The sequence below is a fragment of the Streptomyces sp. CA-249302 genome, assembly GCF_050936785.1.
Classification (GTDB): domain Bacteria; phylum Actinomycetota; class Actinomycetes; order Streptomycetales; family Streptomycetaceae; genus Streptomyces.
In genome coordinates this window covers 55,871-170,683 of record NZ_JBNJMG010000001.1, presented here as the reverse complement: position 1 = coordinate 170,683, position 114,813 = coordinate 55,871, and the positions used below count along the sequence as shown (strand labels likewise).

95 protein-coding genes and 8 pseudogenes (2 of these 103 only partly in view) are annotated in these 114,813 nt (G+C 70.6%); 47 read left to right on the top strand and 56 right to left on the bottom strand.

The genetic code is table 11. From position 1 onward, the window contains the following. Positions 1-593 carry the 3' end of a M4 family metallopeptidase gene (locus ACQEWB_RS00790; RefSeq protein WP_432825895.1) on the top strand. 1,804 nt of this gene lie to the left of the window's left edge, so only the last 593 of its 2,397 coding nucleotides appear in the window; its start codon lies beyond the left edge, outside the window; it ends in the stop codon at positions 591-593. A 50-nt stretch (positions 594-643) separates the two neighbouring features. Here the strand turns inward: ACQEWB_RS00790 and ACQEWB_RS00785 are convergent, their stop codons facing one another. From ACQEWB_RS00785 to ACQEWB_RS00770, 4 genes are all read right to left on the bottom strand, one after another. Continuing rightward, positions 644-1,819 (bottom strand): glycoside hydrolase family 64 protein, encoded by a 1,176-nt coding sequence (locus tag ACQEWB_RS00785; protein ID WP_432843591.1) that lies wholly within the window; start codon positions 1,817-1,819, stop codon positions 644-646. Between the two features lie 188 nt (positions 1,820-2,007). Then, on the bottom strand, positions 2,008-2,763 hold the full coding sequence (locus tag ACQEWB_RS00780) for a dienelactone hydrolase family protein (protein ID WP_432825893.1): 756 nt from the start codon (positions 2,761-2,763) through the stop codon (positions 2,008-2,010). A 126-nt stretch (positions 2,764-2,889) separates the two neighbouring features. Beyond that, positions 2,890-3,510 (bottom strand): L-threonylcarbamoyladenylate synthase, encoded by a 621-nt coding sequence (locus tag ACQEWB_RS00775; RefSeq protein WP_432825891.1) that lies wholly within the window; start codon positions 3,508-3,510, stop codon positions 2,890-2,892. Between the two features lie 9 nt (positions 3,511-3,519). Next, positions 3,520-4,014: an FBP domain-containing protein gene (locus ACQEWB_RS00770; protein WP_432825889.1), complete on the bottom strand. Its 495-nt coding sequence runs from the start codon at positions 4,012-4,014 to the stop codon at positions 3,520-3,522. 70 nt (positions 4,015-4,084) lie between these two features. Between ACQEWB_RS00770 and ACQEWB_RS00765 the strand changes: the two genes are divergently transcribed. The 3 genes from ACQEWB_RS00765 (at position 4,085) to ACQEWB_RS00755 (ending at position 7,507) form a co-directional block, all read left to right on the top strand. After that, entirely contained in the window at positions 4,085-4,663 is a 579-nt protein-coding gene (locus ACQEWB_RS00765; protein WP_432825887.1) for a TetR/AcrR family transcriptional regulator, read from the top strand. Between the two features lie 16 nt (positions 4,664-4,679). Next, entirely contained in the window at positions 4,680-5,882 is a 1,203-nt protein-coding gene (locus ACQEWB_RS00760; protein ID WP_432825885.1) for a GDSL-type esterase/lipase family protein, read from the top strand. A gap of 101 nt (positions 5,883-5,983) precedes the next feature. Continuing rightward, positions 5,984-7,507, top strand: a complete 1,524-nt coding sequence (locus ACQEWB_RS00755; RefSeq protein ID WP_432825883.1) for a helix-turn-helix domain-containing protein — start codon at positions 5,984-5,986, stop codon at positions 7,505-7,507. A gap of 120 nt (positions 7,508-7,627) precedes the next feature. Here ACQEWB_RS00755 and ACQEWB_RS00750 read toward each other — a convergent pair. Continuing rightward, a pseudogene (locus ACQEWB_RS00750) lies at positions 7,628-8,184 on the bottom strand (cytochrome P450); the annotation flags it as partial. Positions 8,185-8,480: 296 nt separating this feature from the next. Between ACQEWB_RS00750 and ACQEWB_RS00745 the strand changes: the two are divergent. Then, positions 8,481-9,260, top strand: coding sequence for an alpha/beta fold hydrolase (locus tag ACQEWB_RS00745; protein ID WP_432825881.1), 780 nt, complete (start codon positions 8,481-8,483; stop codon positions 9,258-9,260). Positions 9,261-9,515: 255 nt separating this feature from the next. Here the strand turns inward: ACQEWB_RS00745 and ACQEWB_RS00740 are convergent, their stop codons facing one another. Together ACQEWB_RS00740 and ACQEWB_RS00735 are read right to left on the bottom strand one after the other, a co-directional pair. Then, positions 9,516-10,103, bottom strand: a complete 588-nt coding sequence (locus tag ACQEWB_RS00740; protein WP_432825879.1) for a hypothetical protein — start codon at positions 10,101-10,103, stop codon at positions 9,516-9,518. A gap of 232 nt (positions 10,104-10,335) precedes the next feature. After that, entirely contained in the window at positions 10,336-11,544 is a 1,209-nt protein-coding gene (locus ACQEWB_RS00735) for a chitinase (protein ID WP_432825877.1), read from the bottom strand. A gap of 203 nt (positions 11,545-11,747) precedes the next feature. Here ACQEWB_RS00735 and ACQEWB_RS00730 point away from each other — a divergent pair. After that, positions 11,748-13,222 (top strand): annotated as a pseudogene (locus ACQEWB_RS00730) (MFS transporter). 16 nt (positions 13,223-13,238) lie between these two features. Here ACQEWB_RS00730 and ACQEWB_RS00725 read toward each other — a convergent pair. Next, a complete protein-coding gene (locus tag ACQEWB_RS00725; protein WP_432825875.1) occupies positions 13,239-13,592 on the bottom strand; it encodes a VOC family protein in 354 nt (117 codons plus the stop codon). A gap of 168 nt (positions 13,593-13,760) precedes the next feature. On the opposite strand from ACQEWB_RS00725, the gene ACQEWB_RS00720 reads away from it, so the two are divergent. Together ACQEWB_RS00720 and ACQEWB_RS00715 are read left to right on the top strand one after the other, a co-directional pair. Beyond that, positions 13,761-14,174 carry a hypothetical protein gene (locus ACQEWB_RS00720; protein WP_432825874.1) on the top strand — a complete coding sequence of 138 codons (414 nt, stop codon included), beginning with the start codon at positions 13,761-13,763 and terminating at the stop codon, positions 14,172-14,174. 72 nt (positions 14,175-14,246) lie between these two features. Then, complete coding sequence (locus ACQEWB_RS00715; protein ID WP_432825872.1) at positions 14,247-14,696, top strand: peptidoglycan-binding domain-containing protein; 450 nt, start codon at positions 14,247-14,249, stop codon at positions 14,694-14,696. Positions 14,697-14,839: 143 nt separating this feature from the next. On the opposite strand, the gene ACQEWB_RS00710 is transcribed toward ACQEWB_RS00715, so the two are convergent. From ACQEWB_RS00710 to ACQEWB_RS00700, 3 genes are all read right to left on the bottom strand, one after another. Next, a complete protein-coding gene (locus ACQEWB_RS00710) occupies positions 14,840-15,199 on the bottom strand; it encodes a hypothetical protein (RefSeq protein ID WP_432825870.1) in 360 nt (119 codons plus the stop codon). 622 nt (positions 15,200-15,821) lie between these two features. After that, positions 15,822-17,351, bottom strand: a complete 1,530-nt coding sequence (locus ACQEWB_RS00705) for an APC family permease (RefSeq protein WP_432825868.1) — start codon at positions 17,349-17,351, stop codon at positions 15,822-15,824. A gap of 152 nt (positions 17,352-17,503) precedes the next feature. Then, a complete protein-coding gene (locus tag ACQEWB_RS00700) occupies positions 17,504-18,940 on the bottom strand; it encodes an amidase (protein WP_432825866.1) in 1,437 nt (478 codons plus the stop codon). Between the two features lie 99 nt (positions 18,941-19,039). Here ACQEWB_RS00700 and ACQEWB_RS00695 point away from each other — a divergent pair, with 99 nt between their 5' ends. After that, positions 19,040-19,888, top strand: coding sequence for a helix-turn-helix domain-containing protein (locus tag ACQEWB_RS00695; RefSeq protein ID WP_432825864.1), 849 nt, complete (start codon positions 19,040-19,042; stop codon positions 19,886-19,888). Between the two features lie 117 nt (positions 19,889-20,005). Here the strand turns inward: ACQEWB_RS00695 and ACQEWB_RS00690 are convergent, their stop codons facing one another. Then, the gene (locus tag ACQEWB_RS00690; protein ID WP_432825862.1) at positions 20,006-20,746 is read right to left on the bottom strand and encodes a hypothetical protein; all 741 of its coding nucleotides are present in this window, start codon (positions 20,744-20,746) and stop codon (positions 20,006-20,008) included. A gap of 110 nt (positions 20,747-20,856) precedes the next feature. Continuing rightward, positions 20,857-21,315, bottom strand: a complete 459-nt coding sequence (locus ACQEWB_RS00685) for an SRPBCC family protein (RefSeq protein WP_432825860.1) — start codon at positions 21,313-21,315, stop codon at positions 20,857-20,859. A gap of 347 nt (positions 21,316-21,662) precedes the next feature. Here ACQEWB_RS00685 and ACQEWB_RS00680 point away from each other — a divergent pair. The 4 genes and pseudogenes from ACQEWB_RS00680 to ACQEWB_RS00665 form a co-directional block, all read left to right on the top strand. After that, a pseudogene (locus ACQEWB_RS00680) lies at positions 21,663-25,858 on the top strand (beta-ketoacyl synthase N-terminal-like domain-containing protein); the annotation flags it as partial. Between the two features lie 51 nt (positions 25,859-25,909). Then, positions 25,910-26,500 carry a hypothetical protein gene (locus tag ACQEWB_RS00675; RefSeq protein WP_432843589.1) on the top strand — a complete coding sequence of 197 codons (591 nt, stop codon included), beginning with the start codon at positions 25,910-25,912 and terminating at the stop codon, positions 26,498-26,500. Positions 26,501-26,526: 26 nt separating this feature from the next. Then, a complete protein-coding gene (locus ACQEWB_RS00670; protein WP_432825858.1) occupies positions 26,527-29,370 on the top strand; it encodes a type I polyketide synthase in 2,844 nt (947 codons plus the stop codon). Between the two features lie 67 nt (positions 29,371-29,437). Next, on the top strand, positions 29,438-30,892 hold the full coding sequence (locus tag ACQEWB_RS00665) for an FAD-dependent oxidoreductase (RefSeq protein ID WP_432825856.1): 1,455 nt from the start codon (positions 29,438-29,440) through the stop codon (positions 30,890-30,892). A gap of 100 nt (positions 30,893-30,992) precedes the next feature. Here ACQEWB_RS00665 and ACQEWB_RS00660 read toward each other — a convergent pair whose 3' ends face one another. Next, entirely contained in the window at positions 30,993-31,847 is an 855-nt protein-coding gene (locus tag ACQEWB_RS00660; protein ID WP_432825854.1) for an alpha/beta fold hydrolase, read from the bottom strand. Between the two features lie 131 nt (positions 31,848-31,978). On the opposite strand from ACQEWB_RS00660, the gene ACQEWB_RS00655 reads away from it, so the two are divergent. Beyond that, positions 31,979-32,878 carry a hypothetical protein gene (locus ACQEWB_RS00655; protein WP_432825852.1) on the top strand — a complete coding sequence of 300 codons (900 nt, stop codon included), beginning with the start codon at positions 31,979-31,981 and terminating at the stop codon, positions 32,876-32,878. 27 nt (positions 32,879-32,905) lie between these two features. Here ACQEWB_RS00655 and ACQEWB_RS00650 read toward each other — a convergent pair whose 3' ends face one another. Further along, positions 32,906-33,895 carry a zinc-binding dehydrogenase gene (locus ACQEWB_RS00650; protein ID WP_432825850.1) on the bottom strand — a complete coding sequence of 330 codons (990 nt, stop codon included), beginning with the start codon at positions 33,893-33,895 and terminating at the stop codon, positions 32,906-32,908. A gap of 90 nt (positions 33,896-33,985) precedes the next feature. On the opposite strand from ACQEWB_RS00650, the gene ACQEWB_RS00645 reads away from it, so the two are divergent. Further along, positions 33,986-34,777, top strand: coding sequence for an AraC family transcriptional regulator (locus tag ACQEWB_RS00645; RefSeq protein ID WP_432825848.1), 792 nt, complete (start codon positions 33,986-33,988; stop codon positions 34,775-34,777). Positions 34,778-35,046: 269 nt separating this feature from the next. Beyond that, a complete protein-coding gene (locus ACQEWB_RS00640; RefSeq protein ID WP_432825846.1) occupies positions 35,047-36,441 on the top strand; it encodes an MFS transporter in 1,395 nt (464 codons plus the stop codon). Positions 36,442-36,496: 55 nt separating this feature from the next. On the opposite strand, the gene ACQEWB_RS00635 is transcribed toward ACQEWB_RS00640, so the two are convergent. From ACQEWB_RS00635 to ACQEWB_RS00585, 11 genes are all read right to left on the bottom strand, one after another. After that, the gene (locus ACQEWB_RS00635) at positions 36,497-36,808 is read right to left on the bottom strand and encodes a hypothetical protein (protein ID WP_432825844.1); all 312 of its coding nucleotides are present in this window, start codon (positions 36,806-36,808) and stop codon (positions 36,497-36,499) included. A gap of 29 nt (positions 36,809-36,837) precedes the next feature. Then, complete coding sequence (locus ACQEWB_RS00630; protein ID WP_432825842.1) at positions 36,838-39,180, bottom strand: CoA transferase; 2,343 nt, start codon at positions 39,178-39,180, stop codon at positions 36,838-36,840. After that, positions 39,177-39,725 carry an enoyl-CoA hydratase/isomerase family protein gene (locus tag ACQEWB_RS00625; protein WP_432843587.1) on the bottom strand — a complete coding sequence of 183 codons (549 nt, stop codon included), beginning with the start codon at positions 39,723-39,725 and terminating at the stop codon, positions 39,177-39,179. Before ACQEWB_RS00625 ends, ACQEWB_RS00630 begins: the two co-directional genes overlap by 4 nt. Further along, positions 39,662-40,141, bottom strand: a complete 480-nt coding sequence (locus tag ACQEWB_RS00620; protein WP_432825840.1) for a hypothetical protein — start codon at positions 40,139-40,141, stop codon at positions 39,662-39,664. The genes ACQEWB_RS00625 and ACQEWB_RS00620 overlap by 64 nt, the downstream gene beginning before the upstream one ends. An 81-nt stretch (positions 40,142-40,222) precedes the next feature. After that, positions 40,223-41,125: a M24 family metallopeptidase gene (locus ACQEWB_RS00615; protein ID WP_432825838.1), complete on the bottom strand. Its 903-nt coding sequence runs from the start codon at positions 41,123-41,125 to the stop codon at positions 40,223-40,225. Beyond that, positions 41,122-42,543, bottom strand: a complete 1,422-nt coding sequence (locus ACQEWB_RS00610; protein ID WP_432825836.1) for a M24 family metallopeptidase — start codon at positions 42,541-42,543, stop codon at positions 41,122-41,124. The genes ACQEWB_RS00615 and ACQEWB_RS00610 overlap by 4 nt, the downstream gene beginning before the upstream one ends. Positions 42,544-42,580: 37 nt before the next feature. After that, positions 42,581-43,744 (bottom strand): amidohydrolase family protein, encoded by a 1,164-nt coding sequence (locus tag ACQEWB_RS00605; protein WP_432825834.1) that lies wholly within the window; start codon positions 43,742-43,744, stop codon positions 42,581-42,583. Positions 43,745-43,765: 21 nt separating this feature from the next. Beyond that, complete coding sequence (locus ACQEWB_RS00600; RefSeq protein ID WP_432825832.1) at positions 43,766-44,551, bottom strand: SDR family NAD(P)-dependent oxidoreductase; 786 nt, start codon at positions 44,549-44,551, stop codon at positions 43,766-43,768. Between the two features lie 10 nt (positions 44,552-44,561). Next, on the bottom strand, positions 44,562-45,788 hold the full coding sequence (locus ACQEWB_RS00595) for a cytochrome P450 (protein WP_432825830.1): 1,227 nt from the start codon (positions 45,786-45,788) through the stop codon (positions 44,562-44,564). A 19-nt stretch (positions 45,789-45,807) separates the two neighbouring features. Then, complete coding sequence (locus tag ACQEWB_RS00590) at positions 45,808-46,002, bottom strand: ferredoxin (protein WP_432825828.1); 195 nt, start codon at positions 46,000-46,002, stop codon at positions 45,808-45,810. A 199-nt stretch (positions 46,003-46,201) separates the two neighbouring features. Further along, complete coding sequence (locus ACQEWB_RS00585; RefSeq protein ID WP_432825826.1) at positions 46,202-46,852, bottom strand: TetR/AcrR family transcriptional regulator; 651 nt, start codon at positions 46,850-46,852, stop codon at positions 46,202-46,204. A gap of 95 nt (positions 46,853-46,947) precedes the next feature. On the opposite strand from ACQEWB_RS00585, the gene ACQEWB_RS00580 reads away from it, so the two are divergent. Together ACQEWB_RS00580 and ACQEWB_RS00575 are read left to right on the top strand one after the other, a co-directional pair. Beyond that, the gene (locus ACQEWB_RS00580) at positions 46,948-47,601 is read left to right on the top strand and encodes a TetR family transcriptional regulator (protein ID WP_432825824.1); all 654 of its coding nucleotides are present in this window, start codon (positions 46,948-46,950) and stop codon (positions 47,599-47,601) included. Between the two features lie 359 nt (positions 47,602-47,960). Beyond that, on the top strand, positions 47,961-49,619 hold the full coding sequence (locus ACQEWB_RS00575; RefSeq protein ID WP_432825822.1) for an FAD-binding protein: 1,659 nt from the start codon (positions 47,961-47,963) through the stop codon (positions 49,617-49,619). 68 nt (positions 49,620-49,687) lie between these two features. Here ACQEWB_RS00575 and ACQEWB_RS00570 read toward each other — a convergent pair whose 3' ends face one another. Then, on the bottom strand, positions 49,688-51,181 hold the full coding sequence (locus tag ACQEWB_RS00570) for a GMC oxidoreductase (protein ID WP_432825820.1): 1,494 nt from the start codon (positions 51,179-51,181) through the stop codon (positions 49,688-49,690). Positions 51,182-51,622: 441 nt separating this feature from the next. Between ACQEWB_RS00570 and ACQEWB_RS00565 the strand changes: the two genes are divergently transcribed. Together ACQEWB_RS00565 and ACQEWB_RS00560 are read left to right on the top strand one after the other, a co-directional pair. After that, positions 51,623-52,240, top strand: coding sequence for a TetR/AcrR family transcriptional regulator (locus tag ACQEWB_RS00565; protein ID WP_432825818.1), 618 nt, complete (start codon positions 51,623-51,625; stop codon positions 52,238-52,240). Positions 52,241-52,368: 128 nt separating this feature from the next. Further along, positions 52,369-53,262, top strand: coding sequence for an IclR family transcriptional regulator (locus ACQEWB_RS00560; protein WP_432825816.1), 894 nt, complete (start codon positions 52,369-52,371; stop codon positions 53,260-53,262). On the opposite strand, the gene ACQEWB_RS00555 is transcribed toward ACQEWB_RS00560, so the two are convergent. After that, complete coding sequence (locus ACQEWB_RS00555) at positions 53,213-53,365, bottom strand: SDR family oxidoreductase (protein ID WP_432825814.1); 153 nt, start codon at positions 53,363-53,365, stop codon at positions 53,213-53,215. The two genes, ACQEWB_RS00560 and ACQEWB_RS00555, sit on opposite strands and share 50 nt — an antisense overlap. Before the next feature lie 279 nt (positions 53,366-53,644). Next, positions 53,645-53,806, bottom strand: coding sequence for a hypothetical protein (locus ACQEWB_RS00550; protein ID WP_432825812.1), 162 nt, complete (start codon positions 53,804-53,806; stop codon positions 53,645-53,647). 171 nt (positions 53,807-53,977) lie between these two features. On the opposite strand from ACQEWB_RS00550, the gene ACQEWB_RS00545 reads away from it, so the two are divergent. From ACQEWB_RS00545 to ACQEWB_RS00520, 6 genes are all read left to right on the top strand, one after another. Further along, the gene (locus ACQEWB_RS00545; protein ID WP_432825810.1) at positions 53,978-54,385 is read left to right on the top strand and encodes a TetR/AcrR family transcriptional regulator; all 408 of its coding nucleotides are present in this window, start codon (positions 53,978-53,980) and stop codon (positions 54,383-54,385) included. A gap of 135 nt (positions 54,386-54,520) precedes the next feature. Continuing rightward, positions 54,521-54,913: a carboxymuconolactone decarboxylase family protein gene (locus ACQEWB_RS00540; RefSeq protein ID WP_432825808.1), complete on the top strand. Its 393-nt coding sequence runs from the start codon at positions 54,521-54,523 to the stop codon at positions 54,911-54,913. Between the two features lie 56 nt (positions 54,914-54,969). After that, positions 54,970-56,208, top strand: a complete 1,239-nt coding sequence (locus tag ACQEWB_RS00535; protein WP_432825806.1) for a cytochrome P450 — start codon at positions 54,970-54,972, stop codon at positions 56,206-56,208. Between the two features lie 147 nt (positions 56,209-56,355). Beyond that, positions 56,356-57,333 (top strand): LLM class flavin-dependent oxidoreductase, encoded by a 978-nt coding sequence (locus ACQEWB_RS00530; protein ID WP_432825804.1) that lies wholly within the window; start codon positions 56,356-56,358, stop codon positions 57,331-57,333. Positions 57,334-57,527: 194 nt separating this feature from the next. After that, positions 57,528-58,292 carry a hypothetical protein gene (locus ACQEWB_RS00525; protein ID WP_432825802.1) on the top strand — a complete coding sequence of 255 codons (765 nt, stop codon included), beginning with the start codon at positions 57,528-57,530 and terminating at the stop codon, positions 58,290-58,292. 204 nt (positions 58,293-58,496) lie between these two features. Continuing rightward, positions 58,497-59,483 carry a L,D-transpeptidase gene (locus tag ACQEWB_RS00520; protein ID WP_432825800.1) on the top strand — a complete coding sequence of 329 codons (987 nt, stop codon included), beginning with the start codon at positions 58,497-58,499 and terminating at the stop codon, positions 59,481-59,483. A gap of 67 nt (positions 59,484-59,550) precedes the next feature. Here the strand turns inward: ACQEWB_RS00520 and ACQEWB_RS00515 are convergent, their stop codons facing one another. Both ACQEWB_RS00515 and ACQEWB_RS00510 read right to left on the bottom strand, forming a co-directional pair. After that, positions 59,551-60,339 (bottom strand): SAM-dependent methyltransferase, encoded by a 789-nt coding sequence (locus tag ACQEWB_RS00515; protein WP_432825798.1) that lies wholly within the window; start codon positions 60,337-60,339, stop codon positions 59,551-59,553. Positions 60,340-60,490: 151 nt separating this feature from the next. Then, a complete protein-coding gene (locus ACQEWB_RS00510) occupies positions 60,491-61,738 on the bottom strand; it encodes an MFS transporter (RefSeq protein ID WP_432825796.1) in 1,248 nt (415 codons plus the stop codon). Positions 61,739-62,197: 459 nt separating this feature from the next. On the opposite strand from ACQEWB_RS00510, the gene ACQEWB_RS00505 reads away from it, so the two are divergent. Both ACQEWB_RS00505 and ACQEWB_RS00500 read left to right on the top strand, forming a co-directional pair. Next, a complete protein-coding gene (locus tag ACQEWB_RS00505; protein ID WP_432825794.1) occupies positions 62,198-63,223 on the top strand; it encodes a class I SAM-dependent methyltransferase in 1,026 nt (341 codons plus the stop codon). Between the two features lie 107 nt (positions 63,224-63,330). Then, positions 63,331-63,852 (top strand): NUDIX hydrolase, encoded by a 522-nt coding sequence (locus ACQEWB_RS00500; RefSeq protein ID WP_432825792.1) that lies wholly within the window; start codon positions 63,331-63,333, stop codon positions 63,850-63,852. Positions 63,853-63,883: 31 nt separating this feature from the next. Here the strand turns inward: ACQEWB_RS00500 and ACQEWB_RS00495 are convergent, their stop codons facing one another. The 3 genes from ACQEWB_RS00495 to ACQEWB_RS00485 form a co-directional block, all read right to left on the bottom strand. After that, a complete protein-coding gene (locus ACQEWB_RS00495; RefSeq protein ID WP_432825790.1) occupies positions 63,884-68,059 on the bottom strand; it encodes a beta-galactosidase in 4,176 nt (1,391 codons plus the stop codon). 310 nt (positions 68,060-68,369) lie between these two features. Then, positions 68,370-70,589 (bottom strand): NACHT domain-containing protein, encoded by a 2,220-nt coding sequence (locus tag ACQEWB_RS00490; protein WP_432825788.1) that lies wholly within the window; start codon positions 70,587-70,589, stop codon positions 68,370-68,372. 542 nt (positions 70,590-71,131) lie between these two features. Continuing rightward, the gene (locus ACQEWB_RS00485; protein ID WP_432825786.1) at positions 71,132-72,031 is read right to left on the bottom strand and encodes an NADP-dependent oxidoreductase; all 900 of its coding nucleotides are present in this window, start codon (positions 72,029-72,031) and stop codon (positions 71,132-71,134) included. 208 nt (positions 72,032-72,239) lie between these two features. On the opposite strand from ACQEWB_RS00485, the gene ACQEWB_RS00480 reads away from it, so the two are divergent. Continuing rightward, positions 72,240-73,007, top strand: coding sequence for a Stf0 family sulfotransferase (locus ACQEWB_RS00480; protein ID WP_432825784.1), 768 nt, complete (start codon positions 72,240-72,242; stop codon positions 73,005-73,007). On the opposite strand, the gene ACQEWB_RS00475 is transcribed toward ACQEWB_RS00480, so the two are convergent. The 7 genes from ACQEWB_RS00475 to ACQEWB_RS00445 are packed head-to-tail and all read right to left on the bottom strand — an operon-like array spanning position 72,972 to position 79,584. Further along, the gene (locus ACQEWB_RS00475; RefSeq protein WP_432825782.1) at positions 72,972-73,619 is read right to left on the bottom strand and encodes a DUF5825 family protein; all 648 of its coding nucleotides are present in this window, start codon (positions 73,617-73,619) and stop codon (positions 72,972-72,974) included. The two genes, ACQEWB_RS00480 and ACQEWB_RS00475, sit on opposite strands and share 36 nt — an antisense overlap. Next, positions 73,616-75,568, bottom strand: coding sequence for a RiPP maturation radical SAM C-methyltransferase (locus ACQEWB_RS00470; protein WP_432825780.1), 1,953 nt, complete (start codon positions 75,566-75,568; stop codon positions 73,616-73,618). The genes ACQEWB_RS00475 and ACQEWB_RS00470 overlap by 4 nt, the downstream gene beginning before the upstream one ends. A gap of 17 nt (positions 75,569-75,585) precedes the next feature. Beyond that, positions 75,586-75,927, bottom strand: coding sequence for a hypothetical protein (locus ACQEWB_RS00465; RefSeq protein ID WP_432825778.1), 342 nt, complete (start codon positions 75,925-75,927; stop codon positions 75,586-75,588). Next, the gene (locus ACQEWB_RS00460) at positions 75,924-76,358 is read right to left on the bottom strand and encodes a hypothetical protein (protein WP_432825776.1); all 435 of its coding nucleotides are present in this window, start codon (positions 76,356-76,358) and stop codon (positions 75,924-75,926) included. The genes ACQEWB_RS00465 and ACQEWB_RS00460 overlap by 4 nt, the downstream gene beginning before the upstream one ends. Then, positions 76,355-77,371 carry a multinuclear nonheme iron-dependent oxidase gene (locus ACQEWB_RS00455; RefSeq protein WP_432825774.1) on the bottom strand — a complete coding sequence of 339 codons (1,017 nt, stop codon included), beginning with the start codon at positions 77,369-77,371 and terminating at the stop codon, positions 76,355-76,357. The genes ACQEWB_RS00460 and ACQEWB_RS00455 overlap by 4 nt, the downstream gene beginning before the upstream one ends. After that, entirely contained in the window at positions 77,368-79,371 is a 2,004-nt protein-coding gene (locus ACQEWB_RS00450) for a B12-binding domain-containing radical SAM protein (protein ID WP_432825772.1), read from the bottom strand. The genes ACQEWB_RS00455 and ACQEWB_RS00450 overlap by 4 nt, the downstream gene beginning before the upstream one ends. A gap of 60 nt (positions 79,372-79,431) precedes the next feature. Beyond that, positions 79,432-79,584, bottom strand: a complete 153-nt coding sequence (locus tag ACQEWB_RS00445) for a hypothetical protein (protein ID WP_280882897.1) — start codon at positions 79,582-79,584, stop codon at positions 79,432-79,434. Between the two features lie 226 nt (positions 79,585-79,810). Here ACQEWB_RS00445 and ACQEWB_RS00440 point away from each other — a divergent pair, with 226 nt between their 5' ends. Together ACQEWB_RS00440 and ACQEWB_RS00435 are read left to right on the top strand one after the other, a co-directional pair. Then, on the top strand, positions 79,811-82,897 hold the full coding sequence (locus ACQEWB_RS00440) for a lantibiotic dehydratase (protein ID WP_432825770.1): 3,087 nt from the start codon (positions 79,811-79,813) through the stop codon (positions 82,895-82,897). A gap of 49 nt (positions 82,898-82,946) precedes the next feature. After that, the gene (locus ACQEWB_RS00435; protein WP_432825768.1) at positions 82,947-83,087 is read left to right on the top strand and encodes a hypothetical protein; all 141 of its coding nucleotides are present in this window, start codon (positions 82,947-82,949) and stop codon (positions 83,085-83,087) included. A gap of 52 nt (positions 83,088-83,139) precedes the next feature. Here ACQEWB_RS00435 and ACQEWB_RS00430 read toward each other — a convergent pair whose 3' ends face one another. From ACQEWB_RS00430 to ACQEWB_RS00420, 3 genes are all read right to left on the bottom strand, one after another. Beyond that, positions 83,140-83,682: a peptidoglycan-binding domain-containing protein gene (locus ACQEWB_RS00430; RefSeq protein ID WP_432825766.1), complete on the bottom strand. Its 543-nt coding sequence runs from the start codon at positions 83,680-83,682 to the stop codon at positions 83,140-83,142. A gap of 204 nt (positions 83,683-83,886) precedes the next feature. Next, positions 83,887-84,273, bottom strand: a complete 387-nt coding sequence (locus tag ACQEWB_RS00425; protein WP_432825764.1) for a hypothetical protein — start codon at positions 84,271-84,273, stop codon at positions 83,887-83,889. Positions 84,274-84,466: 193 nt separating this feature from the next. Continuing rightward, positions 84,467-84,751, bottom strand: a complete 285-nt coding sequence (locus ACQEWB_RS00420; RefSeq protein ID WP_432825762.1) for a hypothetical protein — start codon at positions 84,749-84,751, stop codon at positions 84,467-84,469. Positions 84,752-84,778: 27 nt separating this feature from the next. Here ACQEWB_RS00420 and ACQEWB_RS00415 point away from each other — a divergent pair, with 27 nt between their 5' ends. Beyond that, a complete protein-coding gene (locus tag ACQEWB_RS00415) occupies positions 84,779-85,540 on the top strand; it encodes a WD40 repeat domain-containing protein (RefSeq protein WP_432825760.1) in 762 nt (253 codons plus the stop codon). Between the two features lie 60 nt (positions 85,541-85,600). Here the strand turns inward: ACQEWB_RS00415 and ACQEWB_RS00410 are convergent, their stop codons facing one another. Then, entirely contained in the window at positions 85,601-86,455 is an 855-nt protein-coding gene (locus tag ACQEWB_RS00410; protein WP_432825758.1) for a hypothetical protein, read from the bottom strand. A gap of 158 nt (positions 86,456-86,613) precedes the next feature. On the opposite strand from ACQEWB_RS00410, the gene ACQEWB_RS00405 reads away from it, so the two are divergent. Then, positions 86,614-89,310, top strand: a complete 2,697-nt coding sequence (locus tag ACQEWB_RS00405; protein WP_432825756.1) for a LuxR C-terminal-related transcriptional regulator — start codon at positions 86,614-86,616, stop codon at positions 89,308-89,310. 176 nt (positions 89,311-89,486) lie between these two features. Here ACQEWB_RS00405 and ACQEWB_RS00400 read toward each other — a convergent pair. Further along, positions 89,487-90,278 (bottom strand): annotated as a pseudogene (locus ACQEWB_RS00400) (class I SAM-dependent methyltransferase). A gap of 119 nt (positions 90,279-90,397) precedes the next feature. Here ACQEWB_RS00400 and ACQEWB_RS00395 point away from each other — a divergent pair. Continuing rightward, positions 90,398-90,694, top strand: coding sequence for a hypothetical protein (locus ACQEWB_RS00395; RefSeq protein WP_432825754.1), 297 nt, complete (start codon positions 90,398-90,400; stop codon positions 90,692-90,694). 87 nt (positions 90,695-90,781) lie between these two features. On the opposite strand, the gene ACQEWB_RS00390 is transcribed toward ACQEWB_RS00395, so the two are convergent. From ACQEWB_RS00390 to ACQEWB_RS00375, 4 genes are all read right to left on the bottom strand, one after another. After that, a complete protein-coding gene (locus ACQEWB_RS00390; protein ID WP_432825752.1) occupies positions 90,782-91,558 on the bottom strand; it encodes an ATP-binding cassette domain-containing protein in 777 nt (258 codons plus the stop codon). Positions 91,559-91,572: 14 nt separating this feature from the next. Then, positions 91,573-92,625: an ABC transporter permease gene (locus tag ACQEWB_RS00385; RefSeq protein WP_432825750.1), complete on the bottom strand. Its 1,053-nt coding sequence runs from the start codon at positions 92,623-92,625 to the stop codon at positions 91,573-91,575. Further along, positions 92,622-93,761: a sugar ABC transporter substrate-binding protein gene (locus tag ACQEWB_RS00380; RefSeq protein WP_432825748.1), complete on the bottom strand. Its 1,140-nt coding sequence runs from the start codon at positions 93,759-93,761 to the stop codon at positions 92,622-92,624. Before ACQEWB_RS00380 ends, ACQEWB_RS00385 begins: the two co-directional genes overlap by 4 nt. Before the next feature lie 186 nt (positions 93,762-93,947). Next, positions 93,948-94,853: a U32 family peptidase gene (locus tag ACQEWB_RS00375; RefSeq protein WP_432825746.1), complete on the bottom strand. Its 906-nt coding sequence runs from the start codon at positions 94,851-94,853 to the stop codon at positions 93,948-93,950. A gap of 967 nt (positions 94,854-95,820) precedes the next feature. On the opposite strand from ACQEWB_RS00375, the gene ACQEWB_RS00370 reads away from it, so the two are divergent. Genes ACQEWB_RS00370 through ACQEWB_RS00360 form a run of 3 tightly spaced genes read left to right on the top strand, consistent with a single transcriptional unit; the run spans position 95,821 to position 97,839 of the window. Further along, positions 95,821-96,594: an SDR family oxidoreductase gene (locus tag ACQEWB_RS00370; protein WP_432825744.1), complete on the top strand. Its 774-nt coding sequence runs from the start codon at positions 95,821-95,823 to the stop codon at positions 96,592-96,594. A 42-nt stretch (positions 96,595-96,636) separates the two neighbouring features. Continuing rightward, the gene (locus ACQEWB_RS00365; protein ID WP_432825742.1) at positions 96,637-96,957 is read left to right on the top strand and encodes a nuclear transport factor 2 family protein; all 321 of its coding nucleotides are present in this window, start codon (positions 96,637-96,639) and stop codon (positions 96,955-96,957) included. A 45-nt stretch (positions 96,958-97,002) separates the two neighbouring features. Next, a complete protein-coding gene (locus ACQEWB_RS00360; protein WP_432825740.1) occupies positions 97,003-97,839 on the top strand; it encodes a MerR family transcriptional regulator in 837 nt (278 codons plus the stop codon). Positions 97,840-98,276: 437 nt separating this feature from the next. On the opposite strand, the gene ACQEWB_RS00355 is transcribed toward ACQEWB_RS00360, so the two are convergent. Together ACQEWB_RS00355 and ACQEWB_RS00350 are read right to left on the bottom strand one after the other, a co-directional pair. After that, positions 98,277-98,888, bottom strand: a complete 612-nt coding sequence (locus ACQEWB_RS00355; RefSeq protein ID WP_432843585.1) for a CHAT domain-containing protein — start codon at positions 98,886-98,888, stop codon at positions 98,277-98,279. 439 nt (positions 98,889-99,327) lie between these two features. Further along, the gene (locus ACQEWB_RS00350) at positions 99,328-99,984 is read right to left on the bottom strand and encodes a GAP family protein (RefSeq protein ID WP_432825738.1); all 657 of its coding nucleotides are present in this window, start codon (positions 99,982-99,984) and stop codon (positions 99,328-99,330) included. 243 nt (positions 99,985-100,227) lie between these two features. Between ACQEWB_RS00350 and ACQEWB_RS00345 the strand changes: the two genes are divergently transcribed. Beyond that, positions 100,228-101,205: a YhjD/YihY/BrkB family envelope integrity protein gene (locus ACQEWB_RS00345; RefSeq protein WP_432825736.1), complete on the top strand. Its 978-nt coding sequence runs from the start codon at positions 100,228-100,230 to the stop codon at positions 101,203-101,205. A gap of 116 nt (positions 101,206-101,321) precedes the next feature. On the opposite strand, the gene ACQEWB_RS00340 is transcribed toward ACQEWB_RS00345, so the two are convergent. From ACQEWB_RS00340 to ACQEWB_RS00330, 3 genes and pseudogenes are all read right to left on the bottom strand, one after another. Further along, a complete protein-coding gene (locus tag ACQEWB_RS00340) occupies positions 101,322-102,629 on the bottom strand; it encodes a chloride channel protein (protein ID WP_432825734.1) in 1,308 nt (435 codons plus the stop codon). 198 nt (positions 102,630-102,827) lie between these two features. Further along, positions 102,828-104,245 (bottom strand): annotated as a pseudogene (locus tag ACQEWB_RS00335) (DUF2252 domain-containing protein). 237 nt (positions 104,246-104,482) lie between these two features. Continuing rightward, a complete protein-coding gene (locus tag ACQEWB_RS00330) occupies positions 104,483-105,832 on the bottom strand; it encodes a hypothetical protein (protein ID WP_432825732.1) in 1,350 nt (449 codons plus the stop codon). 149 nt (positions 105,833-105,981) lie between these two features. Between ACQEWB_RS00330 and ACQEWB_RS00325 the strand changes: the two genes are divergently transcribed. From ACQEWB_RS00325 to ACQEWB_RS00285, 9 genes and pseudogenes are all read left to right on the top strand, one after another. After that, positions 105,982-106,425: a DUF6325 family protein gene (locus ACQEWB_RS00325; RefSeq protein WP_432825730.1), complete on the top strand. Its 444-nt coding sequence runs from the start codon at positions 105,982-105,984 to the stop codon at positions 106,423-106,425. Between the two features lie 62 nt (positions 106,426-106,487). Continuing rightward, the gene (locus ACQEWB_RS00320) at positions 106,488-106,775 is read left to right on the top strand and encodes an SHOCT domain-containing protein (RefSeq protein ID WP_432825728.1); all 288 of its coding nucleotides are present in this window, start codon (positions 106,488-106,490) and stop codon (positions 106,773-106,775) included. 321 nt (positions 106,776-107,096) lie between these two features. Beyond that, positions 107,097-107,425 (top strand): annotated as a pseudogene (locus ACQEWB_RS00315) (transposase family protein); the annotation flags it as partial. A gap of 446 nt (positions 107,426-107,871) precedes the next feature. Beyond that, entirely contained in the window at positions 107,872-109,176 is a 1,305-nt protein-coding gene (locus ACQEWB_RS00310; protein ID WP_432825727.1) for an NAD(P)/FAD-dependent oxidoreductase, read from the top strand. After that, positions 109,173-109,907, top strand: coding sequence for a DUF1365 domain-containing protein (locus ACQEWB_RS00305; RefSeq protein WP_432825725.1), 735 nt, complete (start codon positions 109,173-109,175; stop codon positions 109,905-109,907). The genes ACQEWB_RS00310 and ACQEWB_RS00305 overlap by 4 nt, the downstream gene beginning before the upstream one ends. Beyond that, positions 109,904-111,174, top strand: a pseudogene (locus tag ACQEWB_RS00300) (class I SAM-dependent methyltransferase). The gene ACQEWB_RS00305 and the pseudogene ACQEWB_RS00300 overlap by 4 nt, the downstream one beginning before the upstream one ends. Next, positions 111,171-112,468 (top strand): annotated as a pseudogene (locus tag ACQEWB_RS00295) (class I SAM-dependent methyltransferase). The pseudogenes ACQEWB_RS00300 and ACQEWB_RS00295 overlap by 4 nt, the downstream one beginning before the upstream one ends. After that, entirely contained in the window at positions 112,465-113,283 is an 819-nt protein-coding gene (locus tag ACQEWB_RS00290; RefSeq protein ID WP_432825723.1) for a DUF1295 domain-containing protein, read from the top strand. Before ACQEWB_RS00295 ends, ACQEWB_RS00290 begins: the two are co-directional and overlap by 4 nt. 1 nt (position 113,284) lies before the next feature. Then, on the top strand, positions 113,285-113,989 hold the full coding sequence (locus ACQEWB_RS00285; protein WP_432825721.1) for an alpha/beta hydrolase: 705 nt from the start codon (positions 113,285-113,287) through the stop codon (positions 113,987-113,989). Here the strand turns inward: ACQEWB_RS00285 and ACQEWB_RS00280 are convergent. Then, a protein-coding gene (locus tag ACQEWB_RS00280) for a YihY/virulence factor BrkB family protein (RefSeq protein WP_432825719.1) crosses the window boundary here: on the bottom strand, positions 113,959-114,813 show its 3' portion. 63 nt of this gene lie beyond the right edge of the window; only the last 855 of its 918 coding nucleotides appear in the window; its start codon lies off the right edge, out of view; it ends in the stop codon at positions 113,959-113,961. The two genes, ACQEWB_RS00285 and ACQEWB_RS00280, sit on opposite strands and share 31 nt — an antisense overlap.

Below are 114,813 nucleotides of genomic sequence, written 5' to 3'. Positions count from 1 at the left end.
GCAGCTCGACCGGCGTGATCTCCGGTACGCCGACCACAGCGGGCACCTACAGCTCCACCGTCACGGTGACCGACAGCACCGGAGCCACCGGCACCGCATCCTTCACCTGGACCGTCAGTTCCAGCGGTGGTGGCAGCTGCACCTCCACGCAGCTGCTGGGCAACGCGGGCTTCGAGTCCGGGAACACGACCTGGACCGCGACCAGCGGGGTCATCACCAGCTCCAGCAGTGAGGCCGCCCGCACCGGCTCGTACAAGGCGTGGCTGGACGGCTACGGCTCCACCCACACCGACACGCTGTCCCAGTCGGTGACGATCCCGAGCGGCTGCACGGGAACGACGTTCACCTTCTACATCCACATCGACACGGCGGAGACCACCACCAGCACCCAGTACGACAAGCTGACGGTCACCGCCGGTTCGACGACCCTGGCCACGTATTCGAACCTCAACGCGGCCTCCGGCTACGTCGCGAAGTCCTTCAGCCTCTCGGCCTTCGCGGGGACCACGGTCGCCCTGAAGTTCACCGGCGTCGAGGACTCCTCGCTCCAGACCAGCTTCGTGATCGACGACACCGCGGTGACGACCAGCTGACCACCCGCACGACATGGGCCTCACCCCTGCCGGGGTGAGGCCCTTCGGCGTCAGTTGAACGGGTCGAGGGTCAGATACGCCTGCTGCGGGCTGCCGTCCTGGACGAGCGACTCGTGGTTGCCGACGTCGTCGAAGGCGAACGCGTAGGCCTTGCCGTCGGCCATCTGCGCATGGATCGCGCGGGCGTACTGGTTGGTCACCGCGTCCTGGTAGAAGTTCGCCGAGGACGTGTCCGGCTGGTTCGCGTTGACCAGCAGTGTGCTGCGGTTGAAGCCCGCGCACAGGGTTCGCGAAATGGGGCCGCGCACCTGGTCGTTGGGCACGTCGAGCAGCTTGTGGCAGCCGAAGACGCTGTCCGCGTCCGGCTTCTGGAAGCTGGTGACGACGGCGCCCGAACCGTTGGTGAAGTTCATGACGTTGCCCGCGACCTTGCCGAAGTACTTGGTGTTCGGCTGGTCGGCGAACGGCGTCACGGTCAGGGTCGACGACGCGTACTTCTGCCAGACACGGTTGATGTAGTCGTCCATCACGGACGCCGGCAGCGCGCCGGACTCCAGCCCGTGCCCCGGCGCCAGCGCCCGCAGCACCGTCCCGTCGGACCGGGTCTGGATCAGCCCCGCCCAGCCGCCGGACCGGCCGCGCAGGTCGTTGAGGACCCCGTTGTAGCCGCCGGACTTGAGGTGCCCGGTGTTCACCGTGCTTCCGTCGGAGCGCTGCACGCCGACCGCGTAGGGCGCGGAGAACATGTCCACCTGCGTGCTGTTGAGCCACAGCCCCGAGTCGTTGAGCGTGTACTCGGACCAGTTGAAGAGGATGTCGTGGTTGGGGTCGGTCGGGTTCTGCACGGCGGGCTGTACCAGTCCGCCGGTGGTCAGCTTGAACACGAGCTTCTGCCCGTACGAGAAGTAGATCCGCCCGGAGAACTTGGGGATCTGGATCGTCTTCGACTGACCCGCGGCCGGTCCCGCGATCGACGCGTCCGGCGCGGGCGTCGGCGGATTGCCGCCGGCCGGCCAGGCGTGGAACGTACCGTTCGCGTCCGCCCAGCCCTGCTGGCCCGTCGAGAGCAGGGTTCCGATCGTGTAGACGTAAACCGCGTCTCCACGACCGGAGTTGTTGGTCACCTTCAGGGGAATCGTCGCCGGCACCGCCGCCTTGGCGGACGAGGGCGACTGGATCGCGATCACCGCGGCGATCAGGGCGGCCGCGGCCGTGGGGGCCGTCATGCGGCGCGTGAGCTTGTGGTGCACGCTCCACCTCCGTGTGTGGGGTCACTCGAGGGGATTGGTCCGTACCTGTTTTTGAGAGCGCTCTCAAACTGGCATCAGGGTGCGTGCATGTCAATGAGTTGAACACAGGGCGACGCCCACGGAGTTGGAACCGCGGGCGTCGCTGTGAGTTCTGAAGCCGAGCGTCAGAAAGTGCGGCCGAGCAGATCGAGCAGCGCCGCCCAGTGCCGCTCGTCGGCCTCCTTGTCGTACGCGTCCGTGTCCGCCTGCGTGTACCCGTGCTGCGCACCCGGGTAGACCTCGCAGCGGTGCCGTACGCCCGCCGCCGTCAGGGTCTCCTCGAGCAGCAGTTGCTGCTCGGGAGGCATGGAGGCGTCCTCGTCCGCGTGGCCGAAGTACAGCTCGGCGGTGACCTTCTCCGCCACCAGGTGGGGGCTGTCCGGAGCTTCCGTCGCCAGCCGCCCGCCGTGGAAGCCGGCCGCCGCCGCGACCCGGTCCGGGTAGGTGCCGGCGGTGAGCAGGGCGAGCCGGGCGCCCATGCAGTAGCCGGTCAGGGCGACCGGGCCGTCGGCGACCAGCGGGGAGTCGGCCAGCCACTGCAGATACGCGCCTGCGTCCCGCATGGCGAGCTCGGGCGTGAGGGACTGCATCACCGGGGGGATCTGCTCCCAGAGAGCGCCCAGGGCCTCCGGGCCGAGGAAGTCGGGGAGGTCGAAGACCGGCGCACGCCCGTGCCGGTAGAACACGTGCGGGAGCAGCACCGTGTAGCCGGCGGCCGCCAGCCGGTCGGCCATGGCGTTGAGGTGCGGGCGCGGTCCGTAGGCGTCCTGGTAGAGCAGTACGCCGGGGTGGGGGAGGCCGTCACCGGGGTGTGCCAGGTAGGCGTCCGAGACGCCGTCCTCGGTGGTGATGTCAACGGCCGTTCCCTGTACGGAATTCATGGGGAGGCTGCCTCTCTGCGTGCTCGGCGCCGACCGGCTCTGCTGCCCGACGGGCCGGATGCGGCCATCGTTGCACGTGCCACCCACCGTGCCGGAAGGGGCCCCGGCCTGGTGGAACACTGGAGTTCACTCGAACCGGGAGGTGTCCCCGGCTCCGTGCCGTACGATCTCCGCCTCGCCGTCCGAGAAGTCGATGACGGTCGTCGGCTCGGTGCCGCACTCGCCGGAGTCGACCACAGCGTCGAGCACGTGGTCGAGCCGGTCCTTGATCTCCCAGCCCTGTGTCATCGGCTCCTCCTCGTCGGGCAGGAGCAGCGTGCTGGACAGCAGCGGCTCACCCAGCTCGGAGAGCAGTGCCTGGGTGACGACGTGGTCGGGGATGCGCACGCCGACCGTCTTCTTCTTCGGGTGCTGGAGCATGCGCGGCACCTCCTTCGTCGCCGGCAGGATGAAGGTGTAACTGCCGGGCGTGGACGCCTTGATGGCCCGGAACACGTCCTTGTCGACCCGCACGAACTGGCCGAGCTGCGCGAAGTCCTGGCATACGAGGGTGAAGTGGTGCCGGTCGTCCAGGTGCCGGATGCTGCGGATCCGGTCGATGCCGTCCCGGCTGCCCAGCCGGCAGCCGAGCGCGTAGCAGGAGTCGGTGGGGTACGCGATCAGGGCATCCTGGCGGATGCTGTCGGCAACCTGGGAGATGATGCGCGGCTGGGGGTTGTCGGGGTGCACGTCGAAGTACTTCGCCATCCGCCGAGCTTATGCCGTGGTCACCCTGGCGACGAACGCGGCGAGGTTCGCCACGGTGCGCCGGACCTTCTCCTCCAGGGTGATCGTCTCGTGCAGCCGGGCGCCGATCCCCGCGTCCTTCTTGCCGCGCACGTACAGCGAGCAGGCGAGGTCGCTGCATATGTAGGCGCCCACCGAGTTGCCCTGCTGCCCGGACCTGCCCGCCCTGGGTGCCACCATCAGTGAGACGCCACCGGAGTGCGTGGTCAGGCACATCGAGCACATGCTGCGCCTGGTCTGCCAGGACCCGGCGTTCGACGTGCGCAGTGAGAGGGCCTTGAGGCCGCCGTCCAACTCGACCACGAGGTAGGCCCGGTCGGGTGCCTGCGGATCGCGCCAGCCGAGATAGTCCAGGTCCTCCCAGGGCAGGTCGGCCAGGTCGCGCGGGACGTTCAGCCGCTTCGCCTCGCCCTTGGAGCAGTTCACGAAGGCGGCGCGGATCTCTTGCTCGGTCAGCGGTTCCATAGGCCCAAGCTAATTTGCCTAAAAGCTTTAGGCAAATGCATAATCGGTTCAGGCGATCGGAAGGGTGCTCATGGCACGGGTAGGGCTGACCACGGACCGCGTGGTCCGGGCGGGAGCGGAGCTGGCCGACGAGGTCGGCTTCGACCAGGTGACGGCCTCGGAGCTGGCACGGCGCTTCGAAGTCAAGGTCGCGAGCCTGTACGCGCACGTGAAGAACTCCCACGACCTGAGGACCCGGATCGCGCTCCTCGCCCTGGAGGAACTCGCCGACCTGGCCGCCGACGCCGTGGCGGGCCGGGCCGGCAAGGACGCCCTGGTCGCCTTCGCCGACGTCTACCGCGACTACGGCCGTCAGCACCCCGGACGCGCCACCGCGGCCCGGATGCGGCTCGACCCCGAGACCGCGGCCGCCAGTGCGGGCGTACGGCACGCCCAGATGACCCGCGCCATCCTGCGCGGCTACGACCTGAGCGAGCCGGACCAGACCCATGCCGTACGCCTCCTGGGCAGCGTCTTCCACGGGTACAGCAGCCTGGAGCTGGCCGGCGGCTTCAGCCACAGCGCCCCCGACTCGCAGGAGACCTGGACCCGGATCCTGGACGCCCTCGACGCGCTGCTGCGCAACTGGCCCGCCACCCCCACCCCTTGATCGACAGGCCGAGGACATGCACACCGAGCACGACTGGATCACCACGCCCGTCACCGCCGACCTCCTGCGCGGCGCCCTCGACACGGAACCCACCGAACACGGCCTGCTGCCGCACCGGTTGCCCGCCTGGGCCCGCGCCCAGAACACCGACCCGCAGCTGGCCATGGCCGAGTCCCAACCCTCGGGCATACGGCTCGCCTTCCGCACCCGCGCGACCGTGATCGAACTCGACGCACTGCGCACCAAGCGCGACTACGTCGGCGCTCCGCCCCGCCCCGACGGCCTCTACGACCTCCTCGTCGACGGCCGCCCGACCGGCCAGGCCAGTGTCACGGGCGGCAACACCATCACCGTCGACATGACGGCCGGCACCGCCGAACTCCGGTCCGGCCCCATCGGCACCGTCCGCTTCGCCGACCTGCCCGACGGACTCAAGGACATCGAGATCTGGCTCCCGCACAACGAGACCACCGAGCTCGTCGCCCTGCGCACCGACGCCCCGGTCGAGCCCGCACCGGTCACCGGCCGCAAAGTGTGGCTGCACCACGGCAGTTCGATCAGCCACGGCTCCGACGCCGCGAGCCCGACGGCCACCTGGCCGGCCCTCGCCGCCTCCCTCGCCGGCGTGGAACTGATCAACCTCGGCCTGGCCGGGAGCGCGCTGCTCGACCCGTTCACCGCCCGCACCCTGCGGGACACGCCTGCCGACCTGATCAGCCTCAAGATCGGCATCAACCTCGTCAACACCGACCTGATGCGTCTGCGCGCCTTCACGCCCGCCGTGCACGGCTTCCTCGACACCATCCGCGAAGGCCACCCCGACACACCGCTCCTGGTCGTCTCGCCCATCATGTGCCCCATCCACGAGGACACGCCCGGCCCGAGCGTCCCGGACTTCAGCGACATCGCCGCCGGTCGGCTGAGGTTCGTCGCCCTGGGCGACCCCGCCGAACGCGCGAGCGGAAAGCTCACCCTGAACGTCATCCGCGACGAACTCGCCCGCATCGTCCGGCAGCGCGCCACCGACGACCCGAACCTCCACCACCTCGACGGCCGCGACCTCTACGGCGACACCGACACCGACGAACTCCCGCTGCCGGACGACCTCCACCCGGACGCCGCCACCCACCGCCGTATCGGCGAACGCTTCGCCGCACTGGCCTTCACGGACGGTGGCGTTTTCGGTGGGAAGGACGCACTTACCGTCCATCGCGCCTGAAACCGGGCTCTTCGGGCCGTACCCGTGCGACGGTTGGGCAGGCGTGGGGTAACGTCCCCGCGATTGCCGAGGTCGATGCGATGCACGAGGAGAAGGCCGAGATGGCTGGCCGAACGGGCGTGGCGCCCACTGAACAGGGCGCCGGTGGTTCGGCGTGGGCGCAGGAACTGCTCGACCATCTGCGACCGGCCGGGCGGGACGTCCGCCGGGTCGTCGGCTGGCTCGCAGAGGCTGTACGGGGGACGGCGTGTCTTCAGGACGAAGCGGGCGCGGTCCTCGCCGGGACGCGGATCCCGCTCGACGAGGGTGGCCTGGTCGCGGAGATCGTCGGCGGCCGGATCGCCTCCGCGGCCTGGGACGGCGAGGGCCGCCACCTGCGGCTCGTCAGGGTGGACCAGCCCCAGCCCGGCGGCGCCGGTGTACTGGTCGTGTCCCGCGAGACGCCCTTCGACCGGCGGACCTCCGACATCGTCACCCACTCCGCCCAGGTCATCGAACTCCTGCTCAGGGCCGACGAGACGGCCACGGCCCGACGGCGGCTCGAACGCGCGGCCGCCGACCTGCGCCTGGCCATCCTGCAACTGCTGATGGTCGAGGACACGGTCTCCGCCCGCCGGGTGGCCGCGGGCCTCTGGCCCGGCCTGCTCGACACGGACTCCGCGTGCGTCTACGTCCTGGAGGGCGGCGCCGAGGAACGCGACCACATCGCCGAGGAATGCCTGGCGGCCACGCGTGAGCGGGCGCTGGTCGTGCGCTGCCCCGCGATGGACGTGCACGTCATCGTCGTGACGCCCCGGGACGCCGCCGCCGACGAGCTGCGTGCCGTGATCGGCCGCCGACCCGGCACGCTGCTCGGCGGCAGCGCCCCGCACAGCCTCGCCCGCACCGCCACCGCCTACGGACAGGCCGTCAGCGCCCTCGCCGTCGCCCGCTTCCGCCCGGACAAGCGCGCCGTCTACGCCGAACGCACCCACCCCGAGCGCCTGATGGACCCGGCCGCCCTGCATGGCTGGACCACTCGACTGCTGCACCCGCTCGACACCCTCGCCCACCACACCCGCGCGGAACTCCTCGCCACCACCCGCCTCGGCCTGGAGTTCACCGCCGTCAGCGCCGCCAAGGTCCTCGGCGTCAGCCGCAACACCGTCCGCGCCCGCATGGAACGCGTCGAGACCCTGCTGCACACGGACTTCGCCGACCTCACCGTCCGTGCCGTCGTCCACCTCGCCCTCAACACCCAGGTCGGCCTGGGCGAGGAACCCGGCGAGGTCGTCGAGGCGGCCCCCGCCGGGCTCGACGACCTCTTGGCCGGGCCCGCCCTCCGCACCTGGGCCCACGACCTGCTCGGCCGCCTAGACCCGGACGCCCGCGACCTGCGCCGCACCCTGCGCACCTGGATCGCCGCCGGAGGCAACGCCGAACGGGCCGCACAGGATCTCGGCGTGCACGCGCAGACCGTCCGCGAACACGTCCGCAGCGCGGAACCCGTCCTGGAACGCCAACTGCTCGCCGCGGGCAGCGATCTCTACGAGGTCGTCCTCGCCCACCTGGCCCTCGGCGATCTCGACGAGCCCGACCTGCGCCGTGCGAACCGGGGCGATCCGGACTCACCTGTGCACGGGTGAGTCCCACGGGCGCGCCATGGGGCACCGACGCGGTACCCAAGGCCTCCGCCGGGCACGTAAGTTCGACGGGCCGCGGGGGCGCGACCGGAACGGGGGACCGGTCGAGCCCCCTTTGCGGTGTCAGCCCCGCAGCCGCACCGGCACCTCCTGCCGGCCGAAGGCGATGAACGACGGCACCTGCCGCAGTTCGTCCTCGCCGACCGCAAGGCGCAGTTCGGGGAAGCGTTCGAAGAGGGCGAGCGGCGCGGCGAGCGCCTCCACCCGGGCGAGCGGCGCGCCGATGCACCGGTGCACACCGATACCGAACGCCAGATGATCGTCGGCCCTGCGCGCCGCGTCGAAGACCCCCGCGTCCGCACCGTACTGCGCCGGATCCAGCCCCGCGGCCGCGTCACCTCCACGACCTCGTCCCACCCGATCCCCCCGGCCCGCACGGCGGCCGGCTGCTCGGGACGGAGCAGCAGTGCGACCACGGCGTTGCCGATCAGCGTCGGCAGCACCGTACCGATCTGCCGCTGTACGGACGCGGCGTGCTCCGGGCCCGGGTCGCAGGGGTCCATGATGTCGGCGATCATCCGGCCCGTGTCCTCGGTCAACTCGTCGGGCACGCGAAAGAGTTCACAGATGATCCGCGTCGGCAGTGGCTGCGCCAGAAGGGCCCGTACGTTGACCACTTCACCACCCGAACCGCGCCCGCATCGGTCCGGTACGCCGGTCCGCTGGCTTCCGGCGGCTTCGACCTGTTCGCCGAGCAGCTCGCACCGGGCCCGCGCGAGCTGCCGGACTTCGCCAACGGCGTCCTACGCGCCGTCGAAGGCGTCCGGGACCTCCAGTCGTCCCCGCACTTCGGCATCCGCACGCACCGCTTTCCGTGGGACGTCGGCTCAACGGCGCCTCCGGACAAGGGCGTGACGGGCCGCCCGGTCACGGCTACTGTACTCGCCAGTAACCGGACTGCGTCCAGGAGGCGACCATGCCGCAGCTCGAAGTCGACGGCGCAGTGCTGACGTACGACGACGAGGGGCCCCGCGACGGCGAGGGCGTGCCGCTGGTGTTCGTGCACGGGTGGACGGCCGACCGGCATCGCTGGGACCACCAGACCGAGCAATTCGCCGTCCGGCGCCGGGTGATACGGCTGGACCTGCGCGGGCACGGCGAGAGCACCGGCGCGGGGGTGCGGGCCGTCGGCGAGCTGGCCGACGACGTCCTCGCCCTGCTCGATCACCTGGAGGTCGACCGGTGCGTCCTGGTCGGTCACTCCATGGGCGGGATGATCGCCCAGACCATCGCCCTCGCCCAGCCCGACCGGGTGGAACGCCTGGTGCTGGTGGACTCGATCAGCCGTATGACCTACAGCCGTGGGCGGGGTCTCCTCATGGCGATCTCCACCCGGGTGCCGTTCAAGCTGTTCGTGGCCGCCAACATCAAGCGGGCCTTCTCGCCCGGCTACCCGCGCGAGGAGGTCCGCAAGTACATCGAGGCCTCCGCGGCCACGCCGAAGGAGGTGGTCATGACGGACTACGGCGCCATGCGGGCCTTCGACGTCCTCGACCGGGTCGGCGAGATCGAGGCGCCCACGCTTCTCGTGCACGGCTACCACGACATCCAGTTGCCGGTGCAGCAGATGCTGCGCATGGCGAAGGCGTATCCGAACGCCGTGGTCCGCATCATCGACGCCGGCCATGAACTGCCGGTGGAGAAGCCCGCGGAGCTGACCGCCGCGCTCGACGCGTTCGTGACCGACCGGGTGTGACCGTCTGGGTGTGACCACCGGACGACTGCCCGAATCGCCCTGCGGTACGTCTCACAGAAAGCAACGGCCCTCTCCTCGACAGGTCGGGACGACGTCGACGATCTCCCCGTCCTGGACCAGGTGCAACTCGTTGGAGCGCGCGCACAGTTTCGCCGGCCGAATGTCTTCCCCGGCAGTGTCCGAGACCGGCTCCAGCCGTCGGCCCATGAGTCGTACGCGGGGTAGGTCGTCACAGCTGCCCGGCGAGGAGGTCGCTCAGGCGCGTGCCCGCTGCCCAGCGGCGCAGCGCGGTGCCGTCGAGCAGGCAGATGTGCCCCTCCCGGCGTGCCCAGTGGACGTCCCGTGCCCTGAAGGTGCCCGATGCACGACAAGGCGGAGGGGCGAGGACTCTGCGTCGCCCCGGTGCTGCCGGGGGTGCGACACGTCCTCGTCGGGGAGGGGCTCCGCCACCGGCCGGAAGGCCACTTCCAGCCGGTGGCCGCCCTTGTCCCGGGCGCACAGGTGCGGCCGCTCCGGCGCGGACAGCATCCGCACGCGCCACCCGTCCCGGCGCAGCATCCGTGCCACCGCCAACGCCAGGCCCTGGGTGTCGAGTTCGAGCAGTTCGTCCGAGATGTAGTAGCCGGAGCGGCGGCGGACGCCGGGGCGCCGACCGCGGACCGCCAACACGACGACGAACACGACGAGAGCGCCCCCGGCGACGGGGGCGGCGAGACCGGCGGTGCGATAGCCCGCCGCCAGCCCGGCGACCAGCGCGCACACGACCACCGTCAGCGCCACGAGCGCCGGCAGTACATCGCGCAGTCGCGGACCGTAGCGGCCCTCGACCCGCAGCAGGCGCACCGCGTTCCGCCGCCGTGCGCGACGTGACTCGTAGGGCCCGTGAGTCCACGAAAGGCGCGCCACCGTGCCAGCCCCCAACGCCGCCCGCTTCCACCCGCGTTGGCATCGATACCCGGTCCGCGACCGAGTGCCCGACGAACGGAAGGGAATCCGGCAGCACACACCGGCGCACGGAGGCGTCAGGGGTGTCTCGCAGTGCGCCCGCGCTCTCGCGGGGGCGCAACTCACCTTGTCAGCAAGCCCCTTCGTCCTGCCAGACACCCCAGTCCGAGGCGACCGGCACCTCGTTCTGGGTCCACCACTTGGCCTTCCAGTTGTGGTTGCTGTACGAGACCTCGTCGCCGGCGGTGTAGACCGCGGTCGAACTCCACGCCGTCTTGCACCCGGTCGGCGTCGGTGTGGGGGTGGGCGTGGGTGTCGAGGTGGGCGGGGTGGCGCCCGCGAACTTCACCGAGTACTTGGCGAAGTCCCAGGAGTTCTGCGCCACGCTGGAGCAAGTGCCCGACGTACGGCCGCCGTTGTCGGCCGGAGTGCACTGGCGGTCCCGGTTGAGGGACCAGAAGGTGAAGCGGTCCATGTTGTGGCTCGTGGCGTAGTCCAGCACGGTCTGGAAGTCGGCCTGGGTGAAGTACTCGCCGGTGTCGCTGCGCCCGTTCATCCCGGAGAAGCCCTCATGGGCGTAGGCGGTCGCCTGGTCCCAGCCGAACGTCGACTGGAGGATGGAGTTGAAGTTGGTGAGCGCGCTGGTCTGCGAGGCGGCCCCGTTGAAACCGCCGTCGAACGGCATGATCGAGAAGTTGTTCGGCGTGAACCCCTGCGACTTCGCCTCCAGCAGCATCTGCTTGCCGAACCAGCCGGTGCCGTCCGCCGTGCCCGCCGTGGTGACGGAGACGTACAGACCGGGGTTGTTCTGCTGGAGTATCTTCGCGGCACCGATCTCGTTCTTGATCGCCGCGGTGTTCTCGTACTCCGGCTCCTCCAGGTCGAAGTCGATCGCGTGCAGGCCGTACTTGGTGATGACCTGCTGGTACGCGGCAGCGGTCGCCGCCGCGTCGGAACAGGTCTGACCGAGCTTCGTACCGCCGTACCCGCCGATGGAGACGGACACGTCGCCGCCCTTGGCGCGGATGGTGTTGATGACGGACTGGACTGCCGTGTCCGAGGAGACCGGCGCGGTACCGCCCCAAGTGGGGGAGCAGCCACCGCCGTTGGGGGCGAGGACGAAGGCGAGCTGGAAGGCCTTGAGGCCGGTGGCGTCCATGATGGCGGCCGGGTCCGGCGGGTCGTTGTCGAGCGGCATCAGGTAGGGGGCCGCCGCGTACCAGCGGTTGTCGAGCGCGGTGGTGGCGCCCGAGGCGTTGCCCGCTACCAGTGCCGTGGTTCCGGCGGCGGCGAGTCCGACGGCGGCGGCTGCGCCGAGACATGCGCGAAGACGTCTCACGGTGTGCCTCCGATGAGGTGGGGGAGTGGCCCCCAGCTTCGGGCCGGGCGACGAGCACGTCTACGGTTAGGTCTAGACCAAACTCTTTCTTGGTCCAGACCAGGTGATTCCTTTGCGCTCCGACGCACTGCCGACGCGCACTGCCGACGCGCAGAGCCGCGCCACCCGGGGCATGCTGTCCGGACGACGGCGGAGGAGGAGCGGTGCCGACGCAGGCGGACGACGCAGCCGACCCCCGGCGGTGGAAGGCGCTGTGGGTCACCCTCGTGGCGGGGTTCATGAGCCTGCTCGACGTGACGATCGTCGCCGTCGCGCTGCCGTCCATGCAACGCGACCTGCACACCACGGCACCCGCCATCCAGTGGGTGGTCTCCGGCTACGCGCTTGCCTTCGCCCTGGTCCTGGTCACCGCCGGCCGCATCGGCGACGCCGTCGGCAGACGCCGTATCTTCCTCGTGGCCCTCGGCGCCTTCGTGCTGTGCAGCGCCGCGGCGGGCGCGGCCCCCACCATCACCTGGCTCGTCGTGGCCCGCCTCGCGCAGGGAGTCGCCGCGGGCTGTCTCGCCCCGCAGAACTCCGCGCTCATCCAGCAGATGTTCCGCGGCGCCGAACGCGGCCGCGCCTTCGGCCTGTTCGGGGCGACGGTCGGCATCTCCAGCGCCGTCGGCCCCGTCGTCGGCGGCCTCGTCCTCGCCCTGGCCGACGGCCCCCAGGGCTGGCGCTGGATCTTCTACGTCAACGTCCCGGTCGGCGCGATCGCCCTCCTGCTCGGCCTCCGCCTCCTCCCGAAGACGGCTCCCGGCCACCGGGAACGCCTCGACGTCGTCGGCGTCGCACTCCTCGGCGCCGGAGTCCTCGCCCTGATGCTCCCGCTGGTGCTCGCCGAGTCGGGAGGCGTACGACGACTGTGGTGGCTCTTCGTCGTGGGCCCGGCGCTGCTCATCGCGTTCGTCTGCTGGGAGCGACGCGTCGCGGCCCGCGAAGGCCACCCCCTCCTGGACCCCCGCCTCCTGACCAATACCCGCGGCTACGCCACCGGCGCAGCCATCGCCACCCTCTACTTCGTGGGCTTCAGCGGCGTATGGCTGGTCTTCGCCCTCTACTACCAGAACGGCCTCGACTACTCACCGCTCCGCTCGGGCCTCGCAGTGACCCCCTTCGCCCTCGGCTCCGCCCTCGCCGCCGCGCTGGCCGGCCGACTGGTGGACCGCCTGGGCAGAGTGCTGACCGTCTGCGGACTTGCCGCCGTCACGCTCGGCCTGGGCGGCACGGCCCTGATCCTGCGCCTGGCCTCCACCGGCCTCGCCCCTGGCTCACCGTCCCGGCCCTCTTCCTGGGTGGCCTGGGCAGCGGCTGCGTCATCTCGCCCAACGTCACCATGACCCTGCGCGAGGTCCCGGTCCGCATGGCGGGAGCGGCGGGCGGCGCCCTGCAGACCGGACAGCGCCTGGGCGGCTCCATCGGCACGGCGGCACTCCCCGGACTCTTCTACGTCGTCCTCGCCGCCGACCACCACGACTACCGCACGGCTGTCGCGACCGCCGTCGGACTGGGCATCGCGCCCGTCGCGTGCGCGCTGGCCCTGGCGATCCACGACTGGCACCGCGACCGGCGAGCGAGCAAGCAGCTGTGCCCGCCCGAGGTCTCCCACAGCCACCTCCACGCGGGCCAGGGCTGACGGCCGCCGATCCCGATCAGGCGGGCTGCCAGAGCTCGATCCGGTTGCCTTCGGGATCGGTGACCCAGCCGAACCGGCCGACACCCTCCATGTCCTGCGTCTCCTCGGCCACGTCCGCACCCTTGGCACGCAACTGCGCGAGCATCGCGTCCAGGTCGCGGACCCGGAAGTTGAGCATGGTCTGCTGGGTGCGGGACCCGAAGTAGTCGGTGCCGGACTCGAACGCCGCGAAGACCGTCGCCCCGGCTTCCTGACGCCACAGCCCGTGCTCGTCGGCGTCCAGCCCCAGACAGTCGCGGTACCAGACGCTCAGGGCCGCCGGGTCGGCGGCCCTCACGAAGTAACCACCGATTCCAAGCACACGTTCCATGCCGCCATCCTGCCATCAGGGCGAGTGAACGGCCTGGCAGCGCCCCATCCGCCGCGCACTGGCCGGTTCTGACCTCTCCGGACCTCCCGATTCCAGATTCTGAGAAGTTGTGGACGTCGTGTGGAGCCCAACTGTTTAAACTTTGGACTTCGCACGGAGAGGGAACACGTGAGCGAACCGACGGGCCCCGTCTGCCCTGAATGCGGCAAGTCCCGGGCAGCGGACGGCACTCCGTCCTGCTCCTGCGGCCGCCGCGCCTCCGACGCCCACCGCGCGGCCCGCACGGCGGAGGCGGCGGCAGCGGAGGACTTCGACCCGGTGCGGATCCGGCCGTTCGTCGAAGTCGGCGACGAGGCAGGGCAGTTGGACGGCTCGGACGACCCGGAAGGCGTGGGGGAGCAACAACCGCCGAACTCAGCCGAGGACTTGGGTGAGACGGCTGTGACCGTCGCGGCGTCCGATTCGGACCACGCCGCCTTGTCTCCGCCCTTGCCCTCCCCGTCCGATGCCCCCGGACCGGTCGCCGACGCCCCCGCGCGGTGCTGGTCGCCGGCGTCGGAGCCGCCGTGGCCGTCGTGGTGACGGCCGGTTTCGTCGGAGGCATCTTCTGGTACGACGGCCCGGCCCGGGACGACTCCCTGTCCGGCGGCGTCCGTGCGGGCCTCCCGGACGGCTCACCCTCAGCAAGCGACACGTCTTCCCCGGACCCGTCCCACGCGACCTCCTCCGCGGATTCCTCGCCGACGGCCTCCTCCTCACCAGGCGCGACCTCGACCGAAGGCTCGCCCACCCCGACCGGCCCCAACGCCCCACCGACCCCTCGGCCAGCGCCACCGCCACGGCCACGGGCGCCCCTCACCGAGCGAATCGGGCGGCCAGGCCCCCGTCCTCCGCCTGGGCGACAAGGGATCCGAAGTCGTCGAACTCCAGCTCCGCCTCAAGCAGATCGGCTACTACGACGGAAAGGCCGACGGGGACTACGACAGCGAGGTCCAGAGCGCGGTCCGCGGCTACCAGCTCACCCGCGTCATCCTGTCGGACGAGTCGGGCGTGTACGGCCACGCGACCCGGACCTCACTCGAATCCGAGACCTCCGAGCCGTGACGGCAGTCGGCGCCACCGCCCTCAACGTCCGCAGGACTGGGAAGAGTTGCACTCCGCTCACTCGGTGACGGCCTTGAGGATCCACCCGCGCGGGACCGGCCGGCATCCGCTGCTCGAACTCGGGCAGGAGCCGGATCACGGCATCAGCGAGCACCGGCGCGCGCAAGGCCTCCTGGGCGCCGGGCATGGGTGTACGGCCGTCCGGCGGTGTGCGCGTCCATTTCCGCCAGGCGGTGGCGGGTGTGCGAGGTGGTGTGCCGGTAGATCCGGGCGAGGCCGTCGTCGGTCGCGGCGGCGAACCGGGTCACCAGGTCGACGGGGTCGGACAGGCCCGTCTCCCGCAGGGCATCGCGCAGGGCCAGGCTGTGCCGGAGGCTCGTCGCCGGCCCGCGGCCGACGGTCGGGACGGTGCAGGCCCAGGCGTCGCCGACCGCGACGACCCCGGTGACCAGGGGCTCTTCGGTGTCGTACAGATTCCGCCTGCGGTCCGTGAGCCCGCCCATGATCTGGACGCCGTCGGTGATGGGCCGCCTCGCGAGCCAGGCGGCCGCGCCGGGAAACAGCCGTACGGCGGCGGACCAGGCGCGCTCGTCGCGCAGGAGGGTGCGCAGTTCGTGGTCGTCGCCGCGGATGGTGAGGCAGAGGCGGTGGCGGGCAGGCCGCCGTCGGTGGAGCGGAAGCAGCGGCTGTAGTAGGCGAAGCCGCGCACGCCTGACTCCTCGCTCGCCCCCGCCACGCCGATGTCCCGCAGCCAGGAGGGGAGCCGGGAGCGGAGCCCGGTGCAGTCGACCACGAGGTCGGCCGGCACCGGACCCTCGCTCGAGCGTGTCGAACCGCTCGTCTCCGGCGTGCAGTTGGCCACGCAGCCCCGGTTCGGGCGTGATGACGCTCGTACGCTCCGCCCTGGCCGCGCCCTCATCTCCCTTACCGGATCGGCAGTTGGGCCTCGGCGAGCTGCATCCGGCGGGCAAGTGGAAGGTGAGTCAGGCGCATGTGCGAGATGCCTGGGCGTTTCCACATGGATCCGCTCAGGTTCCCGGTTTTCAGCTACTTCCTGCGGACCCGGTGAGGGTTCACCTCCGCTGAACAACTCGCCCGAGGAGATCCTGTGACAGGCCGACCCGGTTACTTCTCGAGGGTTACCGACCTGCGGGTCGGGCTACCCAGTGCCCAGAAGAGGACGCCGAGGAGCATGAAGGCGGCGAGCGGGACGGCCTCCGTGAGGAGGTACTTCCAGCGCTCGTCGTAACTCCAGCCGTCCGGGCGGAAGTCGGAGCCGAACCAGTGGTCGCCGAGACCGGGTGCGACCAGCTGCACGCTCGCGAACAGGATGAGCACGGTGAGCACGGTGGCGATGGTGCGGGGGAACGGCGCCCGGTAGGGCCGGGAGGCGTGCGGGGCCTTGCGGCGCAGTACCGGAAGCGCCGGGAAGATGCCGAGATAGCTGACGAGGGTGGTGGACACGGCGAGACCGAGGACGGCGCCGAAGAGCTTGGCGGCGCTGCCGTTGGTCAGTTCGTGGGCCAGGACCAGCACGAGGGTGGAGACAAGCCCGCTGAGGATGTTCACCCGCACCGGAGTGCCGAACCGGCTGGAGATGACGCCGAGGAAGCGGGGCGCCGCGCCGTCGTAGCCGGAGACGGCCAGCGCCCGGTCGGAGCCCATGACCCAGGTGACGCCGGAGGACAGCACCGTGAGGATGAACATGATCGCGGCGAGATCCCCGAGCAGGCTCCCCGCACCGCTGAGCGAGACGCTGCCGTCGGCGCCGACCTGACCGCCGTACACCGTGAAGACCTGTCGGATCGCGTCGATGAATCCACCCAGGCCCGTGACGGCCTTGACCGGCAGGACCAGCAGGATGCCGAGAATCGGCAGCGCGTACAGCAGAACGGCGAGGAAAGCGCTGCGGAAGATCGCGAAAGGCACGTCCTTCTGTGCGTCGGTCATTTCGTCGCCCGCGGTGTTGGGCAGCTCGAAACCGACGTAGTTGAACATCAGCACCGGCACCAGGCCGACGAATCCCGCATACGTCGGCGAGAAGTCGCCGAACCCGAATCCGTGCAGGCCGTGCTTGATGCCGTAGACGGCCACGGTGAGGGTGAACAGGCCGAGCAGAAGGAAACGGCTCCAGGCGCCGATCGTGGGGATCCACTTGCCGATGTCGAAGGAGAGGATCGCCGCGAGCACGCCGACCCAGACGAAGGCGAGCGTGAAGACGTAGAACGCCGGGGTGCTCAGATCCTTTCCGTCGTTGAAGAAGGTGGTGTACGCGGTGACGGCCGACACGGAGAGCGTGCCGCCGAGCCAGACCGGGTTGGTGATCCAGTAGAGGAAGTTGTTGACCGCACCCGCCAGGCGGCCGAAGGCGCGGCTGGTCCAGATGTAGGGGCCGCCCTCGTCGGGGAACGCGGCGCCGAGCTCGGCGGTCAGCAGCGCGGAGGGGATGAAGAACACGGCGGCCAGCACGATGAGCCAGGTGAACGCCTCGGCACCGGAGGAGGCCACGGTGCCGATGGTGTCCACGCCGACGATGGTGCACAGCAGGAAGAAGAGGATGTCGAAGCGGCCGAAGTGCTTGCGCAGCTTCTGCCGTTCCTCCTGGGCGGCCGGCGGCGCGCTGACCGGCTCGGGTGCGATGGGGCCAGCGGTCACCGGGGGCTCCTCGGGGGCGCGGGAGAGGTGTGCGATTCGGCCAATGATCGACGCCCAGGAACAAGCGCACAAGCGTTCGTGGTGAAGTCTTGACCATCAGTTCTTCACATCCGGCTTGCCCCGGTCTCCCGCGCTATCCGGCCACCCCGTGCTCAGCCGACCGGCGGGCGGCGGTCGGTCCAGGGGTGCGCCAGTTCGAGGGCGCGGGACACCTGGAGCAGGAGGTCCTCGCGCCACGGTGCCGCGACGATCTGGACGCCGACGGGCAGGCCGGTGGCGTCGTCCTGGTGGACGGGCAGGGAGATCGCCGGCTGCCCGGTCACGTTGAACACGGACGTGAACACCCCCATCGGGTAGCTGTTGAGCAGCGCCATCAGCGGATGGTCGTCGACGCCTTCGCGCCACGCGCCGACGAGCGGCGGGAGGCACGCCATCGTCGGTGTGACGAGCAGGTCGAACCCGGCGAGGAAGCCCTCGACGATCCGCCGCGACAGCTCCTGGGTCTTGAGGACCCCTTCCGCGTACGCCCATGAGTCGACGGCCCGGGCCGCCTCGCGCAGGGCACGGTTGTGGGGTTCGACGCGGTCCGGGTCGGCCAGCTCGATCCCGGCACCGCCGATGTTCCAGATGGTCGTGAAGGCGGAGACCAGTTCGTCGGTCGGGGGCAGCGGCAGAGGAGTGTCGACGATGTGGTGACCGGCGGCATCGAGCGCGCGGAGGGCGACGTCGACGGCCGCCTTGCAGGCCGGGTCCACGCTGATCCCGTCGATCGGCGAGTCCGTCAGCACACCGATCCGCAGCCCGGTCGGCGCCTCCGTCCGCACCGCGGCGGCGAAGGAGCCGCGCGGAGCCGGCGGCGACCACCAGGCGCCGGGATCATGGACGGCGAGCACATCGAGGACGGCCGCCGTGTCCGCCACGGTACGGGAGACCACACCACTCGTGGCCAGCCCCTCCACGACGACGGTCGCGTTGCTGACCAGGCCCCGGGTGGGCTTGAGCCCGACGAGACCGTTGCAGGAGGCGGGGATACGGATCGACCCGCCGCCGTCCTCGGCATGGGCGACGGGCGCCATCCCGGCGGCGACGGCGACGCCCGCGCCACTCGACGACCCGCCCGGTGTGCGCTCCGGATCCCAGGGATTGCGTGAGATGCCGAGGGCCTCGCTCTCGGTGAAGGGCAGGGAGCCGAACTCGGAGGTGGTCGTCTTGCCGAGCAGCACGAACCCCGCGTCCACGAACCGCCGGACGACCGGCTCCGACGTCTCCGCCGGCGTCTTCCGCGCACCGGCGGACCCATGGGTCGTGGGCCAACCGGCCACGTCCAGAAGGTCCTTGACGGGCAACGGCACACCGAGGAACGGCGGGAGTACGTCGTCCGAGCCGGCCCGCGCGACCACGTCGGCCGCCGCTGACGCGGCCTTGCGGACGTCGTCGTCGGCCCGGTGGCAGAAGGCGTTGAGCCGGGGGTCGAGCTCGTCGATCCGACCGAGGTAGCAGTCGGCCACCTCGACGGGGCTGATCTCCTTGCGGCGCACGGCCGCGGCGAGTTCGACAGCTGAGGTGAACGGGTCAATCGGCGATGGCATCACGAACGGTCCTTTCCGACCGGGACTGCTTGCGGATGCTGCCAGCGTCGCCCCGCTCCGCGCATCGCGTCTTGGACGAATGTCACCTAGCCTGACGTCATGCGATCCGCCGAAGCGCTCCAGGACGCAGCGGCGGTGTGGGACATCGCCACCCCGTCGGGTCCGCCTCGGCTGCCCGGTGTCACCATGGCCGGATTCCGGGCCCGCACCAGGGAGTTCGTCGATCTCAGCGTCGTCCCCTACCCGGCCGTCACGCTGGCCGTCGACCTGGGCGACGGGCCGCTCGCGGTCGACGACATCACCGGTCGGCGGCACAACGGCAGTGTCGTCGCCGGACTCGCCTCCATCGGCGTCCACGGGCGCGGCCACGACATCGAGTGCCTGCAGATACGGCTGTCACCGGCCGTCGCCCACGCGGTACTCGGCGCCTCCTCGGATCTGGCCGGGACGGTGGTCACCCTCGACGACCTCTGGGGCCGCGACGCGGCCCGGACCGAGGAGCGACTGCGCGCGGCCGAGACCTGGCAGGACCGCTTCGCCATCGCGGAGGCGGCGCTCGCCCGCCGACACGAGGAAGGCCGCCCGATCGATCCGGAAGTCGCCTATGTCTGGGCCCGGATGGAGCGGAACCACGGCGGAATCCGGGTCGAGCCACTCGCGGCCGAGGTCGGCTGGAGCCGCAAACACCTGTGGTCGCGCTTCCGCGCCCAGACCGGCATCAACCCCAAACGCGCGGCCCAGTTGATCCGCTTCGACCACGCGGCCCACTGCCTCGCCGCCGGCCGCAGCGCAGCCCAGGTGGCGGCCGAGATCGGCTACGCCGACCAGTCCCACCTCCACCGCGACGTCCGCGCCTTCGCCGGCGTGACACCGACGGCGGTCGCGGACGCGCCCTGGCTCGCGGTGGACGACGTGGCGTGGGCGACGCCGGGCGCTGGGCTCCGCTGAACCGGAGTGGCAGGAACAACTCGCCCGCGGAATACGGACACTTCAGGCCGACGGCCTGGTGTCATCGGCCCTCGACGCGGACCGGACGGCCGCCGCGCTGCTCGCCGGTGTCCGACACTATCCGGTCGTCGCGGGTGCCTCGATGACCGCGTTGGCCGAGCAGGTCCGCAGGTAGGCCGCGTCCTCGGAGCAGATGGCGATCGTGACCGGACTGGTCCCGTTCCACGGGCTGGTCAACGAGGTACCAGTGATCAACGGTGAGGAGACTTCGATGAAGCAGCTGCCGTCGCTGTTGCACCTGCCGACGCGGTACCCGACGGTGTCGTTGTCCGTCGCGGCCTTGGGGTTCCAGGTGACGGTGAAGGTGCGGGCGACCGGGTCGATGGATCCGGTGACGCCGGTCGGTGCGGGCGGCCGGGTCAGGTCCAGGGACTTCAACGCCAGCGGCGCCGAGGCCGACCGGTTGCCGGAGGTGTCCACCGCGACGACCACGTAGTAGTACGTCGCGCCGGTGGCGGGCGGGTAGTCGGCGAAGGTCAGCGCGTTGAAGGGTGTCGCGGTGCTGCGCAGGTGGGCCGCGTCGAGCGCGACCGGTGTCGTGTCGGACCGGTAGACCAGGTAGCCGGCGAGATCCGAGGCCGTGACCTTGTTCCAGGTCAGGGTCACGGTCACGGACCGGGGCGTGGTGGTCGCCTGCAGGCCGGTCGGCGCGGGCGGCGGCGTGGTGTCGGCCGCGCCCCGGGCCGACGTCGGTACGGCCGCCGCGGCGACTCCTCCACCGGCCATCACCCCGCCGGCCAGCAGGGCTAACGCGGCGATGCCGGTGAAGACTCGTCGCGCGCGCTTGATCGTCCCCATCTTTTCTCCCCTGAAGGTGTCAGTGGTTCCTCCCTTTCTGACACACGATCATGGCGAGGCGTTGTGCGGACCGGTACGGCAGCCGGTCCCGACGGGGAGCTCCGGATGAATCAGCTCTTGGCGATCGCCGACTCGGCCGCCGCCTTGATCCGCGCACCGAAGGCGGGGGCGTCCTTGCGGGCCGCGCTCAGGGCCAGGCCCACGAGGAGTTTGCCCAGCCCGTGGCCCTCCAGGACGTTGAAGATACGGACCCGGGTGCGGCCGTCGGCCAGCGCCTCCAGGTCGTAACCGCCCTCGCTCGCCGTCACCTGGTTCTTCGAGACCTCGGCCCAGCGGAGCTTCACCGGCGCTTCGAACTCGGTGATACGGAACTCCCGGGCGGTCTTCATCCCGGCGTCCTTGACCGTGCTCCGGAAGACCGTGCCCACGGCTGTCGGGCCGTCGGGGGTCCGGTCGATCCGGAGAACGCGGGGGCTGAACTGCGGATCGTTGCGTCCGTCGGCGAGATAGGCGAAGACCTCCGCCACGGGCCGGTCGACCTCGACCACCGCTTCGAACTGTCCTGACATGGGCACTCCTCATCGGCCGCGCCGTGCCGCCCGTGCGGTCACAGCGGCACCGCGACCCTATGGGACGACCGGGCATCCCGCGAGGTGAACGGCGCGTACGGCTGCCGACGGCGACACCGGCCCCGAGGCGGGCGCCCCCGCCCAACCGACCGTCCCAGCCAGGCCCTCGACGACTCCTCATCAAGGTGACCCACTCCGCCTGCGTCCACGTGTCATACCCACCGGACGCCGGAGAGGCGACGGGCCCGGCGGCGCGCCGCCTGCGCCCGGTGTCAGTGCCGCGTCGTAGTCTGATCAACAGGCCGCCATGGTGCGGACATTCGAGCAAGAGGGGCAGCCTGGTGGGGGTGGCGGAGACGTTCGAGGTGCGGCCCGTCGCGGAGTTGCTCGTGGAGAACTCCGTGCGCTACGGCGAGAAGCTCGCGTTCGCCGATGACCGGCGCGGTGTGAGCTGGGCCGAACTGGAGCACAGAACCGCCCGGTTGGCGGGGGGATTTGGCGTTGGTCGGGGCGCCCGGGTGGCCTTCTGCCTGGACCCTGCCGTGGAGCTGGTCGAGGGGTTGCTCGCCACCGCAAGGGCCGCTGCGGTCGGTGCGCCGCTGAGCTCCCGGGCTACCGACGCCGAACTCGCGGAGCTGCTGACCGACGTCGATCCGTCCCTCGTCGTCACCGACCGGCGCAACCTGCCGCGGGTCGCCCGGCTCACCGCGGGCTGGTCGCTCCGGCTGGTCGTGACCGGCGAGGGCCCCCTTCCGGACCACGCGACCAGCTTCGAGACCCTGATCGCCGAATCGGCGTCCTCACCCGCCGACGACCTCGGCCTGGACGAACCCGCCTGGCTCATCCACACCTCCGGCACGTCCGGCACCCCCAGGGCCGCCGTCTCCAGCCAGCGCTCGGCCCTCTGGTCCTCCGTCGCCTGCTACGTCCCCCGCCTCGGACTCTCGGCGACGGACCGTATCCTGTGGCCGCTGCCCCTGTCGCACACGTACGCCCATTCGCTCTGTGTCCTGGGCACCACCGTGGCAGGCGCGAGCGCCCGGATCACCGCGACACCCGAACCGGCCGAACTGGCACGGCTCGTCGGCGAGTTCACGCCGACCGTCCTCGGCGGCGTACCCCTCACCTACCGGCAGCTGCTCGACGCCGGGCTCGGCGCGGTCCCTTCGCTCCGGTTCTGCGTCACCGCCGGCGCGCCCAGCGAGCCGGACCTCCGGGCGCAGGTCGAGACGCGGTTCGGCGCCCCGCTCCTGGACGGGTACGGCAGCAGCGAGACCTGCGGCAAGATCGCCATGGAGTCGCCGGACGGGCCACGGACGCCCGGCAGCAGCGGGCCGCCCCTGTCCGACATGGAGGTCCGGCTGGTCGATCCGGAGACCGGACAGGACGCCCCGGACACCGAGGGCGAGATCTGGGTACGAGGCCCGGGCGTCATGCTCGGCTACCACAACCGCCCCGACGACACCGCCGACGCCGTGCGGGACGGCTGGTACCGCACCGGCGACCTCGGCCGGCTCGGCGAGTACGGCTGTCTGACCGTCACCGGCCGTGTGAACGACCGGATCGTGCGCGGCGGCGAGAACGTCGACCCGGCCGAGGTCGAGCACGTACTGCGCGGACTGCCCGGGGTGCGGGACGCGGCCGTGGTGGCACGCGCCCATCCGCTGCTCGGTGAGGTCCCGGTGGCGTTCGTCGTGCCCGAACGGCAAACCCTCGACCGGGCAGCCCTACTGCGGGCCTGCGCCTCCGTGCTCTCCGCGCACAAGGTGCCCGACGAGATCCTGTTCACCCCGGCCGTGCCGCGCACCGCCGCGGGGAAGCCCCGCCGGGCCCTGCTCCGTGAGGCCCTCGCCGCGCGCCCCGCCGAACCGGCCCTCACCCGGCTGGCCGACCGGACGCCCGGCGAACGGCGGGCCGCGCTGACCGACCTGGTGTGCACGGAGGCCTCGGCGATCCGGGGGAGCACGGCCGATCCCGGCACCGCGTTCGCCGACCTCGGCCTGACCTCCATGGACGCGATGACGCTGTGGCACCGGCTCAGCCTGCGCACGGGTCTGCGCCTGCCCGCGACCCTGGTCTGGGACCATCCGACCCCGGCCGCGGTCGCCGCGTACCTGGACGACCAGTTGCACGGCGTGCCCGCAACCACGCCCCCGGTGTCGCGCCGCGGTCCGGAATCCGAGCCGATCGCGATCGTGGCCGTCGGCTGCCGCTACCCGGGCGGGGTGAGCTCGCCCGAGGACCTGTGGCGGGTGGTGGCCGACCGGGAGGACGCGACCAACGACTTCCCCACCGACCGGGGCTGGGATCTCGCCTCCCTCTACGATCCCGACCCCGACCGGCTCGGGACGTCGTACACCCGCCGTGGCGGTTTCCTCGACGGCGTGGCGGACTTCGACCCGCTCTTCTTCGGCATGTCGCCGCGCGAGGCCCTGGCCACCGATCCCCAGCAGCGCCTGCTGCTCGAGGTCGCCTGGGAGACGGTCGAGCGCGCCGGCATCCCCGCGCCCACGCTCCGCGGCAGCAGCACCGGCGTGTTCGTCGGCCTGATGCACGTGGGCTACGGCAGCGGGCTCGCGTCGCACGAGCTGGAGTCGCACATCGCCCTCGGCTCGACGGGCAGCGTGGCCTCCGGGCGTCTCGCGTACGTCCTGGGGCTGCACGGCCCGGTCATGACCCTGGACACGGCCTGCTCGTCCTCGCTGGTCGCGATGGACCTGGCCGCCAAGTCGCTGCGCGCGGGGGAGTGCACGCTCGCGCTGGCGGGCGGGGTGACGGTGCTGTCGAGCCCGCAGCCGTTCATCGCCTTCAGCCGGCAGCGCGGGCTGTCGCCGGACGGCCGCTGCCGGTCGTTCGCCGCGGGCGCGGACGGCACCGCCTGGGCCGAGGGCGTCGGCTTGGTGCTGTTGGAGAAACTGTCGGACGCACGACGCAACGGCCATCCTGTGCTGGCCGTCCTGCGCGGCTCCGCGGTCAACTCGGACGGCGCGTCGAACGGCCTCACCGCCCCAGCGGCCAGGCCCAACGGGAACTCATCCGGCTGGCACTGGCCGACTCCGGACTACAGACGTCCGACGTCGACGTCGTCGAGGGACACGGCACGGGAACCTCGCTCGGCGACCCGATCGAGGCCGGCGCCGTGCTGGCCACCTACGGCCAGGACCGCGATCCGGCCGACCCGGTATGGCTCGGCTCGGTCAAGTCCAACCTCGGACACACCCAGGCCGCGGCCGGGGTCGCCGGCCTGATCAAGATGATCGAGGCGATGCACCACGGCGAACTGCCCGCGTCCTTGTACGCCGAGCAGCCGTCACCGCACGTCGACTGGGACTCCGGCGCGGTACGGCTTCTCGACCGGGCGCGACCCTGGCCGCGCGGCGACCACCCGCGACGCGCGGCGGTCTCGTCCTTCGGCATCGGCGGGACGAACGCCCACGTGATCATCGAGGAGCCGGGGGAGGCGGATACCCGCCCCGGTGAGGGCGGCCCCGAGCCGCGCCTGCCGATCATCCCGTGGCTCGTCGGAGGCGGCGATGAGGCCGGACTGCGCGCCCACGCCGGGAAGTTGGCGGCCGCGCTCGCCGACGTGTCCGGCAAGTCCGCAGCGCTGGACGCCGGGTACTCGCTGGCGACGACCAGGGCGCCCCTGTCCCGTCGCGCGGCCGTCCTGGCCGCCGATGCGGAAGGCCTCCTCGCCGGGCTGCGCGACCTCGCGGCGGGCGTCGACAACCCGGCCCTGCTGCGGGGCATCGCGCTCACGCGCCCCAAGACGGCGCTCGTGTGCGCGGGACAGGGCGCCCAGCGGACCGGCATGGGCCGCGAACTGCGGGCCGCATTCCCCGTCTTCGACTCGGTGTTCACCGAGCTGTGCGAGGAGTTCGGCCCCTGGCTGGAGCGGCCGCTCCTGGAGGTGATCGACGGTCCCGACGACGGCCTCCTCAACCGCACCGACTACGCGCAGGCCGCCCTGTTCGCCTTCGAGGTCGCCCTGCACGCACTGCTCGCCGAGTGGGGCGTACGGCCGGACTATCTGGTCGGCCACTCGATCGGCGAGCTGGCCGCCGCCCACATCGCCGGTGTCTTCTCCCGCTCGGACGCGGTACGACTGGTCGCCGCCCGGGGCCGGTTGATGGCGGCACTGCCGGCCGGCGGTGCGATGGTCGCGGTCCGCGCGCCGCTGGCCGAGGTGACGCGCCGACTCGACGAGCTGCCGGGACGGGTCGCGATCGCGGCCGTCAACTCACCGTCCTCGGTGGTGCTTTCCGGCGACGAGGACGCGGTGACGGAGCTGGTGTCCCGCATCGGACGCCCCTCCCACCGGCTTCGCGTGAGTCACGCCTTCCACTCGCCGCTCCTCGACCCGATGCTGGCCGAATACCGTGCGGTCGCCGAGTCGGTGACGTACCACCAGCCGTCCCTTCCCGTGATCTCCACCCTGACCGGCCGCCGTGAGCGTGACGCGCTGACCACCGCCGACCACTGGGTACGCCAGGCGCGGGAGACGGTCCGATTCGCCGACGCGGTACGGCATTTGACCGAGGAAGGTGTCACGGCGTTCGTCGAGGCCGGCCCGTCCGCCTCACTCGGCACGGCGATGGAGGAGAGCGCCGGGCCGGACGCGGTCTTCGCGCGGTGCGCCGATCCGGGCACGGCATTCGAGGCGCTGGCCGCGCTGCACGTGCACGGGGTGGAGGTGGACTGGCGGGCGGCGTACGCGGACAGCGGTGCCGGCCGACGGCCCCTGCCCACCTATCCCTTCCAGCGACAGCGCTACTGGCTCAACGCGGTGCGTCATCGCCGGCCGACCGGTCACCCCTTGATGGGTCAGCCCCAGCCGGATGCCGACGGACCCGGAATCCGCCACACCACCGTACTTTCGACGGCCCACCACCCCTGGCTCGCCGACCACACGATCGGCGACCGGGTGGTCGTACCGGCCGCTCTCTTCGCCGAACTGGCCTTCCGGGCCACGGGCTCCGATGCCTCGGTCCGACTGGCCGAACTGGCCATCCACGAACCGCTGGTGCTGTCGTCCGCGGACCGGACGCAGGTACAGGTGGTGGCCGGCGCTCCGGACGAAGCGGGCGGCCGACCGGTGACCGTCTGGGCACGCCCGGCCGACACCACGGAACCCTGGAAACGCCACGCGACGGCGACGACAGGCCCGTCGGGGCGCCGTCCGTGACCGACCTCCCCGGCACATGGCCTCCCGTGGGAGCCGAGCGTCTCCCGGTCGACTATCCGCACCTCGAAACGTACGGGCACGGCTACGGGCCCGCCTTCCGCGGAGTGACGTCCCTCTGGCGCCAAGGCGACGACATATACGCCGAACTGGCGCTGCCTGCCGGAGAAGCGGCGACCGCGGGCTCGTACACCCTGCATCCCGCCCTGTTCGACGCGGCACTCCACTCCGCGCTGCTGGCCGAGGAACCCCGCGAGCCCCGGGCGCCGCTCGCCTTCACCGGCCTGACCGTGCATGCACCGGGAGCCTCCGCCGCGCGGGCAGTTGTACGGCGCCTCGGGCCGGACGAGTTCCGGGTCACCCTCGCCGACATGGGCGGCCGCCCCTTCGCCGCCGTCGACTCCGTGGTCACGCGTCCGATCCCGGCGCACCTCACGGCCGCCGGCGATGTCTACGGCCTCACCTGGCGGCCGGCCGCGACGGACCAGGAACAGGAAACCCTCGACACGAGCACGCAGCATGAACTGCTCGACGTGACCTGCCTCGCCGCCGACCTGCCTGCTGACGCCACCCCGCCCGAGCGCGTGCGGGCGCTGCTCACGGCCGTGTTGGACCGGATACACGACTGGACGGGCGACATCCGGCCGGGTCGTCTGGCCGTGCTCACCCACAACGCCACGGGCGACGATCCCGACCTCGCCGAGGCGGCCGTCGCAGGATTCGTGCGCAGCGCCCAGTCGGAGCACCCGGGCCGGATCGTGCTGGTCGACCAGCGAGGTGTACGGGCGTCAACGGCCCAACTGGAGGGGGGACTTCGGTCCGGCGAGCCACAGGTGGCCCTGCATGACGGTGCCGTCCTGGTGCCTCGACTGGCTCCGGTGGACGCGCCCTCGGCCGAACCGCCCGCGCTGGACCCTGAGGGCACGGTGATCGTCACCGGCGGCACCGGCGCGCTCGGATTCGCCCTGGCCCGCCACCTGGTCGCCGAACGCGGCGTCCGGCACCTGCTGTTGACGGGCCGTAGCGGACGTATCCCGGACTGGGTGGGCGACTTGCCGGCCAAGGTGCGCGTCGTGACCTGCGACGTGAGCGACCGTGCGGCCGTCGACGCCCTGGTCGCGTCCTGCCGGCCCGCGCCGACCGCGGTCTTCCATCTCGCCGGAGTGGTGGACGACGGAGTGGTGGACGCCATGACCCCCGAGCGGCTCGCGGCCGTGCTCGCGCCGAAGGCGGACGGGGCCTGGCATCTGCACGAGGCGACGAAGGACTTGGGCCTGGCCGCGTTCGTGCTGTACTCCTCGGCGGCCGGTGTGCTCGGCCGGCCGGGGCAGTCGAACTACGCCGCCGCGAACGGCTTCCTCGACGCGCTGGCCCGGCATCGAGTGGCCCGGGGCCTGCCGGCGCAGGCACTGGCCTGGGGCCCGTGGACCACCGAGGGCGACGCCGGGATGGCGGGCCGCGTCGCGCCCGAACGCCTCGGCGAGGGCGGCGTCCTGCCCGTCACCGAACAGGAGGGCATCGCGCTCCTCGACACGGCCGTGCGCAGTACGGAACCCGTACTGGTCCCGATCCCGCTGGACCTCGCCGCCGCGGACGCACCCGTCCTCGCCGACCTGCTGAAGCGGCGCGCGGCCCGGCCCCCGGTTGCCGCGGCTCGGACCACCACCGGCAGCCCCGCCGCCGCGGCTGTCGGGCAGGCGCCCGGTGCCTGGCGGGAGCAACTCGCCGCCGTCGCCCCGCACCAACGCGAGACCGTACTGGCCGACCTGATCCGCGCCGAGGTCGCCGCGGTTCTGGGCTTCCCCGACCCGCAGGCGCTCCCCGTCGAGCGGTCCTTCACCGAGCTCGGATTCGACTCCCTGGCCGCCGTGCAGGTCCGCAACCGGCTCAGCGCCTTCACCCGGGTACGACTGGCTCCGACCGTGGTGCTGGAGTACCCGACACTGCCCGCGCTGGCCGCGCACGTGCACGCCGCGCTGATCGACGCGGGCGCGCTGCCCCAGGGGGAGTCCAGGCCGGAGGCCGACGGCGGCCCGGAAACCGGGGAGGCGGGGTCGTCGTACCGCTTCAGCGTCCTCTACCACCGGGTGCTGCACGAGCAGGGGCCGATGGAGGCCATGGGCCTGCGCCACCTCGCGTCCCACGCCCTGCCGGTCATCACCGACGGCGAGCGCGCCAGGTACACGGTCCCGCCGGTCCGGCTCACCCAGGGCGAGGGCCCTCCGCTGGTGTACATCCCGGACTACCTCTCGCCGTACACGCGCGTACCCACCGGCCTGGTCGAACACTTCGCCGGTGAACGCGACCTGTACCTGCTGGAGCATCCCGGATTCGGCGCCCGCCGTGCCGTCCCCGACAGCGTCGCCACGCTGGTCCGCGCGCACGCCGACACCGTGCGCGCGCTGGCCACCCAAGCGGCCCCCGTCCTCGTCGGTTACTGCGCGGGCGGCGCGATCGCCCACGCCGTGGCCCGCCACCTCGCACGCGCGGGACAGCCGCCGGCCGGTGTCGTCCTGCTCGACTCCCATGCCGGACTGCTGAGCCGCGGCGACCCGCGCGGGCTGGCCCTGATGGCGGCCGGGGCGGACCTGCCGGACGACGTCGTCGAGCAGATGGACGATTCGCTGCTGCTCGCCGGGGGCGGCTACGCGCGCGTGCTGGAGGACTGGCGCCCCGAACCGTCACCGGTCCCGACCCTGCTGCTGCGCGGCCTCCCCACCCCGCACATGCGGCAGCTTGACCCCGACGCCGACTGGGAACCCGACTGGCCCCTGCCGCACGACGTCGCGGACCTCCCCGGCGACCACTACACGCTCCTCCACCGCGACGCAGGCAGCACGGCGGCGGCGATCCGCGCCTGGCTGCCCAAGTGACGACCACCGCTCAAGCGACAACCCACGAACGACCTTTGAACGACCCCCGCAGAACAGGAGCTTCCGGATGACCTCGGAGTACGACCTCGTCGTGGTGGGCGGCGGCCCCGCCGGATCGACCGCCGCGACGGCCGTGGCGATGCGCGGACACCGGGTGCTCCTGCTGGAGCGGGACACCTTCCCCCGCTACCAGATCGGCGAGTCGCTACTGCCCGCCACCGTCCACGGCGTGTGCCGCCTGCTCGGCGTCGCCGACGAGGTCGCCCAGGCCGGCTTCACCCTCAAGCGCGGCGGGACCCTGCGCTGGGGCCGTGACCCGGAACCGTGGCAGTTCTCGTTCTCGATGACACCCCGGCTGCCCGAACCGACCGCGACCGCCTTCCAGGTCGAGCGCTCCCGGTTCGACGACATCCTGCTGCGCAACGCCCGACGCGTCGGCGTCGAGGTCCGCGAGAACAGCCCGGTGCGCCGGGTGCTCACCGACGGCGAGCGCGTGACCGGCGTCGAATACACGGACGCGGACGGTACGACCCGCACGGCGCACGCCCGGTTCGTCATCGACGCCTCCGGCAACACCAGCCGCCTGCACAGCCGGGTCGGCGGCGCCCGCGTGTACTCCGACTTCTTCCGCAACCTCGCCGTGTTCGGCTACTACGCCGGCGGCCGCCGCCTCCCCGAACCCAACAGCGGCAACATCTTCTGCGCCGCCTTCGACGCGGGCTGGATCTGGTACATCCCGCTGCGCGACGACCTGACCAGCGTGGGCGCGGTGATCGCGCCGGAACACTTCGCGGCCGTCCAGCACGATCCCCGCGCGGCCTGGCAGGACATGATCAAGGCCTGCCCCGAGGTCGACCGGCTGCTGACCGACGTGCCGGTCGCGACCGAGCCGCCGTACGACCAGGTCCGCGTCCGCAAGGACTACTCGTACTGGAAGAACTCGCTCTGGACGCCGGGCATGGCCCTGGTCGGCGACGCCGCGTGCTTCGTGGACCCGGTCCTCTCCTCGGGCGTCCACCTGGCCACCTACGGCGCCCTGCTGTCCGCTCGCGCGGTCAACTCGGCGCTGGACGGCAGCGTCCCCGAGGAGCACGGCTTCGCCGAGTTCGAGGCGCGCTACCGCCAGGAGTACGGCGTCTTCTACGAATTCCTCATCGCCTTCTACGACATGGAGCGCAACGAGGAGTCCTACTTCTGGTCGGCGAAGAAGGTCACCCGCGTGGACCTCGACGAGGCGGCGGCGTTCGCCGAACTCGCCGGGGGAGTGGCGTCCGGCGACACGGCGGTCGGTGCCCGCTGGAGCGCCGCCGCGGCCGAACTGGACGGCGCGGTCGGCCGCTTGACGGGCGGTCAGGACCGCGTGAACCCACTCCTCTCGGCCCGAGTCGTCGCCGAAACCTTCCGCACGGGCAAGGACCTCCAGGAACAGGCCCTGTACGGCGGCCCACTCGACGACCCGGGCCAGACCGCCCACGAGGGACTCACGGTCACCGCGGACGGGTTGTCCTGGTCCGCGCCCTGACATCAGCGGGAGTTGGACCGGTTGCGGGAGGAGAACGTGCTGCTCAGAACCCTGGCGTACGTCTTCCCCAGAGGGTTTCGGCCTACCACCGCAACCGGCTCTACCCTTGGCCATCCGCCACGGTATGCGCGACGACTGCCTGAGCGATCGTCTCCCAGTCGGCTCGGTCGACCCCATGGCCGGCGTCTTCCAAGGCCAGCAACCGTGCGCCCGGAATCTCCTCCGCGAGCGCCTCGCCGTGCTCGAACGGGAACATCGGATCGGCCGTCCCATGGATCACCAGTGTGGGTACGGCGATCGATGACAACGGCTGCTGCGATGGCCGGCCGTCGGGAAGGACGTCGTGATTCTGTACGGCGGCAAAGTCGTGTGCGCGCTCCACGTCACGACGGACGAGGTCACGGACGGCGGCCTCGTCGAACGGGCGCCGACCTCCCGCGAGCACCCGCGAGTAGTCGACCAGGTAGTCGATCACCGAGGCGGTCTGTGACCAGTCGAGCTCCGCGGACGACACGAACCGCATGAACTCCTCACTCGGCGGGGGCAGTTCCCGGTTACCGGACACAGCACAGGACGTGCTGATCAGGATGAGCGAGAGCACCCGATCGGCATGGTCGAGCCCGAGCAGCTGCGCGAACGCCCCTCCGGCCGAGACACCCACCACGTGTGCGGCCGGGATCCCATGCGCATCGAGCACCCCGACTGCGTCGCCGACCAGATCCGCGCCGGTGTACCCGGGCCGCCCCGGCTCGTAGGTGACCGATCGACCGGTGTCACGGTGGTCGTAACGGATCACGAACCGTCCGCCCTCGGCCAGCATTCGGCAGAAGCCCTCTTCCCACCAGAGCATCGAGGCCCCGGTACCCATGATGAGCAGGATGGGCGGGTCCGAGCGATCACCGAAGGCTTCGGTGCAGAGCTGAACACCGTTCGTCTCCATCACGCGCTCAGCCATCGCCGTGCCTCCTCACTCTGCCCATTGTGCGATGCGGGGCGTGGCTGCGCCGTAACCATGGGAGGACAGGAAAGGTACGAGTGCCGAGAATTCGGCGTGGCTGACGTCTGACGGACGGCGGGGGACGGGGCATGGGTGAGGATGCGCAGCGCAGTGGGCAAGGTTCTTCCGGCAACGGGGCAGGGGGCGGACGCGGAGGCTGGCGGGCCAGTCTGACCGCAGCAGGCACGGCCGTCGCCCTCGCCTTCGTCACCGTGTTCTTCGGCTGGCTGCCGAATCCCTTCGCAGGGGAGGGACGGGCGGAGACATCCACTCCAACGCCTTCGAAGCAAGCGGGGCTTGAGGTAGTGGCTCGAGACTTCCCCGAACCGTCCCGAATTCCCGCCGCTTTCCGGGACGGAACCGTGTCCCGCGACGGCAGCCTCCTTGCGGCACGGCTTGCGCTCACGTTACGCAACCGTGGGGACCTGAAGGCCGCGGTCACCGAGTTCCGGTTCACCGTTCGCGAGGAGAAGAACCTGTACTCCAGCACGGGGGCGTCCCCCTGTCTCCCCAATACAGGCGGGATCACGAAGATCACCGCCGATTACGGCGTCGATCTGTCGAAGCTGGAGGACCAGGATCTCCCCGCAACCCTGACCGTCAAAGGAGACTACGACCTTGCGGCCGGCGAAGTGGAACGCGTCTTGTTCACCATGGGGGACACGGCTCGGTTCAGTCCGACCCTGTACCTCATGGATGTCGAGCTGCGTGAAGGTACCGGGCAAAAGCCCATCAAGGCCGGCACGGTCGCCTTTCTCGGGCCCATCGGTTACCAGGGCCCGCCAGGAATCACCGCCCCGTACGAGACCGCGAACGCCTACCTGAAGTGGCTTCACGCCGTGGCGCGTTCTGACCTGGTTCCCTGCGACAGGGATCTGGTCCGGGACGTCGACCGGATCCTCGCCGAGGCCGACGACCGCAGTGCCGAGGCCGACCGTCTCAAGGCCGAAGTCGATGTGCTGGAGCGGCGGTTGAGGGAACAGTCGTAGCCGTCCACTTCGGGTGGGTTCGCGCCCTCAGGGCAACACGACGACCTTCCCGGCGGCTCGGTTCTCCTCCATGTAACGGTGGGCCGCGACGATGTCGTCGAGCGCGAAGACGCGGTCCACATTGGGCCGAAAGACGCCGGCCTCGACCTTGTCGATGACGCGCTGCAGTACCGGCCTCCCCGCGCCGCCCTTCAAGTTGTCGCTGTGGAAGGCCGTGAGCCTGGTCCCGGACGGGATCATCGCGACCGGTTCGAAGTCCGGGATCAGCCATCCGCTGAGCGTGCCCGTCATGCACACCGTTCCGCCGCGGCGGACCAGGCGCAGCGACTCCACCGCCGTATCCGCCCCGACGAGATCCAGAACGTAGTCCGGGCCCTCGGGCCAGACCGCGTGCACACTGGCCGCCAGCGGCTCACCGTCGTCCACGAGTACGTGGTCGACGCCGGCCGAGGTCAGCGCGGCGGCCTTGTCCCGTCGCCGGGTCGTGGCCGCGGTCTCGATGCCGTATCCGGAGGCGATCGATGCGGCCGCCATCCCGACGGACGAGGTTCCGCCGCGGATCAGCAACCGCCCGCGACCGCCCGGCTCGATGCCCAGCGCGTCCAGCGAACCCTGCGCGGTCAGGTACGTCTCGGGCAGTGCGGCCAGGACGTCCCAGGGCAAGGTGGTGGTGACCGGCATCAGCAGCGAATTCGGCAGCAGGGCGTACTCCGCGTAGCCGCCGTCGAACTGCCGGCCCATCTCGCCCATCACCGCGGCTACGGTCGTGCCGTCCGGGAGTAGGGGATCGGTCGAGGCCGCCACGACTCCCACGCATTCGATCCCCAGCACGCGCGGGAACTTCACGCCGGGGGAGTGCCCTTGACGGGTCCTCAGCTCCGACCGGTTCAAGCCCGCGCCCTTGACCCGCACCAGGCTCCAGCCCTCCCGGACCTCCGGCACCGGCAGCTCGCAGATCTCCAGCACCTCCGGGCCGCCCGCCCCGACACAGACCGCCGCTCGCATCGTCGTACTCATCTCATACCTGTCGCCTGAGTGAAGGTCATCGCGCATGTGTCCACTGTCGTCGGGGATTCACGCGGCGGGCCACCGGTAAAATGCCAACCCATGCCCATTGGCCGCCAATTTCCTCCCGGGTCCGGTGCGACGTCACAACTCTGGCCGTCCGCCGGGGTGCATCTGTGGCCGTCGGGGGAGGCGAGTTCGGTCCATCGTCATGCCCGTGGACACCTGGTGTACGCGGCCCGCGGCGTGCTGTCCGTGCACACGGAACGCGGCACATCGATCGTCCCCGCCAACCGGGTCGCCTGGACGCCCGCCGGGTTCACGCACCAGCATCGCGCTCACAGCAGCACCGAGATGCGGATCGTCTTCCTGTCGGCGTCCCTGGCCCGGCTCGCGCCGGACCGTCCGGCCGTGTTCCTGGTCTCCGACCTCGCCCGCGAGGTCCTGCTGACCCTCACGGGCCCACGCAGCCACGACCGCGCCGCCAGCGCCCGCCTCCGCCGGGTCCTCGTCGACGAACTCCAGGAGGCGCGGGAACAGCCGCTGCAACTTCCGGAGCCCCGGGACGACCGGTTGCGGGCCGTTGCGCGGATCCTGCGCGAGCAACCCGCGGACACCACGTCACTCGCCGAACTCGGGCGGACGATCGGAGCCGGCGCCCGCACGCTCAGCCGGCTCTTCCACGACGAACTCGGCATGACCTTCTATGAGTGGCGCACGCAGGTACGCATCCATCACGCCCTCGTCCTGCTGGCCGACGGTCACGACACGACCCACATCGCCCACGCCTGCGGATGGTCGAACCCCAGCGGCTTCATCGCGGCCTTCACCGACATCATCGGCACCACACCGGGCCGCTACCGAGCCGGTCATCTGCGCGGCACCACCTCATGACCTAGTGGCACATCACCGCTGGAGGGCCGTGTCCGGCGGGCGCACCACTCACCGGGACCCCGTTTTGCCGCCCCGTTCACGCCGCTGTCACGCTCCGAGGCGAACGGGCCCTTCCACGGGAGCAGCGGCCCAGTCCCCGGGCCGGATCCTCCTGCGGAGAGGCGTCCAGAGCGAGGCGATCACTCCTCGCCGTCTATCCGAGAAGGACAGAGATGTCACCATCCCCGGAAACCGCTACACGTGTCCCTCCTGCCCGTCCCCTACCCCTGATGGTCGGCCTGCCGGCCTTCGCGGCAGCCGCCGCGGGCTTCGCGGCCACGGCGCTGGTCGGCGCACTGCAAGTGCTGATCGTCCACTTCCGCACCACCCTCGACAGCGCGGGCTGGGCGGTCAACGCGTTCATCCTGGTCGCCGCCGCGTCCGCCGTGGTCGGCGGGCGCCTCGGCGACCGCTACGGGCGCCGCAGGCTGCTCGTCACCCTGCTGCTGCTCTCCACGGTCGGAGCCGTCATCAGCGTCTCCACCGACACCCTGCCTGGCGTCGTCGCCGGTCAGGCGGTCGCGGGCGTGGCCGGCGGCGTCCTGCCCCTGTGCTTCGGCCTTGCCCGGGAAGCCCTGCCGTGGCAGCGGGTGCCGGTGGCCACCGCGGTGATCGCCGGAGCGGCGACACTGGGCGGAGCGACCGGCGGCGTCGTCGCCGAGGCCATGGTCCAGTCCCCGGGCTGGCGCTGCATCCCCGTCGTCACCGGCGCCGCCACCCTGCTCGCCGGCCTCGCCTGCACACTGCTGCCCGCCTCGGCCCCGCTCCCCGGAGCACAGCGCGTCAACTGGCTCGCGGGTGTACTGCTCGTCGCGGCGGTCTCCCTGGTCCTGTTCGGCGTCCAGGGCAGCATCACCCGGTCCTGGTCCGATGGACGCACGATCGCCGGGATCGTCTGCGGCCTCGCGCTGCTGGCGATGTGGGCGGCCTGGGAACGGCGTTCCGAGCACCCCATGATCAACGTACGGCTGCTCGCCGGTAGGAAGACCGCGCTCACGACGCTGGCGACTGCCGTGCTCGTGACCGGCATGGTGGGTGCCGCCGGCCTGCTGCTCCAAACCCTCATGCAGACACCGGAGTTGGCCCCCGTCGGCATCGGCCTGAGCGCGCGCGAGACGGTGTGGCTTCTGTTCGGCGTGGCGGCCCTCGGCCTGCTGCTGGCCCCGGTCGCCGGCTGGGTGGCTGCTCGATCCGGCGCTCGGCGGGCCCTGGTCGTCGGCAGCCTCTTCGGCATCGTCAACGCGCTCGCCCTCGCGCTGTTCCATGACAGCGTCACAGGAGTCGCCGTCGCCGTCGCGTTCCTCGCCGTGGCTACGTCGTTCGTCCTGTCCGCCGTCCCGATCCTCATCATGGAGGACACACCTGAGCAGAACACCAGTGAGGCCACCGGCCTGAACATCGTCGTGCGCACGGTCTTCGCGACCCTGGGCACCTCGCTCGCGACCTACTTCCTCAGCCACAACCTCGTGCCCCGGACGCCGTTCAGCACCAGCGACGCGTTCACCCAGGGATTCACCCTCATCGGGGCCTGCTCCGCCGCCGGGTTCGTCCTGGCCCTGTTCATCCGCTCGGGAGAGCGCTCCGGAGCCGCGGCCCCCTCGGCCGCCCTGGCCACCAAGGCGTGAACCCGAGGGATCCCGCACCCACCTGCGGGATCCCCGGGCGTTCGATCGGCGTCGGTCAGTCCGACGCGGGCAGCGGCTTGGCGCTCTTGACGACCAACGGCGTGCCGCCCACCGCCAGAGTCCCTTTGCCCGGCTTGGTGCACAGCAGCTCGACGCTGCCGTCCGCCGTGGCGTACCGCTTGCCGAGCAGCGTTCCCGCCGACTGGCGTGGATCCGGAGGCCCTTGAGGCGTGAACTCGGTCTGCGTGGGATCGACCATCGGCGAGCCCCCGCACATCACTTCCTGATCCCCGGCCGCCCAACGGACCACCACCACACTGGTGTTGTCCACCGTGCTCGCGAGCATCATCCCGACGCGTGGCGTCATCTCTTTCTCCCATTCCCCCAGTCCGGCGCCTACTGGGCTGGTTCTCGCCCGATGACCCCGTCGGACTCCAGCGCGGCGATCTCCCGCTCCGTCAGCCCGAGTCCAGCCAGTAGTTCCTGGTTGTGCTCGCCGAGCAGTGGAGCCGGGCGTACATGGCGGCGCTCGGGGCCCCGGGACAGCCGTACCGGCAAAGTGCTGTGACGAGCCGGACCGCCCACGGGATGGTCGGCCTCCTCGAAGAAGCCGCGGAACCGCAGTTGCTCCAACTCGGCCTGGCGGTGCGGCTGTAGCACCTTGCCCACCGGGACGCCCGCGGTCCAGAGCCGGTCGACGATCTCGTCCGCCTCGCGCTCACCGCACCAGGCGGCCAACTGCCCGTCGATGGTGTCGTGTTGTTCGCGCCGCCCCTCGGCGGTGGCCAGGTCCGGGTCCGTCGCCCAGTCGGGCCGGCCCAGAATCTCCCGCAGGGCCTCCCACTGCGCGTTGGTGGCCACGGCGATCGCCACCCAGGAGTCGTTCCCGCCGAACTCGTCGGTGTCCGCGGTCCGGTAGAGGTTCTGCGGGGCCGCCGTCGGCCCCCGGTTCCCGGCCCGCTCCAGCAGGGCGCCGTACGCCGAGTACTCGATGACCTGCTCGGCGGCCACGTTGAGGGCCGCGTCGACCATGGCCGCCTCCACCAGCATGCCCTCGCCGGTGCGGCGCCGGTGCTCCAGGGCCAGGAGCAGGCCGTTGAGTGCGTGGAGGCCCGCGTTGGGGTCGCCGATCGAGTAGGGCTCGACCGGGTTCTGGTCCGGGTGGCCGGTCAGCCAGGTCAGGCCCGAGGCGTCCTCGATGACGAAGGCGAAGGCGGCGTTGTCCCGCCACGGTCCGTCGAGGCCGAAGCCGGGCATGCGGACCATGATGGTGTCGGGGCGTACGGCGCGTATCGCCTCGTAATCCAGGCCGAGTTGGTCCAGGACCCGGGGCGTGTAGTTCTCGACCACCACATCGCACGTCGGGATCAGCCGCCGCAGCACCTCGCGGCCGCGCTCGGTCCGGATGTCGAGGGTGAGGCTCTTCTTGTTGGTGTTCAGGCCCGCGAAGATCGGTGAGCGCTCCCACCACTGCTCCACGCTCGGCGGCACGCCCGCGATCAGCCGGGTCCCGTCGGGGCGCGCCGTGGCCTCGAGGTGGATCACCTCGGCGCCGAGCATCGCGAGGACGTGCGTGCAGGAGGGCCCGGCCCAGAAGGCCGTCATGTCGAGGACCCGCAGGCCGCTGAACGACATGCCCGGCTCGGTGGCCCGCTGTGCGGTACGGAGGCTTTGCGTGTGCTCGCCGAGCCGCGGGGCCGGTTCGGGGGGCCGTAGCACGGGCGGGGTCAGGCGGTATGGCGGGCCGGGCTGGAGGAAGCCGTCGCGCGGGTTGCGTACGAAGGTGCCGCGCGCGTCGAGGTGGTCCATGGCTGGCGCGTTGGCGCCGTTGACCACCGGGGAGTTGGGGATGCGGAACGCCGTCGCCAGCTCGCGGATCTCGGCGACCGTGCGGCCCGCGATCCACTCCTGGATCACCGGCGCCACCTCGGTGGCCCGCGCGACGATCGAGAACGGGTTCCGCTCGTCGATCCACTCCGGATGCCCGACCATCGCGCACAGGTCGAAGAACTGCTGGGCCGTCGCGCACCCGAGCGCCACAAGGCCGTCCTTGGCGGCAGCCACGCCCGGCATGTTCAGCCTGCGGGTTTGCTGCCACGGACGCCCGAGCATCTCCCGGAACGTGACCGGGTGATAGGTGAACGACAGGACGTGCGCTTCCAGCATGGAGAGGTCGACCAGTTCACCGCCTCCGCGCAGGCGAGAGGCCATCGTCATCGCCGCCGCGTACGCCCCCGACGTCCACTCGCCGGCCTGCCCGCCCACGAAGACCGGTGCCCGGTCGGGGTCGCCCCGCCCCAGCCCGATGATCCCGCCGGACCAGGCCTGAAGGGTGAACTCGGTGGCCGGGCGGTCCCGCCAGGGCCCTTCCAGCCCGAACGGCGTGATCGACGTGACGACCAGGTGCGGGTATGTGCGGTGGAGCTCCCGGGGGTCGAGGGGCGAGCCCGCCGACCACACCGCCACGTCCGCCGACTCCAACAGGCCCCGCACCAGGTCCGGTTCGTGTACGACGCTCTCCTTGGAGCAGGCCAGGAAGCTGAACAGGGCGCCGTCGTCGCCGGGTCCGACGGCGGCGCCGGACGCCGACCACCGTCGTAGCGGATCGCCTTCCGGCGCCTCGACCTTGACCACCCGAGCGCCACCGTCGGCGAGCAGCTTGGTGCAGTAGGCGCCGGCGATTCCGGTGGACAGGTCCACCACGAGCCAGTCGCTCAGCGGTGGTTGGGCTGAGGTCATGCGTCGCTCCCGCGGCCCGACCTGCTCAACCGGAAGTCCGGCGGGAAGTTGTCGTCGTTGCCGCGGACCGCGTTGGCGATGCCTCCGTCGACCGTCTCCTCGTCGAGCATGAGGTCGTTGCCGTCGGCCCGGGCCATGCCGCCGATCGACTCGAAGAGGCCGGTGAGCAGCGAGCCCATGTACTCGCCCTGGTGCTGCTTGAAGATCTCGAAGAAGACCTTCTGCATGAACACCGTGTCGGTCGGCCGGGTGCGCGCGCAGGCCAGCGCGTACTTCTCCACCTCCGCCTCCAACTCACCACGCGGGACCACGGAGTTGAGGAAGTTGCAGTCGTACATCTCCTTGGCGGTGAACGGCCTCCCGGTGAAGACCATCTCCTGGAACTTCCTGAGGCCCATCGTCTGCGCCCAGCTCCACATCCGTGGCGCCCAGCCGATGTACCGGAAGGAGGGGTGGCCGAAGAGGGCGTCGTCGGAGGAGATCACCAGGTCGGCGTCGGCCGCCTGGTAGAAGTGCCAGCCGTAGCAGTAGCCCTTGACCTCCAGGATGCTGATCTTCTTGAAGTCCTGGAGGCTGCGGCAGCCGCCCTGCGGTTGCGCGTACCACTGGGAGGGGTCCCGCCGTAGCGGTAGGAGCCCTTGGGGGGATAGCGGACGTCCTCGTCCTCGCCGATGCCCTGCTCCGCCAGCAGTGGTCCGGCGGTGGGCGCGGCGTGCATCTCCATGGTCTCGGCGATGTCGGCGCCCGAGCCGAGGTCGTCGCCGACGCCCCGGATCACGAGGACCTTCACCTCGTCGTCGACGTTGGCGCGGTGCAGCAGGTCGGCGAAGCGCAACCGGGCTGCCGCGGTAGGGGCGTTGAGGGCGTCGGGCCGGTCCAGGGTGAGGGTGGCGATCCTGGTCTTGGGGTCCTTCTCGTAGCGGATGATCTCTTCCGCGGAAGGGCGCGTGCTGTCAGCCATGTGCGGGGGTTCCTTTCCCGGCCGCGTGAAAAACAGGGGGCGGGGCAGGGCCGGAGCGGTCGGCCCTGCCCCGCGCGGGGATTACGGCTTCCAGTGGGGGCTCGTCGTGAGCAGTTCGGCTCCGTCGGCGGTGATGAGTACGGCTTCTCGGCCCAGGACGGCTCCGACGCCCTCCTGCCAGACGTAGCCGGTCACGGCCAGTGCCATGCCGGGTTCGAGGCGTTCCTCGGCTGCGGTTTCGGGCAGGCCGGAGGTGACCACCGGCGGGTCGAAGCCCAGGCCGAGGCCGCGGGCGACGGGCATCGGGGGCAGCGGCTCGCCGGCCGTGTCGTACGCGGCGAGGAGGTCGGCGGCCGGTGCACCCGGTCGGCAGGCGTCGAAGAGGCGGCCCCACAGGTCGGCCCAACGCCGGTACAGGGCACGGGTGTTGGGGGAGGTTTCGCCGGTCGGCCAGGTGCGGCCGACCTCGCCGATGTAACCGCCGGCGACCACACCCGACGTAAAGGCCACGAGGTCGCCCGAGCCCACCCGGCCATCCGCGCGGGTCTTCCGCCACGGGTGTTCCCGGGAGGTCACCCAGGCCACCTCCTGCGTGGACGGGGTGCTCACCCCACCCGCCGCCGCGGCCTCCAGCAGGACGCCGGTCAGGTGGCGCTCGGTGACGCCCGGCCGCAGTTCGGCGACCGCCGTGCCGAGATTGGCCTCGGCCACCGCGAGGGACTCGCGCAGGGCCGTGATCTCCTCGGCGGTCTTGATCCGGCGGGCGGCCCGCATGGCCGGTTCCCCGTCGACCAGTTCGGCCTTGGGGCAGGCCATGGGCAGGAGTTGGGCGAACAGCGGCGAGATGGAGTCCGAGCCCACCCGGGTCGCCGTCGCCGTGCCCTCGATGCCCTGAAGGGCCGTCACCCAGTTCATGGGGTTCCAGGTCAGGCCGTAGAGGTGCTCCCGCGGGATGTCGTCGGGCAGGCCCTCGTCCCAGGTCATGAGCGCGTGGATGGCCCCGGTGGCCCGGACCACCACGGCCGCGGGGCGAAGGGGCGGGTGCCCGCGGTCCACAGGCCGCGGGTGCCGGTGACGTAGCGGACGTTGGCCTCCCGCCCCAGCACGAGGACGTCGAGGTCGTGGGCTGCCATGTGTGCCAGTGCGCGCTCCCGCCGCCCGACGCGGAGAGCACGGTCGTCCGGCAGGACCTCAGTCGCCATAGGGGCGTAGGAGTAGTCGGTCAGGGCCGTCCAGCCCTCTTCTTCGATCACGAGAACCTCCTCGCTGCGGTAGCCGCCGGTGCCGTCCTCCCAGACGACCGGTTCGAGGACGAGCACCATGCCTGCCTCCAGGACCAGTTGCTCGTCGAACTCCTCGCCCAGGTCGGTGCCGACGAAGGGCATCTCGGCGGGGTCCACGCCCATGCCGTGGGCGAGGTAGAAGTGCGGGAGCCAGGGCTTGGCGCCGCCGTTCGCGGCGATGGCCGCCCTGGTGAGGTCGGCGGCGGTGGCGCCCGCCCGCAGTACGTCCTTCACCGCGGAGTGGATCTCCCACCACCTCCCGAACTGCGCCTGCTGGCGCGCGTCCGGATCCCGGCCGACGATCCACGTCCGGCCGAAGTCGGAGCAGTATCCGGCGTAACTGATGCTCACGTCGGTCCACAGCACATCGCCCTCGGCCAGCTCCCGCTCGGTCGTCAGCAGCGGGAGCGCGAGGTCGCCGTGTGTGGTCCACACGCCGGCCGCCTTGGAGGCCGGCATCACCTGCCAGATCGGGTCGAGCACATTGGCCTGGGCGCCGTGCTCGTAGGCCTGCCGTACGAAGCCGGCAGACAGCTCGATCTGTCGCATGCCCGGCGCGAGCGAGCCCGCGATGCCGGCCATGGCCCGCTCGGTGATGCGCAACGCGGTGCGGATACAGGCGAGTTCGTCGGGCGTCTTGATCAGCTTGGCCACCGCCAGGACCATCGAGGCGTCGCCCGGCGGCCCGACCGGGAACAGCGTCTTGCGCGCCCTGCGCATCGCCCCGGTCAGCTCGTCGACCGCGACCCGCGCGCCGTCGGGGAGCAGTTCGGCGAGTACGGCGGCGAAGCTCCGTACCCCTTCGTCGTACTCGAGATAGACCGGCGGACGGACGTGGTCGGCGGGCAACGACGGCTCTGCCGGTGTGCCTTTGCGGAACGGCATGAACAGGTGCGGCCACGGGTCGTCCGCCACCACCACGGCGACGGGGCGGTCCACATGGGCCAGGCCGGAGTCGCCGAGCGGCCAGCTCACCCCGGTCGCGTAGCTCACCGCGGTGTTGCCGAGCAGGATCAGGGCGTCGACGCCCTGATCCGTCATGGCCGTCCGCAGCCGTGCGCCGCGCTCGCGGCTCATCCGGTCCAGGTCGGGTTCGGCCGGGATGTCGATGACGGTCATTCCCGCCTCCGTTGCGAGGTCATGGGCCCGGAAGGCCTCACAGGCCGAGGTATTCCTTGACGTTGCCGCCGACGATCCGGGCCGCCTTCTCCGGGCCCACGGCGTCCACGACCAGGCCGATCGACTTCTCCGAGTAGCCGAACGTGCTCTCGTTGTGCGGGTAGTCGGCGGACCACATCACGCGGTCCACGCCGATGTCCTCGAGGAGCTTCAGCCCGAGCGGGTCGACCATGAAGGACGCGTACATGTGGTGGTCCCAGTAGTACTGGACGTCGTTTTCCAGCGGCCGGTCGAGCATGTGCCGGTAGGAGGCGAGGATGTGCTTGGCGTCCTGGAGGGCGGAGGGAACCCAGTTCGCGCCGCCCTCGAACCATCCGACGCGCAGGCCCGGATGGCGGTCGAGGATGCCGCTGAAGACGTACTTCGCCCACACCTCGCGGAACGGCGACACGTTGACGACCATGCCGACGGCGATGGCGTTGGACTCGCAGGGGGACTTGAGGGTGCTCTCGCCGATGTGGTGCGAGACGGGCAGTCCCGACTCCTCGATGGCCTCCCAGACGGGGTCCATCTTGCTGCTCGCGTAGTCGATGGGGGAGCCCTCCAGGTCGTTGCCCGGATTCATCGGCATGAGGAAGGTCCTGATGCCGTAGCCCTTCAGCTCCTCCAGGGTCCTTCGCGCGCCTTCGCCGTCCCACCAGTTGACGAGCCCGACGCCGTAGAAGCGGCCCTCGGACCGCTCCTGGAGGCCCGCGATGTACTCGTTGTAGATCCGGAAGGTGAGCTCGCGGACCTCCGGGTCCGGGTAGAAGAACATCGCCAACAGCGCGTTGGGGAAGGCGAGTTCCCGCTGGATGCCGTCCGAGGCGAGCTCCTCCATGCGGCCTTCGAGGTTGTTGGATCCCGAGCCGGTCAGCGGGTCGTACTGCATGAGGACGCTGCTGAACTCCTTGGGCAGGAACGACTGCCCGCCCATGCCCAGTTCGTAGGCGCCGTCCTCGTACCAGATCCGCGGGGCCTGCTCCTTGAGCCGCTCGGGGAACCTGTCGACGAAGATGTCCTCGGCGAGCGAGATGTGGTTGTCGGCGGAGAAGATCTCGGTGCCCGGCGGAAGACGCAGGTCACTGCCGGTGGAGCCGTGCCGGTCCTTGGGGGCGCCCAGTCCCTCGGGCGGGTAGAGGGTGTCTGCCTGGCTGGACATCGTCGTCCTCCCTGGTCGGTCCTACGAAGCTGGGGCGGGCCGCATCGGTTTCGGGCCCGCGGATGTTCCACCGTCGATCGTCAGGACGGTTCCGGTGACGTGCAGGGACCGGGATCCGCCCAGGTAGGCGACGGCTTCCGCCACGTCGCGGGGCGTGCCCAGGCGCTGCAAGGGCTGGGTGGCGGCCATGTGGGCGCGAACGCGGTCGGTCATCTCGTCGGACGCGGTGGCGGAGGCCAGCAGTCCGGTGGGGATACCGCCCGGTGCGACGCAGTTGACGCGGATGCCGTGCTCGGCGAGGTCAAGGGCGGCGCACTTGCTGAAGTGGACGACGGCGGCTTTCGAGGCGCGGTAGGTCAGCACACTGGCACCGGCCTGGATGCCCCCGATGGAACTGACGTTGACGATGGAGCCGCCGCCGTTCGCCGCCATGTGCCGGGCCGCCTCCCGGGTGCCCGTCATCACGCCGAGCAGATTGACGGCGAGGACGTGCTGGAAGTCGGCGAAGTCCTCGTCCAGGAGACGGCCGTGCATGACGCCGGAGACACCGGCGTTGTTGACCATGAGGTGCAGTGCGCCGAACTCGCTCACGGCGAAGCCGACGAGGTCCCGGACCTGCTCGGCGACCGCGACATCGGTCGGCCGGAAGCGGACGTCCGGGCCGAGCTCCTTGGCCGGCGACTCAGCGCCGTCCCGGTCCAGGTCGCCGACGACGACCCGGTACCCGTCCTCGCCGAGCCGCTCGACGCACGCGCGCCCCAGCCCCGCGGCACCGCCGGTGACGACGGCTACCCTTGCCTCGCTCATCGCGCGCCCCTCACCAGGTGACCGGCAGCGCGTACACGCCGTACGCGAGCCGGTCGTGCTTGAACTGGATCTCCTCGCGCGGCACCGCCACGGCCAGGGTGGGCACCCGGCGGAAGAGCGTGCCGTAGACGACCTGGAGTTCCACGCGCGCGAGCTGCTGCCCGACGCACTGATGGATGCCGAAGCCGAACGCGTTGTGATGCCGGGCGTTGGCCCGCCGCAGGTCCAGCACATCGGGCTCGGGGAAGACCTCGGCGTCCCGGCCGGCGCTGAACAGTTCGATGACGATGCCCTCGCCGGCCCGGATCGTCTCGCCCGCGATCTCAATGTCCTTCTTGGCGATCCGCCGCTGGCCGCCGTGGATGATGCCCAGATAGCGCAGCAGCTCCTCCACCGCGCCCGCGACGACCTTCGGATCGTCGGTGTCGCGCAGCAGCGCCAGCTGCTCGGGGTGTTCTAGGAGCACGGCCGTGGCGAGGCCGATCATGTTGGCGCTGGTCTCGTGCCCCGCGATGAGCAGGCCCAGACCCATCATGGCCGCCTCGGCGATGGTGATGTCACCCGCGTTGACCCGGGCCGCGATGTCGGACAGTGCGTCGTCCGCGGGCTCGGCGGCCTTCTTCTCGACGAGTTGGACCAGATAGCCGTTGAGCGCCCCGAAAGTGCGCATGCTCTCCTCGGCGGACACGTCGTGGGCGATCCCACGGGCCGCGTTCTCCTGGAAGAAGTCGTGATCCTCGTACGGCACTCCCAGCAGCTCGCTGATCATCAGCGTGGGCAGCGGCAGTGCCAACGCCTCGACCAGATCCGCCGGTTGGGGACCGGCGAGCATCGCGTCGATGAGATCGTCGGTGATCTTCTGGATGGTGGGACGCAGCGCCTCGACCCGCCTGAGGGTGAACGGCCCCGTCATGATCCGTCGGTACCGGTTGTGCTCCGGAGCGTCCGAGTTGAAGACGGAACGCGGCCGGTACTCCACCGCGGCCGCCATGCCCTCGTGCCAGTGCGGGAACCCGGGCAGCCGCTCGTCGACGCTCACCCGGGGATCACCGAGCAGCGCCCGCTGCGCGGCGTGACCCGTCACGATCCAGGGCGTGCTGCCGTCCCAGATCCGCACCCTGGCCAGCGGCTTGTCGTCGGTGAGCGCCCGCAGCGCCGGCGGCGGGTCGAACGGGCAGCCCGCCGCCCGGGGCATCGGCCACGCGGGCGCCTGGGCTTCGGGAAGTACGTCGGACATCGTCATCCTCAGGGGGTCGTCATTCCTCGATGTGGATCGCCAGTGCCGGACAGACGGCGGCCGCGTACCGGACGTCGTCGGCCCGCTCGGCGGTCGGGTCCTCGGCCAGCAGTACGACGACTCCGTCCTCGTCACGCTGGTCGAACACGTCCGGCGCGGCGGCCACGCACTGGCCGGCCGCAACGCACCTGTCCTGCTCGACGGTTACTTTCACGGGGCCGCTCCTCGTCGCCGCGGGCACGGCGGAGCCTTCGTATCGACCTTGTGGGAAAAGGGAGTTGAGCGGCCGGAGGCCGTCCCGGCTCCGTCGACCGCGCCTCCGAGTGAACTCCCGCTCCGAAGCTAAGTCAATCGGTTGATTCAAAATCTCTCGGGACGGTCGGACAGGTTCTGTGAAGGGGGCTGACGGTCCGTCAAGACCCGTCTGTGACAGGCGCCGTCCAGATTCCGACGATGGCGTCGATCATGCCGGTGGCCGCATCGTGCCAGCTGGCCCGCGGTGTGGGGGAGCCCAGGGCGAGGTCACGCTCGCGGTCCGCGCACATGTGCAGGATCACGTGCCGCGTCATGGCGATCCGCTCGGCGCGCACCTCGACCGGCAGCTCGGGCAGGCAGCGGTGCAGGCCGACGAGGACCCGCCGCCACACGGGAGCGCTGAGCGTCTCGTCCACGAGGATCTCGTGCAGGGCGGGGTCGGCCATCACCTGCGCGCAGAACCGCGCGAACCACGTAGGGCTGCCCAGCTCCGCCAGATACGCGGGTGTCGGCCGCACCAAGCAGGCCACCCAGTCCCGCAGTTCGGGCGAATCACCCGTCTCGGCCAGCAGCCGCTCCGTGACGCGCCCGAGCCGCTCGGTGTGATGGTGCGCGATCGCCCGGACCAGATCCGCCTTCGTGCCGAAGTGGTACCCGACCACAGCGGTGTTGCCCTGCCCCGCCGCCTCGCTGATCTGCCGGTTCGACACGGCGTACACTCCGCGCTCGGCGAACAGCCGCTCCGCGGTGGTCCGGATCAGCTCCCGGGTCGCTCGGACCTGCTCGGCCCGGACACTTCTCCCCGCCATGGTCACCACCGTACCGGGCGGGTTTCCGGCCGCGCACTGGACGAAATCAATCAGGTGATTTAAGTTTTGGGTCGCGGTGAGGCACGGGGGTGGGAATGGCAAGCGGCACGAGGCGGGACGACCAGGTCAGGGCGACCCGGCAGGCACTACTGGACGCGGCGGAGCGGCTGTTCGCCGAACACGGGGTGCACGCGGTCGGCAACCGCCAGATCAGCGAGGCCGCCGGCCAGGGCAACAACACCGCCGTCGTCTACCACTTCGGCACCAAGGTGGACGTGGTCCGCGCCCTCATCCGCAGACACGCCGAGCGCATCGAGGTCCTTCGCGTACGGATGCTGGAGGACGTCGGCGACTCCGCGGACCTGCGTGACTGGGTGGACCTCTCGGTCCGCTCCGTCACCCAACACCAGGAAGAACTCGGCTGCCCCAGTTGGTACGCCCGCTTCATCGCCCAGGTCTCTGCCGACCCTGCCCTCTACAGGATCGCGGAGGAGGAGTTCTACGCCGTCTCCCCGGGCCTGACAGCGGCGGAGGAGGGCCTGAACCGCTGCGTGCCGGAGCTCTCCGAGGGGGTTCGGGCCGAACGCGCCGTCATGACAAGGCACTTGATCGTCCAGATGTGCGTCGAGCGCGAACGGGCCCTCGCCGCCGGCGCCCGCCCACTCCGCCCGACCTGGCACGAAGCCGCGGGCGGTCTGGTCGACGCGATAGTCGCCCTGTGGCGGTCACCGGTGACCCACGAGCTCTGACCGGCCAACGAGCTGCATAATGCCCGGTGTGAATTCAGAGACAGATCGCCCTAGATGGTGGTTCGGGCTCCGAGGCTTTGCAGTCTTCCTGGCCGGCGGGAGTCTGGGTATCTCCGTGTATGCGGTGATTACGCATCGACTCGACGGGACTCAGTGGGGCGGGTTGCTGTTCGGAGCGATTGTCTGCGGAACGCTCAGCGCACTGTTTCCGAGGCGGCGTCGGCGCTGAGCCGTACGTCGCCCGGGCCGCGCGTCGCCGCTGTTCCACTCACCGGGAACACGAATCCGCCGCCCTGATCTTCCCCGCCTACGGTTGCACCGCACCTGTCCACACCCAACTAGTGGAGGAGGCAGGTCAATTGACCGGCTGGGATCATGTGACCGACTTCCTGGTGGTAGGCAGCGGTGCGGGAGTCGTGGGTGCGGTGCGGGCACGCGCGCTCGGCAAGGACGTCCTCGTCGTGGAGAAGACCGACAGGTTCGGCGGGTCGACCTGTATGTCGGGCGGCGTCATGTGGCTGCCTCACAACCCGCTCATGCGCCGCGAGGGCGTCCCCGACTCCTTCGACGAGGCGATCCGGTACTTCGAGACGGTCGTCGGCGAGGCTGGACCGGCCTCGTCGAAGGCCCGCCGACTCGCCTACCTCCAAGCTGGCGTCGAGATGGTCGACTTCCTCGAGTCCGAGGGCCTGGAGTTCCGGCGCTGCGAGGGCTACAGCGACTACTACTCCGGCGTCCGCGGCTGCGAGGGCGGCTCGGCGCGCGGCAGGTCCATCGAGGCAAGGGCCTTCGACAAGAACCGACTCGGGCCGTGGCGCGACCGGATCCGCCCCGGCTTCTCGGGCGGCCTCACCGTCTACACAGGCGAGGCGGGCCCGATGATGCTCATGCGCACCCGGATCGGACTCGCGGTCCTGGCCCGCGTCGGAATGCGTACGACGCTCGGCCGGATCCGCCGCCAACGGCTCGTGACGAACGGGGTGGCCCTCACCGCCCGTCTCCTCCAGGCGCTGCTCCGCCAGGGCGTCGACGTGTGGCTGGAGTCCGCACTGACGGACCTCGTCGTCGAGGACGGCCGGGTCGTCGGTGCCGTCCTGCGCCAGAGCGGTCGTGAGGTACGGGTCCGGACCAGGGACGGCGTCCTGCTCGCCGCCGGCGGCTTCGCCCGCGACAAGGAGATGCGGAAGGTGTACGGGGGCGGGCGGCCCGTCAGCGACCAGTGGACCTCGGCCAACCCGGGCGACACCGGGGAGACGATCCGCATCGCCATGGCGCACGGCGCCGCGACCGACATGCTGGACGAGGCCTGGTGGATGCCGTCCTGGATGATGCCCGACGGAACCCCCGCCATGTGCCTGTCCGAACGCAGCAAACCGGGCGCGATCATCGTCGACGCCCAGGGCGGCCGCTACTTCAACGAGGCCGTCGCCTACCAGGAGGCCGGCCAGCGGATGTACGCGCACGAGAAGGAGTCCGGCGGCGCCGTCCCCTCCTGGCTCGTCGTCGACTCCCGGCACCGCAGCCACTACCCCTTCGGCATGTCCCCGCCCGGCCGGACGCCCAACGAGTGGATCACCGGCGGCGCGATGAAACGCGCCGACACCCTCGAGGAACTCGCCCGCCTCTGCGGCATCGACGCCGACGGACTCCTCAAGACGACCGAACGCTTCAACGGCTTCGCCGCCACCGGCGTCGACGAGGACTTCCACCGCGGAGAGGGCCACCACGAGCAGTACTACGGCGACATCACCCACCGCCCGAACCCCTGCCTCGGGCCCGTCGCGAAACCACCCTTCTACGCCGTCGCCCTGTACCCCGGAGACATCGGCACCAGCGGAGGCCTCCTCTGCGACGAGTCCTCCCGCGTCCTCGACACCGAGGGCAACCCGATCGAGGGCCTCTACGCCACCGGCAACTGCACCGCGTCCGTGATGGGCCGCAAGTATCTGGGCGCGGGTGCCAGCATCGCCGCCTCCGCGGTGTTCGGCTACGTGGCCGCGAACCACGCGGCGCGCTGACCCTGTCGTACGAGAGCGCCCGCTTCCCTCTCGGGGCAGCGGGCGCCGTCGTACGCAAGGGGAGTCCGTCAGAAGACGCGTCCGAGGTCCTGGCGGACGATGGTCGTCATGCTGTGCTCGGCGAGGGCCGCGATCGTGAAGGACGGGTTGCAGGCGCCGGTGGAGCCGGGGATGCGGGCGCCGTCCAGGACGTAGAGGCCCTTGTGGCCGAGGACACGGCCGTAGAGGTCGACGGCGTCGCCCATGGGGACGCCGCCCAGGGAGTGCCAGGTGGAGGGTGCCGTCGCGTTCGTGTCGATCATGAGGCCGCCGCCCGCCGCGGCGACGGCCTGCATCCGGGCCGCGATCAGCGCCTGAAGCTCGGCGTCCGCCGTGGTCGGCCAGGTCAGTACCGCGTCGTCCTTGTCGGCGTCGTAGGCCCAGGTGCCCGCGCCGTCGACGATGCCGTACCCGACGACGGTCAGGGCGGTGACGCCGGGCTGCTGGATGGGCGAGCCCGCGTGCACCAGGGTGTAGGGGATCGCGCCGGCGGAGTCGGTGGCGCCGATGCAGGCGGGGCCGCCCTGCTGGGTGCCGGCGTCGCCGCTCGGGTTGATCCAGGCCCAGATCCGGTCGCCGTTGTTGCCCCACTTGGTGCCGATGGCGTCCGGCAGGTCCGGAACCAGGCCCTTGGCGCGGGACTTGACCAGGAGCCGGGTGGTGCCGGGCGAGCCCGCGTTGAGGAACACGGCGTCGGCGGTGACGCGGATCCGCTCCTGCACGACGCCGCCGGTGTCGATGCGGTCCACCGACAGCACCCACTTCTTGTTCGCGTCCAGCGCGAGATCCCGTACGACGTGCAGCGGCGCCACCTCGACCAGCCCCGTCGACTCGGCCTGGGCGAGATAGGTGACGTCGATGGAGTGCTTGCCGCCGTTGTTGACACCGAAGGCGATGTCGCTGGTGGTGTACGTCGGGTCGTACTGGCCGGTCAACTCGCCGCGCGCGTAGCTCCAGTCGACGGGCAGCGGCACCTTGAACGGGCTGAGGCCCACCTTCGGCAGCACGTCCTGGAAGAGGCGCGAGGACTTGTAGGCGTCGGAGAGCAGCAGGTCCTGAGGGACGGTGGCGAGGCCCAGCATGCGGGCGACCGTGGGGTACGTCACCCGGTCCAGGTAGTCGTAGAGGTCGGCGGCCAGGGGGATCGACCGGGCGAAGTTCTCCTTCGTGGGCTGGAGGGACATCCCGTGGTACATGATCGAGCCACCGCCGACCGCGGCACCGACGTTGGCGGTCATGCCGTTGCCCTCGACGGCCTCGATGACACCGGTGTACGGCGTCCAGGTCTTGTCGACGCCTCCGACGATGGCGTGGTCGGTAAGCCACGCCGAGCGGTTGTCCATGTTGGCGAAGCGGCAGAACGTGGTCGAGTTCGGGCCGGTGACCCAGCGTCGGCCGCGCTCCAGGACGAGGGTCTTCACACCGGCCTGCGCCAGCCGCAGCGCGGTCACACCACCGCCGAAGCCGGTGCCCACGACCACGGCACGGGCCCGCAGTTCGGTCACGTCGGCCTGAAGAGCCATGGCGGGCGCGGCCCACGCGGTTGCGGCACCGCCCAGGGCGACGGCCCCGAGAGCGGCGGAAGCGCCGAGCAGACGGCGACGGCTGATACCGGGGGAGGGGAGGGGGAATGAGCGGAAGTACGGGACATGGGGGAACTCCCGTTGAGATGGAGTGATCGGGGAAAGTCGCGGCGCGACAAGAAGGCGAGCTCCCCGACGACGTACACCGCGGGAACCCGCACGGCTCAGCCGTGACGAACGCGGTGCTCCACGGCCGACATCTCAATTCCCTCCGGGCGCACGCGAATCGCGTACACCTGAGGTCACCCCAGCGATTGAACGCCTCGCCACGCACGCCCGCGCACCCCATCCCGGTGACCGGGATCGGCCGCGGGAGCCACAAGATCGTCACACCCGCGCTGCTAACGTTCTGCGGGAGAACCCGAGGACCAGGGGGACGGTGTGCCGAGGACCGCTGAACCGCGACCGCCCGCCGCACCGGTGTCGCGCAGACAGCAGGCCCGCAGGGTGGCCATCCTCCGCGCCGCCGGCGAACTCGCCTCGCGCGAGGGCCTCGCCGGGGTACAGATGCTGGACGTGGCGAAGGAGGCGGGCGTCGCGATCGCCACGCTGTACCGCTACTTCCCGTCCAAGACACACCTGTTCACCGCGGTCCTGGAATGGCACATCGAGACGTTCCTCTCGGGCCGCCACGAGACCGGCGGCAACGGCAAGGGGGGCAGGGCGCACGAGGTCGCCGAAACCCTCATCGCCCTGACCTTGAGACTGCTGGAAAGCCCACTCCTGGCCTCCGCGGTGGCGATGTCCTCCTTCACCGAATACGCCGGCACCACCCCGACCCGCTATGACATCGCGGGGAGTTACCTCGGCCGGACCGTGCTGAGACTGCTCGGCGTCCATGAGCCCGGCGAAGAGGACCGCAGCACGGCACGGCTCCTCATCTACTGCTGGTGGGGCCTGTTCGTGGCGGCCCAGACCGAGGAGATCTCCGTCCAACGGGTGGAAGCGGACCTGCGGTTGGCCGTACGACTGATCCTCGCCCCGTACGAGGCCGACTGAGCACCGCCTCCCGCACGTCCCACGAATCCGGTCGTGCACACCTCTTGGTTCGCGGACCGCGGCGTTGGTACCTTGGCGCCGGCGCCAAAACTGAAATACATTTCAGTTTCAGCAGGGAGGCACCGACGATGACGTCTGCCCTTCGCCCTGACCCCCGAACCGACGCGGAACAGCACCCGCTTCCCCCGTCGATGATGGAACGCGTAACACTGATCATGGACCTCTTCGAGCGCCCGCAGACCCGCCTGACGCTCGAAACGGTCTCCCGCCGTACCGGCCTGCCCCGTTCGACGGCCCACCGGATACTCGACCAACTGGTCAGCCTCGACTGGCTGCACCACAGCCTGTCCGGCTACCTCCTCGGCCCGCGCGCACTGGGCCTCGGCGGACGCGAGATCGCCCACAGCACCCTGCGCGCCGCCGCCGCGCCCCAACTCCTCGAACTGGCCGTCCGCACCAAGATGGTGGTCCATCTCGCGGTCCTTGACGGCCCCGAGATCTACTACCTCGACAAGGTGGGCGGCCGAGCCGCCGTCGACATCCCGTCCCGGGTCGGCGGCCGGGCGCTCGCCCACTGCACCGGGCTCGGCAAGGCGATGCTCGCGTGGCTGAGCCCCGAGGAGATCGACACCCGCTACACGCAGTTCATCGAGCGCCGCACCCCGCACAGCATCGGCCGCCTGGACGCGTTGCACCGGGAGTTCGGGACGATCCGCCGCCGCAACGGCCTGGCCGTCGACCACGGCGAGTGCTTCCCGGACATCGCCTGCGTCGGCCTCGCCATCCGCGGCCCCGACGGGCCGGTGGCGGCGATCTCGGCGGTGGGCACAGGGGATTCAGCGGTGCACCGCATCGCGCCCCTGGTGGTGAGCGCGGTGCGATCGGTGTCGGAGGAGCTCTTCGGTACGGCGCGCGGCGAGATACCGGACCCCCTCTCTGGTGACCGACTCCGCGAAGGGGGTGCCGGTGGGGTCAGCCGCGTAGGTGCATGCCGCCGCAGATCGACCAGACCTGGCCGTTGATCCATTCGCCGTCGTCGGAGAAGAGGAAGGCGGCGATGCCGGCCATGTCCTCGGTCCTGCCGAGGCGCGGGCTGAGGGCGGCGGCGAGGGCCTGGGCCTGCATTTCCTTGTCGGCCCTGGCGGATCTGGGTCTCGCCCATGACGAGGCCGGGGGCGAGGCTGTTGCAGCGGATGCCTTCCTTGCCTCAGCGGGTGGCGATGTGCCGGGTCAGGGCGTTGACGCCGGTTTTGGAGGCGGAGTAGGCGGGGCGCACCTTCGCGCCGCTCCACCCGGCGCCGGAGGAGGCGTTGAGATCGCGGCGCCGCCCGCCTCCAGCATGTGGGGGATGGCCTTGCGGGCGGTGAGGGCGTAGCCGACGAGGTTCACGCCGAGGGTGCGGTCTCAGACGCCGAGGTCCATCTCCAACAGGTCGAGGTCGCGGCCGAGGTTGGCGTCGGACACGTTGGCGTCGACGTTGAGCAGCCCGTCCATGCCCCCGAGTTCGTCTACCGCCCGGGCGACCCGAGCCTGGATGGGCGCCTCGTCGGAGAGGTCGAACTCCACGGGGACCGGCCACGCCCCCGTTCTGCGTGGCGCGCTTCGCGGTGGCCTCCACGCCCGCGACGACGATGCGCTTGCCCTTCAGTCCCCTCATGCCCCATTCTTCGTGAAACGCATACCCAATGATGAGACTGAGTCTCTCTCGAAGGCTTCGGCCGGGTTACCGTCAACGAGGTGTCCGCCGCGGCCGGGGTCTCGCGCAGCACGTTCCTGCGGTACTTCGACAGCAAGGAGGACGCGATCCTCAGCGCCTTCGAGAAGCTGGACGACCGGGTGCCGGACGCCTGGCGCACCTGCCCCGCCGGTCAGGGCGACTGGACCGCCCTGCGGCACGCGGTGACCGCGCTCCTCGAACCCTTCCGCCGGGCCCAGCGGGACTTCCTGCCCCTGGCCCGCCTGGTGGAGGCCACGCCGGCGCTCTCGGCCGGACGCCGGGAGAAGCAGGTCACCTGGCGCAACGAGCTGGCCCGGGCCCTGGCCGAGCGCGGGGGAGAACCTGCCTCCGAGCGGTGGCCCAGTGGGTGTGGTCGGACGGCCGTGAGGGCCTGGACGAACTGCTGGACGCCGCGTTCGCGGCGCTGAGCGTGGACTGACCGGAGGCGAACGCTCCGTTCGTGACCGGCGGCGATGTGTGAATCTCGGTCGAGTGATTGATTGTACCGACCGTCTGTTCTAACTTTCACTCGGAGATCCGACACCGCGCAACGGGAGTCAGTCATGAGCGACAAAGACGTCGAAGAGACCACTGATCTGCGGGCCGCGGGCTGGAAGGCCATGCGATCCCTGATGCCCGATCTGTTCCCCGAGACCGAGGTGGACCTGCGCGACGGGCGCCTGGGGGAGGAACTCGTCGACCTCGGCCTGACGAGCGTGTTCGGCGCCCTCTGGGCCCGCGAGGGCCTCGCACCGCGCGACCGCAGCCTGGTCACGCTCGGCATCCTCATCGCCCTCGGAGCGGAGACCGAACTGAAGACCCACGTCCGTATCGCCGTCACCAACGGGCTGACCCACGACGAGATCGCCGAGGTCATCTACCACTCCAGCGGTTATACCGGGTTCCCTCGGGCGGTCGCCGCCCGCACCGCCGCCCGCGAGGCCCTCGAGAACTGACCGGCCACCTCGCCGAGAGCCCTTCGACCGCACTGGCCCACCTGGAGAAAGACACCATGTCAGAGTCAGCCGCCGGCACCGCCGTCGACGAGCAGATCTACTTCTATCAGGACGACCGGGACGCCAAGTGCCCTTTCGCTCCGCCGCCCGGGCTGCGGGCCCTGAACGAGAAGGGTCCGGTCTCCCGGGCCCGGATCTGGGACGGTTCCACTCCCTGGCTGGTCACCGGCCACGCCGCGCAGCGCGCGATCCTGTCCGATCCGCGGGTGAGTTCGGACGACAAACAGCCGGGGTTCCCGTATCCGAACCGGCCCATGGCGGAGACCGCCCACGAGCACCCGCTGACCATCTTCAACGCGGACGGTGCGGATCACACCCGGATCCGCCGGATGATGACGCGGCCGTTCACCCGGCCCCGGATGGAGGCGCTGCGGCCGGACATCCAGCGGTTCACCGACGAGCTGATCGACAAGATGCTCGCCGGTCCCAAGCCGGTGGACCTGGTGACCGCGCTGTCGTTGCCGCTGCCCTCGCTGATGATCTGCGCGCTGCTCGGGGTGCCGTACTCGGATCATGACTTCTTCCAAGAACACGCGGGCTTCGCGACGCGCAGTGACAAGACGACCGAGGAGCAGAACGCGGCCAATGCGGCACTGGGCGGCTATCTGGCGGCGTTGATCCAGAAGAAGATGGCGGAGCCCGGCGAGGACGTCCTGTCCGATTTCGCGGCGCGGGTGCGGGACGGTGACCTCACCCTCCCGGAGGCGACGCTGCTGTCGATGATCCTGCTGATCGCGGGTCATGAGACCAGCGCGACGATGATCACGCTGGGTACGGCGCTGCTGCTGGAGAATCCCGGGCAGCTGGCGCTGTTGCAGGCCACCCAGGACACGAAGGAGGCCACGGGTGCGGTCGAGGAGATCCTGCGGTATCTGACGGTGGCGACCTTCGGGCAGCGGCGGATCGCCGCCGAGGACTTCGCGTTCGAGGGCGTGCAGATCAAGGCCGGTGACGGCATCGTGGTCCCGCTGCCGGCCGGGAACTGGGACCCGGAGGCCTTCCCGGACCCGGAGAACCTGGACCTGACCCGCAAGGCGACCCATCACCACGCCTTCGGCTGGGGCATCCACCAGTGCCTGGGCCAGCAGCTGGCCCGCATCGAGCTCCAAGTCGTCTACGGCACCCTCTACCGCCGCATCCCCACCCTGCGCCTGGCCGTGGACCGCGACGAACTCGAGTTCCGTCCAGCCGACGCGCTCGCCTACGGGATCAAGGAACTCCCGGTCACCTGGTAAGGACGACACACCGAGGGTCGACCAGTCGGTACATGAAAAATCGACGTGCTTTTCTGGAATCTTCAGGTGCGGGCGGGATTCGAAGTCAACCGGATTCCTCTGATCCACCGGCGGAGACTCCTTTTCACTGCTCAATGGAGAGTTGATATGAGTGAGTTCGAGCTTTCCTGTGGCCTGCCCCCGGGCCCTCAATTCGCCGATCTCGTCGTTTTGGCCGAAGAGCTGGGATACACCCGGGCGTGGATCTATGACTCGGCCGCACTTTGGGAAGACCCGTTCGTCCACCTGGCACTAGCCGCCCAACGTACCGATCGAATAGGTCTGGGCGCCGCCGTCCTCATCCCCGCGCAACGCGAAGTCATGGCGATGGCGTCCGCGATCGCCACAGTGAGCCGCCTTTCGGACGAGCGCTTCCGACCCTGCTTCGGCACCGGCTTCACCGCCCGCCTCACCGTCGGGCAAGCACCGATGCCGATGAAAGATCTGGGCGACTATCTGCGCGCGCTCCGACAGCTCCTCGCGGGCGAGACGGCGCTCGTGGACGGCAAGCCCGTCCGCATGCTGCACATGGAGGGACTCGCACAGCCCCGCCCGATGAACGTTCCGCTCTGGTTGAGTGCGTTCGGCCCCCGCGGCGCCAAGTTGGCGAGCGAGATCGCGGACGGCATCATCGGACGTCCCCACCCCGACCTTCCCACGGCGACCATGGTGTCCGGCACGGTCCTGGACGCAGGCGAGGACCCGAACGGCGACCGTGTGCTCGACGCGATCGGGCCTTGGCGAGTCGTGGACTGGCACAATGCCCATGCCCACGGAGGCGCGGAAGCAGTGGACCCCCTGCCGGGTGGCAAGGAATGGCGGACCGAGCTCGAATCGCTGGACCCGGACCAGCACGGGGCGTTGTTGACCTTCGAGGGCCATGTCACGCATCTGACGCCCCGGGACCGCAAGTTGATGCAGCACGCCGACGTCACGAGCATGGTCGGCGACGCACACAGCGTCGGTCAGGGACTCGAGCAGCTGGCCGCGAACGGGTTCGCCGAGATCATCTACACACCCAGTGGCCCGGACGTCGCCCGCGAACTGACGGCCTTTGCCTCCGCGCACGCCGGTGTTCAGCGTTAGCCGCACGAGGCGAACCAGACCTGAAGCACAAGGTCATTGGCCGCGGTGGACGTCCCGCTGAACGAGATGAACCCACCGGGCCGATCACCTCGACACGTAACCTCACCGGCAGTGACCTGACCGTCGGCGTGTGCTCCGGGCGGCGCCCGCGCCCGACCGCTGCGAGCTGACGCTAACGAAGACGGAGGAAACAGATGGAGGCTTCTCAGGCGATCCCGACCACCCGTGACTGGCGGGTCGTGATGCTGCTGCGGTCGGTCGGCCGCGCAGACGTCCACCAGCTCGTCGAGCGGGTCCGCAGCGAGATCGCGGTGTGGGGGCAGGACCTCGCGGCGACCGGCACGGAGGTCATCGTCGGATACGCCGGCGGACCGGACGAACGAGGCCCGCACGAAGGGATCCCGGAGTCGGACTACGACGTGGCAGCCGAGGCGGTCCTCCCGGGCCGGCCCGACACGACCACGGTGACCAAAGCCGTGGTCGCCTTCGTCCAGCAACTCGCCCCGCTGCTGTCGGCCGAGGGGTCGATGGTCGCGGTCGCGAGGGAGAAGCTCTTCGACGACCGCCGGACACGGCTGAAGTACCTGCACCCCCTCGTCCGCCAACCGCACCTGACACACGCCGAGTTCATCGAGAACTGGGAGAAGAACGTAGGCCCGGTGGTGGCCGCGCACCACCCGACCCGCGTCGGATACGTGGCACTTCAGTGCGACGACGAGCTCACCACGGCCGCGACCGAGGCCTGCGGCTTCGGCGGCGGAGTGCCGGACGGCTTCGGCGTGGAATGGTTCGCCAGCACCCACGACATGATCCCGGCATTCGAATGGGCGGTCTCCCCGGGCAGCGCCGACGGCGGCCCGGAGCCCGAACCCGCAGGGCTGCTGGCGCTGCTGGGCCGCTACGCCGACCTCTCCGCTCCGACCGCCATCCTCGGCATCGAACCGAACCCGACACACTGATCGCAACGGAGACGGAGCAGGCACGTTCGAGGCGAACCCGCCCGGGTACACGCCGACCGAACGGGCGGTGGGGCCCTCACACCCTCTGCGAGTGACGTGGATCACGAAAGTTCTACGTGCCGCATGCAACTGAGACCCCTCCCGACTCTGTCTGACAGGGAGGCGGGCTCCTCAGGGCCCGGGAGCGAGAGAGCGGGGCAAGTCGTGGGACGGCGCAGGGGTGGTATAGGGATCGCACTCGTCACGGTCGCGACGCTGTTGGGCGCGAGCGCCTGTGGCGGGGGCGGCACCGACAAGGCGAGCGCGGCAGACGCAAAGGCGTCGGGAAAGGCGAGCGCGAGCGCCTCGCCTACGCCGACGAAGCCCGCGGGCCCGCCGATGCTGCTGGACACGATCACCCCGCAGACGGGCACCACGGTCGGCGTGGCCATGCCCATCTCGGTGATCTTCACCAACCCGGTGGCCTCGAAGGCGAGGGCCACGGTCGAGAAGCACATGAAGGTGAGCGCCTCGCAGCCGGTGGAAGGCGCCTGGCACTGGATGGGTGACCGGCGTGCCGACTGGCGGCCGAAGACCTACTGGCCCGCCGGTACGAAGGTGAAGATCGACGCCGACATGACGGGCGTCAGCAACGGCAACGGACGCTACGGCGTGCACGGTTACACACATACCTTCACGATCGGCGACGACCTCCGCGCGGACGTCTCGGTGACCGCCCACACCATGAAGGTGACCCGCAACGGCAAGCTGGTGCGCACCTTGTCGATCAACGCGGGCAGCGCCGAGTACCCGACGTGGGACGGCACGATGGCCGTCATCGACAAGCAGGAGAAGGTCCACATGACCTCCTGCAGCGTCGGCATCAGCTGCGACAAGGGCAGCGCCAACTACTACGACCTGACGCTGCCCTGGGACGTCCACCTGACCCAGTCCGGCACCTACGTGCACTACTCGACCGGCGACCCCAACCCGGGCAGCGGCAGCGCCCGCGGCTCACACGGCTGCGTCCACCTCTCCATGTCGGACGCCAAGTGGTTCTACGGCCAGGTCAAGCAGGGCGACCCGGTCACCGTCACCGGCTCGCCCCGCGGCAAGGCCCCGGCCGACAACGGCTACGCCGACTTCAACCTGGGCTGGGACCAGTGGCTCACGGGCAGCGCCTCCGGGGAGCAGACGACCGCGACGCTGTGACGCGGAGCGGAGAGACACCGGCCGACGGTACGTCCCCGGCCGAACGTCCACCGGTTGGGCAGCGGGTTCACGCGATGCGGGCAACTCCCGCGTAGATCCCGCTGCCTTCCGGGACCGCGGGCGGGCCGGGGACTGCCCACTCGGTCGCCGTGACCAGGCCCGGCGGGACCAGATCCAGGCCGCCGAAGAAGCGCTCGACCTCGGGGCGCGTGCGGAACGCGAGCTGGATCCCGCCCTTGGCGTACTCGGCGGTGACCTGTTCGGCGAGCTCCGGGAACAGGTCGGATGCGGCGTGCGACAGCACCAGATAGCTCCCCGGCGGCAGCGTGGCGACCAGATCACGGACGATGCCGGGGGCTCCCTGCTCATCGGTGATGAAGTGCATCAGCGCGATGAGGGACAGCGCGATCGGGCGGGAGAAGTCCAGGACGTGCCGGGCGTGCTGGACGATCCCGTCGGGCCGGCGCACATCGGCCTCGATGTAGTCCGTGGCCCCCTCGGGGCGACTGACCAGCAGTGCCTCGGCATGGCGCAGGACGATCGGATCGTTGTCGGCGTAGACGACCTTCGCCGTCGGCACGATGCCCTGAACGATCTGATGGAGATTGGGCTCGGTGGGAATCCCGGTACCGATGTCCAGGAACTGGTCGATGCTCTGCCCGGCGAGCCAGGCCGCCGCCCGGTGCATGAACTGCCGGTTCTGCCGGGCCGCGTCCTTGGCCTCGGGCGGCAACTGCTCTCCCACCGCCTCGTCGACCGGGTAGTTGTCCTTGCCGCCCAGCAGCCAGTCGTAGACCCGTGCGGGATGCGCCTTGCCGGTGTCGATGCGCACGGACGGTTGCGGGTCGGTCGTCATTGCAGCTCCATCACGCCGGTGAGTGAGAGTGGACCTGGTACTCGATCATCGTACTCGGACGGTTCATGTGGCCTGCACGTAAAGGCAGTTGGCCCGGCCGGCACTGGATCCCCGGCATTGCGTGACTCCGCGAGTCTCTGCCGGTTCGCGCTCAAGGAGTGCCCTGCGGATGCTCGCGGGCGCGTCGAGCCACCGGTCCCTTCACGGACATGGTGTCGATGATCCAGGTATTGCGCCGGCCGTCGACCAAGAGCGCGGTGAGTGCGAGCAGGAGCGCGCCGCCTGCGACGACGAGAGCGACCAGGAGTGCACCTTGGACGCCGTGGGCCTCCGCCAGACTCCCGGACACGGCCTGTCCTGCCGCCGTGCCCAGGGGTCCCGCCGCGCACAGGATGGTCATGGCGAGCGCGGCCCGTTCGACGGGGGCGAGTCGTTCGGTCAAGGCGTAGAGGCTGATCATGTAGGGCGCCACGGTGAGGCTCGCGACCGCGACCGCGGCGGGGACGGACACCAGTCGGGCGCCGATGAAGAGGACGAGCATGCCGACGAAGAGGGCCGCGGCGAACGAGACGTAGCGGGCGCGCAGGGAGAACGTCCGCGGGAGCCAGGCGCAGGCGGCCCCGGCCAGAGCGCTGCCTATGCCGAACTCGGCGTACACGAGTCCGGAGGCGCTGAGATCGCCGATCGTGGTGGCGTAGACGGTGACGGCCGTCTGGACCGCCCCGAAGACCGCTCCCATCGCGGCCATGGCCAGGAACATGACGGCCAGGGGTCGGCGCGGCAGGCGACGTCTCTCCTGCGGCCCCGAAGGCTGCGGCTGGGTGCGGTCCGCGTAGACGAGGGCGAAGGGAAGAGCGCTCCCCGCTATCAGAGCCATCGTCACGACCGCGGGTGCGACAGGGCTGACCGCCGCGAGCAACCCCACGAACGCGGGCCCCGCGACGAAGCTCAGCTCGTCGGCGGACGCCTCGTAGGACAAGGCGCCGGACAGCAGATGACGCTGGTTGCGGGCCTGCACCAGGCGTGACCAGTGCACCCGTACCAGCGGGCCGACCTGGGGCTGGGTCAGACCCACGAGAGCGGCCGCCGCGAACACGGCCGCCCGGCCGCCGAGGCTCGCGGCCAGCAGGGCGGCCCAGGAACAGAAGTTGGCGAGTGCGGCGGCAACGCCGACGGAGCGGTGGCCGTACCGGTCGGTCAGCGTGCCGACCAACGGGCCGCCGACGGCGGTGGCGATGCTCTGGGCCGCGCCGGCCAGTCCGGCGAAGGCATAACTGTGAGTTGCCGCCTGGAGCAGGACGAGCGTGGAGAGGGCCGAGGTCGCGTACGGCAGGCGGGCGAGGAATCCCAGCGGGAAGAAGCCGACGCCTGCCACACGCAGCAGGGAAGGGAAGGACACGATGTCTCCATCGGGCACGTCGAGGCGACGCGCCACCCAGCCACCAACGCGTCGACGAGCCCGATTCGAACCACCAACGTAACCAAGGCGGTTGAGGGCTGTACAGATCCCTCTGCTTGGAGACGCGCGAGGCGGGTGTGGCCCAGGATTTGTCTCTTGACGGTGTTTCGGGGCGCCCTTCAAGATCGCTTCCAAGGAGTGGTCGATCCGCAGCGCCTTGCTGGTGGTGCCGAACCTGGGGAGCGAATCGCGTATGACTGAACCCGCAAGCATCAGCCCGGATCTCGCTGGACGCGCCACGGACCCCGCCGAACTGCCCCGGACAGGCCTCGCGGCCCTACTGGCCGCTGCCGATCTGCCGGGGAGATAGAACTGCCCTCCGGTGTCGTCCTGGCGGTCGGCGCGGGGGAGCCGCGATATCGGGTGGTGTTCCGCTCGGAGAGCGCTTTGCGTACACCCTTGACGGAGAGGGCGATCGGCCGGGCGTTCGTGTCGGGCGACATCGATGTCGAAGGTGACCTGGGTGCGTTGTTCGGTGTCCGCGCCGCGCTGCGGGAGCAGGTGCCGATGCGGCAGCGGCTGCGGTTCGTGTACGACTTTCTCCGCTCGCCCCTGAAGATGAACAAGCAGGCTGTCGCCGCGCACTACAGCCGCGGCGACGACTTCTACCTGACGTTCATCGACAGCCGTTTCCGCTTCTACTCGCAGGGCCTTTTCCAGCATCCTGGCGAGACGATCGAGGAGGCGTCCGAGCACAAGCTCGAGACCATGTTCGCCGCCCTCGACCTTCAGCCGGGCGACCGGCTGCTCGACATCGGCGGCGGCTGGGGCGGCGTCACCCAGTACTGCGGCGAACGGGGCGTGCACGTCACGACGCTCACGCTCGCGGAGGACTCCGCCGACCACATCCGGGCATTGATCGCCGACAAGGACCTGCCCGGCGAGGTGCTCCTGGAGGACTTCCTCACCCACCGGCCGGCGCAGCCGTACGACCACGTCGTGATCTATGGAGTGATCGAGCACCTCCCGGACTACCGCAGATTCGCCGCGAAGGCATGGGACATGCTGAAGCCGGGCGGACGCCTCTACCTCGACGGCTCCGCGGCCATCCAGAAGTTCTCGGTGAGTTCGTTCACCCGCGAGCACATCTGGGGCGGCCGGCACACCTACATGACGCTCCAGGACGTCATCGCCGAGATGCTCTACCACGGCTTCGAAGTACTGGACGTGACCAGGGAGACCCGTGACTACGAGCTGACGATGCTGGAGTGGGCCAAACGTCTCGACGCCGCGCAGGCCGACATCGTCGCGCGGTGGGGCGAGGAGACCTACCGGGCCTTCAGGCTCTTCCTGTGGGGCGGCACACACGCCTTCAACGCCAATACGCTTCAGGCCTACCACCTGGTCGTCGAACGCACCGCCGACCCCGGCCCGCGACCGTCCCGCCTCCGCAGGCTGGTGGAGTTCCTGGCCGGCTGGCGCTGAGAGGCTTGGCTGCGCCACGCCGTGTCGTGACCGCTGTCGGTGATGCGGATCGCTCGCCATTGGTGCTGGTGATGCCGTGTTGTCAGTGGGGGTGGGATCGTGCCTGCGTGGGCGAATTGGTCGAGCGCGTCGATGAGGATGACCGCGTGCTGGGAGTCGTAGAGCGGGCGGAGGCGGTGCGTGAGAAGTGGCTGCATCGCATAGCTGTGACGATCTGTCGTGATCCCGAGGGGCGGATCCTGGTGGTGCGACGGGCCAAGAAGCGGTCCTTGTTCCCGGGCCACTACGACGTGCTGGTCGGCGGCGCCGTGGGCGTGGGCGAGTCGTACGGAGATGCGGCGGCCCGCGAGCTGGCTGAAGAACTGGGCCTTCGCGTGCCGCTGCGCTTCCTCTTCAAGTTCCTTTGCGGGCAAGGGGTCGGCCCCATCTGGCTCGCGGTGTACGAGGCCACGGTGTCGGAGACCCTGGTCCCGGACGCGGGGGAGAGCGACTGGCAGGGCTGGATGACAGTTGCCGACCTTCGCGAAGTCGTTGACGAGCGGTGCTTCGTTCCGTGCGGGCGGGAAGCTCTGCTCCGGTATCTGGAGCTCGGACCCGGCAGCGGTACGTGCGAACCCGCGGCCGGGTGATTTGCGAAGGGGGTCCCTCGAGCCCGCCACCTCAATCGCACGTCAGGGTCGGCATCGCCCAGTCGCCATGGTCGTTGCCGTTCCCGTCGCCGGCGTCACCGACCTTGAGGTCGACCACCTGTGCGCCACTGATGTCGACGTCGATGGGTACCGCGGCCTGTTTGCCGTGGATGGTCGGCGTGGTCATCAGGGTCTTTCCGTCGGCGATCACGGAGAACGTCACCGTTCCGGCACCACCTGTCTCGTCGTCGACACCGACGTCCGCCGTCAACCGCGAGCAGTTTCCGGCGAGGTAGAGCTCGATGTCGCTGACGGAGTTGGTGCCGAGGCCCTTGGCGTATCCGACCCCGGCGATGCTGATCGGACGACCGTCCCCGGCCGCCTGTTCACCGACGCTGGTGTCGCGTTCCACCGGGCCCCACCCGTTGGTGGACGACAGGAACGGCAGGTCGCTCACCGCGCTCTTCCCGGCCGGCGGGGCGGGCGGGATGCCGCCGACGATCCGCTCGTCGGAGCCGGTGGCCTGCCGTCCCTTCTGCCGGTAGTTCACCGTGGCGGTGAGTGCCGAGGCGGAAGGGAGGGTTCCGGCCGGTGGCTGGACCTTCCAGGTGAAGGTGGCCGATGCGCCGGGTCGTAGACGGTCGACGGACGTGGGACTCGTGGCGCTCACGCTCCAGCCGTCGGGCGCGGCAAGCGAGGCCGTCAGCCGGGAGGCGGACGGTCGGTCCTTCGGTACCCGGACCGTCGCCTCGGCGGTGAAGGCCTGGGCCGGCTGGGCGGTGTCGGGTACGTCCAGGGTCACCTCCGCTCCCGGACGCTTCGGCATGGCATATGCCTCCGGGTCGTAGCGGGGGCTGTCGTTCTGCGCGACGCGCAGGGACGAGGCGTAGCTGCCGTAGTCGGTCAGCGCGACCTCGCCCAGTCCGCCGGTGCTGCCGTCCAGGTTCCACACGGCGATGGCGATGCTGTTGCGGCCGTTCGGATCGAGGATTCCGTCGGGCACCGGGAAGGTGTGCTGCGGGCCCAGGTAGTTGACGTAGTTGCCGACCTGCCAGCCGTTCACGAAGATCGTCGCACGGTACTTGCGGGACGGGTCATCGGTGAACGTCAGCCCCAGCGAGGTGTCCTGGCCGCTCGGCAGGTCGAGCTTGACGTCCGTCCGGTACCAGGAGACCCCGGGACGGGTGTCGTTCGTCGGCAGGGAGACCGCGTCCCAGGTCTTGTCCGGGTAGCCCGGCAGGGACCAGCCGGCCCGCTCGCCGTACAGACCGCCCGTCGAGAGCGGGCCGCGCACCGTGTCCCGGAGGTCCTCACCGCCGCGTACGCCCTGCACGCGCCAGGTGACGGAGGTCAGGGGCGCTCCGGTGAGGGAGGCGCTGGTCAGGCCGCGCGCGGTCTTGTTGCCGTTGGTGGAGTTGTAGTCCTCCTCGTGCCCCATGTTCACGGTGAGCACGGAGACGACGTTGTCGCCCTTGGACTTCACCGCACCGTCCGGGAAGGTGAAGTCGCCGCTGCCGGTGGTGGAGCTGCCCAGGAAGGTGCCGTTGAGCCACGCGGAGAAGGCCTGTGCGCCCCCGCCGGAGTCGGAGACCAGATGGATGCCGGATTCCTTGCCGGTGGCGCGGAACCGGCCGCGGTACCAGGTGTTGCCGGTGTGGAATCCGTAGTCGTCCGCGTACAGGACGGGCAGCGAGTTGGCGCCGGAGACGCTGTTGGTGGTGGTCTTGTCGGCCACCTGCCAGCCGGAGTCGTCGAAGGCGGGGGCCGCTTCCGGGGACTCCTCGGCGTGTTTCCAGTTCGTCAGCGCCGGCAGATGGATCGCGGCGGCCGTCGGGATCGTCCCGGTGAGGCTTGCCGTGCCGGTGGTTCGGGTCTTCACCGTCCGACCGTTCCAGGTGACGTGGCGGGCGGAGGTGAACACTTCGATGTTCTTGTCGTCGGCGTTGTCGCCGGTGAGCGCCACCGCGCTGCCGTCGCCCAGGCTGGTGGCCGTCCGCAGCAGGTGGGTGCCGCGCACGAGCACCGGGCCGCTCGCCGTGTCCTGGCGCCAGAAGGTCTCGGCCGTCGCCTTGTCGCCGACGAGCAGGAGGAGCGGGCGCTTCCCGCCGCCGGTGATGCCGATACGGATCAGGCCCTTGTGCGTGTAGTTGAGCCGCAGGTCGCCGGTCGCCGCGTCCCAGGTGCTCGTGACGGTGCCGCCGCTTGTGGTCACGGTGGGCTTGGAGGAGTAGCGAAGGACCGTCTCTCCGTCGCTGTCCGGGTTGCCGTAGAGGACGGCGACGTCCCGGTCGGCGATGGTCGCGTCGGTCATGATCTCCGACGTCGAGTACTGCAACTGCGAGTCCCCGAGCGGGTAGTTGGCCACGATCACGTGGGAGTCGCGTCCGTCGAGCGTGATCGCGGTGTCCGGCTGCTGGGGCACGACCGGGTAGGTCGGCTGTGCGGCGGCGTCGCCCGTCGGCACGTCGATGGCATCGACGGCCACGTAGTTGTCGGTGGAGGCCGAGCTGTGGCTGCCGTCGACGACGATCTTCAGGGTGTGTGATCCGGCCGCCAGCCCGGTCTTCTGGAAGATCACGGCCTGGTTCTCGCCACCGGAGTCGTCGACCGTCGCCACCTTGGTGCCGTCGAGGTAGACGTCGGCGTAGCCGTGGTTGTTGGTCTTCGACCCGATCCAGCGGATCGCGGTGCCGTCGAAGGGAACGGTGAGCGAGTCGCCGGCCTTGTTCGAGAAGGACTCGGTGTGCTTGTAATCGCCCCCGGTGTAGCTGGTGTTGGCCACGTGCGACCACGAACCGGTGTACTGCAGCGCGGAGTCGGGGTCGTCCCAGGTATAGGTCGTGTCCGCGGCCGGCTGGGCGTTGAAGTCCAGCGAGATATGGGTCCTGTCGACCGCCGTGGACGTCGAGCTCCCGTGCCGCAGCACATGGAACTGGGTCTTGGTGTCGGGATTCATCCGGGCGGTGTCGACGACCGCGGAGTCGTCCGGTGGCGTGGTCCTGATCGCCTCGGTCTTGGTCAGCGGGGCGACCGACTGGGTGAAGTACCCGATCAGCTTGTCCTCGTAGTACTTCGGGTCGAGCTGGCGGGTCTCGCGGATCGCCGCTCCGTAGTCGTACGAGGTGTAGTTCTGCGGCATGCCCAGCCAGCCCCAGTTGGTGCCGCCGTAGGTCATGTAGAAGCTCTGCGCGGTCGCGCCGACGGCTATGTTCTGCTTGTAGAACACGTTGGCGAACCGGTCGTTGATCAGCTGGGCGCACTTGTCGTAGCCGGGCCCGCCCCAGGGGTCGAAGGCGCCGCCCTGGAACTCGGGGGAGTACAGGGGCTTGCCGGCCGGGTGGTCGTAGCTGATGTCGGGAACGCCGTTCCACTTCGACGGATTCGAGCAGTCGAAGCCCTGCGGGTACGAGTCGGGGCCGTCGACGTCCAGGGCGCCGGTACCCGAGTTGAAGGTGCCGTTGTTGTTACCGGTCAGCGGTACGGTGATGCCGTCGTCGCGGGCCTTGTCCTCAAGATGCTTCATGTACGAGCGGCCCGCGGCCGAGCCGTTGTAGTACTCGTTCTCGACCTGATAGGCGATCACCGACCCGGTGCCGTTGGTGAGTTGGTGCCGGGCGAGGATCCGGTCGATCTGCGTCAGCCACTCGTCCGCGTACTTCAGGAACTGCGGGTCGTCACTGCGGTTGCGTCCCGCCTTGGTGGTCAACCAGCCGGGCAGACCACCACTGTCGACCTCCGCGTTGATGTACGGCGCCGGGCGGGCGATGACGTACAGCCCCGCCTCCTGGGCCATGTCGAGCAGCCTGTCGACGTCACGCACCCCGCTGAAGTCGTACACACCCGGCTTGGGCGAGTGGTAACCCCAGTCGAAGTACAGCGAGGTGGAGTTGAACCCGGCGGCCTTCATCTTCTGGAAGATGTCGCGCCACAGGTCCGGGCTCGGGAGCCGGAAGTAGTGGAACTCGCCGGACCACAGGTAGGTGCGCGTGCCGTCGACGAGGAACGAGTAGCCGTCGAAACTCACCGTGTGCGCCTGCGCACTCGCGTCGGACACGGCGGCAGGCGCCTGCTCGCCGACGTCCCGAGCTGCGGCCGGCGCGGTCATGCCCGCGGCGAGGGCGATGGCCGCGGCCGCCGAGAGAACCGCCTTCCACCACCGGCGCCGAACGGGTCTCGCAGCCTGTGAATCGATCCCATTGCTCCGCACTGCGGCCTCCATACCGCCTGAGCAATCAGGATCGAACAGCCTCAGGCAAAGTCGAACAGTATGGGGGCTTGAGGGGGAGCACAATGGGGCGGAACCAGACCGCTGAGGTGAGTTGAGACGAGGGGGGAGCGCGCTGCGGCCACGTCCCCATCCCACGCGGGCTTCCGCTACCTGCGCAGGGCCGAGGCCCTGTCGCGCGACGGCGACCACCAGCCTGGCGGCACGGCTCTCAGCCCGGCTCGAACCCCGCAAGTGCGTTCCCGCTGTCCGCGAGTTCTGCGGGAGGCCCAAGACGCTTTGAGCGGGCTGATCAAATAGGCCCCTGAAATGGCTCTTCAAGCCATTGTTGGAGTTCTCGGTGCCGGAATTGATAGGCGCTGCCCGACAGGCGTAGCAGTCCAGCAGCGTAGGCCCAGTCCAGGAACGAGCCCATTCGCAAGGGCAGCATGCGGCGACCGTAGGCGCAGCAGAGGAAAACCATGTAGCGTCGTCCCGCTCCCGTGAACAGATAGATGCCGCCCACCAACCCGCCTGCTATTCCAAGTGTCAGCCCAGTTGGAAGTCCGGTCACGAGACTCGTCGCGAGTCCGGTTGCGAGACCTGCCATGAGTCCGTACACGAGGCCGGCAGAGAGGCCGGCCGCGAGAGCGCCTGATAGGCCCGCTGTTATGCCGCCTGCGATTCCCCCAGCCGCGCCGTATGTGAGCCCGACGGTGAGCCCGGTCGCCACGCCCGCGATCAGGCCGGTCGCGACTCCGACCAAGAGGTCGGTCCACACGAGTCTGCTTGGGCCGGCAACGACGGGTTCCTCATCACTTGAACTGCCCGTCTGTCGGCTGATCCCGGCCGCCAGCGCCGCCGCGAGAGCGTACGCAAGGCCCGCTGCCAGCCCGTACGTCGCGCCAGTCGCGAGGCCGATGGCCATTCCCCCAGCGAGCCCGCCGCCCAGGGTCACCAGGAATGCACGGACAAGTTGGCGCCTTCCCCTGGGACTACTCAAAGGAGGTAGGTGCACCCCGACAGGAGGGCCCACCTGTGGTGACAGCGCGCGAAGGACAGCGAAAGTCCCGACAACTGCGAACCCTGCCGCGCCAAAGCCCTCATGAAGGGAGGGTCCTACAGAGATTTGTGCGAGAAGCAGCCCGGCACAAGCAAGAACAAAGACAATGGCGAGGACGGCATCCACGACACGAACGAGCAGCTCACCGGCCAATGGCCACAGCTGGTGCAGGTGTATGTCTGTGCGTGCTCCGCCGCTGGCGATGGGGCCGGTTGTCGGCCGATGGAGATGGCGGGCGATCCGGGAGAGCCAGTGGTGCACGCTTTCGGGACTGTAGCCGTACTTGGGCGGGTGGAGGGCAATGGCAGCTGGAATGAGCCGGGCCAGGAGATGCCGGTCCAGCGCCGCCGCGGTGGGAAAGCGGGCCAGACTCGTCGGATCTCCCCCGCGGTGATACACCATGGCCGCCAAAGACAGCCTCCACGGTGTCGACAGGCTCTGCGCAAGGAGGCCGCTCGACTCAGTGCGTAGATGGTCCAGCAGGGGCCGCCAGCGCGTGGCCTGGCCCGAACGCTGAGCAAGGTAGGCCACCGCAGTGCCGGCGGGGACAGGCTCGATACGGACCTCTGCGGCGTCGGCAAGCTGGTCGTCGTCGGCCAGGACTGCATAGTGAGAGGTCCGGCAGGTGAGCACCACCGGTCCAGCAGTCAGGCCACGGCTGTAGATGTTGAGCGCGCGAAGCGCAGCGCGAGCACGCGGGGCGGCCGGGTCGGGTAGCGGTTGGCCGTCGTCATGTACGACAGGTGCACCGTCGGCGTGGGTCAGGCCAGGGTCCATCTCGTCCAAACCGTCCAGCACCGGGAGCACCAGATCATGGTCGACAAGTTGTGCCGCCCGGGAACGGGGCACATCGTATGCCTGGACCAGATGGTCAATGAGGTGCTCGGTGAGCGGGCGATCAGTGGGCCACCCGGACAGGGATACACGGACCGGGACGGGGTCGCTCTCGCCACGCTGCTCAATCAGTGCAAGGAGAAGTTCGAGGGCGAGCACGGTCTTCCCTGCGCCTGGCCCTCCCGTGATGACCAGGCGGGCAGGGGTGGTAGCTCGATAGAAGGCAGCAATGTCCGGCAGACCGGAGGCGGTCTGCTCGGCAAAGAGCAACCCCAACGATCCCTCCGTGGTCGCGCCCGCGTGGTAGCGAGGATGCAGGGTGTAGCGCAAGTTGATCCTTGCACGAGTCCCGCCCACCAGCCTGCGCCACTGCTCCGCCTCGGTCTTCTCGACATGCTTGGCCAACGTGAGGGCGGCAGAGCGGGCTTGTACTGCTCCATCAGCCGGCTGGCCCAGCGCCGCGCGTGCCGCCCGTAGCCCTTCAACGGAGATCCCGGCGCTTACCACGGCGATTACCAGTCCGACCAACGACGCTATGTCTGCCGGCGATTGGCCGTGTCTCAGCTGTGCCACCACCCACACGATCGCGCCCGTCGCCACCACCCCGCTGACGGCAGCGACAATCGTCCTCAACACACGGTCTCGCTGTCCCCCACCCCACGAAGCCATGCCTCCGATGGTCCCAACCAACCAGTGGTGGACGGACGAAACTGCCAAAGGAGACACACCGAGGCGTGACAGCAACTACAGGAGCCGGACGTCCACTGATCGCTCGACGAACGTGCCCTCTCCGAGGAGACGCACCAACGCCAGGATGGACGCCATGACGGCGATCGACGGTGAGGTCACGGCCGGGTCTGAGCCGGTCCGGGAGGCGTTCGAGGTGAACTTCGCCCGGCATCGCAACTTCGGCTCGGCGGTTTCTGCGTGTACCTGAACGGCCAGTCGCCGCACTCCAGGGCGGCCTTCTCCTCACTCAACTACAGCGCCAGGTCAGGCCGTTGGAGGTGGCCCTGGACGCGATGCTCGCCCACATCAAGTCGCGTACGAGACGTTCATGACGCGATGTTCGTGACGGTCAACCGCGGAGTTCCTCGATGACCGGGTGGCGTCCGGGGCCCCTGACTGCCGCCGCCTCCTCGATTGACCACCAGTATCGGGGCCGGTGCCCGGTCAGGTCATGCTGGTGTGAGGACGATCTTCTTGCCGCGGGCCTGTCCGGTGACTGCCTGAGTGTAGGCGGCCGGTCCTTCGCTGAGCGGCAGGGGCTGGGGTGCGAGTCTCAGGGTTCCTGCGGCGGTGCGTTCCGCGAGCTGGAGCAGTTGCGCGGCGTTGGGCTCGACGTACAGGTCCCAACTCGTGATGCCTCGTTCCTCGGCAGGTGCGTCCGAGGTCAGGGAGCACAGTCGGCCGCCGTCGCGCACCAGACCCAGGGCGGCGTCCGCCGTGCCGGTGGCGATGATGAGGGCGGCGTCGAATCCGCCGCTTGCCTTGGCCGGCCAGTTCGGGTCGTGATAGTCGACGACCTCGATCGCGCCCAGACCGAGCAGGCGTTCCGCGGTGGCGGCGGACGCGGTCGCAGTCACCTCGATGCCCTTGGCCGCGGCGAGCTGGATGGCCAGGGCCCCGGTGGCTCCGCCTCCGTTGGTGATCAGGAGCCGCTGTCCTTGGCTGAGGTCCAGCTTCTCCAGGGCCTGCACCGCGGTGAGTCCGTTGACCGGCAGCGCCGCCGCGTGCACGGCGTCCAGCCCGGCCGGGCAGGCTGCCGCGTGATGCGCGGTGATCAGGACGCGTTCGGCCCAGAAGCCGCTTCCCCCGGGCAGCGGGGCCTCGTGTGCGAGCACCCGGTCGCCTGTGGCGAACCCGGTGACACCCGCGCCGACTGCCAGCACTGTGCCCGCGCCCTCCACGCCCAGCGCCGCCGGAGGACGCAGCCCCACGTCCCAGCTGGCGTCACTGAGCAGTTGGTCCCACGGGCCGACGCCGGCCGCCTCCACCGCCACCAGGAGCTGGCCGGGTCCGGGAGGGGGCGGTTCGGGCAGCTCCAGGAGGGTGACTTCCTTGTCGGCTCCGGACACTCCACACGCCTTCATGGCAGATCTTCGTCCTCTCGCTCAGCCGCATCGCCACCGAGCCTATGCAACCGGTGCCTCGGACATGTGGTCCATTTGAAGAGCGAGCTATTGGGCCAATCAAGGAGCAGATCGCCATCTGGACCTTGGGTCGGGTCGGGGCGTACGTCATCGTGTTCGAACAAGCACCGTCGGCGGGAGCGAAGGTGGTCTCATGGAGCTGCGCTATCGGACCAACGGTCCGGAGTTCGACTTCCCGCCCTTCACCGGGCTGCCGCCGGTCCGTTACGTGCTCGCGTCCACACCCCGCTGCGGCAGCAACATGCTCGCCCGCGCCCTGTGGCGCACCGGACTGGCCGGTTTCGCCGAGGACTACTTCGCCGACGCCTTCGCGCTGGACTACTTCGAGCGGTGGGGATTCGACTCCGGCGATCCACAGGAATTGGCGTCGGGTTATGTACGGCGGCTGATGACGTGCCGGACCAGCCCCAACGGCGTGTTCGGGCTGAGGATCCACGCGGGGCACCTCGGGAGGCTGGAGGTCGACCCGTACGACATCCTCCAGGCACCCCGGTACATCTGGATCCAGCGCAGGGACCGGTTGCGGCAGGCCGTGTCGTACACCATGGCCGAGCAGACCGGTGTCTGGATCCTGGACGGCACCCTGCTGCCGGAGGGAAGTCCGCGCGCCGCTCCCCGGTACGACCACGAGGACATCCGTCGGCATCTGCGCCTGCTCGACCGCGACGCGTCGGTCTGGGAGGAGTACTTCCTCCGGCACGGTGTCGCCCCGCACGTCGTCGTCTACGAGGACCTGGTCGCGGACTACGAGGCACGCCTGCTGGACTGCCTGGACTTCCTCGGCGTCGGCGCGCCCGCCTCGCTGCCGGCTCCGGGGATCAGGCGTCAGGCCGACGACCTGACGGACCGCTGGGTCGAGCGGTTCCTACGGGATCGTCGTGCTGAGCGGCCAGCGTCGTAGGCGGTACGGCGTCCACCACAGGTAGCGCCCGGCGCGGTGCAGCAGATTTTCCCGCAGGTGCCCCCGAAGCACCCGTTCCGTCGACGCCGACGCGACCGCCGGGACGCCGTCCAGGAGCCCCTGGAACGCCGGGCCGCGGGGGGCCTGGACGACCAGACGTCGTAAGGAACCCCAGCGGTGGTCGCGGATCTCCAGGAAGCCCGGGCCGCGGCGGTAGCCGCACTTCGCGATGTGGAACGAGCCGCGCCACGCGGTGACCACGTGTTCTTCGGTCTCCGCTCCCGTGCGGCCCCGCAGGACCGTTGCCGGCGGGTGCAGATGGCTCAGCGCCCGCCACTGGGCCGGGTCGCCCATGCGCAGGGTCCAGTCCACCGCGACGCCGTGGCTGGTGAGTTCACGGACGAGGAGGAGGACGGCGACCGCGGACGCCCCGTCCGGATCGGTGAGGTCCACGGGGTCGTGCACCTGGACCAACTGGACGCCGTCGGCGGCGAGTTGCGCGACGGCCGCGACCGGGTCGTCCGGCGGTCCGTCGAGGGTGCCGCAGTGGATGCCCGGCAGGCGCATGGCCGCCGGATCCCGGTCCCTCCACAGCGTGAGCGCCGGCGTCATCGGATGACTCCCTCGGCCGGGACGGTCAGGGCGGGGACGAGCGACGTGCCGTCCCCGTGCAGTCCGGCGCCTTCGAGCCGCAGCAGGTCCTGGTTGGCCACGGCGGGCGCGACCTGCACGTACTGGCCGCCCTCGGCGAAGACCACGCCGAGCTCGCGCCAGCGCGCAAGCAGCCCGGCGACGCGCTCCTCGGTCACCTCCGCGCCCGGCTCCCGCACCGCCGCGCAGCGTTCGGCGGTCTTGCGCAGCAGTGCCGCCGGGCTGTGCGGCGTGTCGAGCAGCCGGAACACCGTCACTTCGAAGGGGTCGGTGAGGTCGAGAAGCCGCCAGGAGAAGTCCGGCCGGGTGTCGACGAGGACGATGTGTCCGCCGAGGTCGCAGTGGGTCAGGCGGCTGCGCGGGTACGCCCGCGTCCAGTCGGCGACGGCCGTCCGGAGCCGGTCGAGGCAGCCGCCGGCGATGCCCTGGTGCGGTGCGTCGAAGATGTAGACCAGGTCGGCGAGTTCGTCCTCGGGCAGGTCGTAGATGTGGTGGTAGTGCGCGGCGGGGCGCAGTTCGCCGAAGCCCAGTTCCGGCCGGTCGAAGTAAGGGCTGAACCGCTCGACCTTCAGGCGGGTGGAGTTGGCCGGTGGTGCGAGGTGGTGCAGCGCGGGGAGCTGGTCGACGATCTCGTCGTAGTCCTGCTCGGTCTCCCCGGGGAAGCCGTAGAGGTAGTTCCAGCTGAGGTTGACGCCGACTGTCTCGGCGTCCCGGAGCAGTCGTACGTTCTGGCAGCCGGTCACGCCCTTGTCCATCAGCTTCAGCACCCGGCTGCTGAGGTTCTCCACGCCGGGTTGCACGTAGCTGATTCCGGCCGCGTACAGGGTCGCCAGCTGCTCGCGCCGCAGGTTCGACTTGATCTCGTAGCACAGCCGCAGGTCGTAGCCGCTCTCCTGGAGGAGCGGGGCCATGGAGTTGAGGTAGGCCATGTCGATGATGTTGTCGGTCACCCACACGTCGAGTACGCGGTGGCGCTCGACCAGACCGAGGATCTCCGCCACGAAGCGCCTGGGGTCCTTGCTGCGGAACTCCATGAACGAACCGTTGAGGCCGCAGAAGGTGCAGTGGTGTTTCTCGCCCCACCAGCAGCCGCGCGAGCCCTCCACCACGAGTCGCGGCTCCACCCAGCCGCCGGCGGTGGACCGCGCGTGCCGCTCGAAGTAGTCGCCGTAGTCCGGGGTGACCAGTGCCCCCGGGGGCAGTGGAGCCGCGTCCATGGGATGGGCCACGGACCGGCCGTCGCGGTCGCGGCGGCACAGGCCGGGGATGGCGGCCAGGTCGTCGGCGTCGCCGTCGCGCAGCGCTGCGAGCAGCCGCGGGAACGCGATCTCGCCCTCGCCGCGCACCACGAAGTCGACCTGGGGAAAGTTGCGGTGCAGCGCCGCCCCCTGCGGGCCGTCGCAGTTCGCGCCGCCGAAGACGGTGGTGGTGCCGGGTGCCAGTTCCTTGACCACGCGGGCCGCCGCGAGGGCCGCCGCGTTCTGCGCGAACGTGGTGGTGAAACCGACCACGTCCGGTGCCGAGGCGGCGATCTTCGCGGCCGTCTCCCGGACGAACAGCGGCGCGAGTCCGTGCAGTTCCCGCGCCTTGGCCAGCATGCGATCCGGCATCTTGTCGCCGAAGTGCTCGGTGAACTCCGCCACCCGCCACCGGGGTTGGTCGTTGAGCGCGGCCGAGAAGATCCACTCGCTGTGCCCGGAGAAGTACGAGGTCGAACAGAACTCGTACTCCTCGAAGCCGTACTCCGTACGAGCGGCCACCCAGTCCGCGAAGTCCAGGTTGGCGTGCACCACCTCGACGTCCGCGGCGCCGTCGGGGAAGACGTCGAGGATCCGGCGCTTGAGGATGCCGAGCGCGAGGGACGGCGCGTCGAGCGACGACCACGGCATGTCCACCAACACGATGTGCACGGCGCATCCTCTCCCCGTCACCACAGTCCGCGGCGGGCCAGCGCCCGCCGCGCGGTCTCGCGCCGATCCGTCGCCTCGGCCTCGAAGGCCGCCGCCACCCGGCCGGACACCACGCCGTGAGCCAGCCCCGCGGACGTGGCGAAGTAGGCGTACTCCACTGCTTCCGCGGGCTCGGCGGGCTCGGCGCCGGGACGCTCACCCGAGGTCGTCGCCCAGGCGGCTACGGACGCCGCCGCGTAGGTACGTACGACGGCGTGGCCGCGGTCGGTGCGGACGATTCCCTCCGCCTCGATCACGAACGACAACGGCTGCTCGCACGTCAGCGCGGTGAACAGGGCGAGCATCAACTCGTGGGTCACGGTGTCACGCAGCCCCCGGACCCGGCGGCCTCCAGCAGGAAGCACGCGAACGCCTCCTCGACCGACAGCCCGGGGCCCGCGTACGGGATCAGCCGGAACCGGGCGAAGTGCGGTGAGCCGAGGAAGCCCGTGAGCAGGCCGGACTCCGTGGCGCCGGTGTCCTGGAGCAGTCGCAGGCTGCGCGGGAAGGTGGTCGCGAGAGTGCCGCCGCTGCCGGGCCGCCAGACCTGGGAGCGCAGCCGGCGCGCGGTGGTGTCGAGTTCGGCCAGGTCGACGGAGGTCAGGCACTCCAGCTCGCCGGCATCCGCGGCCACGGCCTCGGCGCCCTCGGCGGCGAGCCGGGCCCGCAGATCCTCGTCCAGCAGAAGCCGCAGGAGCAGGTCGGTCAGCCGCTCGCCGTCCAGCGACGCGCCCGGCTCCACCGTGGTCACACCGCCTCCCCGTGCTGCCAGGCGGCGACCAGGTCCCGCAGCCGTGCGTAGTTGCGCCGGGACTTCTCGACGAGCTGTCCGTCCTCGCGGTACATCGGGTCCTCGTAGGACACCCCCAGCAGGTTCGGGCAGCGCGGCAGCAGATACGCGGTGAGTTCCACCTGCTCGTCCAGCAGGACGCCGTGGTGCAGGTCGCGGAACCTGCCGCCCACGATCTGGCAGCCCGACAGGTGCAGTTCGCGGCAACGGTCGAGGGGCAGGGCCTCGATCCCGTCGTACATGCTGCTTCCGGTACGACCCCTCAGCCACTGGTAGCTGAGCAGGTGGCCGACGTCGAGCGTCACCCACACGTCGGCGTCCTCGGCCAGCCGGGCGAAGTACACGAAGGCGTCCATGTGTCCCAGGACGAACGAGCCGCCCTCGGTGAAGCCGGGGAACTCGACGTGCAGCGGCGGATCGAGCAGCCGGGCCGCCTCCGCTGCGTTCCGCGTGGCGATCTCCAGGCCCGGTCCGGTCAGCGGCGGCGGGAGCGGATACGGCATCGGAATGCCGCGCAGGCTCCAGATACCCAGGTCCTCGACCACCCAGGAAAAGCCGTAGCGGGCGGCCAGTTCATTGGTGAACTCGGCGGCCGGGCGGCGGTCGTAGCGCTCGGGCGTGCCCATGTTGAGCTCGGTCTGGTGGAAGGCACGGGCCGTACCGGTGGGCAGCTGCTCGAAGAACCGGTCGTACGCGCGCACGTAGTCGGCCGTCCGTACGCGGGCACGCGAGCGCGGCTGGAACGCGAGCGCCGAGTAGGCGAAGTCGCCGCCGTGGCGGTGCAGGAAGGCGCGGACCCGGTCGGTGACGTCTCCGCCGCCGTCGTCGCTCTCCACGAATCCGATGCCCCGCCTGCCGAGGCGCCCGCCGCCCCACGGCATGTCCATCAGTAGTCCGAGGCCCATCCTGCGCGGGCCGTCGGGCGTAGTGACGGCACGGGCGCCGCCGGGTGCGGTGAGCGGCGGTTGCGTCATGTCGAACTCCTGGCTGAGGGTGCCGGGTCGGCCGAGCGGGCCGGGTCGGGGGTGCCCGCCGCCGCGTCGGCCAGGCGGGCCAGCAGCCGGCGGCCACGGTCGGTGCGGGCGGTGAGCAGTCCGTCGGCGCGCTGTTCCACGTCGCTGCGGGGGAGCGCGTAGAACCGCTCCCGGACGACGTCGACGACGGTCAGGCTCTGTGCCGTGCGGCCGTCGACGTGTGCGGGCACGGTGCGGACCCAGGTGTGTGGGTGCAGGGCCGCGACGGCGGGAGCGTGGTCGCCGTTCGGGGCGGGGCGCGATGGTGGTGAGTCGCTCGTCCGGCCCGGTCTGACGGTGCGGAAGACGCGCACCAGCCGGTCCAGGGCCTCGGTGCGCGTCGGACCGCCGCGCACCGCCAGCGGGTGGCCGAGGCGGCCGGCCAGGTAGCTCAGCTCGGGGTTGCCCGCGAGGCGGTCCGAGGTGTCGAGGGCGATCCCGTACTCCTCCGGGCCGGCCACGAGCCTGCTGCCGGGCTCCGCCACCATCAGCTCCAGCGCGTCGATGCCGATCCGGCGCTCGTTGTCGACGAGGAAGCGCAAGGACGCCTCGAACTCGTCCGGCGTCTCGTCCAGGACCTGGCCCATCACGGTGAACCGGACGATGATGCCCGCCGCGGCGAGATTGTCGAGGATGCGCTGGTAGTCGGCAGCGCGCACGCCCCGCTCCATACGGTCCAGCAGGCGCTGCGAGGTGCCCTCGTAACCGACCGAGATCATCGCGCAGCCGACCTCGGCAAGGGCGTGGCAGAACTCCGGGTCGGTGAAGGCGGCCTCCAGCCGGCTGCGCACGCCGAACCGGACTCGCACGCCGCGCTCACGTGCCGCGCGCATCGCTTTGAGGATCAGCCGCAGGTTGGTGTTCTCGTCCGCGACCGACACGAACCGGGTACCGGTGGCGCGGACCACTTCCTGCACGGCGTCGGCGATCTGGTCCGCCGTGCCCTGCTGATACCCGCCGTGCGGCAGTGAACGGTTGCCGTACGAGCAGAACGCGCACCGCCCCCAGTAGCAGCCGACACAGGAGACGATCGCGAGCTCAAGGGCGCTGTTGAGATAGGAGCGGAAGGGCAGGCCGGTGAAGTCGGGTGGTCCCAGGTCACGGAAGCGCAGGGTCGGCGCGGGCCCGGTGTGCGTGCCGGGATGCGACAGCCAGGTCATGCCGGGTACGGCGGCGAGCGGGACCGTCCCGTCCAGCGCGTCCAGCCAGCGTTCGAGCGGCTCTTCCCCGGCGGTCGGGCACAGGGCGTCGACCGACTCCCGGACTCCGGGCAGCCGGGCGAGAGCGTCATGACGGAGCATCACCTGCTGACCGCCCAGACAGATCCGGGCATCCGGCGCCAACCGCCGGACCCAGGCGGCGATCAGCAGCGCGGGCGCCAGCTGGCTGAAAAACGCGACGGACAGGCCGACCACCCGGGGGCGATGCCGGCCCAGCAGTCCGGTCACCAGGCGGTGCACCGAGGCGACCGGTAGGCCCGAGGCGGCGGGCGATCGCTCCGCGGCCCGGCGTACGGCTTCGTCGAGCCGGCCGAGATCCTCCCAGGTCCGTGCCAGGAAGGTGTCGCGGACCAGCAGTTCGAGGGCCAGGGTGGCGAGCCGGACCGCACGGTCGGGGCCCAGCTCGCCCGCTGACTCCTTGTGCAGGACGTGGGCACGCAGCCCGTCGATGTGCGTGGCGAACACGTCGGCCACCGCCCGGCGGTACCAGTCGCTCACTGCCGTACCGCCGTCACCCGTGCCCTGGACACGGGCGGCGTCGTCCAACAGCGCGGGACATCGCAGCAACTCGTGGAGTACGGCGATGTTCAAGTCGGCCTGATGAACCCGCCGGCCCCGGCGGCGCAGGTGGCCGGTCAGGTACGGCAGGCTCAGATACGGGAAGAACCTGGCCTCGGTCTGCGGCGGGAAGATCAACAGAACGTCGGTGCGGGTGCGGTCCGCCGACTGGCTGGACGGCACGACCCACCTCCTCGCTTCACCGGTCTCGTCCGTCGCGGAGTTGCCGTGGCTCCCGGTGCCCTAGTCGGGGATGTCCTCCGTGCTCTCCGCCGCGATGTAGGTGTACGTGTGGTAGGCCGCGCCGAGCTTCAACTCGCTGGAATCGATCACCTGGAGTTCTTCGAGCTCACCGAATTCCTCATCGGCGAGTTTCTCGGGAGAAACAGCGGTCATGATTCTTTTCCCCTTCGCAGACGTGATGGGAATGTGCCGCTTGCCGTGTATCGCGCTCACGCTAACCAGAACGTACGTGCCTCAACAGCCCATACGTCGTCGTTTCCGCGGGACGAGATTCAGCCAGGTCAGCGGCCCATGCACGCACTGCGGTCCCGGGGCGGCGCAGCGGCGGCGCCAATGACCATGACTCATAATCGCCCTCGGCACCGGGGAGTTCAGGAAAATGGCGGACAACGCCGCTGTGCTGCTGGAGGGCCTATTGGACCGCCTGTACCACCATGTCGACGCGGCCGTGGTCCGGGCCGCGGTGCGGCCCCCCGACCGCCCGGCGGTGTGGCCCGACCTGACCGGCCCCTCCGCGCACCAGGAGTCGTGGCGTGGGTGGCTTCACCACCTGTGGCAGGCGGCCGACTTCGCCACCGCGGTCGAGTTCTCCAGCCCGGACCTGGCGAGACGGGTGCACCAGATGCGCGCGGGGGAGCCGGTGCCCGATCCCGCCGCGCGGCGCGCGGTGCTCTCCGTGCTGCGCTACCTGCTGCGCGCCCGCTCACGTGCCACCCCGTTCGGTCTGTTCGCCGGTGTCGAGGCCGCCCGCATCGGGCCCGCTCCCGCACTGCGCGTCGGCAGCGGGCACCGGGCGGTGACTCGACCGGACGCCGCATGGACCGCGGCTCTCGTCGACCGCCTGGAGGAACACCGCGCGCTCCGGCCCCGCTTGACGCTGCTCGCCTCCAGCCTCGCGTTCGAACGCGACGGACGCCTGATGATCGAGCACCGAGCGTGCAGCGCGGCAGACGGTGCCCCCGCACACGTGCGGATACGCGCGACCGGTCCCGTCCGCATGGCCATGGACGGTGCGCGGGTTCCGGTGTCGTGGGCTGATCTCGCCGCAACGCTCTCCGCCGGTTTCCCGGCCGCTTCGCCCACCGCGATCGAGAACCTCCTCGCGAACCTGGTACGACAACGGTTCCTGATCACCGCTCTGCGTCCCGCATTCACGGCTTGTGACCCGGTCGCCGTCCTGCTCGGACAGGCACGGGACCTGCCCGCGACCGAAGCCGCGGGGTTGCGCGAGGTCGCGGCGGGACTGGCCCGGCACGACGAGGCGACCGCCGACCCCGCCGACGCCCGCGCGGCACGCGCACGAGCGACGGCCGCGATGGCCCGGCTCTGCCCCGCCGCGAAACCCGAACTCGCCGTCGACCTGCGGCTGGACTGGGACCTGGTGATCCCGGAGGCGGTGGCCGAGGAGGCGGCGCGGGCAGCCACGGCACTCACCCGCCTGGCGCCGCGGGCGGCGCTGAGCCCCGCGTGGGTGACCTGGCACGGCCGTTTCCTGGAGCGCTACGGCCCGGGAGCGGTGGTGCCCGTGCTGGACGCCGTCGAGTTCCTCGGCTACCCGCCCGGCTACCTCGGATCCACACCGGTGTCGACGGGCTCGCCTCTGACCGCCAGGGACAGCCGGCTGCTCGGGCTCGCGTACACCGCGGCGATGAGCCGCCGCCGTCACGTCCACCTCGACGACGCGATGATCGACGAACTGGCGGTCGCGGATCCCGGCCGGCCCGTGCAGCCGAGCACCGAGGTGACCGTGCGGGTCCACGCGACGAGCCTGTCCGCCCTGGAACAGGGGGAGTTCACGCTGCACGTCGTAGGGGTGGCGCGATCGGCCGGCACGGCCACCGGGCGCTTTCTCCACCTGCTCGACTCCGACGACCGCCGCAGGATGACCGACGTGTACGCCGGGCTGCCCGGCGCACAACAGGACGCGCTGATCGCGCAGATCAGCACCACCCCGCTGTACATGCGCTCGGTGAACGTCGCGCACGCTCCGCAGGTGACGGACCTGCTGATCTCCCTCGGCGACTACCACGGACCGGCCACGGACCAACTGCCCGTGACGGACCTGGCGGTGACCGCCGACGCCGAGCGACTGCACCTGGTCTCGCTCTCCCGCGGCCGCCCGGTGCACACGATGCTGCTGAACGCGGTGGACCTGACCCAGCACACCCATCCACTGGCGCGGTTCCTGCTCGAGGCACCGGTGGCACTGGCCGTCCCGTGCACCGGGTTCTCGTGGGGAGCCGCCGTCGCCGGCCTGCCGTTCCTGCCCGCACTGCGCTACGGGCGCACCGTACTGTCCCCGGCCCGTTGGACCCTCGCCGACGGGAACCTGCCCGACCCGCGCACGCCGTGGCCACAGTGGGACAAGGCCCTGGCCGAGTGGCGCCGCGAGGTACTCCTGCCCGAGCACGTGTACCTGGGCGACGGAGACCGCCGCATGAGCCTGGACCTGACGGAGCCCTCGCACCGATTCCTGCTCCGCACCCACGTGGAACGCGACGGCAAGGCGCTGCTGCGTGCCGCACCGGAGCCCGGGGACCTGGGCTGGACGGGCGGGCGCGCCCACGAGATCGTCGTACCCCTGGCCGCTGTGGATCAGGCCGACGCACCGGTCCGCGGGCCGGGCGACGTCGTCGTCCGGGAGCACGGCAGCCTCCCTGGTTGCGGCAGTCAGCTCTCCCTCAGCCTGCACGGGCACCGGGACCGTCAGGACCCACTCCTGACCCGGCATCTGCCGACCCTGATCGGGGAATTGGGCGAGCCCTGCTGGTGGTTTGTGCGGCACCGCGATGCCCAGGACCGCCTGGATCTACGTCTGACCTGCGCGCCCGGCTCACTCGGCACCGCCGTGGAGCAGATGGGGGAGTGGGCCCGGCGGCTTCGGCACGCCGGCCTGATCACCCACGCGAGCCTGGAAACCTACTGGCCGCAGACCGCGCGCTTCGGCGGCTCCGCGGCGATGGAAGCGGCCGAGGGGTACTTCGCCGCCGACTCGGCCGCTGTCCTCGCCCAGTTGACCGCTCAGGCCGACCGGGGTGCACCCGACGCCCGTGCGACGACCGCCGCGAGCATGGTGGACATCGCCTTTGGCCTGTGCGGCGACGAGGCCGAGGCGATGCGCTGGTTGATCGGACACGTCCGGACCGACAGGAGCGCCCCGCACCGAGCGGTCTACGACGAGACCATCGCCCTGACGACGGCACTCCTCGGGCCGCATTCCCCCAGCACTCCGGTGCTGGACGCGCGCATCACCGAGAGCTGGTCCGCACGCCGCGCAGCACTGGCCACGTACCGCAGGGTGCTCGAAGAGGCGGGGACCCTGTCTCCGCAGGACCTGCTCCCCGACCTGCTTCATCTCCACCACGACCGGATGCGCGGGCCGGACCTTCCCGGCGAACGCGCACACCTGCACCTGGCCAGAGCCGCCGCACTGAGCTGGACGGCGCGGGCCAGGACAGCCACCTGACCAAGGCACTCTTCGGAGCGGCCGCACGGCCGAGCTTCACGCCCCCAGGATGTTCGACCCCTGGGCAGGCCGGTACATCGGCACGCCGGCGCGGGACGTCGCGGCGGTCATCGAGGACAACCCCGATCTCCTCGGAGAGATCGCCGAAGCCGCGCCGCGGCGTTTCGCCGTCGATGTCCTGATGCGCTGAGAACGCTTCCGGTCTCCCGAGGCCCGGCGGCCCTCCCGTCCGTTGTCCGATGTCAGCTGCAGGTGCGGTAGTTGTAGCCCGCGAGCCGGTAGGTGTTGGTGCCGTCGTAGAAGCCGTAGTTCCCGTCGGCTTCGCGGATGAAGTAGGGCTTGTAGTAGATGCCGATGTACTGCAGCGTGATGTTGCCGTCGGAGTCCTGGGAGATCCGGTACAGGCTGTCGTCGGCCTTCCCGAAGGTCTCTTTCCCGGCGATGCCGTCGAGGTCCGAGAGTTCGTTCATCTCCTGCCAGTACAGGGTCTGGGCCTTCGTCTTCGAGCCGTAGATGCCGTCGATGTCGGAGGCGGAGAGCAGGCCGTCGGCCCAGAGGATCTTCTGCCACAGACAGGTGGCGTTGGAGTACGTGTTCGTGCTGGTCGAGAGGTCCCCTTCGTCACCCCAGTCGCCCACCCAGGTGCCGCCGCCGTAGATGTAGGCGCGGCCACTGTAGGTCCCGCTGGCCTCCGCGGGTGAGGCGCTCAGCACGAGGGCGGCCATGGTGACGAAGACCGCCAACGCGCCGCGCATCCGTCTGGAGTACGTCGTGATGCGTTTCATGAGCTGCTTGTCCCTCCGTCGACGACGAACGCGCCCATGGTAGGGGCAGGATCGGCCAACTGCCCTGTGCTGTAAGGAAGTTGGTGCGCAGCCGACGTGCCGGTGGCAGCCGCATTCGTGGCTCCTGCGGGGAGTGCGGTCGCAGGTCGGGTACGCCCCCCCCGTCAGTGAACGGGGGGGCGTCGAATCCCGCGATCAGGGCGGTCAGGTCAGCGGGTTGGTGCATCCCGACGACCAGACGTGGGAGCTGATCTTGTTGTCGGCGTTGATCGTGCTGCTTCCGCAGACGAGGTTGTTGTCCAGCAGGGTGTCGACGTAGAGCTCGCCCCACCTCAGGCAGCCGGTGTAGCCCGTCTTGTTGGCGTCCGACCAGAACTGGACGTTGTTGACGCCCCCGGAGTAGGTGCCCGTGTTCAACAGCGACGTGGCCTTGTCGTTGGACGGGCTCCTGAACGGACCCGAGACGTCGTTCCAGTTGCGGTCGTCGCCCTGGGCCGCGCCGATCTGGTCGTTGCAGTTCGTCGAGTCGTACACGCGGATGTAGCCGTCGTTGACGTGCGCGTTGTACTCGGCCCGGCAGGTGGTCGCCAAGACGCTGCCAGGGCTGCGTGGGCAGGGCCGGCGAACAGCGCGCCCGCCGCTGCCACCGCCAGTGCGGTACGGATCGTGTGCATGGTGTCTCCTCCGTTTGGTCGGTGTCGTTGATTGGTGTCGTTGATTGGTGTCAGCCGCGTGGAGCGGCCTGGTCGGACAGAGTCGGTGGGTGAGGGACCGGGCCGCGGGCTCAGCCGCCGGCGGCGATGTTGTCCGCCAGCCGCAGAGCGCCGAGTTTCATGCGATTGCTGGTGGCGACCTCGTCGGCGTACCGCGCACACACCGGATCCCCGTACTCGCGGTCCAGCCGGGACAGGGTGGCGCGCAGCGAGGTCTTGTGGGCGCAGGTCGCCTCCGCGACGGCGACCGAGACTTCGAAGGAGTGTGCCCGTGCGGCACTCAGCCCCTTGGTGCCGCTTGCGGCGGCGCGGGCCGCGTCCGGGTCGGCGTAGGGCCTGCCTGTGGTGTCGTACATGCACTGGGACCACGCGCCCTGGCCACGGTGACCGGACACACCGAGAAGGTCAGCCATGCCGCCTTCAGCCCCGACGGCCGCACTCTGGCCACCTCCGATCTGGACGGCGCCGTACGGCTCTGGGACGCCACCGATGCGCGCCGCCCCCGCGAGGTGTCCTTGTTCACCGCACACGCCAGCGGAGCCAACGCAGCCGTTTTCAGCCCGGACGGCCGCACCCTGGCCACCGGGGGCTGGGACCGCAAGGTCGCGCTGTGGAACGTCAGCAGCCTTCGTCACCCGCGGAGGCCGGCCACCTCCGCGGTCCGGCGCGAAGGCGTCAACGCCGTCGCCTTCAGCCCGGACGGCACCACCGTGGCGTCCACGGACTTCGGCGGCGCGACGCGGCTGTGGAGTGTCACCGGCCGCCGCCTGGACCAGACCGCGGCTCTTGCCGGACACGTCGGCGCCGCCTACTCTCCCGTCTTCAGCCCCGACCGGAAGACCCTGAGGACGGCTGGCGCCGACGGCACCGCCCGGCTGTGGGACACGACCGATCCCGTCCATCCGCTCGCCCTGGCCGTCCTGACGGACGACGGGGAGCAGGCAGCCAAGGCGGTGTTCAGCGCAGCGTTCGGCCCCGATGGCCACGCACTGGCCATCGGGGGCGCCGACCACAGCGTCCACCTGTGGCAGACCGACCTGAAACGTGCGGCCGTCCAGGTCTGCCGCCGCAGCTACCCGTCGATGACGCAGTCCCAGTGGAAGTCCTTCTTCGGGACTGTGGCGTATCGCTCCCCGTGTCCGTAGCGGGTAGGGGGCTCGTGGGGACGCCTGCTCCTGCTCAGGCGTCCCCACGGCCTGATCCGGCTACCTGGCGCAGTAGGCGTACGCGTTCAACGTCCACGAGCCGCTGACCTGCGAGACGGCCGCCACCTCGGCCACGGTCGGGCGGGTGTTCGTGGTCGGCTTGAAGGTGATCAGGTGGGTTCCGGGTGCGTCGCTGAAGCCGGTGACCCCGGTGAGGCCGTAGCCGCTCGGGCAGGAGGCCTTCACGTTCTGGGCCGGGCCCGTGCCGGTCACCGATGCCGGGGAGACCACCAGGTCGGACAGGTTGTCGACGGGCGAGAAGTTCACGGTCGCGCACACCGCGGCCGAGGAGAGCTGGTACTGGCCGGCGAACCCGTCGGCATCCTCCTTGGCCAGCACATTCGAGATCGTGGCGAATCCGCTGCTGTTCGGAACCATGCCCAGGTCCACCTCACCGTTGGTGGATCCGCTGGTGCCCTGGATGAGCCCGCCCGACCCGGTCACGGCCTTTCCCGGCGAGCACGGGGCGGGCAGTGCGCTGACAGGGTTCGAGGACGGGGTCCCGTTGCGGGAGATGATCTCGTAGCCGGACGGCTGAGGCGCGCACAGCACGAATGCCTGCACCGACCACGACTCGGTGGGATGGGTCTGGTCCTCGATCGCGGTGACCAGGTAACTCTCCCGGCCCGCGTCGACGAACGGGCGCGCCTCGACGATGACGACGTGGTTGCTGCCGGAGACCTGCGCGCCGCCGCCGACGACATGCAGACCCTGACCCTCGGGACAGAAGGCCTGGGCCTTCTTGTTCTCCGAACTGGGGACGGGCGGGGTGCTGAAACCCTTCACCGTGCCCAGCGGGATGGTGGTCGCGGACGCCGGTGAGATGCCGACCGCGTTCAGGGCGACGGCCGCCACGGCGACTCCGATCAGTGCCCACAACCGCCTTCTGAAATGGCTTAACACGCTTCCCCCTTATTTGGTTCGGTTGGGTATGAAGGATGGTGCCGGTACGGCCACGGGGTGGCGTGAGTAGTGCTTACTCATTCGGCGTCGTGCGATGTCGGGGGACGGGGATGCGGGACTGGCTGGGCCGTTGGCCGTTCACGGGGCGCGAGGCCGAACTGGACGCGTTCGCCGCGGCGTTGGCGGACCCGACGTGCCGTGGGTTCGTGGTGGGCGGCGCTGCCGGGGTGGGAAAGTCGCGGCTGGCGGAGGAGTGCCTGGAGCGGGCCGCGGCGGCGGGGCTGCGCGTCGGGCAGGCCACGGCCAGTGCGGCCGCGGGGGCCGTGCCGCTGGGCGCGATCGCGCACCTGCTGCCGGCCGGGGTGCACCGGTCCGACCCGGTGGCCGCCTTCGCCTCGGTCGCCGCGGAGCTGGACGCCGGGCCGGGTCGGCGGTGGGTGCTGCTCGTCGACGACGTGCATCTGCTGGACGCCGCTTCGGCCGTGCTGCTGCGGCAGTTGATGGACAGCGGGGCGATTCTGCTGATCGCCACGGTCCGGTCAGGTGAGCCGCACGGCGACGCCGTAGCGGCGCTGCGGGGCGGAGACGCGGTGTACCGGGTCACTCTCGACGTACTGGGCCCGGATCGGATCGGTGCGCTGCTGCATGCGGTGCTCGGCGGACCGGTCGCCCGGCGCACGGTGCACGAACTGGCCGCCGCCAGCGCCGGCAACGTCCTCTACCTGCGCGAACTGGCCCTCGGCGCCCTGGCCGCCGGTGAGCTGACCGAGGACGGGGAGATCTGGCACCTTGTGGGGCGGCGGCTGCCCGGCACCGCGCTGCTCACCGAGCTGGTCGGCACCCGGCTGGCCGCCGCCGAGAGCGGCGCACGTCCCGTCCTCGAACTCCTCGCGCTGTGCGAGCCGCTGCCCCTGGCCGACGCCGAAGTCCTCGCCCCGCCACGGGTGATGACCGACCTGGAACGGTCCGGGCTGATCCGCGTCACCCAGGACCGGCGCCGCACCATGGTCCAACTGGCCCATCCCCTCTACGGCGAGATACTGCGCGCCGGCCTGCCGGTGCTGCGCCGCCGCGCCCTGCTCCTGGAACAGGCGGCCCGCGTCGAGGCCCACGGCGCCCGCCGCCGCGGCGATCCCCTGCACATCGCCGGCTGGCGCCTGACCGCCACGGGCACGGCCGACCCCGAGCTGCTGACCCGGGCCGCGGCGCTTGCCCGGCACGCCCATGACTACGCCCGGACGACCGCCCTTCTCCGGGCCGTGCCGAAGCGCCATCGCACCCGTGTGATCGACCTGCGGCTCGGAGAGGCGCTGTTCGAGATGGGGCGGTGGGACGAGGCGGAGACGGTGCTCGCGAACGCCGACCGCGAGATCCGTGCGGACCATGCGCGTGCCCACTGCGACGAACAGGACGTACTCTCCGACGAACAGGGCGTCCTCGACGTCGTGTTGGCCCGTACCGCCAACCTTCTCTGGAGCAACGCCCCGGTCGCGGAGGCGCTCGCCGTCAACACCGCCGCACTGGACCGGATCAGCACCCCGGCCGGCCGTCGCAGGCTCAGGATCAACGAGGGGTTCCTGCGGATCGCCGCCGATCGGCCGCCCCGGGGGCTGGCGTTGCTGGCCGACCTGGAGAGCGAGGTCGGCGACGCCTCCGACCTCGGTACCTGGCTACGAGGCGCCTGGATGAAGGCCGCGGGGCTGGCCGTGGTCGGCCGTACCCGAGAGGCCACGAGCTGGGCGGAGCACGCCTACACCGCGCATCGGCGGATCGACGAACACGTCCTGGCCTCCCATCCCGCCATCGAGCGCATCCCGCTCGTCCTCGCGCTCACCGAAGCCGGACTCCCGGCCGAGGCCCGTCTGGAGGGCGAGCGCGCCTACGCCGAACTCGTCGCCGCCGACTCCGTGGTGAGGGTCTGGCTGGCGGTCCTGCTCGGCCGTACGGAATGGCTGGCCGGCCACCCCGCCACCGCCCGCCGCTGGTGGGCCGAGGCGGCCTCGCTCGCCCGTGGCATCGACCACGCCATGGCCCTGCGCCTGGTCCTGGCGGGCCTCGCCGCCTGTGCCGCCGTAGTGGGAGACCTCGACGCGGCGCGGGCGGCGCTCGCCGAGCACGGCGACCTGCCCTCGCTGACCCCGGGCTTTCTGTCCGCCGGGGAGGAACGCCTGGGCGAGGCATGGCTGTTGGCGGCCAGTGGAAACCTGGCGCGGGCACGGACCGTGCTCCTTGCCGCGGCCGACTCGGCGCGCACCACCGGTCACCTTGCCAGCGAGGGGCTTCTGTTGACCGACCTTGCCCGGCTCGGCGGGGCGCCCGAGGCCGCAGACCGGCTGACCGCGCTCTCACGGACCTGTGACGGGGAACTCGCGGCCGTCCGCGCCGAGTTCGCGGCCGCACTGGCCGCCGACGACCCCGACCGGCTCGGGCGGGCGGCCGACGCCTGCGAGACGGTCGGCGCTGATCTGCTCACTGCCGAGGCAGCCACCGCCGCCGCGGCCGCCTGGCACCGGGCGGACCGGCCCCGCCGCGCCGCAGCCCATGGCCGGCGCGCGATGGCCGCAGCGGCCCGCTGCGAGGGCGCCCGCACCCCGCTGCTCACCGCCGCCGGCACCGTCGCCGTACTGACCGCGCGCGAACGGGAGATCGCCTTGTGTGCAGCGGCCGGCCAGACGAGCAAGGACATCGCCCAGGCCCTCACTCTGTCGGTCCGCACGGTCGACAACCACCTCCACCGCGTCTACACCAAACTCGGCATCACCACCCGCCGCGAACTGGCCCGGGCTCTCACGACGGCAGCAGAATGATCTTCGCAGCGCGGTGGCGGAAGCCGGTGAGGCAGGCCCACGACTCGTGGCGGCAGCCATCGCAGAGTTCCACCCCGCCGAACGCGCCAGAAGATCAAGGCGCCGTGCCTTCTCTACACGGTGCCGACTACGGCGGTAAGGCCTCAGACCGCCTGTACCGCTGTTATCAGGGACCCTCAGGAGGACTCGTTGTCTGAGGGAGCGCGCTGTGCGGTGAGCACGGGCTGGTAGTACCCGCTGGAGGCCGGACTGTGCCAGGCGATGTCGGTGAAGCCGGCTTCGGTTACGAACTCTGTCAGCTGCGGGGGTGTCAGCGCCCAGTAGGTGCTTCGGCGAACTCGGACCTGCCACGTGTTCTCCGCGGGGATGAGCTGGAAGTGCTCCAGGTCCTAGCGCTCGCCGTCTTCATGCCAGTGCCACAACTGGAAGGTGATCACTTGGCCGTCGCGTGTCTCCGAGACTTGGGGTGGTGTCGCCGTGGGTCTGGTCCGACGTGTTTCGGCATAGGCCCGGATAGTGATCATCAACAGTCCGTCGTCTCGGAGCACCCGTCTCATGCCGAGGAGCGCCGCCCGGAGATCTTGCTCGGAGAGGAGGTGCGGGAGTGAATTGTCTGCGCAGAGGACGACGTCGAATGACGTGTCTCTGAAGGGCAGTTGGCGCATGTCGGCCGCAGCGGTCGGAAGCCGGTTTCCCCGGGCCGCCGCCTCGTCGGCGGCACGCGCGGCGGCGACCGGGCTCAGGTCGCTGCCGACGACCTGGTGGCCGGCCAGGGCCAGCCCGATGGCCTGGGTACCGATCCCGCACGAGCAGTCCAGGACGGTGTGCGGTCCCGCGCCGAGAGACTGGCCGACGAGCCTGCCCAATACCTCGGCCTGGTAGGCCATGCTCGCGTCCCAGTCCCGGAACATCAGGTGGTAGTCGTGGGCCAAATCGTCGTAGAAAGCCCGCACGGAGGGCTCGGACATAAATCCCACCGTAGTGCGTGGCCGCCGGGGCGTGCGGGCAGTTTCTGGGCAGCGCCGGCCTGACGTTCCCTTGGGGCCGGGCCCGTCCCGCGCCTGAGGTGAGCGGGCGGGCCTCCGGTTTGCCCAAGGCCTACGCCGGCGTCGTCGGCGCGCGTGCGCGCAGTGATGCCCGTGCGGCGGCACTGCTCGGCGTCGGCGACTTCGGCGCAGGCGGCTGCGACATCGAACGCGGCTGGGTGGAGCGCACCGGCCGCTGGGCATGGGTGGAGCGGGTGCTGCTGGCCGACGGACAGGTGCGCGAGTACCGGCTGCCGCCCGCCGCCACCTCCATCACCGTGCTCGTCGTGATCGCGGCACTGATCGGCCGGAAGTACCTGGTGCTGGCGCTGACCTCAGGTTGGGGGGCGGGTGCTTAAAGGGGTGTGGTTGCTGGTTCTGGCTGTGTGTGCTGGTCGTGGTGTGGCTGTGTCCGGGGATGTCTATGTGGTCCGCTATGTGGTCCGCTATGTGGTGCGTGATCTGCGGTATTCCTCGACAACGAGGTCGGTCAGTTCGGCCACCGACGTCTCCGACGTGCGTTTGTCGAAGGTGATCTCGCCATGCTGGAGGAGGTTGATGCGGTCGCAGACTTCGAAGATCTGGGCGTAGTTGTGGGCGATGATGATGACCGAGACGTCGCCGCGGGTTTTGAGGTCGTTGACGAGGTCGAGGATGAGGGCGCCTTCCTTGGCGCCCATGGCGGCTAGGGGTTCGTCGAGGAGAAGGATGGTGGCCTGGGAGTAGACGGAGCGGGCGACGGCGATGGCCTGGCGTTGGCCGCCGGAGAGTTTGGCGACCTCGACGTCGACGGAGGGGATGTTCACCCCCATCTCATTGAGGTGCTCCTGGGCGGTCCTGCGCATGGCGCGGTTGTGCAGGAGCCGGGTGGGGCGGGTTATCTCCCGGTTCAAGAACATGTTGTGGTAGACCGTCAGCTCATTCACGAGCGCGAGGTCCTGGTACACCGCGTCGATGCCGAGTGAGCGGGCGTGGTCGACCGATTTGAGGGTCACCTCTTCGCCGTTGAGGAGGATGCGGCCGGTGTCGGGCCGGTGGAAGCCGCAGAGGATTTTCAGCAGGGTTGATTTTCCGGCGCCGTTGTCGCCGACGAGGGCGAGTACCTCGCCCCTGCCCAGGTGCAGGTTCACGTCCCGCAGTGCCGTGACCGCGCCGAAGCCCTTGGCCAGGTGCTCCGCGGAGAGCACCGGGGCCGGCTCGCTCGTCCCGCTCGTCCCGCTCATTCCGCTTGTCCCGTTCATCGGCGGCCTGCCCTTCGCAGTCCGGCGAGGTGCACGTTGAGCACCATGGAGAGGATGATCGCCGCGCCGAGGACGATGTTGAAGGGGTTGGCGTTGATGCCGATGAGGTTGAATCCGTTGCGCAGTTCCGCGAGGACGAGGGCGCCGAGCAGCGCGCCGACGACCGTGCCCGAGCCGCCGGCAAGCGCCGTACCGCCGATGACGGCGGCGGAGACGGCGGTGAACATCGGAGACGCGCCGTCCGCACCCGCGGACGTCGGGTCGATGGAGTCGACGCGGAAGGCCTCGAGTATGCCGGCGAAGGCCCCGAGAGCGCTGGTGGCCATGAAGTTGCCGAACTTGATACGGCCGGTTTTGATGCCGGCTTCGCTGGCGCCGAGGGGGTTGCCGCCGGTGGCGATGGTGTGCAGGCCCCAGCGTGAACGGGTGAGGACGACGTGGAAGTACGCGACGATGATCAGGCACCAGATCAGTTCGGACCAGTCCGACTGCCCGAACCAGCCGCGTACCCCGTGCGCCGCCTCGGGGATCTGTGCCGGGTAGGCGTGCGAGGTGGTCAGCATGATGCCCAGGATGAGGAAGAGCATGCCGAGCGTGGCGACGAACGAGGGGACCTTGAGCACGACCACCACGAAGCCGTTGACGAGGCCGATGACGGCTCCGGCCAGTACCGAGCCGATGATCGCCACGATCGGGTACGTGCCGTAGTAGTCGATCATGTAGTGCATGAGGAACGGCGACAGCGCGAAGACGGCGCCCACCGACAGGTCGATCTCCCCGCTGACCAGGAGCAGCACCATGCCCGCCGCGATGATCGCGTACGGTGCCGTCTGCTGGGAGAGGTTGACCAGGTTGCTGCGGGCGAGGAAGTCGGAGTTGTTGGACCAGAAGTACAGCAGCAGGCCCACCGCGACGATGAAGATGGTGGCCTCGCGGCGGACGACGAACGCCTCGAAGGCCAGGCGTAGCGGACCGTGCCGTCTCACCGGCGGGGTTCCGGCCGGGGCGGTCTTCCCGTCGATCGCGTCCTGCACGGCCCGCTCGCTCATGCGTGGGCGATGGGGCCGGAGCGCTTGACCAGCTGCTGCTTGGTACTGGAGCCCTCGAAGCGGGTCTTGGTCTGCAGATAGGGGCCGACGTTGTCCTTGGTCACGAAGAGCAGGCCGGTGTCGGTGACGCTGGGGATGACCAGTCCGCCGGACAGCTTGTACAGCCACAGGTAGAGCACGCTCAGGAAGCCCTGCAGATAGGGCTGTTGGTCGATGGTGAAGTCGAGGTCACCCGCTTCGATCGCGGTGAGGGTGTTCGGGTTCAGGTCGAAGCCGCCCGCGACCACACCCTTCTTCTTGAGGCCGTACTTCTTCACGACCTTGCCGACGTTCTCCGTCGAGCCGGCGTCGACCGCGAACAGGCCCTTGAGGTCTTTGTGTCCGCTGACGTACGCGTCGATGGTCGACAGCTCCTGGGGGAGCTCCGCGCCGCTGGCGACCGACGTGAAGTTGATCGACTTGCCGGATGCCTTGATCGCGTCGGTGGCCCCGTCGATGCGCGGTTGGATGTTGAGGGCGCCCGGGGTGGCGATGAACCCGACCGCATCCCCGCCGGACGGCATCAGCGAGGCGATGCGGCGGCCCAGTTCGATTCCGGACTGGTAGAGGTCCTGCCCGACGTAGCAGAGCCGGCTCGTGCCCGGATCCCCTTTCGCTCCGTCCGCGTTGTAGGAGATGGTCGGGATGCCGGCGTTCAGGGCTTTGTCGACGGGCGACGTGAAGGCGTTCTTGTCGACGACCGCTATCGCGATGCCGTCGGCCTTCGCGGAGACGGCCGAGGTCATGGCGCTGACCATTTCCGGGACGCTCGAGTCCTTCGAGCCGGTCCACTGGAACGAGGCGTCCAGGAGCGCGCAGGCGTCCGCTGCGCCGTATTGCGTCGGAGTGAAGAACGGGTTCGTCGTGACGTGGTTGACGAACACGAACTTCCACTTCGGCGTCTTCGGGAAGTCGCCGACACCGTCGCCCGATGCGTTGTTGTCGCTCTTGTTGTTGGCTGAGCAGGCGGACAGCAAGGCCGCCGCGGCGGCCGAGGCGCTCACCATGCCGGCCCCGCTCAGCAGTCGCCTCCTGGCCAGCCCGTTCAGGCTGAGCGTGTCGACGGCGTTTTCTACCTGCGGATCGATCTTTTTCATGATCACTCCGGCGCGCTCAGCCCATGCCGCCCGGTATTTCGAACGGCGTTCGGCACGTTTGGTGGGGCTGAACGTAGAACTGGCCTGATATGTCGTCAAGGCCCTGAGTGGGCTACGGTTTCGTCAACATTTGTACGTTGATCGTCTGCCGCACCATGCCTGAGCCGGCGCCCACGTCGTCGTCGGTCAGGGGCTGGCTTTTGCCTCGGGATAGTGTCGGCGGAGTACCGAAAGGCCGATCGCCGCCCGCCGTACGCGCTCACGTGCGGTAGCCACGGCCACGTCGGCAAGGTGTGCACCGGAGGGATACAGCGACGGCGCGTTCCGTACCGTGAACTTGAGGTGGACAGGAGCAGCCACGCGTACAAGGGCCGGGATCTCGTAGTAGCGGACCACGCCGCCGAAGTCGTCGGCGCCCTCCACGTAGACGTCCAGAGGCGCGTCGACCGCGGCCCGGATCGCCGCCATCTGGGCGAGGGTGAGATCGACCGGCAGGTTGATCGTGGTGACCCCGAGGTCCTCAAGGACCCGTGCGGCCGCGGGATTGGCCGTCGGCATCGATATCGACGCCTTGATCTCCAGGTCCGGCGGCAGGTCGCCGGACTGTCGCATGCGGCCGAGGACCCACAGCTGGCCGATGTCGGCCACGAGCACGCTGCGCACGCCGAGGTCGCAGCCGCGGATGACGTCCTCGACTCCGTACGCGAGTTGGTCGGCGCCGCGCAGCACCGCCGCCGCACCTCCACCTGCTGCGGACGTGGCCTGGATGCCGATGTCCCAGCCGCCGCGTGGGCCTACGAAGAGGCAGACCTCCACCCCGCGTTCGCGGCCGAGTGCCACCATCTGCTCGATCTCCGTATCGGCGAGGAGCATCATGCCGCTGCCCTGGCTGATGCGGTGGATCCGGATCCCGTACCGCCCGGCCTCATCGATAACCGCCTGGAACGGCCCTGGGCCTTCGACCGACGGGATCTCCACCCGGTACTGCGCGCCGTCCGGGAAGCCCTTGTCCGAGTCGGGCAGTTCCCCGAGGTCCCGCTCCGGCAGCCCGAGCGCGGACAGCGACCGCCGTGACCTTTCCATGCCGTCCATCCAGATCTTCTTTCGATCGATATGTCGAACTTTGTTCGGCATCGCTGCGCTTGGACGGTAGGCAGCCAACGACGAGCCGTCAACGGCCTGCGAAGGCACTGGGAGCGGGTCTGCGGCGATGTCATATCCCACGCCCCGGTTGTTCCGATATCGACCGGACCCTGCCGCCTTCGACCGTGAGTTCATTCCAACCTGGCGGTGTGGTCCGTCAGTTGGGCGGCTCGGCAACGTGAAGCCGCGCGCCAACAGGCCAGTCACCGGCGCAAGATCGGCACATGATCGCGGCGACTGGCTGCCGGCCGTCAGGCCCTGCTCCGCCAGGGCTGGCCGGACACGGTGAAAGGAGCCGACGACGGGCGGTACCTCCGATGGGCGCGGCTCGTTTCGGTAGACGCTCTTCGACGGGAGAGCGCTGAGCGCCGGTCTGCTGATCGGGCCTGTCGTTGGATGCCGCAGGACTCCCGCTGCCGCCTCCGCCGAGGCGACCGCGTATTCGGCGTATCCACCAGGGTCGAAAAGAAGCGCTGCTTCTTCGTCACCGGTCTGCGTTGCGTCCACTCCGGGCCCCACCGCGTCGACCAGCGAGGTCGGTCGGGCCGACACCCGCGGCTCTCACCTTCACTTCGATCTGCCCCTCGCCCGGGCTGAGGCACGGGCACGTCAGTCCAGCGCAACACATCAGGGCTGCCGAAGCCGGGCAGTGTGATCGCTCTTGGCAGGGTTCCTCCGTTCTCCAGCACGGTGCGGAGGACTTGGACGGTTCAGGCGATCGCGATCCGTGCTGAGGCAGGGCTGGGCCGCAGCCGTCGCCCCGGCGCCTCGCGTCCGAGCCCGGGCGTCGACCACAGCGAACCGATCGCAGGAAAGACCCGACGGCCCGTTCCGAAGCTCACCGCAGACTGTGGCAGCCGCTCAGGCCGGTCGTGCGCTTGAGTCTCTCCCGGCGGGAGGGTGCAGGCTCGCGGTCATGAGCAGCAACGATTTCGACGGCCGCTCCGCCGTGGTGGCGGGAGCGAGCAAGGGAGCCGGGCTGGCGACGGCGCGCCTGCTCGGCGACGCCGGGGCGCGGGTCGTCACCATCGCCCGTACGCCGCCGCAGATCCCGGATCCCCTCTTCGTGCGGGCCGACCTGAGTACCCGTGATGGTGTCGCGTCGGCGGCCGCTGCAGTGGGCGAGCTGGTCGGCGTGCCGGACATCCTGGTGCATGTGGTGGGCGGCTCCCGTTCCCCGGCCGGTGGCTACGCGGTTCTCGACGAGGACTTGTGGGCGCAGGAGTTGGCGCTCAACCTGTTCCCCGCGGTCCGGCTGGACCGCGAACTGGTCCCCGGGATGGTGACGCGCGGCTCGGGCAGCGTCGTCCACGTGACCTCCATCCAGCGCCGTATGCCGCTGCATCACTCGACGCTGGCGTACGCCGCGGCCAAGAGCGCGCTGGCCACCTACAGCAAGGGACTCGCGAACGAGGTCGCCCCGGTCGGTGTGCGGGTCAACTCGGTCGCGCCCGGCTTCATCCGCACCGACGGTGCAGAGCACCTGCTCACGCGCCGGATGCGCGAGGAGGGCATCTCGCGGCAGGCCGCCCTTGAGGACCTGATGCGTGTCCTCGGCGGCATCCCGCAGGGGCGGCCCGCCGAGCCCGAGGAGGTGGCCGAGGTGATCGCCTTCCTTGCCTCGGACCGGGCGAGCGCGGTCACCGGCGCCGAGCACGTCGTCGACGGCGGCACCGTACGGACCCTCTGATCCCATCTCCCCTGTCCCACCACCACGACACAGGAGACTGCCATGCAGGACATCCAGGACTTTGCCGAGGAGTACTTCGCAGCGGCGGTCGACCTCGACCGCGAACGCTACTTCGCGCTCTTCGGATGCGACGTCGTCGTGCACGACGACGGCCGCAGCCACCACGGGCTCACAGCGGTGCGCCACTGGCGCGCCGAGGTCCCTTCCGTGCGTTACGACCTGCGTGAGGTCACTGGCACGGCCATCGCGTGCAAGGCTGTCGCGGAGGTCTCCGGGGACTTCCCCGGCAGCCCGGTCACCCTGCGCTTCGCCTTCGCACGCGACGCGCAGGGGAAGATCACCCAGCTGGACATCGAACCCTGACGCCGAGACGGCACCGGTCCGTACGCGCATCACGAGGAGGACATCGTGGCCGAGCGCCTGACCATCGGAGAGTTCTCCCGCATCACGCACCTGAGCATCCGAGCCCTGCGCCGCTACCACGAACAGGGGCTCCTCCTCCCCGCGGAGGTCGACCCGGCCACCGGCTACCGCTACTACACACCCGCACAGGCCCGGCCGGCACTGACCGTCAAACGCCTGCGCGAACTCGATCTCCCACTGCCGGACCTCCGGCGCTTCCTTGAGGCGGAGTCCGCAGGCAAGGGTGGAACCGACCACGCCGCGGCGCAACAGATCGTCGCCGCCCACCTGCGCCGGCTCGAAGACCGGCTCGGTCGCACCCAGCGAGCGGTCCAGGCACTGCAGGAGCTCCTCGACCCGCAGGCCAGGCGGACGGTGAGCCTTGAGGTTCTGCCGCCTCAGCACGTCCTCGCGGTCTCCCTGGACGTTCCGCCCGGATCCGATCTGAGCTGGTACGACGCCGCGATGCGTGACCTGGACGCGGCAGCCGGCCGATGTCCGGTACTCCCGCCCGGTGGCCGCTTCGAACATGCGCTCTTCACCGAGGGCCACGGTCGTGCCACCGTCTATCTCCCCGCCGTGCCGCCCCTGCCGCCAAGAGCGTCCGATGCCGTGCGCGAACTCGACCTTCCTCGGCGGAGCGCCGCCGTCGCCACCCACTACGGCCCGCACGACGACCTCGACCTCACCTACGCCGCCGTGGGCTCCTTTGTCGCCCAGAACGGTCTGCACTCCGATGACCTCGTCGAGGAGGTCTATCTCGTCGGCCCCCGCGACACCGATCAGCCCGATCATTGGCGCACCCTCGTGGCCTGGATGCTCGCCTCCGACGGTCCTCGATGATCGACGTAGGAATCGCAAGGCCAGGCGCGGCCTGGACGGAAACCCGAGCGTTGTGACGGTCCCGCAGCCATGGTTCGTGGAAGCCTGCGTGGCCTATTGCCAGAACTCGTGCGCGGTCTCGGCGAGCGCGCCGAGCGGGCGTGTGATGGAACGGGAGGCGAAGCCCGCTCCCGGACGCTGTTTCAACCAAGGTCCGTGAGTTGCCGGACCTGACATCACCCGGCGGGCGAGGGCGCGCCGGGCGTCTGTCGGCAGCGAGAACGCCTGCCGGCGAGCCGCGTCCACCATGAGGAGGACCGGTGTGCCGTCCGGACCAGAGTCGTCTTCCCGACGTCAGCGGCCCCATACCCGAGAAGTCCGGGCCGGTGCGGCGGCTCCCAAAGCCGGTGAAGCTCGCGGAGCGCGCCCCGGCGTGCTCGGATGCGGTGCTCCAGCTTTCAGTGCGCCTCGCTGACCACATGCAGGAAGTCCGGCCCGTCGTCCGGCTGTTCGGGCAGGTCGGCGTCGCGCCGTGCCCACTCCTCAGAGCCCGGATTTCCGCCGCCTTCCGGGCCGGCGCCGCTGGAACATCCGGCCAGCACGGCCGGCGACGGCACCCGGCTCGGGGAGAACGCCGAGATCAGCCGGTCGGCGGAGACCGAGTCCGCGCGGCCCGTCCCGTTCTCGAGGAGCAGCCGGCCTGCCCGGGCGTGGCACGACAGGTGCAGGATGTCGTACCGCTGCCGCCGCACGATGCGTCCGATCACGGCGAGAGTGTCGACACGGTCGAGGACGTCGAACTCGACGGTGCCCGCACGCAGCCCCGGTCCGGCCGCGCCGAGAATGCGGTGCAGATCGGCTGCCAGGTCCAGCACGGGGTCGTCGGCGTCCGGCCCGCGCACCGGGTCGGAGAAGGCGCCCAGGAACCGCAGCCGGCTCGCAGGCTCCGGCGGGCCATCAGGTGCGACGGTAGGCCGCGGCACCGACCAGTACACCTGCACGGCGGAAGACAAGGCGAGAGGTTTCGCCTGCCCCGGTGGCAGGGCCGCCTCCCACGGGAGCGCGGCCAGGCAGCGCGACGACGGCGTGCCGCGCTGCGTCGGCGGGCGACACGGTCCGCCCGGTGGCCGGGTCGACCCGAGAGAAGGTACGACGACGGGGGCGGGCCCGTTCGAGCTGCCACGCCTGTTCCTGTATCGCGGCGGTCGCCCCGCGGTGCGTGTGTTCGGTCCGGCGGACCCCGTCGACCGACACGACGGTTGCGGCGGCCGTCACCGTGAGGAGCAACGAACAAGGCACTGCCACGAGTTGTGTGGCGATCGTTGGACCTCCTCGCTCCGGCACTTCGACGACACCCGGACGTGTCGACGAGCATCCGGTGCGATCCAAGTGCCTCTGCTCGGGGCTCTTTCGAGGAGTGATGCGGCGGGCGAGGTGAGTGCGGTCGCTCCGTCCCCGCACCGGTGAGCAAATCGCGTCTGTGACCGGGCAGTTCGCACGAGCGGGCACTCAGGACGTCAGCTGGGCGATGCTTCTGCTCACCAGGAAGAGCCCGGCCACCAGGGCCACGGCCACGAGGGCCTGTTCCTGATGGGTCTCGATCCAGGTGCGCAGCTTCCCGAGGCGCACACGGGCCGAGTCCGGAGCGAACGTCGTATAGACCTCCATCACCAGCAGACTGCTCGAGGCGAGGAGACAGTACCCGAACAGGGCCAGGTAGGAGGCGGCGTGGGACATGTCGGCGCTGACCACCGTCGCCGCACCTGCCGCAACGAGCCCCCACGGCTGGAGCAGCGGAGCCAGGCCCGCCGAGGTCCACAGGGAGAGTCGGTCGAGCCGTGCCGTCAGCCCGCCGGAGGACTTGTGCCGGGGGCCGGTCCGCTCGCGCTGCCGGTGTCGGTGCCAGCCGTACCCGACCAGCCCCACGCCGATGGCCAGCTTGACGGCGGACGCAGCCGTGGACGGCGGGGATTTGGGAGCCGGCGGTTTACCGCCGGTGGTGAGCAGCACCGCGGCCAGGACTGCCACGAAGCAGGCGAGCCAAGCCAGAATGAAGACCAGGCCCTTCCAGGTTCCACCACGAGCCGACAGCACCAGGACGAACGCGGTCACCGACAGAGGGAACACGGCGATCGCGAGGCCGATGACCAGCAGGTCAAGCACCATCGAGGCCCTCGCGGGGTCCTGGGAGCCCGGCCGCTGGGCGACTCTCGCTCATGAGTTCAGTTTCACCGCCGCACACATGCCGCACAAATCCTCGGCGGCGGGCCCGTTCGGGCCGGAGGCTCACGCGATCCCGTTGCTTCGCGAGGCGCTTCCTCCACGTCGGAAAATGAATCTTCACCCGTTCGGCCTTGTGCCGGGCCCCTGCCGGGGGACGGGCGGTCGCAGTGGCGGCACGCTGGCAGCATGCAGCCAGGGACAGGGGCCGGAGAGCGACGCCCGGCCCGCCCGTCACGCCGCTCGTCATGGCGCGAGCGGGCCGCCTCGCTGCGGTCCCGGCTGGCGGGACTGCGGACTCGGACCGAGACCCGCTTCCCGGTGATCACACGCCTGCTGTCGCACCTGATCTCGGTGAACGTGCTCGACTCGGCCACCCGGCTGGCTGCCCAGACCTTCCTCACGGCCGTGCCGCTGCTGTTCGTGGTGGCCTCCGTCGCCCCGCAGCCGGTGCGCGACCAGTTCGTCCATTCCCTGAACGACACCTTCGGACTGTCCGGAAGCGTGGACGCCGAACTGAACAAGGTCGTCCAAGGCACGGGTGAGCCCTCCGACGGGCTGCGGGAGACGACCGGTGTGGTCGGCGGACTGATGGTGCTCATCTCGGCCACCGCCTGCAGCCGTGCCGTGCAACGGATGTGCGAGCGAGCCTGGAGTCTGCCCGGGGCGCACGCGCGAGTGGCCGCCTGGCGTTGGATCGCCTGGCTCGCGGCGTGGCTGGTCGTGTTCGGAGTCCAGGGAAGCCTGCGCAATGGCTTCGGGCTCGGTCTGTGGCTCGGCGTACCCCTGCTGCTGGTCGTCGAGGTCGGTATCTGGTGGTGGACGCAGCATCTGCTGCTGTCCGCCCGCGTGCCGTGGCTGCCGCTGCTGCCGGGTGCGCTGCTGGCCGGAACGGCCCTGAGCGTCCTCACGTCCACCGCGCCGCTTTACGTGCCCCGCGCCCTCAACCACAGCCTGGACAAGTACGGCTCACTGGGTGCGGTGTTCACCTTGTTGTCCTGGCTCATCACGCTCTGCGTGGTCGCGGCCCTGTGCGTCACCGTCGGCGCGGTGGTCGCCCGCGAACCCTGGGCTGTCCGCCGACTGGGCACGCCCGGATCATCGAGCCGGCCGTCCGGCGAGCCGTCGGCAGACGACACTGCGCCCACCAGGTCGCCCCCGCAATGACCGCTCTTCGCGTGGCAGAGGCAGAGCACGTCCAGAGTGGAGATCAGGACGTACGTGGGCATCCGTTCCGCGCCGACCCTCGGCTGTAGGAGGCGGTGTGCCGCCGTATGCGGCTCTCACGGATGTGACGACGTCGAGTCGGCCGACTGATCGGCCGCCCGCTTGACGAACGCCGGGATGCGCGGACCCAGCGGCAGCCGCTGGGTGACCACGAACGAGAGGACCGCGGCCAGTACCACCAGTGCCACCGTGTCCACGTTGCCCAGCAGGAGAACGACCAGGACGACGCTGCTCACGGGCAGCCGCAGGGCGGCGGTCACCGAGGACGCCATTCCGATCGCCATCGCGGGCACCAGCCCCAGACCGGGCAGCGGCGCCAGCAGCACACCGGCCGCCCCGCCCAGGAACAGGGCGGGAAAGACGGGGCCGCCTCGCAGGCTGCCCAGACAGAGCGAGTACGCCAGGCCTTTGAAGACCAGCACCGCGATCAGGGCGCCCACCGGCCAGGCGTGCGGGTTCTTGGCCAGCGCGGACAGGGTGGCCTCCCCGGACAGGGCCGCCTCGGCCGGTGAACGGCCCGTGGCGACCGCGTAGAGGGAGATGCAGGCCGCCGCGCCCAGCGCGCACAGGGTGGTGTTGGCCATCGTGCGGGTCGCCACGAAGCGGGCGGCGAACCGTCCGCCCACGAAGATCCAGTGGATGAGGAAGGCCAGGGCGGGTGCCACCAGCAGCATCCACAGCACGTCCTGCCAGTCGAGTGGCGGCGGCTTGGGCAGGCCGATGTCCAGGCTGCCCGTCTCGAAGCCGGTCCAGCGGACGAATCCGGTGAAGATCAGGTCTCCCACCCCGCTGGCCAGCAGGCCCGGCAGCATCACCGCGAACAGCTGCGGCCCGCCGACCCCGGCCACCTCCATCAGCAGCACCGCGCCCACGATCGGGTTCCCGAAGAGCGCGGAGATGGCGGCCGCCGCCCCGGCCGCGCCGAGCAGCGCCATGCTCGCCTCGGTCTCCGGTGCCCGGGCCAGTTTCGCGAAGAGCAGAGCCAGTCCGCCGCCCATCGCGATGAGTGGTGCCTCGGGTCCCAGCACGGCACCGAGGGGCAGACCCACCAGAGCGGCGACCAGGACTCCCGGCAGCGCCTGTCGGGTGATGCCGCCCGCGTGCAGGCCTCCGGCCGGAACATGTCCGCCGCGCCCGGGAAACCGCGTGACCACCAGGCCCACGACGAGGCCGGCCACCGTCAGCAGGGGCAGCGCCCACCACCAGGGGGCCCGTTTCCAGCCCAGGTCCTTGGGCCAGTCCGTCCAGATCAGCTGTTCCAGCTGGTTGACCGCCACGAGGAACCAGAACGCGATCAGTGCCACTGGCACACCGATCAGCCCACAGAACAGCAAGGCCTTGCGGTACTCCGGCCGGCCCAGCATGGTCCTCAGCAGGTCGGCTTCCGGGGGCTGACCCTGCGTGGTGGCCCCGGAGCCGCTCTTCGACGTCGTTGCGGCGATGGGTCCTCCCGAGGTCGGCGCCACACCGTGTGGTCGCGTCGGTCTGAACACCGAATGGCCTTGTCGACGCATATCGGCGCGAACACAGACGGAACTTGAAGACGACATCACCTCGCCTTCTCAGGCGGCCTCGGCGGGCAGCTTGCCGGCGCTGATGGCGTCGACGAGTGCCTGGTGGTCACGCTCGTTCTGGTCGGCGTACAGCTCGGCGAACGTCACCAGTGCCTGGTCGAAGGAGTCCCCGCCGCCCAGGTACGCGGCTATGGCGATGCGATCGCCGGACCTGGCGTGGGCCCGGGCCAGCGTCGCACCGCACAGAGCACCGAAGGTCCGCATGCCCCGCGGCACCATGTCCTCGGCGACGGCGACCCCCTTCCAGTCCCGCAACTGCCGCACGTAGAAGTCGCGCTGCCGGCCGTCGATGCCCTCGACCCGCTCCCAGCCCAGGAAGATGTCGCTGGTGGCCTGCATCAGCCGCTGCCCGGAGACGACCCGCTCGCCCTGGTTCGGATACTCGGTGTCCCCGACGTGGGGGCCAGCACCGACTGGTCGGCCTCCTTGGCCTGGAGGAACAGCGGGTCCTCGTCGTCCCGCCCCAGCAGGAGCACGATCCAGCACCGGGTGCCCACGCTGCCGACGCCGACGACCTTCCGCGCCATGTCGGCCACCTGGTACTGCTCCAGCAGATACCGCCGGTCCGACTGCAGGGTGTTGCCGTAGTGTCCTATCAACTGGCTGATCTGCTGCTCCAGTCGGCCGCGCCGGTCGTCGGGCAGCAGGTCCTCGAGCCGGGTGATGAGCGGTGGGTCGGGAACGATACGGCGCCTGCCGTCGACGACCCGGGTGAGCTTGTCGAAGACTTGAAGGGTGTCGTGCGAACGCGCCTTGGTCGCGGCCCGCGTCCAGCGCTCATGGCTCCGCTCGGACAACTCGGGCCCGAACCGGTCCAGCACCCACTTCTCGTCGAACTGGGCGTACCAGACACCCAGGTTGCCGATTCCCGCGAACGCGCGGATGCTCTCGCGATAGGACCGCACGGTGGCCCGTACGATCGCGGCCCGCTCCTTGGTGCTGAAGCCGTTCAGCCGGCCGGCGATGACGAGGCTGGCGGCCAGGCGCTTGACGTCCCACTCCCAGGGGCCCGGCAACGTCTCGTCGAAGTCGTTGATGTCGAACATGAGGCGGCGCTCGGGCGAGGCCAGCAGGCGGAAGTTCAACATGTGCGCGTCGCCGCACAGTTGGGTCCTGAAACCCGTCCTCGGCGTCTCCGCGAGGTCCGACGCCATGATGGCGGCGGCCCCTCGGTAGAACCGGAAGGGTGACTCGGACATCCTGCCGTAGCGGACCGGTACGAGCTCGGGCAGCCGCGTCGCCGACTGCTTCTCGATGATCTCCAACGGGTCCGGCCGCTTGGGTCCCGGCGCGAACTCGGCGTGGCTGGAGCGGGGCACGTCGGCCCGGGCCGACCGGCCGAGCGCGGCTCGCTCCTGCGGGGTGCGGCGCCGCGTCTCGCGGCCGTCCACGTGGTTGTCGGTCATGGCAGCGGCTCCCGGGGGGTGGCCGCCTCCGCACACGGCGGTGGCGGCGGGCCGCCGGCGGTGGATCGACCGCTCCGGGCCACCCGGGCCGTGGGCCGGGGTGCGGCCGGGGCATGCCGGGCTGTTCTCGGAGCGTGCTCCGCCCTCGCCGTGGTCGTGGTCTCGCGCCTACGGGACGGCCGGTTCACAGGCTTCCTCAACCAACGTATCCCCGCGGCAGGCACCCGGCGAGCCGAGTCAGTGAGCGGCGGCCGCCCCGCCCCCGTCGTCGGTATCCGCGGTCGGGGCGGCGCCGCCGTCGTCCAGGAATTCGCGGATCGCCAGGGCCGCCAGCGTGATCACCGCTGTCCACACCACGACCGCGGTGGTCGGGTAGTTCCAGGCGAACAGGACGATCGCCGCGACCACCAGGATGACCACCCCGATCCAGCGCTTGAAGCGATGGACGAACCGTCCCACGGCACCGAGCCGGAGGCCCGCCGACGTCGTCACGTCGCGCAGCGCGCCGATGCTTCTGCGGCAGCCCGTGCGTGTGACGACGGCGATCCGGGACGGGCCGGCGAGGAAGGCGCCGGCGGCGGTGAACAGAGCGACCGCGGCGAGGGCGCGGACACCGGCCCGCAGGAACTTGACCAGGGCGTCGTACACGGATCCCGCGGCGGCCTGGGACGCGCCGGGGGGCAGATGGTTGAGGTAGGCGTCCCGGGCGACGGTGAGACCGATGCCGAGAACCAGCATGGCGAGGAACACCGCGAGCGCGGCCCCGATCAACGCGTGGCGGCGGTTGAACGCCACGTACACCCCCGCAGCCGCGACCAGCAGCGCGATGATGGGCAGCCAGCCGCCGAGGATCTGCAGCACCCTCACATAGGACCTGACTTTTCCGGCGTCCTTCGAGGCGAACACCACGAACTCCGTGTGAACGGCCGGGATCTTCGCGGCGGGCGAGAAGCCGGCCGCGACCAGTTTGTCCTTGACTTGGGCGACGATCGGCCCAAGGTCGATGACGACCTGGTTGTCCTTCAGCTTGACTGCGCCACTGGCCTGACCGGTCAGGGCCTTGTCCAGCGCCGTGTGCGCCCTGCGGTTGGCGTTCACCCAGACCGTCTCGAAGGCGCTGCTGGTGACCACCCGTTCCACCGTGCTGCTGACCAGTTGCTTGAGCCCGCTCTCGATCGGGCCGTCCAGATTGTTCAGCAGCTTCGCCGTCTGCGGCGGGACACCCTTCTGCGCGGCGGCGTCCGTCAGTTGTTTGACCAGCGCGTCCACGTCGACCTGCGCAAGCACGGCGGCGGTGACCCGGTTGGTGACCGCCTGCTGCACGTCCGGATCACTCGCCAGCGGTCCGACCGTGTCGACGTAGCGGTCCGTGTCCTGCACGATGCTGTTCGCCCACACCGCGACCACGGAGAGCAGCGACAGCAGCGCGGCCAGAAGGATCAGCAGGACCGAGCCGAGCGAGCGAAACGGATGATGTCGCGCCGGTTTGGGCGGTCCGCCGCTCTCCAGGGCATGGACCCGCTGCCGCAGTTCGGCCAGTTCGCCACGCTCCTGGGCCGAGAGCTGTTCGCCACTGCCGTCATTCATGGTCACCAGCGAAAGTGCTCGGCGTGTCGTCCGCGACCTGCGTGGTCCAGACGGGTGAACGGGCCGACCGAGGTGCGGGCTCCCCTCGCGGGTGATGCAATTGACACGGGGGCGTGGGGACGGCAGCCACGAGCACCAGAGGTGACACCGTGAGCGACGAATTCGAAGAAGTGGGTCCGATCGACTATCTGGTCGTCGAGTTCCCCGGTAACCGGATGACGGGTGAGGGTTTGCCCATCCTGGTCGATCTCGTGGACCGCGGACTGATTCGGATCCTGGACCTGACGTTCATCAAGAAGGACGACGACGGATCCGTGACGATCATGGAGATCGCGGACTTCACCGGCGACGGCCGGCTCGACCTGGCCGTCTTCGAGGGGGCGTCGTCAGGACTTCTGGGCCAGGACGACATCGACGAGGCGGCCAAGGCGCTGGAGCCGGGCAGTTCGGCCGGCATCCTGCTCTACGAGAACCGCTGGGCCGCGCCCTTCGCGGCTGCTCTGCGCCGCGGCGGGGCCCGGATGGTCGCCTCGGGGCGGATTCCGGTGCCCGCGGTTGTCGCCGCCCTCGATGCGGCCGAGGCCTCTGACTGAACAGCGTTCGGTGACGTCGACGGACAGCTGACAGGCAGCTGATGGACAGAAGGGAAAGAGCCATGCCAGGTCTCCTGCGCGGGGTCGCGCGCACCGCCGTCGTCGCCGGAACGGCGACCGCCGTGTCGAACCGTGTGTCACGCCGACAGCAGGGGCGATGGGCCGCCCAGCAGCAGTACCAGGAGCCCGCGCCCCAACCGGCTTCCTACGCCGAAGCGCCGGCGCCTCCGTCGGCCCCCGACATGTCCGGCAAGATCGAGCAGCTGAAGCAACTGGGCGAGCTCAAGGAGCAGGGCATCCTCACCGAGGCCGAGTTCGAGGACCAGAAGCGCAAGCTCCTGCAGGGATGACCGGACCTCGCCGCGCTGTACCCGCTGCGTCGCGCGCCGCAGCGGGTACAGCGGTCGGCATCGGCCATCACGGTCCTGGACGGCGTGGCGGGCGCGGAGCCCAATCCGGGTTCGGGTAGGGCCCGGTCGGGTCATGCTGGGATGAAGAGGATCTTCTTGCCGTCGGCCTGTCCGGTGACCGCGTCCGAGGTCAGTGGGCAGAGTCTGCCGCCGTCCCGCACCAGAGGCAGCGCAACGTCAGCCCTGCCTGGGGTCTGTACGGTGAGCGGGTCTGTTCCGTAGCCGGTGGTGACGGTGAGTGCTCACCTGTGATCATTGAGCGTGCATGATGCGAACAGGCTTGTGGGAACGGTGTTTTCCGGTTGTCGGTGTTGATCATCGAGGTTCCCGTTCCCTGTCCGGTGTGCGGGGTGGTGACGGAAAGGGTCCACGGATATCACGGCCGGACGGTGCAGGATGTGCCGGTCGACGGCCGGGAGGTCGTGGTCCGGGTGAGGATACGACGGCTGGTCTGTCCGGTCCTGGGCTGCAGGCGGCAGACCTTCCGAGAGCAGGTCCCCAGGCTCCTGGAGCGCCATCAGCGCCGCACCACACATCTGACCTGCCAGCTCTCCAAGCTGGTCAAGGAGTTATCTCGAAGCCAAGCAGCGTATCGGCGACGCCTTCGGCATCGCCATGGCGCTGGACCTCCTGGCCATCTCCCTGGCCGACACGGGCGACCCGCGCGCCTACGCCTACGCCTAGGCCTTCGGCTCCGGGCAGCGCTACTGGGAGACGGTCGGCCCCCCCAGCGCGGCACCCCGGAGATGGCACCCCTGCTCGACCACTGCCAGGACCGGATCCTCGACCGCCTCGGCACGACGGAGTACGACAGCATCCTCGAACGCGCCGCCACCAGCGCGCCACCAGCGCCCCCCGCGCGCTCCTGGCCTGGGCCCGCCACGGAGGCCCCCTCCCACAGGACTGACCGGCCCCGCCGTAAGCCGCTTCCCATCCGTCCGCAAGATCGCACCGTTCTCCGCCAATCCGCCGCCCGACCTGCTCCGGATTACACCGGGACCCAGATCACGGAGCGGGAGAAGAGGCGATGAGACCGATGTCGAGGCAACCCCGGCGCGGCGCGCAGGACACGGCACCGTACGGGCGCAGGGCGGCCGTGATCGGCTCCGGAGTGGCGGGGCTGACCGCCGCGTACCTGCTCGGCCGGACCTGTCACGTCACCCTCTACGAGACCGACGACCGGCTCGGCGGGCACGCGCACACCCACGAGTTGACGTCGCCGTACGACGGGCGGGTGCACCGCGTCGACTCCGGGTTCATCGTGCACAACCGCCGCACGTACCCCAACCTGCTGCGGCTGTTCGACGAACTCGGCGTTGCCACGCAGGAGTCGGAGATGAGCATGTCGGTACGGTGCGAGGGCTGCGGCCTGGAGTACGCGGGCGCCCGCGGCCCGGCCGGACTGCTCGCCCGGCCCCGCAACCTGCGGTACGGCCCCTACCTGCGGCTGCTGACCGAGGTCCCCGCCTTCCACCGCGCCGCCCTCCGCCACCTGGCGCGTGAGGACGAACAGGCGCTCACCCTCGGGGAGTTCCTGGACAGGGAGGGCTTCTCGCCCTATTTCCGCTCCCACTTCATGACCCCCGTGGTGTCGGCGGTGTGGTCCTGCGACGCCGTCACCGCCCAGCTCTACCCGGCCGCCTACTTGTTCCGCTTCCTCTCTCACCACGGGATGCTGTCCGTCGGCGGTTCCCCGGTGTGGCGGACGGTCACCGGAGGATCGCGAGAGTACGTCGACCGCATTGCCAAGCACATCGGCGAGGTCCGTACCGGCGCGCCCGTAAGGGCCGTGCGCCGGCATACCGACGGGGCCGACGTGACCGAAGGGGACGGCACCACCGAGTCGTACGACGCCGTGGTCGTCGCGACCCACCCCGACCAGGCGCTGCGCCTGCTGGCCGACCCGAGCGAGCTCGAACGGGAGGTGTTGGGTGCCTTCCGCTACTCCCGCAACACCACCCTCCTGCACACCGACACCCGCCTGCTGCCGCGATCCCGCGGCGCCCGCGCTTCCTGGAACTACCTGATGCCCTCGTGCACCGCCGACGCCGACCGGGTACGCCTCAGCTACGACATGAACCGGCTCCAACGCCTCGACGCCGCCGAGACGTTCGTCGTCACCCTGGGCGGCGAGGACCGCGTCGACCCCGGCCGGGTGCTGGCCCGCATGGTCTACGAACACCCCGTCTACACCCCCGAGTCCGTGGCCGCGCAGCGCCGGCTGCCCGAACTCGCCGGCCCCGTCTGCGCGTTCGCGGGCGCCTACCACGGCTGGGGGTTCCACGAGGACGGCTGCCGCTCCGGTGTCGAGGCCGCCGCCGCGCTGGGAGCGCCCTGGTGAGCGCCGTACCCGCCCTCTACTCCTGCGTGATCACCCACGTACGGACCGCACCACGCCGCCACACGCTGCGGCATCGCACCTACATGTGGCTCGTCGATCCCGATCGACCGCCCCGACTCCCCTTCGTCCTGCGGCCGTTGGCGAGGTTCGACCCGCGCGACCACTTCACCGGCAGCCTGTCCTCGATCCGTGCCGGACTGGACGCCTTCCTCGCCGGACACGGAGTCGGCCTCGACGGCGGGCGTGTCGTGATGCTCGCGCACGCGCGCGTGCTCGGCCACGTCTTCAACCCGCTCACCCTGTACTGGTGCCACGGCCCCGGCGGCGACCTGCGCTGCGTGGTCGCCGAGGTCCACAACACCTACGGCCAACGCCACTGCTACCTGCTGCGCCCCGACGCGACCGGCACCGCCCACGCCGACAAGGCCTTCTACGTCTCCCCGTTCTTCCCCGTCGACGGCGGCTACCGCATGCGCCTGCCGGTCCCCGCCGAGCGGCTCGACCTGACCGTGCACCTCGACCGCGCGGCCGGCCGGACCTTCACCGCGACCGTCCGCGGTACCCGCCACGAGCCGCGCCCGGCGACGCTGCTGCGGCTCGCGCTGCGCCACCCCTGGTCGACGCTCGCCGTGTCGGCCGCCATCCGCTTCCACGGCATACGCCTCTACCTGCGGGGACTGCCGCTCCAGCCCCGCCCCGACGACCACCGCACCCCGGAGAGAACTACATGAGGACAGCAGAACACCCCACCGGCTCCCCACGGCACGGCGCCGCCGTGGACCCCGTCCGGTGGCCCGACGTCGCCGCCGTACCCCGGGCGTCCGGACCCCGAACCGCGGTGGCGGCAGCCCTGGTCCGGCGGGCGCTGCGCGGGCTGCCCGTGCGGGCCCGGTTCGGGGACGGGGCGAGCGTCGGGCAGGGCGGGCCGCTCCTGGACGTACGCGATCCGGCCGCCTTCCACGCCCGCATCGGCACCGGCGGCCTGGTCGGGTTCGGCGAGTCCTACATGGCGGGGGAGTGGGACGCCCCCGACCTGGTCGCCGTCATGACCGTGCTCGCCGCCAACGCCGCCGAACTCGTCCCGGCCCCGCTGCAACGGCTGCGCGGACTGTGGGCACGACGCCACCCGCACGAGGAGCGCAACACCCCCGAAGGCTCCCGCGGCAACATCAGCCGCCACTACGACCTCTCCAACGACCTGTTCGCCCTCTTCCTCGACGACACCCTCACCTACTCCGCCGCCGTCTTCCGCGGCTTCCCGGCCACCTGGGACCTGCTCGCCGCCGCCCAGTGCCGCAAGATCGACCGCCTCCTCGACCTGGCCGACGTCGGCGAGGGCACCCGGCTGCTGGAGATCGGCACCGGCTGGGGCGAACTCGCCCTGCGCGCCGCCGCTCGCGGCGCCCACGTCACCTCGCTCACCCTCTCCCGGGAACAGCGCGAGCTGGCCATGGCCCGGGTCGCCGAGGCCGGACTCGCCGACCGCGTCTCGATCGAACTGTGCGACTACCGTGAGGCGCGCGGGCGGTACGACGCCGTCGTCAGCGTCGAGATGATCGAGGCGGTCGGCGCAGAGTTCTGGCCGGTGTACTTCCGCACCCTGGACGAACGGCTGGCCCCGGGCGGCCGGGTGGCGCTCCAGGCCATCACCATGCCGCACGACCGGATGCTCGCCTCCAGCTCCACCTTCACCTGGATCCACAAGTACGTCTTCCCCGGCGGCCTCATCCCTCCACCCCGGCGATCGAGGAAACCGTCCGCGACCACACCGGCCTCAGCCTGGCCCGCCGCGACGCCTTCGGCGCCCACTACGCCGAGACCCTGCGCCTGTGGCGCGAGCGCTTCACCGAGCGGGCCGACGAGGTCGAGGCCCTCGGGTTCGACGAGGTCTTCCGCCGCCTGTGGACCTTCTATCTCGCCTACTCCGAGGCCGGATTCCGGGCCGGCTACCTCGACGTACAGCAGTACCTCTTCACCAAGGAGACGTCCGCCCGATGAGCACCACCACGGCCCGCCCCGACGCCGCCCACCGGCTCGCCGACCTCGCCGCCGACCTCCTCGGCGGCCCCTCCCGGTGCGGCTGCGCGCCTGGGACGGCAGCGAGTCCGGCCCGGCCGACGCGCCCGTCGTCGTCCTGCGCTCCCGGCGCGCCCTGCGCCGACTGCTGTGGCAGTCCGGCGAACTCGGCCTCGCCCAGGCGTACGTCATCGGCGAACTCGACATCGAGGGCGACCTCACCGACGGACTGCGCACGGTGTGGACCGCCCAGCGGGAGCATGGCCTGCGCCCGCCCCGGCTCACCCCCGCCGACCGCGCCCGCGCCCTCGCGACCGCCGCACGGCTCGGCGCCGTCGGCGCCCGCCCACCCGCCCCGGCCACCCAGGCCCGCCTGCGCGGCGGCCTGCACAGCCGCGCCCGCGACCGGGCCGCCATCAGCCACCACTACGACCTGTCCAACGCCTTCTACGCGCTCCTGCTCGACGACACCATGGCCTACTCCTGCGGCTACTGGACGGGCGAGGGCGACGGCTTCGGCCCCGCCGACGCCCAACGGGCCAAGCTGGAGCTGATCTGCCGCAAACTCGACCTCCGGCCCCGGTCCCGGCTGCTGGACGTCGGCTGCGGCTGGGGCTCGCTCACCCTGTACGCGGCCGAACGGCACAGCGCCCAGGTCACCGCCGTCACCCTGGCCCGGGAGCAGGCGGCGTACGTCCGCGAGCGGGTGCGCGAACGCGGCCTGGGCGAGCTGGTGGACGTGGTGTGCCAGGATTACCGGGACATCGAGGGCGGCGCGTACGACGCCGTCGCCACCGTGGAGATGGGTGAGCACGTCGGCGACGCCGAGTACCCGGCGTTCGCGTCCGCCCTGCGCCGGCTCGTCCGGCCGTGCGGGCGGGTGCTGGTGCAGCAGATGTCCCGCGGACGCACGGCGCCGGGCGGCGGCCCCTTCATCGAGGCGTACATCGCCCCCGACATGCACATGCGGCCCCTCGGCGAGACGACGACCCTCCTGGAGACCGCCGGACTGGAGGTCCGGCACACCGAGTCGCTGCGCGAGCACTACGTCCGTACGGTCGCTGCCTGGCACCGCACGCTGGAGGAGCGCTGGGAGGCGTTCGTCGCGCTGGCCGGCGAGGAGACCGCCCGGGTGTGGCGGCTGTACCTGGCGGGCGGCGCGCTGGCCTTCGAGGAGGGCCGGATGGGCGTCGACCAGATCCTCGCCGTACGCCCGGGACCCGGCGGCGCCGCCAACATGCCGACGACCCCGAGCGGTTGGTACGAGAACCTGTGAACGGCTTCCCGTGGTCCGCGTTCGCCACGAACCTCGCCCTCGCCGCCGCCGCGGCCCTCGCCGTCATGCTCGTCACCTTCGCCGTCGCGGTGCGCGCGGGCGTCCACCGGATCGTGGACGTCGCCTGGGGGATCGGCTTCACGGCGGTGGCGGCCGCCACCTTCGCCGCCTCCGCCGTACAGGACCAGGGAGATCCCGCACGACGGCTGCTGGTGACCGCGCTGACGGCGCTGTGGGGCCTGCGGCTCGCCGTGCACATCGGCCGCCGGGGCCGCGGCCACGGCGAGGACCCGCGCTACGAGGCGCTGCTAGCGAAGGCGCCCGGCAACCGCAACGCGTACGCCCTGCGCATGGTCTACCTCCTCCAGGGCGCCCTGGTCTGGCTGGTGTCCCTGCCCGTCCAGGCCGCGCAGTACGTCCCCGGCCCGCCCTCCTTCCTGGCCTGGGCAGGGGTGGCGGTGTGGGCGCTCGGCCTCGGCTTCGAGGCGGTCGGGGACGCCCAACTCGCCCGCTTCAAGGCCGACCCCGCGCACCGCGGCCGGATCATGGACCGCGGTCTGTGGGCCTGGACCCGGCACCCCAACTACTTCGGCGACTTCTGTGTGTGGTGGGGTCTGTACCTGATCACCTGCGACTCCTGGGAGGCCGCCGCCGTGTCCGCCGTGTCGCCCGTCGTGATGAGCCTGCTCCTCACCCGGGGCAGCGGGAAGCGGCTGCTGGAACAGCACATGGCCGACCGCCCCGGCTACGCCGAGTACGCTTCCCGCACCAGCGGCTTCCTCCCGCTGCCACCGAAACGCAAGGGACGGGCCTGACGTGCCGGAACGACACGAAAACGGCCGACCGGCGCCCGCACTGCTGCCCGTGTTCCGCCCACCCCGCCCCCGCGCCGCCGTCCTCGTCCTGCACGGCGGGCAGGAGGCGAGCCTGCGCCCCGCCCGGCCCTGGCAGCTCGCCGCCCTGCGGACGATCCCCTTCGCCCGTGCGCTCACCGCCACGGCACCGCACCAGGACGTCCTTGTCGCGCGGGTCCGCTACCGGCTGCGCGGCTGGAACGACGAGCACGCCGACCCGGCCCACGACACCGAACGGGCCCTGCATGAACTGGCCGAAGCGGCCGGGCCCGTCCCCGTCGTACTCCTCGGCCACTCCATGGGCGGCAGGGCGGCCCTGCGCGCCGCCGGACACCCGCACGTGCGGGGCGTGATCGGCCTCGCCCCCTGGTGGCCCGCCGGAGAACCGGTGACCCACCTGGCGGGCCGCCACCTGATCGCCCTGCACGGCGACCACGACCGCGTCACCTCGCTCGCCGAGACCACCGACTGCGTACGCAGGGCCCACGGCACGGCGGTCCGGGCCGGGCTCGCGGTCGTCGGCGGCGGCGACCACGCGATGGTGCGCCGCCACGACTGGTGGCACCGCACGGCCGCGGCGGCCGTCGCCCACCTGCTCGACCCGGACGGCACGGCCGACCCCCTGCCCGAGGAGTCCTACGGCACGGACGGCTTCCCGGTGCTCTGAGCGTCCGACACCCCCCGTCCCGTCTTGTCCAGGGCGAGTTCGGCGGCGAACTGGGCGCCGGTGAGCAGTGCCAGGTTCGACAGCCACAGCCAGACGAGGAAGACGACCACACCGGCCAGAGACCCGTACAGCCTGCTGTAGGCACCGAGCGTCGACGCGTATGCCGAGAACCCCGCCGACGCCGTCAGCCACAGCACCGCGGCCAGCGGACCGCCGGGCAGGCTGTACGCGCGGCGGCGCGCGGACGCCGGGCCCGTGTGGAAGACCACCACGACCAGCAGCGCGACCAGGTACAGCAGCAGCGGCCAGCGCAGCACGCCCCACGCGCAGGCGGCCGTCGTGCCCATCCCGAACACCCGCCCCACGGCCTGCGCCAGCGGCCCGGTCAGCAGAAGCGCCAGCGATCCCACCAGGAGCAGCCCGAGCAGCGCGAGCGCCGTCAGCAGGATCCGGTGCACCCTGCGCCAGGGCGAACGCCGGTCGGCCACGCGGTGCATACCGTGCAGGGCGCGCCGGAAGACGGCCAGACAACTGGACGCCGACCACAGGGCGCTGACGGTACCGACCGCCATCAGGGACCAGGCCGCCCCGCCCGCGTCCAGGGCGTGGACCAAGACGCTGTGCAGCTCGGGCCCGGACTGGGCGGGCGCGTACACGGTGACCTGGGTGACGAACTCCTCCGCCGTGTCCGGACTGATCAGGCCGAACGCCAGCACGGTGGCGAGCAGGGCGGGCAGCACGGCCAGGATCGCGTAGTACGTCAGGGCCGCCGCGTAGTCCGAGATGTCGTCGTTCCACAGGGACACCGGCGTGCGCCGCAGCGC

Bases quoted from the DNA above. Each gene is read 5' to 3' on its own strand.
- ACQEWB_RS00785 (WP_432843591.1), bottom strand. From the start codon at position 1,819: ATGACGGCCCCCACGGCCGCGGCCGCCCTGATCGCCGCGGTGATCGCG.
- ACQEWB_RS00780 (WP_432825893.1), bottom strand. From the start codon at position 2,763: ATGAATTCCGTACAGGGAACGGCCGTTGACATCACCACCGAGGACGGC.
- ACQEWB_RS00775 (WP_432825891.1), bottom strand. From the start codon at position 3,510: ATGGCGAAGTACTTCGACGTGCACCCCGACAACCCCCAGCCGCGCATC.
- ACQEWB_RS00770 (WP_432825889.1), bottom strand. From the start codon at position 4,014: ATGGAACCGCTGACCGAGCAAGAGATCCGCGCCGCCTTCGTGAACTGC.
- ACQEWB_RS00765 (WP_432825887.1), top strand. From the start codon at position 4,085: ATGGCACGGGTAGGGCTGACCACGGACCGCGTGGTCCGGGCGGGAGCG.
- ACQEWB_RS00760 (WP_432825885.1), top strand. From the start codon at position 4,680: ATGCACACCGAGCACGACTGGATCACCACGCCCGTCACCGCCGACCTC.
- ACQEWB_RS00755 (WP_432825883.1), top strand. From the start codon at position 5,984: ATGGCTGGCCGAACGGGCGTGGCGCCCACTGAACAGGGCGCCGGTGGT.
- ACQEWB_RS00745 (WP_432825881.1), top strand. From the start codon at position 8,481: ATGCCGCAGCTCGAAGTCGACGGCGCAGTGCTGACGTACGACGACGAG.
- ACQEWB_RS00725 (WP_432825875.1), bottom strand. From the start codon at position 13,592: ATGGAACGTGTGCTTGGAATCGGTGGTTACTTCGTGAGGGCCGCCGAC.
- ACQEWB_RS00710 (WP_432825870.1), bottom strand. From the start codon at position 15,199: ATGGGCGGGCTCACGGACCGCAGGCGGAATCTGTACGACACCGAAGAG.
- ACQEWB_RS00700 (WP_432825866.1), bottom strand. From the start codon at position 18,940: ATGCCATCGCCGATTGACCCGTTCACCTCAGCTGTCGAACTCGCCGCG.
- ACQEWB_RS00695 (WP_432825864.1), top strand. From the start codon at position 19,040: ATGCGATCCGCCGAAGCGCTCCAGGACGCAGCGGCGGTGTGGGACATC.
- ACQEWB_RS00690 (WP_432825862.1), bottom strand. From the start codon at position 20,746: ATGGGGACGATCAAGCGCGCGCGACGAGTCTTCACCGGCATCGCCGCG.
- ACQEWB_RS00685 (WP_432825860.1), bottom strand. From the start codon at position 21,315: ATGTCAGGACAGTTCGAAGCGGTGGTCGAGGTCGACCGGCCCGTGGCG.
- ACQEWB_RS00675 (WP_432843589.1), top strand. From the start codon at position 25,910: ATGGAGGAGAGCGCCGGGCCGGACGCGGTCTTCGCGCGGTGCGCCGAT.
- ACQEWB_RS00665 (WP_432825856.1), top strand. From the start codon at position 29,438: ATGACCTCGGAGTACGACCTCGTCGTGGTGGGCGGCGGCCCCGCCGGA.
- ACQEWB_RS00660 (WP_432825854.1), bottom strand. From the start codon at position 31,847: ATGGCTGAGCGCGTGATGGAGACGAACGGTGTTCAGCTCTGCACCGAA.
- ACQEWB_RS00655 (WP_432825852.1), top strand. From the start codon at position 31,979: ATGGGTGAGGATGCGCAGCGCAGTGGGCAAGGTTCTTCCGGCAACGGG.
- ACQEWB_RS00650 (WP_432825850.1), bottom strand. From the start codon at position 33,895: ATGAGTACGACGATGCGAGCGGCGGTCTGTGTCGGGGCGGGCGGCCCG.
- ACQEWB_RS00645 (WP_432825848.1), top strand. From the start codon at position 33,986: ATGCCCATTGGCCGCCAATTTCCTCCCGGGTCCGGTGCGACGTCACAA.
- ACQEWB_RS00640 (WP_432825846.1), top strand. From the start codon at position 35,047: ATGGTCGGCCTGCCGGCCTTCGCGGCAGCCGCCGCGGGCTTCGCGGCC.
- ACQEWB_RS00635 (WP_432825844.1), bottom strand. From the start codon at position 36,808: ATGACGCCACGCGTCGGGATGATGCTCGCGAGCACGGTGGACAACACC.
- ACQEWB_RS00630 (WP_432825842.1), bottom strand. From the start codon at position 39,180: ATGACCTCAGCCCAACCACCGCTGAGCGACTGGCTCGTGGTGGACCTG.
- ACQEWB_RS00620 (WP_432825840.1), bottom strand. From the start codon at position 40,141: ATGGCTGACAGCACGCGCCCTTCCGCGGAAGAGATCATCCGCTACGAG.
- ACQEWB_RS00615 (WP_432825838.1), bottom strand. From the start codon at position 41,125: ATGACCTGGGACGAGGGCCTGCCCGACGACATCCCGCGGGAGCACCTC.
- ACQEWB_RS00610 (WP_432825836.1), bottom strand. From the start codon at position 42,543: ATGACCGTCATCGACATCCCGGCCGAACCCGACCTGGACCGGATGAGC.
- ACQEWB_RS00605 (WP_432825834.1), bottom strand. From the start codon at position 43,744: ATGTCCAGCCAGGCAGACACCCTCTACCCGCCCGAGGGACTGGGCGCC.
- ACQEWB_RS00600 (WP_432825832.1), bottom strand. From the start codon at position 44,551: ATGAGCGAGGCAAGGGTAGCCGTCGTCACCGGCGGTGCCGCGGGGCTG.
- ACQEWB_RS00595 (WP_432825830.1), bottom strand. From the start codon at position 45,788: ATGTCCGACGTACTTCCCGAAGCCCAGGCGCCCGCGTGGCCGATGCCC.
- ACQEWB_RS00585 (WP_432825826.1), bottom strand. From the start codon at position 46,852: ATGGCGGGGAGAAGTGTCCGGGCCGAGCAGGTCCGAGCGACCCGGGAG.
- ACQEWB_RS00580 (WP_432825824.1), top strand. From the start codon at position 46,948: ATGGCAAGCGGCACGAGGCGGGACGACCAGGTCAGGGCGACCCGGCAG.
- ACQEWB_RS00570 (WP_432825820.1), bottom strand. From the start codon at position 51,181: ATGGCTCTTCAGGCCGACGTGACCGAACTGCGGGCCCGTGCCGTGGTC.
- ACQEWB_RS00560 (WP_432825816.1), top strand. From the start codon at position 52,369: ATGACGTCTGCCCTTCGCCCTGACCCCCGAACCGACGCGGAACAGCAC.
- ACQEWB_RS00555 (WP_432825814.1), bottom strand. From the start codon at position 53,365: ATGCAGGCCCAGGCCCTCGCCGCCGCCCTCAGCCCGCGCCTCGGCAGG.
- ACQEWB_RS00540 (WP_432825808.1), top strand. From the start codon at position 54,521: ATGAGCGACAAAGACGTCGAAGAGACCACTGATCTGCGGGCCGCGGGC.
- ACQEWB_RS00535 (WP_432825806.1), top strand. From the start codon at position 54,970: ATGTCAGAGTCAGCCGCCGGCACCGCCGTCGACGAGCAGATCTACTTC.
- ACQEWB_RS00530 (WP_432825804.1), top strand. From the start codon at position 56,356: ATGAGTGAGTTCGAGCTTTCCTGTGGCCTGCCCCCGGGCCCTCAATTC.
- ACQEWB_RS00525 (WP_432825802.1), top strand. From the start codon at position 57,528: ATGGAGGCTTCTCAGGCGATCCCGACCACCCGTGACTGGCGGGTCGTG.
- ACQEWB_RS00515 (WP_432825798.1), bottom strand. From the start codon at position 60,339: ATGACGACCGACCCGCAACCGTCCGTGCGCATCGACACCGGCAAGGCG.
- ACQEWB_RS00480 (WP_432825784.1), top strand. From the start codon at position 72,240: ATGGAGCTGCGCTATCGGACCAACGGTCCGGAGTTCGACTTCCCGCCC.
- ACQEWB_RS00475 (WP_432825782.1), bottom strand. From the start codon at position 73,619: ATGACGCCGGCGCTCACGCTGTGGAGGGACCGGGATCCGGCGGCCATG.
- ACQEWB_RS00455 (WP_432825774.1), bottom strand. From the start codon at position 77,371: ATGACGCAACCGCCGCTCACCGCACCCGGCGGCGCCCGTGCCGTCACT.
- ACQEWB_RS00445 (WP_280882897.1), bottom strand. From the start codon at position 79,584: ATGACCGCTGTTTCTCCCGAGAAACTCGCCGATGAGGAATTCGGTGAG.
- ACQEWB_RS00440 (WP_432825770.1), top strand. From the start codon at position 79,811: ATGGCGGACAACGCCGCTGTGCTGCTGGAGGGCCTATTGGACCGCCTG.
- ACQEWB_RS00435 (WP_432825768.1), top strand. From the start codon at position 82,947: ATGTTCGACCCCTGGGCAGGCCGGTACATCGGCACGCCGGCGCGGGAC.
- ACQEWB_RS00430 (WP_432825766.1), bottom strand. From the start codon at position 83,682: ATGAAACGCATCACGACGTACTCCAGACGGATGCGCGGCGCGTTGGCG.
- ACQEWB_RS00420 (WP_432825762.1), bottom strand. From the start codon at position 84,751: ATGTACGACACCACAGGCAGGCCCTACGCCGACCCGGACGCGGCCCGC.
- ACQEWB_RS00405 (WP_432825756.1), top strand. From the start codon at position 86,614: ATGCGGGACTGGCTGGGCCGTTGGCCGTTCACGGGGCGCGAGGCCGAA.
- ACQEWB_RS00390 (WP_432825752.1), bottom strand. From the start codon at position 91,558: ATGAGCGGGACGAGCGGGACGAGCGAGCCGGCCCCGGTGCTCTCCGCG.
- ACQEWB_RS00385 (WP_432825750.1), bottom strand. From the start codon at position 92,625: ATGAGCGAGCGGGCCGTGCAGGACGCGATCGACGGGAAGACCGCCCCG.
- ACQEWB_RS00380 (WP_432825748.1), bottom strand. From the start codon at position 93,761: ATGAAAAAGATCGATCCGCAGGTAGAAAACGCCGTCGACACGCTCAGC.
- ACQEWB_RS00375 (WP_432825746.1), bottom strand. From the start codon at position 94,853: ATGGACGGCATGGAAAGGTCACGGCGGTCGCTGTCCGCGCTCGGGCTG.
- ACQEWB_RS00370 (WP_432825744.1), top strand. From the start codon at position 95,821: ATGAGCAGCAACGATTTCGACGGCCGCTCCGCCGTGGTGGCGGGAGCG.
- ACQEWB_RS00365 (WP_432825742.1), top strand. From the start codon at position 96,637: ATGCAGGACATCCAGGACTTTGCCGAGGAGTACTTCGCAGCGGCGGTC.
- ACQEWB_RS00350 (WP_432825738.1), bottom strand. From the start codon at position 99,984: ATGGTGCTTGACCTGCTGGTCATCGGCCTCGCGATCGCCGTGTTCCCT.
- ACQEWB_RS00345 (WP_432825736.1), top strand. From the start codon at position 100,228: ATGCAGCCAGGGACAGGGGCCGGAGAGCGACGCCCGGCCCGCCCGTCA.
- ACQEWB_RS00340 (WP_432825734.1), bottom strand. From the start codon at position 102,629: ATGCTGGGCCGGCCGGAGTACCGCAAGGCCTTGCTGTTCTGTGGGCTG.
- ACQEWB_RS00330 (WP_432825732.1), bottom strand. From the start codon at position 105,832: ATGAATGACGGCAGTGGCGAACAGCTCTCGGCCCAGGAGCGTGGCGAA.
- ACQEWB_RS00320 (WP_432825728.1), top strand. From the start codon at position 106,488: ATGCCAGGTCTCCTGCGCGGGGTCGCGCGCACCGCCGTCGTCGCCGGA.
- ACQEWB_RS00310 (WP_432825727.1), top strand. From the start codon at position 107,872: ATGTCGAGGCAACCCCGGCGCGGCGCGCAGGACACGGCACCGTACGGG.